The sequence below is a fragment of the Psychrobacter sp. 1U2 genome (assembly GCF_051847575.1).
In genome coordinates this window covers 1-115,343 of sequence record NZ_JBPYDC010000008.1, presented here as the reverse complement: position 1 = coordinate 115,343, position 115,343 = coordinate 1, and the positions used below count along the sequence as shown (strand labels likewise).

Annotated in this window: 93 protein-coding genes, 1 tRNA gene, 1 other RNA gene and 1 other annotated feature; of the genes, 37 read left to right on the top strand and 58 right to left on the bottom strand. The window is 44.6% G+C overall.

Going from position 1 to position 115,343, the window contains the following annotated elements; translation table 11 throughout:
• Positions 1-44 precede the first annotated feature (44 nt).
• The 3 genes from ACS8FD_RS06080 to trhO all read left to right on the top strand — a co-directional run bounded on the left by ACS8FD_RS06080 (position 45) and on the right by trhO (position 2,641).
• Positions 45-626: a tetratricopeptide repeat protein gene (locus tag ACS8FD_RS06080; protein WP_439274943.1), complete on the top strand. Its 582-nt coding sequence runs from the start codon at positions 45-47 to the stop codon at positions 624-626.
• Between the two features lie 202 nt (positions 627-828).
• On the top strand, positions 829-1,362 hold the full coding sequence (locus tag ACS8FD_RS06075; protein WP_439274942.1) for a DUF2058 domain-containing protein: 534 nt from the start codon (positions 829-831) through the stop codon (positions 1,360-1,362).
• Positions 1,363-1,600: 238 nt separating this feature from the next.
• On the top strand, positions 1,601-2,641 hold the full coding sequence (trhO, locus tag ACS8FD_RS06070; RefSeq protein ID WP_439274941.1) for an oxygen-dependent tRNA uridine(34) hydroxylase TrhO: 1,041 nt from the start codon (positions 1,601-1,603) through the stop codon (positions 2,639-2,641).
• A 105-nt stretch (positions 2,642-2,746) separates the two neighbouring features.
• On the opposite strand, the gene ACS8FD_RS06065 is transcribed toward trhO, so the two are convergent.
• From ACS8FD_RS06065 to serA, 3 genes are all read right to left on the bottom strand, one after another.
• A complete protein-coding gene (locus ACS8FD_RS06065; RefSeq protein WP_439274940.1) occupies positions 2,747-3,280 on the bottom strand; it encodes a DUF488 domain-containing protein in 534 nt (177 codons plus the stop codon).
• A gap of 253 nt (positions 3,281-3,533) precedes the next feature.
• Positions 3,534-3,959 carry a hydroxyisourate hydrolase gene (gene uraH / locus ACS8FD_RS06060; protein ID WP_439274939.1) on the bottom strand — a complete coding sequence of 142 codons (426 nt, stop codon included), beginning with the start codon at positions 3,957-3,959 and terminating at the stop codon, positions 3,534-3,536.
• 273 nt (positions 3,960-4,232) lie between these two features.
• Positions 4,233-5,459 carry a phosphoglycerate dehydrogenase gene (gene serA, locus ACS8FD_RS06055; RefSeq protein WP_439274938.1) on the bottom strand — a complete coding sequence of 409 codons (1,227 nt, stop codon included), beginning with the start codon at positions 5,457-5,459 and terminating at the stop codon, positions 4,233-4,235.
• Positions 5,460-5,926: 467 nt separating this feature from the next.
• On the opposite strand from serA, the gene ACS8FD_RS06050 reads away from it, so the two are divergent.
• Entirely contained in the window at positions 5,927-7,429 is a 1,503-nt protein-coding gene (locus ACS8FD_RS06050) for an FAD-binding oxidoreductase (RefSeq protein WP_439274937.1), read from the top strand.
• Between the two features lie 129 nt (positions 7,430-7,558).
• Here ACS8FD_RS06050 and ACS8FD_RS06045 read toward each other — a convergent pair whose 3' ends face one another.
• Positions 7,559-8,194: a BLUF domain-containing protein gene (locus ACS8FD_RS06045; protein ID WP_439274936.1), complete on the bottom strand. Its 636-nt coding sequence runs from the start codon at positions 8,192-8,194 to the stop codon at positions 7,559-7,561.
• A gap of 403 nt (positions 8,195-8,597) precedes the next feature.
• Here ACS8FD_RS06045 and ACS8FD_RS06040 point away from each other — a divergent pair, with 403 nt between their 5' ends.
• Positions 8,598-10,235, top strand: a complete 1,638-nt coding sequence (locus ACS8FD_RS06040; RefSeq protein WP_439274935.1) for a carbon-nitrogen hydrolase family protein — start codon at positions 8,598-8,600, stop codon at positions 10,233-10,235.
• Between the two features lie 276 nt (positions 10,236-10,511).
• Complete coding sequence (locus ACS8FD_RS06035; protein WP_439274934.1) at positions 10,512-11,063, top strand: protein disulfide oxidoreductase; 552 nt, start codon at positions 10,512-10,514, stop codon at positions 11,061-11,063.
• On the opposite strand, the gene ald is transcribed toward ACS8FD_RS06035, so the two are convergent.
• Complete coding sequence (ald, locus tag ACS8FD_RS06030) at positions 11,060-12,175, bottom strand: alanine dehydrogenase (protein WP_439274933.1); 1,116 nt, start codon at positions 12,173-12,175, stop codon at positions 11,060-11,062. The two genes, ACS8FD_RS06035 and ald, sit on opposite strands and share 4 nt — an antisense overlap.
• A gap of 343 nt (positions 12,176-12,518) precedes the next feature.
• Here ald and ileS point away from each other — a divergent pair, with 343 nt between their 5' ends.
• Both ileS and lspA read left to right on the top strand, forming a co-directional pair.
• Entirely contained in the window at positions 12,519-15,386 is a 2,868-nt protein-coding gene (gene ileS, locus ACS8FD_RS06025) for an isoleucine--tRNA ligase (protein ID WP_439274932.1), read from the top strand.
• Positions 15,379-16,002 (top strand): signal peptidase II, encoded by a 624-nt coding sequence (lspA, locus tag ACS8FD_RS06020; RefSeq protein ID WP_439274931.1) that lies wholly within the window; start codon positions 15,379-15,381, stop codon positions 16,000-16,002. The genes ileS and lspA overlap by 8 nt, the downstream gene beginning before the upstream one ends.
• Before the next feature lie 128 nt (positions 16,003-16,130).
• Here the strand turns inward: lspA and ACS8FD_RS06015 are convergent, their stop codons facing one another.
• Complete coding sequence (locus ACS8FD_RS06015; protein WP_439274930.1) at positions 16,131-16,742, bottom strand: glutathione S-transferase family protein; 612 nt, start codon at positions 16,740-16,742, stop codon at positions 16,131-16,133.
• A gap of 136 nt (positions 16,743-16,878) precedes the next feature.
• Between ACS8FD_RS06015 and ACS8FD_RS06010 the strand changes: the two genes are divergently transcribed.
• Positions 16,879-17,487, top strand: a complete 609-nt coding sequence (locus tag ACS8FD_RS06010) for an O-acetyl-ADP-ribose deacetylase (protein WP_439274929.1) — start codon at positions 16,879-16,881, stop codon at positions 17,485-17,487.
• 7 nt (positions 17,488-17,494) lie between these two features.
• Here the strand turns inward: ACS8FD_RS06010 and ACS8FD_RS06005 are convergent, their stop codons facing one another.
• On the bottom strand, positions 17,495-18,154 hold the full coding sequence (locus tag ACS8FD_RS06005) for a DUF1294 domain-containing protein (protein WP_439274928.1): 660 nt from the start codon (positions 18,152-18,154) through the stop codon (positions 17,495-17,497).
• A gap of 212 nt (positions 18,155-18,366) precedes the next feature.
• Between ACS8FD_RS06005 and ACS8FD_RS06000 the strand changes: the two genes are divergently transcribed.
• Both ACS8FD_RS06000 and ACS8FD_RS05995 read left to right on the top strand, forming a co-directional pair.
• The gene (locus ACS8FD_RS06000; RefSeq protein ID WP_439274927.1) at positions 18,367-18,876 is read left to right on the top strand and encodes an FKBP-type peptidyl-prolyl cis-trans isomerase; all 510 of its coding nucleotides are present in this window, start codon (positions 18,367-18,369) and stop codon (positions 18,874-18,876) included.
• Positions 18,877-19,073: 197 nt separating this feature from the next.
• Entirely contained in the window at positions 19,074-20,114 is a 1,041-nt protein-coding gene (locus ACS8FD_RS05995; protein WP_439274926.1) for an aldo/keto reductase, read from the top strand.
• A gap of 167 nt (positions 20,115-20,281) precedes the next feature.
• Here ACS8FD_RS05995 and ACS8FD_RS05990 read toward each other — a convergent pair whose 3' ends face one another.
• Complete coding sequence (locus tag ACS8FD_RS05990) at positions 20,282-21,067, bottom strand: lysophospholipid acyltransferase family protein (protein ID WP_439274925.1); 786 nt, start codon at positions 21,065-21,067, stop codon at positions 20,282-20,284.
• 285 nt (positions 21,068-21,352) lie between these two features.
• On the opposite strand from ACS8FD_RS05990, the gene hflX reads away from it, so the two are divergent.
• The 4 genes from hflX to ACS8FD_RS05970 all read left to right on the top strand — a co-directional run bounded on the left by hflX (position 21,353) and on the right by ACS8FD_RS05970 (position 25,410).
• Positions 21,353-22,819 carry a ribosome rescue GTPase HflX gene (gene hflX / locus ACS8FD_RS05985; protein ID WP_439274924.1) on the top strand — a complete coding sequence of 489 codons (1,467 nt, stop codon included), beginning with the start codon at positions 21,353-21,355 and terminating at the stop codon, positions 22,817-22,819.
• Positions 22,820-23,188: 369 nt separating this feature from the next.
• Positions 23,189-23,635 (top strand): CidA/LrgA family protein, encoded by a 447-nt coding sequence (locus ACS8FD_RS05980; protein WP_439274923.1) that lies wholly within the window; start codon positions 23,189-23,191, stop codon positions 23,633-23,635.
• A gap of 21 nt (positions 23,636-23,656) precedes the next feature.
• Positions 23,657-24,346, top strand: coding sequence for an LrgB family protein (locus ACS8FD_RS05975; protein ID WP_439274922.1), 690 nt, complete (start codon positions 23,657-23,659; stop codon positions 24,344-24,346).
• Between the two features lie 257 nt (positions 24,347-24,603).
• Positions 24,604-25,410: a lytic transglycosylase domain-containing protein gene (locus tag ACS8FD_RS05970; protein ID WP_439274921.1), complete on the top strand. Its 807-nt coding sequence runs from the start codon at positions 24,604-24,606 to the stop codon at positions 25,408-25,410.
• Between the two features lie 121 nt (positions 25,411-25,531).
• On the opposite strand, the gene tsf is transcribed toward ACS8FD_RS05970, so the two are convergent.
• From tsf to ACS8FD_RS05945, 5 genes are all read right to left on the bottom strand, one after another.
• Positions 25,532-26,413: a translation elongation factor Ts gene (tsf, locus tag ACS8FD_RS05965; RefSeq protein WP_439274920.1), complete on the bottom strand. Its 882-nt coding sequence runs from the start codon at positions 26,411-26,413 to the stop codon at positions 25,532-25,534.
• Between the two features lie 286 nt (positions 26,414-26,699).
• Positions 26,700-27,539, bottom strand: coding sequence for a 30S ribosomal protein S2 (gene rpsB, locus ACS8FD_RS05960; RefSeq protein ID WP_439274919.1), 840 nt, complete (start codon positions 27,537-27,539; stop codon positions 26,700-26,702).
• A gap of 345 nt (positions 27,540-27,884) precedes the next feature.
• On the bottom strand, positions 27,885-29,153 hold the full coding sequence (locus ACS8FD_RS05955) for a multidrug effflux MFS transporter (RefSeq protein WP_439274918.1): 1,269 nt from the start codon (positions 29,151-29,153) through the stop codon (positions 27,885-27,887).
• A 222-nt stretch (positions 29,154-29,375) separates the two neighbouring features.
• Complete coding sequence (locus ACS8FD_RS05950) at positions 29,376-30,188, bottom strand: crotonase/enoyl-CoA hydratase family protein (RefSeq protein WP_439274917.1); 813 nt, start codon at positions 30,186-30,188, stop codon at positions 29,376-29,378.
• Positions 30,189-30,290: 102 nt separating this feature from the next.
• Positions 30,291-33,815: a hybrid sensor histidine kinase/response regulator gene (locus tag ACS8FD_RS05945; protein ID WP_439274916.1), complete on the bottom strand. Its 3,525-nt coding sequence runs from the start codon at positions 33,813-33,815 to the stop codon at positions 30,291-30,293.
• 460 nt (positions 33,816-34,275) lie between these two features.
• Between ACS8FD_RS05945 and cysM the strand changes: the two genes are divergently transcribed.
• The 6 genes from cysM to ACS8FD_RS05915 all read left to right on the top strand — a co-directional run bounded on the left by cysM (position 34,276) and on the right by ACS8FD_RS05915 (position 42,625).
• Complete coding sequence (cysM, locus tag ACS8FD_RS05940) at positions 34,276-35,220, top strand: cysteine synthase CysM (RefSeq protein WP_439274915.1); 945 nt, start codon at positions 34,276-34,278, stop codon at positions 35,218-35,220.
• Between the two features lie 61 nt (positions 35,221-35,281).
• Positions 35,282-36,100: a 3'-5' exonuclease gene (locus tag ACS8FD_RS05935; protein WP_439274914.1), complete on the top strand. Its 819-nt coding sequence runs from the start codon at positions 35,282-35,284 to the stop codon at positions 36,098-36,100.
• 89 nt (positions 36,101-36,189) lie between these two features.
• On the top strand, positions 36,190-37,779 hold the full coding sequence (gene rlmD / locus ACS8FD_RS05930) for a 23S rRNA (uracil(1939)-C(5))-methyltransferase RlmD (protein ID WP_439274913.1): 1,590 nt from the start codon (positions 36,190-36,192) through the stop codon (positions 37,777-37,779).
• Positions 37,780-38,313: 534 nt separating this feature from the next.
• Positions 38,314-40,866: a RelA/SpoT family protein gene (locus tag ACS8FD_RS05925; RefSeq protein WP_439274912.1), complete on the top strand. Its 2,553-nt coding sequence runs from the start codon at positions 38,314-38,316 to the stop codon at positions 40,864-40,866.
• A gap of 67 nt (positions 40,867-40,933) precedes the next feature.
• On the top strand, positions 40,934-41,917 hold the full coding sequence (gene mutM / locus ACS8FD_RS05920) for a bifunctional DNA-formamidopyrimidine glycosylase/DNA-(apurinic or apyrimidinic site) lyase (RefSeq protein ID WP_439274911.1): 984 nt from the start codon (positions 40,934-40,936) through the stop codon (positions 41,915-41,917).
• Between the two features lie 267 nt (positions 41,918-42,184).
• Positions 42,185-42,625, top strand: a complete 441-nt coding sequence (locus ACS8FD_RS05915) for a hypothetical protein (RefSeq protein ID WP_439274910.1) — start codon at positions 42,185-42,187, stop codon at positions 42,623-42,625.
• 136 nt (positions 42,626-42,761) lie between these two features.
• On the opposite strand, the gene typA is transcribed toward ACS8FD_RS05915, so the two are convergent.
• On the bottom strand, positions 42,762-44,609 hold the full coding sequence (gene typA, locus ACS8FD_RS05910) for a translational GTPase TypA (RefSeq protein ID WP_439274909.1): 1,848 nt from the start codon (positions 44,607-44,609) through the stop codon (positions 42,762-42,764).
• Positions 44,610-45,026: 417 nt separating this feature from the next.
• Entirely contained in the window at positions 45,027-46,343 is a 1,317-nt protein-coding gene (locus tag ACS8FD_RS05905; protein WP_439274908.1) for an OmpA family protein, read from the bottom strand.
• A 583-nt stretch (positions 46,344-46,926) separates the two neighbouring features.
• On the opposite strand from ACS8FD_RS05905, the gene ACS8FD_RS05900 reads away from it, so the two are divergent.
• A complete protein-coding gene (locus ACS8FD_RS05900) occupies positions 46,927-47,526 on the top strand; it encodes a GspH/FimT family pseudopilin (RefSeq protein WP_439274953.1) in 600 nt (199 codons plus the stop codon).
• A gap of 30 nt (positions 47,527-47,556) precedes the next feature.
• On the opposite strand, the gene recO is transcribed toward ACS8FD_RS05900, so the two are convergent.
• The 16 genes from recO to coaD form a co-directional block, all read right to left on the bottom strand.
• Positions 47,557-48,333, bottom strand: coding sequence for a DNA repair protein RecO (gene recO, locus ACS8FD_RS05895; protein ID WP_439274907.1), 777 nt, complete (start codon positions 48,331-48,333; stop codon positions 47,557-47,559).
• 50 nt (positions 48,334-48,383) lie between these two features.
• On the bottom strand, positions 48,384-49,502 hold the full coding sequence (era, locus tag ACS8FD_RS05890; RefSeq protein ID WP_439274906.1) for a GTPase Era: 1,119 nt from the start codon (positions 49,500-49,502) through the stop codon (positions 48,384-48,386).
• A 97-nt stretch (positions 49,503-49,599) separates the two neighbouring features.
• A complete protein-coding gene (gene rnc / locus ACS8FD_RS05885; protein WP_439274905.1) occupies positions 49,600-50,403 on the bottom strand; it encodes a ribonuclease III in 804 nt (267 codons plus the stop codon).
• 53 nt (positions 50,404-50,456) lie between these two features.
• Positions 50,457-50,846, bottom strand: a complete 390-nt coding sequence (locus ACS8FD_RS05880; RefSeq protein ID WP_439274904.1) for a DUF4845 domain-containing protein — start codon at positions 50,844-50,846, stop codon at positions 50,457-50,459.
• A 29-nt stretch (positions 50,847-50,875) separates the two neighbouring features.
• Complete coding sequence (gene lepB, locus ACS8FD_RS05875) at positions 50,876-51,778, bottom strand: signal peptidase I (protein ID WP_439274903.1); 903 nt, start codon at positions 51,776-51,778, stop codon at positions 50,876-50,878.
• A 98-nt stretch (positions 51,779-51,876) separates the two neighbouring features.
• Positions 51,877-53,676: a translation elongation factor 4 gene (gene lepA, locus ACS8FD_RS05870; RefSeq protein WP_439274902.1), complete on the bottom strand. Its 1,800-nt coding sequence runs from the start codon at positions 53,674-53,676 to the stop codon at positions 51,877-51,879.
• 346 nt (positions 53,677-54,022) lie between these two features.
• Complete coding sequence (locus tag ACS8FD_RS05865; RefSeq protein ID WP_439274901.1) at positions 54,023-55,252, bottom strand: capsule biosynthesis protein; 1,230 nt, start codon at positions 55,250-55,252, stop codon at positions 54,023-54,025.
• A gap of 217 nt (positions 55,253-55,469) precedes the next feature.
• The gene (locus ACS8FD_RS05860; RefSeq protein ID WP_439274900.1) at positions 55,470-58,112 is read right to left on the bottom strand and encodes a capsular polysaccharide biosynthesis protein; all 2,643 of its coding nucleotides are present in this window, start codon (positions 58,110-58,112) and stop codon (positions 55,470-55,472) included.
• Between the two features lie 89 nt (positions 58,113-58,201).
• A complete protein-coding gene (locus tag ACS8FD_RS05855; protein WP_439274899.1) occupies positions 58,202-59,983 on the bottom strand; it encodes a polysaccharide biosynthesis/export family protein in 1,782 nt (593 codons plus the stop codon).
• A 125-nt stretch (positions 59,984-60,108) separates the two neighbouring features.
• On the bottom strand, positions 60,109-61,215 hold the full coding sequence (locus ACS8FD_RS05850; protein ID WP_439274898.1) for a capsule biosynthesis protein: 1,107 nt from the start codon (positions 61,213-61,215) through the stop codon (positions 60,109-60,111).
• Complete coding sequence (locus tag ACS8FD_RS05845) at positions 61,193-61,864, bottom strand: ABC transporter ATP-binding protein (protein ID WP_439274897.1); 672 nt, start codon at positions 61,862-61,864, stop codon at positions 61,193-61,195. Before ACS8FD_RS05845 ends, ACS8FD_RS05850 begins: the two co-directional genes overlap by 23 nt.
• 59 nt (positions 61,865-61,923) lie before the next feature.
• The gene (locus ACS8FD_RS05840; protein WP_439274896.1) at positions 61,924-62,736 is read right to left on the bottom strand and encodes an ABC transporter permease; all 813 of its coding nucleotides are present in this window, start codon (positions 62,734-62,736) and stop codon (positions 61,924-61,926) included.
• A gap of 248 nt (positions 62,737-62,984) precedes the next feature.
• Positions 62,985-63,061: transfer RNA gene (locus tag ACS8FD_RS05835), tRNA-Met, on the bottom strand.
• A 115-nt stretch (positions 63,062-63,176) separates the two neighbouring features.
• An RNA gene (rnpB, locus tag ACS8FD_RS05830) (RNase P RNA component class A) lies at positions 63,177-63,552 on the bottom strand.
• 165 nt (positions 63,553-63,717) lie between these two features.
• Positions 63,718-63,966 carry a YfhL family 4Fe-4S dicluster ferredoxin gene (locus ACS8FD_RS05825; protein ID WP_439274895.1) on the bottom strand — a complete coding sequence of 83 codons (249 nt, stop codon included), beginning with the start codon at positions 63,964-63,966 and terminating at the stop codon, positions 63,718-63,720.
• A gap of 77 nt (positions 63,967-64,043) precedes the next feature.
• On the bottom strand, positions 64,044-64,568 hold the full coding sequence (gene coaD, locus ACS8FD_RS05820) for a pantetheine-phosphate adenylyltransferase (protein WP_439274894.1): 525 nt from the start codon (positions 64,566-64,568) through the stop codon (positions 64,044-64,046).
• Between the two features lie 297 nt (positions 64,569-64,865).
• On the opposite strand from coaD, the gene smpB reads away from it, so the two are divergent.
• A complete protein-coding gene (gene smpB, locus ACS8FD_RS05815) occupies positions 64,866-65,342 on the top strand; it encodes an SsrA-binding protein SmpB (RefSeq protein ID WP_025646496.1) in 477 nt (158 codons plus the stop codon).
• Positions 65,343-65,408: 66 nt separating this feature from the next.
• Here the strand turns inward: smpB and rarD are convergent, their stop codons facing one another.
• Entirely contained in the window at positions 65,409-66,428 is a 1,020-nt protein-coding gene (gene rarD, locus ACS8FD_RS05810; protein ID WP_439274893.1) for an EamA family transporter RarD, read from the bottom strand.
• A gap of 225 nt (positions 66,429-66,653) precedes the next feature.
• On the opposite strand from rarD, the gene ACS8FD_RS05805 reads away from it, so the two are divergent.
• Positions 66,654-67,121: an Lrp/AsnC family transcriptional regulator gene (locus ACS8FD_RS05805; RefSeq protein WP_439274892.1), complete on the top strand. Its 468-nt coding sequence runs from the start codon at positions 66,654-66,656 to the stop codon at positions 67,119-67,121.
• A 39-nt stretch (positions 67,122-67,160) separates the two neighbouring features.
• On the opposite strand, the gene ACS8FD_RS05800 is transcribed toward ACS8FD_RS05805, so the two are convergent.
• Positions 67,161-67,604: a hypothetical protein gene (locus tag ACS8FD_RS05800; RefSeq protein ID WP_439274891.1), complete on the bottom strand. Its 444-nt coding sequence runs from the start codon at positions 67,602-67,604 to the stop codon at positions 67,161-67,163.
• A gap of 264 nt (positions 67,605-67,868) precedes the next feature.
• Between ACS8FD_RS05800 and ACS8FD_RS05795 the strand changes: the two genes are divergently transcribed.
• From ACS8FD_RS05795 to ACS8FD_RS05785, 3 genes are all read left to right on the top strand, one after another.
• Positions 67,869-70,328 (top strand): YgiQ family radical SAM protein, encoded by a 2,460-nt coding sequence (locus ACS8FD_RS05795; RefSeq protein WP_439274890.1) that lies wholly within the window; start codon positions 67,869-67,871, stop codon positions 70,326-70,328.
• Positions 70,329-70,585: 257 nt separating this feature from the next.
• On the top strand, positions 70,586-71,002 hold the full coding sequence (locus ACS8FD_RS05790; protein WP_439274889.1) for a hypothetical protein: 417 nt from the start codon (positions 70,586-70,588) through the stop codon (positions 71,000-71,002).
• A 202-nt stretch (positions 71,003-71,204) separates the two neighbouring features.
• Positions 71,205-71,777, top strand: coding sequence for a hypothetical protein (locus ACS8FD_RS05785; protein WP_439274888.1), 573 nt, complete (start codon positions 71,205-71,207; stop codon positions 71,775-71,777).
• Between the two features lie 192 nt (positions 71,778-71,969).
• Here the strand turns inward: ACS8FD_RS05785 and ACS8FD_RS05780 are convergent, their stop codons facing one another.
• From ACS8FD_RS05780 to ACS8FD_RS05760, 5 genes are all read right to left on the bottom strand, one after another.
• Complete coding sequence (locus ACS8FD_RS05780; protein ID WP_439274887.1) at positions 71,970-72,725, bottom strand: hypothetical protein; 756 nt, start codon at positions 72,723-72,725, stop codon at positions 71,970-71,972.
• Positions 72,726-73,133: 408 nt separating this feature from the next.
• Positions 73,134-75,197 carry an NAD-dependent DNA ligase LigA gene (ligA, locus tag ACS8FD_RS05775; RefSeq protein WP_439274886.1) on the bottom strand — a complete coding sequence of 688 codons (2,064 nt, stop codon included), beginning with the start codon at positions 75,195-75,197 and terminating at the stop codon, positions 73,134-73,136.
• Positions 75,198-75,342: 145 nt separating this feature from the next.
• Positions 75,343-76,362 carry a cell division protein ZipA gene (locus ACS8FD_RS05770; RefSeq protein ID WP_439274885.1) on the bottom strand — a complete coding sequence of 340 codons (1,020 nt, stop codon included), beginning with the start codon at positions 76,360-76,362 and terminating at the stop codon, positions 75,343-75,345.
• A 262-nt stretch (positions 76,363-76,624) separates the two neighbouring features.
• Complete coding sequence (locus ACS8FD_RS05765; protein ID WP_439274884.1) at positions 76,625-80,515, bottom strand: AAA family ATPase; 3,891 nt, start codon at positions 80,513-80,515, stop codon at positions 76,625-76,627.
• Between the two features lie 177 nt (positions 80,516-80,692).
• Positions 80,693-81,496: a sulfite exporter TauE/SafE family protein gene (locus ACS8FD_RS05760; RefSeq protein ID WP_439274883.1), complete on the bottom strand. Its 804-nt coding sequence runs from the start codon at positions 81,494-81,496 to the stop codon at positions 80,693-80,695.
• A gap of 360 nt (positions 81,497-81,856) precedes the next feature.
• Here ACS8FD_RS05760 and ACS8FD_RS05755 point away from each other — a divergent pair, with 360 nt between their 5' ends.
• Together ACS8FD_RS05755 and ACS8FD_RS05750 are read left to right on the top strand one after the other, a co-directional pair.
• On the top strand, positions 81,857-82,813 hold the full coding sequence (locus tag ACS8FD_RS05755; RefSeq protein ID WP_439274882.1) for a biotin--[acetyl-CoA-carboxylase] ligase: 957 nt from the start codon (positions 81,857-81,859) through the stop codon (positions 82,811-82,813).
• Positions 82,814-82,847: 34 nt separating this feature from the next.
• Positions 82,848-83,585, top strand: coding sequence for a pantothenate kinase (locus ACS8FD_RS05750; RefSeq protein ID WP_439274881.1), 738 nt, complete (start codon positions 82,848-82,850; stop codon positions 83,583-83,585).
• Between the two features lie 84 nt (positions 83,586-83,669).
• Here ACS8FD_RS05750 and ACS8FD_RS05745 read toward each other — a convergent pair whose 3' ends face one another.
• The 11 genes from ACS8FD_RS05745 to ACS8FD_RS05695 form a co-directional block, all read right to left on the bottom strand.
• Positions 83,670-84,857, bottom strand: coding sequence for an isovaleryl-CoA dehydrogenase (locus tag ACS8FD_RS05745; protein WP_439274880.1), 1,188 nt, complete (start codon positions 84,855-84,857; stop codon positions 83,670-83,672).
• 197 nt (positions 84,858-85,054) lie between these two features.
• Complete coding sequence (locus ACS8FD_RS05740; RefSeq protein WP_439274879.1) at positions 85,055-85,975, bottom strand: hydroxymethylglutaryl-CoA lyase; 921 nt, start codon at positions 85,973-85,975, stop codon at positions 85,055-85,057.
• An 11-nt stretch (positions 85,976-85,986) separates the two neighbouring features.
• Positions 85,987-88,131, bottom strand: a complete 2,145-nt coding sequence (locus ACS8FD_RS05735) for an acetyl/propionyl/methylcrotonyl-CoA carboxylase subunit alpha (RefSeq protein ID WP_439274878.1) — start codon at positions 88,129-88,131, stop codon at positions 85,987-85,989.
• Between the two features lie 51 nt (positions 88,132-88,182).
• Complete coding sequence (locus ACS8FD_RS05730) at positions 88,183-88,998, bottom strand: enoyl-CoA hydratase/isomerase family protein (protein WP_439274877.1); 816 nt, start codon at positions 88,996-88,998, stop codon at positions 88,183-88,185.
• Positions 88,999-89,048: 50 nt separating this feature from the next.
• Positions 89,049-90,659, bottom strand: coding sequence for a carboxyl transferase domain-containing protein (locus tag ACS8FD_RS05725; RefSeq protein WP_439274876.1), 1,611 nt, complete (start codon positions 90,657-90,659; stop codon positions 89,049-89,051).
• Between the two features lie 72 nt (positions 90,660-90,731).
• The gene (locus tag ACS8FD_RS05720; RefSeq protein ID WP_439274875.1) at positions 90,732-92,501 is read right to left on the bottom strand and encodes an AMP-binding protein; all 1,770 of its coding nucleotides are present in this window, start codon (positions 92,499-92,501) and stop codon (positions 90,732-90,734) included.
• A 255-nt stretch (positions 92,502-92,756) separates the two neighbouring features.
• Positions 92,757-93,986, bottom strand: a complete 1,230-nt coding sequence (locus ACS8FD_RS05715; RefSeq protein WP_439274874.1) for an FAD-dependent oxidoreductase — start codon at positions 93,984-93,986, stop codon at positions 92,757-92,759.
• Between the two features lie 197 nt (positions 93,987-94,183).
• A complete protein-coding gene (locus ACS8FD_RS05710) occupies positions 94,184-94,903 on the bottom strand; it encodes an amino acid ABC transporter ATP-binding protein (RefSeq protein WP_439274952.1) in 720 nt (239 codons plus the stop codon).
• 210 nt (positions 94,904-95,113) lie between these two features.
• A complete protein-coding gene (locus ACS8FD_RS05705; protein ID WP_439274873.1) occupies positions 95,114-95,785 on the bottom strand; it encodes an ABC transporter permease subunit in 672 nt (223 codons plus the stop codon).
• Positions 95,782-96,528: an amino acid ABC transporter permease gene (locus ACS8FD_RS05700; protein WP_201559335.1), complete on the bottom strand. Its 747-nt coding sequence runs from the start codon at positions 96,526-96,528 to the stop codon at positions 95,782-95,784. Before ACS8FD_RS05700 ends, ACS8FD_RS05705 begins: the two co-directional genes overlap by 4 nt.
• A gap of 92 nt (positions 96,529-96,620) precedes the next feature.
• The gene (locus ACS8FD_RS05695; RefSeq protein WP_439274872.1) at positions 96,621-97,604 is read right to left on the bottom strand and encodes a glutamate/aspartate ABC transporter substrate-binding protein; all 984 of its coding nucleotides are present in this window, start codon (positions 97,602-97,604) and stop codon (positions 96,621-96,623) included.
• Positions 97,605-97,891: 287 nt separating this feature from the next.
• Here ACS8FD_RS05695 and hslO point away from each other — a divergent pair, with 287 nt between their 5' ends.
• Positions 97,892-98,875 carry an Hsp33 family molecular chaperone HslO gene (hslO, locus tag ACS8FD_RS05690; protein WP_439274871.1) on the top strand — a complete coding sequence of 328 codons (984 nt, stop codon included), beginning with the start codon at positions 97,892-97,894 and terminating at the stop codon, positions 98,873-98,875.
• Positions 98,876-98,978: 103 nt separating this feature from the next.
• Here hslO and ACS8FD_RS05685 read toward each other — a convergent pair whose 3' ends face one another.
• The 9 genes from ACS8FD_RS05685 to ACS8FD_RS05645 all read right to left on the bottom strand — a co-directional run bounded on the left by ACS8FD_RS05685 (position 98,979) and on the right by ACS8FD_RS05645 (position 107,953).
• Positions 98,979-100,484, bottom strand: coding sequence for an alpha/beta fold hydrolase (locus tag ACS8FD_RS05685; RefSeq protein ID WP_439274870.1), 1,506 nt, complete (start codon positions 100,482-100,484; stop codon positions 98,979-98,981).
• 191 nt (positions 100,485-100,675) lie between these two features.
• Positions 100,676-101,350, bottom strand: a complete 675-nt coding sequence (locus ACS8FD_RS05680) for a fumarylacetoacetate hydrolase family protein (protein ID WP_439274869.1) — start codon at positions 101,348-101,350, stop codon at positions 100,676-100,678.
• A gap of 18 nt (positions 101,351-101,368) precedes the next feature.
• Positions 101,369-102,094: an ABC transporter permease gene (locus ACS8FD_RS05675; protein WP_439274868.1), complete on the bottom strand. Its 726-nt coding sequence runs from the start codon at positions 102,092-102,094 to the stop codon at positions 101,369-101,371.
• A gap of 12 nt (positions 102,095-102,106) precedes the next feature.
• Positions 102,107-102,841 (bottom strand): ABC transporter permease, encoded by a 735-nt coding sequence (locus ACS8FD_RS05670; RefSeq protein WP_439274867.1) that lies wholly within the window; start codon positions 102,839-102,841, stop codon positions 102,107-102,109.
• Between the two features lie 494 nt (positions 102,842-103,335).
• Positions 103,336-104,187 carry an ABC transporter substrate-binding protein gene (locus ACS8FD_RS05665; protein WP_439274951.1) on the bottom strand — a complete coding sequence of 284 codons (852 nt, stop codon included), beginning with the start codon at positions 104,185-104,187 and terminating at the stop codon, positions 103,336-103,338.
• Between the two features lie 155 nt (positions 104,188-104,342).
• The gene (locus tag ACS8FD_RS05660; RefSeq protein ID WP_439274866.1) at positions 104,343-105,305 is read right to left on the bottom strand and encodes a transporter substrate-binding domain-containing protein; all 963 of its coding nucleotides are present in this window, start codon (positions 105,303-105,305) and stop codon (positions 104,343-104,345) included.
• 29 nt (positions 105,306-105,334) lie between these two features.
• Complete coding sequence (locus ACS8FD_RS05655; protein WP_439274865.1) at positions 105,335-106,135, bottom strand: transporter substrate-binding domain-containing protein; 801 nt, start codon at positions 106,133-106,135, stop codon at positions 105,335-105,337.
• Between the two features lie 379 nt (positions 106,136-106,514).
• Positions 106,515-107,312, bottom strand: coding sequence for an ABC transporter ATP-binding protein (locus ACS8FD_RS05650; RefSeq protein ID WP_439274864.1), 798 nt, complete (start codon positions 107,310-107,312; stop codon positions 106,515-106,517).
• A 317-nt stretch (positions 107,313-107,629) separates the two neighbouring features.
• Positions 107,630-107,953, bottom strand: a complete 324-nt coding sequence (locus ACS8FD_RS05645; protein WP_439274863.1) for a hypothetical protein — start codon at positions 107,951-107,953, stop codon at positions 107,630-107,632.
• 509 nt (positions 107,954-108,462) lie between these two features.
• Here ACS8FD_RS05645 and ACS8FD_RS05640 point away from each other — a divergent pair.
• The 7 genes from ACS8FD_RS05640 to ACS8FD_RS05610 all read left to right on the top strand — a co-directional run.
• Complete coding sequence (locus tag ACS8FD_RS05640) at positions 108,463-109,764, top strand: glutamate-5-semialdehyde dehydrogenase (RefSeq protein WP_439274862.1); 1,302 nt, start codon at positions 108,463-108,465, stop codon at positions 109,762-109,764.
• 155 nt (positions 109,765-109,919) lie between these two features.
• The gene (locus tag ACS8FD_RS05635; protein WP_439274861.1) at positions 109,920-110,618 is read left to right on the top strand and encodes a ZIP family metal transporter; all 699 of its coding nucleotides are present in this window, start codon (positions 109,920-109,922) and stop codon (positions 110,616-110,618) included.
• Positions 110,619-111,115: 497 nt separating this feature from the next.
• A complete protein-coding gene (gene gltS, locus ACS8FD_RS05630; RefSeq protein WP_439274860.1) occupies positions 111,116-112,390 on the top strand; it encodes a sodium/glutamate symporter in 1,275 nt (424 codons plus the stop codon).
• Between the two features lie 96 nt (positions 112,391-112,486).
• Positions 112,487-113,143, top strand: a complete 657-nt coding sequence (gene leuE / locus ACS8FD_RS05625) for a leucine efflux protein LeuE (RefSeq protein ID WP_439274859.1) — start codon at positions 112,487-112,489, stop codon at positions 113,141-113,143.
• 77 nt (positions 113,144-113,220) lie between these two features.
• Positions 113,221-113,469 (top strand): DUF2164 domain-containing protein, encoded by a 249-nt coding sequence (locus tag ACS8FD_RS05620; RefSeq protein WP_439274858.1) that lies wholly within the window; start codon positions 113,221-113,223, stop codon positions 113,467-113,469.
• A 192-nt stretch (positions 113,470-113,661) separates the two neighbouring features.
• A protein-coding gene (locus tag ACS8FD_RS05615) for an IS3 family transposase (protein ID WP_439274856.1) occupies positions 113,662-114,881 on the top strand; the annotation gives its coding sequence in 2 pieces (ribosomal slippage) (positions 113,662-113,938 and positions 113,938-114,881; 1,221 coding nt in all).
• Positions 113,937-114,053, top strand: a sequence feature (AL1L pseudoknot). Its footprint overlaps the gene before it by 117 nt.
• Positions 114,874-115,343, top strand: a 470-nt coding sequence (locus ACS8FD_RS05610; protein WP_439274855.1) for a helix-turn-helix domain-containing protein, incomplete at its 3' end; no start/stop codon positions are given. The genes ACS8FD_RS05615 and ACS8FD_RS05610, both read left to right, overlap by 8 nt.

Sequence of the window (115,343 nt, the reverse complement as noted above, 5' to 3'; positions counted from 1 at the left end):
TATTGTTTGTTCACTCATTAATCACTACCTATTTTGGAGCTGCTATGAAATTATTAAAAGCTGCCTTGTTCACCGCTCTATTTTCTTGTGCTGGCCTAGCCAATGCGGAGCTGATCTCAAATGTACCGCTTGATACCTCACGTTTCGAGCTGATGTCGGTTAGTGACTTATCTGCTCGCGCCGCTCAGGGTAGCGATCACGCGCAGTTCTATCTCGCCAAGCGTCTACAAAAAGGCGAAGGCATTGCTAAAAATACTCAACAAGCTATTCAATGGTACACCCGCGCCGCCGAGCAAGGTGTTGCTCCTGCCCAGCTTAATCTAGCGATTATGTATCTACGCGGTGAAGGCGTTCAGCCTAACATCACCCAGGCACGTAAGTGGCTAGAAAAAGCAGCCATGCGCGGCGACAACCGTGCTAGCTATACGCTTGCTTTACTCGATGAAAAGCAAAAAAACCTAGTCGATGCCTATAAATGGTATGACTTAGCGGCTCGTGATGGCATGCTAGACGAAAAAGTACGTAATAAAGCTCGTGGCAAAATTGGTCAGTTGGCTTTGAACTTATCGTCTTCTGATATCGCTAGCGCCCGTAGCCAAGCGGATACTTGGTTTCAAAGCAAGTAAACCAAAGTAAATAGGCTTTGCACCAGCTCAAATTTAAAATAAAAATCCAGCCTTTGCGCTGGATTTTTTTATGCAAAGATTAGCGTTTAAAGCAGTGCGAACACTGACGCGGTTAAATAAAATTTGCTACTATGCTCTTACTAAATCTTATCAATGAAAATAACTGTTTAAATACTAATACTATTATTTAGGTGATCACATTATGGCTAAAAATGCCTTACAAGCGCAGCTCTTAAAAGCAGGGTTGGTGGATGATAAAAAAGCCAAAAAAATCAGCAAGCAAGCTCAGCACGCCAAGCGCACCGGCGATGCCTCTGCGACTGAGAGTAAAAAAGCGATAGCCGCCGCGCAAGCTGAGAAGGCAGAAAAGGATCTTAAGCTCAATCAGCAAAAGCAGCAGCAGTTAGAAGAAAAAACCCTACACGCCAATATCATTCAGATGATCAAGCAGCATCAAATCACTGAAACTGATGGCGAGGTAAGTTATCAATTCGTCGATGACACAAAGATTAAAAAAATCTACACCACTCAAAAGCTCTACGAGCAAATCGTAGCAGGTTTTGTGGTTATCGCGCGCTTAGAAGACGACTATGCCCTACTGCCGCGCCCGCTCGCTGAGCGTATCAACGATAAGATGACAGGCTTTATCGTGGTATCAAATGATAAGTCAGAAACTGAGTTAGAAGACGACGACCCGTACGCGGCTTATGTAATTCCTGATGATCTAATGTGGTAAGTCCTTATAACTCAAAATAGAAATCCAGCTTATTTGCTGGATTTTTTATATTGTTGAGCCTTTCTCTAAAAATTTAATCCTGATATCAGCTATTAAAATATTCAAAACCTTAGCCAAATTTGCTACACTACGCCCGCGCTAACCAATTCCACAATCAGGTTAGTGTTATCTATACCTTTATATCGCAACCTTTTCATTCAATGCACTAGGTTTACGTCCTAGCCCGCAGGAGTCCCACATGAGCACCAATAACCCAACTGCAACATCGGCCCCCGCCTACGATAGCGAAACTAACAATATCGTCGTCGCCGCTCTCTATAAATTTACCCGTTTTAACGATTATGAAGACTATCGTCAGCCTATCTTAGATACCATGCTGAGTAACGACGTCAAAGGCACATTATTGATTGCTAGTGAAGGTATCAATGGGACGATTTCCGGCACACGCTTGGGCATCGACAATGTCTTAGAGTATTTGCGTAGTATCAAAGCCGTTGGCAGCTTTACCTTTAAAGAGTCTTATACCAGCGAGCAGCCATTTTATCGCACCAAGGTTAAGCTCAAAAAAGAGATTGTCACTATGGGCGTCGAAGATATCGACCCGTTGCAATCCGTTGGGCGCTACGTCAAACCCAAAGATTGGAACGCGCTTATCTCCGATCCAGAAGTCATCCTCATCGATACGCGTAACGACTATGAAGTGCAAATCGGCACCTTTGAAAATGCCGTCAACCCTAATACTGAGACCTTTCGCGAGTTCCCAGAATACGTCGCCAAAGAGCTCGACCCTGCCAAGCATAAAAAGGTCGCGATGTTTTGCACTGGCGGTATTCGCTGCGAGAAGTCTACCGCTTATATGCGCGAGCAAGGCTTTGAAGAGGTGTATCATTTAGAGGGCGGCATCTTGAAGTACTTAGAGGAAGTGCCTGTCAGTGAGACCATGTGGCAAGGCGATTGCTTCGTCTTTGATAACCGCGTTTCGGTCAATCATAACTTAGAGAAAGGCGATTATGAGCAGTGCTTTGCTTGCCGCATGCCGATCACTTTTGATGACATGCAAAGCCCAGCTTATAGCAAAGGCGAGTCTTGCCCGCATTGTATCGGCAAAGCGACCGACGAGCAAAAAGCGCGTTTTCGCGAGCGCGAACGGCAGATGCAATTAGCCAAAGCTCGTGGTGAAACGCACATCGGTAGCGAAGTCAAGGACGTGATGGAAAAACGTAAAATGGCAAAAGAGGAAGCTCGAAAGCAGCAAGAAAATGCTCAAGCTAAACAATAAAAATCAGTAAACGCTTAGCGAAACTAGAGTTTATTATAAATACGGATTTATTAGCAATGAGAGTTAAAAGAAGAGGTCAACAGTGTCTCTTTTTTTAACTCTTTTTTATATCGCTGGATAAACTACATAGCCTTGACTATTTAGCTCAGCGCCTAATGTTGGCTTGGCAGGATCTAAGCGACCCACGCCCATGATATGCTCTACCCTATGGCCTCTAAGCAGTAAATAATCGGTAATAATACGCCGATGACAACGCCACCATACCGCTTCAGAACACATAAGGGTAAGGCGCTGTTTTTTCCCAAGTTGAATAAGCTTGTCAAGGGCCGCTTGAAAAGTATCACTTAACGCATAATCGGCATAGTTGTGAAAAGCTTGCACGCGCCATAGATTGTTAATGTCTTCATCGACTTGTTTTTGTTTTGGACGTCGCCCACCAAGGTCGATGCAATGCTGGTAACTAATGCCAACTTGACTGAGCGCTTGCGGTAAAGTATCGATATTAAAATGAGGGTTGGTGCTAGAACGAGGGAAGCTGCGCACATCAACGAGCAGTTCGATATCGGCTGCTTGAAGCATATCAATCAGTTCATCAAGGCTACGGGTCGAATGTCCAATCGTATAAAATGTGGTAGTCATGAGTTAACTCGCTGTCATCTTGAATTGTCCAATAATTTTGCTCATTCAATATTAACCAGCTTGAACTTGCTCAATCATTAGGACTTTTGTAGGGCTATCGTGGCCAAAGGCGGCTAACGCGGCAAAACCCATCACATAAAAATAGAATGACCTAAACCTTTAGTGCTTATAATCATACCCAGCATAAAAAGAGAGGGGCTCAATTCAATTGGGCCCCTTTTTTGACGTTTATAATGCGTTTTATCGAATATGATCAGCTACCGCGATACGTGCTATAACCATACTGCGATAAAGTGATCGGCACATGATAGTGATTATCGCCCTCTATATTGAAATTGACTTCGATATAAGGAAAGAAGGATTTCTTGCCCATTTTGTTAAAATAAGGCGTAGTCTCAAAGATGAGCTTATAAGTGCCATCATGATTGACATCGACTTCATTAGGCAGGAAGTCATTGATACGGCCGCCTTCATTGGTTTTCTTAGTATCGAGTAACTGCCAGCTACCACTAGTTTGCTGCTTCATCAATTTTACGTTGACATTAGGCGCAGGCTCACCGCTGCCAATATCGAGAATATGGCTTGATAACTGATACTCACCGTCAGCCGCGAAACTAGCGGTCGCACTCAAAGCGAGTACACTACCCAGAGCAGCTGCTTTTATTGTATTGGTTTTCATAAAAATCCTGTTTTATTATGCTATTTATTATAGACAGAGCGCCTCTATTAGAAGTTACGCCTAGACTTAATTAAAAAGTATAAATTATTGAAAACCCAAAATTGTGAAGAAAACGTTAAATAATATAACAAGGCGTAAGCTACACTTAATAGCCTATAAATCACTCTATAATTCCGGTCAACCACTAAGATAATTTATCACCCATAAAAAAGAGCCTCGTTATTGAGACTCTTTCTTAGTTGACATCGTATTGGTTGAAACTATAAATATTGACTAGAACAAGATACGCACGCGAATGGTTTCTTCGACGTCTTTGAGCTGATCAAGGGCAGCATTCGAGTCGTTATAATCGACATCCATCACGAGATAACCGACATCGCCTTCGGTCATTAGGCTTTGCGCTAAGATATTAATACCCGCTTCTGCAAATAGGCGGTTGATTTGCGAGAGAACGCCTGGCACGTTTTTATGAATATGTAGCAAACGGTGCGAGCCTTCTTTGAACGGTATCGACACTTCTGGGAAGTTGACCGCTGTCGCGGTATCGCCTTGATCTGAGTATTTTACAAACTTCTCAGCCACTTCTAGACCGATATTCTCTTGCGCTTCTTGGGTCGAGCCACCGATATGCGGTGTCAAGATGACATTATCGAACTTACGTAGCGGCGATTCAAATTCTTGATCGGCAGACTTTGGCTCTTTTGGGAACACATCGATCGCCGCACCGAGCACCTTACCAGACTCAATGACTGCGGCAAGATCGTCGATCTCGACGCAAGTACCGCGGGCGGCATTGATAAAGTAGCTGCCTTCTTTCATCTGATTGAACTGCTCAGCGCCCATCATATAGCGCGTACTTGGCACATCAGGAACGTGCAAAGTGACGATATCTGCCGTTGAGAGTAGCTCGTTCAAACTGCCAACTTGTACCGCGTTACCTAGTGGCAGTTTAGTGACCACATCATGATAGATGACTTTCATACCGAAGCTTTCAGCCAAGACCGATAGCTGTGAGCCGATAGAGCCGTAGCCGACGATGCCGATCGTCTTGCCGCGAACCTCATGTGAGTTGGTCGCAGACTTGCCCCAACCGCCGCGATGTACAGTAGCGTTCTTTTCGGGGATACCGCGATACAGCATAATAGCTTCGGCTAAGACTAGCTCAGCCACTGAGCGCGTATTAGAATAAGGCGCGTTGAAGACCGGAATACCCATCTCACGGGCCGCATCTAGATCGACTTGGTTGGTACCAATACAAAAGCAGCCGATACCGATGAGTTTTTCGGCTTTTTCTAATACTTGACGCGTGAGCTGCGTACGCGAACGAATGCCGATGAAGTGTGCATCTTTGATTTTTTCGATCAGCTCATCTTCATCGAGCGCGTGGCTTAAGTATTCAATGTTGGTGTAACCCGCCCCTTCTAATACTTTTAAAGCGTTTTCATGCAAGCCTTCTAGTAATAGAAAACGAATTTTATCTTTTTGTAATGATAATGCCATACGAAATCTTTCCTATAATTTATTAAGTGAGTTGGTTATTGACAAGTAGGGTTTGAGTCGCTTATCTATTTGACTCCATTTAAAAACAATACAGTGCTACTGGTGTACATTTTTCTAGCGTACTGTTCTCACAGAAGCTGCGAGAAACTCAACCCAGTAGTTTGCCCTGATTCTAGTATCGATGTTAAAACTATCGTTACTAAAACTACAGTATCGATGTTAAAAAAGTGCAGGCGACACCCTCTTGGGTCATCACTCACTTATGATGAATAAAAACAATGCGCTTATATTACACAAAATCGCCCGAGGATGTTAGAGAATAAGAGGAATAAGTTGTCATCGTTTTGGTTAATGGTGACTGATTCAGTCTCGCATCTGCTTAGATATAGCCCTGTGATGTGCTAATATTAGCCTTATCTCATTTCCTTACCCTTATCTATTGCTACTGCTAAATAGCCGAGACTATTATGAATGAATCCCTTATCGAAAACCAACCGGCACACGAGCGCACTCATGCGGCTGAGCAAGCGGACATCAATGAGCCAAGCTTGCAGAGTGCTGTCAATACTGCAGCGGTGCAAGCTATTTTACAGACTTTACGTCAGACCCATCAGTTTGAAGAGAGCCAAATAAAAACCGATAGCGAAAGCTTAGAGCATTGGGGTAAAGACTGGACCAAGCATTTCGCACCTGCCGCCGCCGCTATCGTCTTTCCAAAGACCACTGAGCAAGTACAAGCGATTGTCTTATTAGCTAACGAGCATAACGTGGTCTTAACCCCAAGCGGTGGTCGTACGGGACTGTCGGCAGGCGCAGTGGCTGCTAATGGTGAGATCGTCGTCAGTATGGATAAGATGAATGCTATTGGTCAATTCTATCCCGCTGATCGTATGGTTGAGATCGAAGCCGGCGTGGTTACAGAGCAGCTGCAGCAGTTCGCTGAATCCAAAGATTTATACTACCCTGTCGATTTTGCCTCGGCAGGTTCGAGCCAAATCGGCGGCAACATCGGCACCAATGCCGGCGGCATAAAAGTGATACGCTATGGCATGACCCGTCAATGGATTATGGGCTTGACCGTAGTCACTGGCAAAGGCGATATCTTGCAGCTTAATCGCGGCATGGTGAAAAATGCCACCGGTTATGACCTGCGTCACCTGTTCATCGGTTCTGAGGGCACACTTGGCTTCGTCACTCAGGCGCAGATTAAGCTGGATCGCTTGCCGCAGGACTTGAACGTCATGGTGCTAGGTATGGACAGCTTCAACGATGTGATGAACGTACTATCCGCCTTTCAAGCGAAGATTGATCTAACTGCTTTTGAATTCTTCGATGAGGTGGCGATTGATAAGCTAATGGCGCACGGACAAGTACAAGAGCCGTTTGAATCGCGCACCAAGTTTTATACGCTGCTAGAGTTCGAAGCGCCTTATGAGCCGATTATGGATAAAGCCATGGCGATATTTGAAGAGTGCATGGAGCAAGGCTGGGTTGTCGATGGGGTGATGAGTCAGAGCCTGGCGCAAGCAGCAGAGCTATGGAAGCTACGCGAATACATCTCTGAGACTATCTCGGTATTTACGCCCTATAAAAATGACGTTTCGGTGTTGATCAGCTACGTGCCTGAGTTTATCGAAGAGATTGATGCAATTGTCAGTCACAACTATCCTGACTTTGAGGTGTGCTGGTTTGGGCATATCGGCGATGGTAATTTACATCTCAATATCTTAAAGCCTGAAAACATGAGCAAAGATGATTTCTTTCGCGAGTGTCAAATCGTCAATAAATATGTGTTTGAAACCGTACAAAAATATGGCGGCTCGGTATCAGCTGAACATGGTGTGGGTATGACTAAGAAGCCTTATCTACAGTATAGCCGTAGCGCCCTTGAGATTGACTATTTGCGAGAAGTCAAAAAAGTCTTTGATCCCAATAATATTATGAATCGCGGTAAGATTTTCGATATGTAGTAGAGTTTATTTATTTCAAAATTGCGGTTAAAAAAATGACGCTAAACTTTTAGTCTAACGTCATTTTTCTCATTAAAAGGCTAAAACGTCTTGCCAGACAACCGTTTATTGGCTTATCGGGTTGGTAAATTAGTAATTTAGTAGTAGTAACCCTATAACCAATAATACTGCCAAAAACCCTTGCACAATTAAAAAAGCTTGATGTGGGGCGGCAATGTACTTGATCATATTACCCAATGCATTGTAAGTAATTCCAGCAGCATTGACATGCGGCGGTGTCTCAAAGTTTTTGATGACGCCTAAGAATTGTTCAGTTCGCTCACTACTCCAACCATGCGGCGCAAACGGCAGAAAAGGCGATAATTGCGCGGCCTGCTGCTTGGTTGCAGGAGACCATAGCCAACGCTCCAAAAACAGCAAACGCATCCGCCAATCATAAAAAGTGCGCTGTTCAATGGTTTTTAGTAATATGATCTTGACATTTTTATGGCGTTTATCAGCAAATATGCGCTGCTGTAATGCCATTACCTTGGCTTTTTCACCTTCTATGCACTGCAAAAAATGACTGTTGCCATAACAAAGCGTACCGGTGATTCCTTGTTGCTGATTATAGTCACGAGCATAGGCTTCTACTTTATCAAATATCGAAGCTTGTAGGCGCGAATGGAGCGTCAAACTACTCACATAAACCAAACGAATCAAAGCGGTTTCTGCTGTTTTATCTAAAGCTTTAACCGTATCGGTATGGTTTAGAAGTAAGGTCATATGCAATCCTAATAGTGGTTTACCTGACTAGTAGACCAAATAAATAAACTAAACTAGCGGTGACTGTCACGCTTACTAGGATTAACTAGTAACCTGTTGCGCAAATGTTATGATGACAAACACAGATTTTCGAGAGACAAAATAGAGGATAGATTCTAAATAGTAACTGGCAAGTAATTGTTATTATTAATTATTGTATCATCCGTACTACGGATTTAATACTTTTTTTTATAGACCAAGAAAAACAGAAAACTTACTGATAAATAAGCCTAGTTAAAGGCGTAGCTTATGCATTTAAGCGAACAAATAGTTGTTTAAAAACCCATCAAACCATAGCAAATAAAGAAAGTTAATCACAGCCAACCTACGTTCAATAGCTAACACTACCAAAATAGGAACACCGATGAGCAAGATAGAAAAACTAGACGACTTTCACCTAACGATTGCTGAGATTAAGAAAAAAGACTACCCGCAAGTCAAAGAGCTCATGGATCGCGTCTATGTCAACTTAGGCGGCGCTTGGTCAAAGACCACGATTCATACTTTGATCGACGCTTTTCCTGAAGGCCAAATTGCATTATTCGACCATGATCAGTTGATCGGCATGGTGCTATCGATGCGCGTTGATTATGCCAAGTTCTCGAACCCGCATACTTATGACGATCTAATCGGTCATAGAGAGATCATAAAAGACGATCCTGAGGGCGACGCTATCTACGGTTTGGACGCGCTTATCGATCCAGAGTATCGCGGCTATCGTTTGGGCCGACGTCTTTATGATGCGCGTAAAGAGCTGTGCCGACAGATGAACTTTCGCTCTATCTTAGCCGGTGGCCGTATTCCCAAATACTATAACCATCAGGATTTGACGCCAGGCGAGTATATTGACGCCGTCGAGTCACGCGAGATTCATGATCCTGCGCTCTCTTTTCAGCTGTCTAATGGCTTTATCGTCAAGCGTATTTTGACCGGCTACCTGCCTGATGACAAGCAGTCCAAAGGCTTTGCGACGCTCCTTGAGTGGGCCAATATCTACTACGAGCCCAAAGACTACAAGCCGAATACTCGTAAGTCTGAGGTGCGTATTGGCGGTATTCAGTGGCAGATGCGTGAAGTCGAGTCGCCTGAGGAACTACTACAGCAAGTCGAGTTCTTCGTCGATATCATGGCGGATTATAACTCTGACTTTGCCTGCTTGCCTGAGTTCTTTAACGCACCGCTAATGGGGCTGTGCGAGTCGACCGATCAGAACGTTGCGATTCGCTTTTTGGCAGATTATACCGAATGGTTTAAGAATGAAATCTCTCATTTAGCAGTGACATATAACGTCAACGTCATCAGTGGCTCTATGCCGCTACTCGATGAAAACGATACGCTATACAACGTCAGCTACTTATGCCGCCGCGATGGAACTGTCGAGGAGCAGCGCAAGATTCATATTACCCCGCACGAGCGTAGCGCTTGGGTGATCGAAGGCGGCGATGAGGTCAAAGTGTTCGATACCGATGCAGGCCGTGTTGGCATTTTGGTTTGTTACGACGTTGAGTTCCCAGAGCTGGCGCGTCTCATGGCCCTCGATGATATGGATATCTTATTTGTACCATTTTGGACGGACACTCAAAATGGCTATTTACGCGTCCGCCATTGCGCGCAAGCCCGCGCGATTGAAAACGAGTGCTATGTGATGATTTGCGGTTCAGTCGGTAACCTGCCACAGGTCGAAAGCTTAGATATTCAGTATGCACAGTCGTCTATCTTTTCGCCATCTGACTTTGCCTTCCCGCACGATGCCATTATGGCGGAGACTACGGCTAATACGGAAATGGTGTTCTTCTCTGACTTAAATTTAGACAAGCTCATTCACGTACGTAACGAAGGCTCCGTGCATAATTTGCTCGATCGCCGTGATGACTTATTTAGCCTAAAATGGAAGCGTAAGTCAAAGATTTCAGCGAGCAAGCTCAGCGATGAAGAGCGCCGTGAAAACTCAGGCAGCGTCCTATTAGGCGATCCGTTACAGAATCGCGCGCAAAAGTCTTAAATATAGTTAGTCCTAAATAAAAGGAGTATATCCATTACAGCGTGCTACTGGTATAAATTTTCCTGGCGTGCTGCGTTCCAAAAGACTGCGTAAAATTCATCCCAGTAGCACTGGGTTTACTTTATGGTGGATTGACTATACTTAAATCTTAAACGCTCAACTAAACACTTAACTTTTATAAAAACGGCTGACCTTTCAGCCGTTTATTTTTATCTATAGTTAATTCAACATAAAAAAGATAACGATTAAAAAACTATAAGCTCAGAGAAAAACACTATGACTACTGATGTAGAAAAAACAGGCATAACAGTTAAAAAAACGCCGAAGCAAAAATTTTGGTCGGTGCTAAAAACCACCCTACTGTACGGTCTTGTCTTTATCGTTATTTATACCGCGATTAACTGGTGGCGACAGCCTGTCATGCCCGCTAATCCACAACTGCAATTGACCGATTATCAAGGACAAGCGCTAGATTTAGCAGCGATGAGTACGGATACGCCTACGCTAGTCTATTTTTGGGGCACTTGGTGCCCGATATGTACTTATACTTCACCTACTATTGATAAGCTTGCGGCCGCTGGCAACTATCCGGTAGTGACTGTTGCCATTAAGTCAGGCTCCGATCAAGAGCTGCAAAACTATATGCAGCAAAATAATTTTGACTTCACTACCGTCAACGATGAAGACGGTGCGATCTTCGCAGATTGGCAAGGGCAAGTGACGCCCTCTTATGTCGTCTTAAAAGAGGGTGAGATGACGCAAGGGTTAACAGGTATTCAGCCGCTATGGTCGCTTAAGCTTAGGTTGTGGTTGAGCTCTATTTTTTAACCAATTAATTCATTGAGCGCCTTATACTCATAATCTAGCGCTTCTGCAACCGCCTCATAAGTGATATAACCTTGCGCGGCATTTACCCCTTTTGCAAAGGCAGCATCATCATGACAAGCTTGCTTAACCCCTTTTTTGGCCAGCTTTTGAATATAGGGCAAGGTAACATTCGATAGCGCCATCGTAGCCGTACGTGGCACCGCTCCTGGGATATTGGCAACCGCGTAATGGACGATGCCGTGCTTAATATAAGTCGGATCGTCATGGGTAGTAATGCGATCGGTGGTCTCAAAGACGCCGCCTTGATCGATAGCGATATCGATAATTACCCCGCCATCATCCATCGACTCTATCATCTCTTCTGTGACTAGCTTGGGGGTGGCCGCACCCGGAATCAGTACCGCGCCAATGACCAAATCACTGACCTCGACGCTGTCGGCGATGTTGACTTTATTAGAGATTAAAGTCTGTACGTTATTACCGAACATCTCGGACAGCTCTTTGAGTCGCTTGGGATCTAAGTCTAAAATTGTCACGTCGGCTCGCAGGCCAATAGCGATTTTGGCCGCTTCCGTACCTGAGACGCCGCCGCCAATGATAGTAACGCGGCCCTTTTGCACCCCAGGCACGCCGCCAAGTAAAATCCCCTTACCGCCATAAAACTTCTGCAAGAACTGCGCGCCGATTTGGGTACTCATACGGCCAGCGATCTCGCTCATAGGGGTCAATAGTGGCAAAGAGTTATCAGCCAGTTGTACGGTTTCATAGGCTATCGCCGTGACTTTATTGTGCACTAATACTTTGGCTAATTCAGGCTCATTGGCCAGATGCAAGTAAGTAAACAAAATTAGATCTTCGTTTAAATATTTAAATTCTTCTTGCTGGGGTTCTTTTACTTTGATGACCAGCTCGGCGTCCCAAGCTTTACTAGCGCTATTGACGATGGTCGCGCCCGCCTCCTCATAATCCTCATCAGTGAAGTGCGAACCCATGCCCGCATCGCATTCGACAAAAACCTTATGACCGTCGCTGACTAACACAGTAACGGCGTTTGGAGGCAGACCGACACGGTTTTCGTTATTTTTAATCTCTTTGGGGATACCTATTTTCATGATGACTCCTTCATCTTTAACGTGATTTATTCAGTATTTTTATCCGTTAAATTTTATGGTTCCGTATTTTAAGTGAAACGGTTGTTAAGTACAGTTGTACACTGCTTATCACTATTACGCAACTAAAATGACACGCGCAGTACATGCCCCTTTTTACCCTAGTAGAATTAACATATAATAGCTGCCATTCTTAACATAATCTGACGCTAACTTATTTAAGTTAAGGCATTATTTAGGGTAAGGTGCTATTTAAATTGAAGCGCTATTTAACCTTAGCTATTAGCCCCCATACACTATCTACTTGAGCTGATAAATTACTTAACCTGATAAAAGATACCCTCCTATGACTGACAAAGCTACTGACACTCCTAGCCACGATTACAAAGATACTCTAAATCTAGCAGATACGCCTTTTGCGATGCGTGCCAATTTGGCCAAACGTGAGCCCGATTGGTTAGCCGCTTGGGAAGCTGACGATGTCTACGGTAAGATTCGTCAGGCGCGTACTGGTGCGACTAAGTACATTTTGCACGACGGCCCTCCTTACGCCAACGGTCAGATTCACTTAGGTCACGCGGTCAATAAAGTCATCAAGGATATGATTGTTAAGTCGAAGACGCTTTCAGGGTTTGATGCGCCTTATGTGCCAGGTTGGGACTGTCATGGCTTGCCTATCGAGCAAAAAGTCGAGGCGAAAGTCGGTAAGGTCGGCCAAAAAGTCTCGGCAACTGAGTTTCGTGGTCTTTGCCGTGAGTATGCGGCCACCCAAATCGAACTACAAAAAGTTGATTTTAAACGTTTAGGTATCTTTGGCGATTGGGATAATCCTTATCTGACCATGAACTTTGCGCAGGAAGCCAATATCGTCCGGGCGCTCAGTAAGATCTATGAAAATGGCCATGTCACCCGCGGTATGAAGCCGGTCAACTGGTGCTTGGACTGTACCTCGGCACTGGCAGAAGCGGAAGTGGAATATCAAGATAAAGTCTCTGACGCGATCTATGTCAGCTTCGATCTGCTTGATACTGAAAAGCTAAACGCGTTGGCAAAAATAGACGGCACTATCTCAGTCGTTATCTGGACGACGACACCTTGGACTCTGCCCGCTAACCAAGCTATCTCGGTGCATCCTGAGCATGACTATTCGGTGGTAGCGACCACCAAGGGTAATCTACTCCTGGCGCACGATTTAGTCGAAACTGCGCTAACGGAGATTAAGTTAGATAGCCAAGGTATCTTAGCTACGGTTTCAGGTAAGGAGCTTGAAGGCTTGCGCGCTCAGCATCCGCTTATTGAGGAACGTCAAGTACCTATCATCTTAGGCGACCATGTCACGGTTGACAGTGGTACGGGTCTGGTACACACCGCGCCGGGTCATGGTCTCGACGATTATATTGTGGGTCTAAAATATAACTTACCCGTCGAAAACCCAGTCGGCGGTAATGGCGTTTATTTAGAGAGCGCGGCGGTATTTGCAGGCGAGCATATCTATAAAGCTAATCCAAAAATCATTGCCGCTTTGCATGATAATGATCATTTGGTGAGCCATACCAAGATTGAGCACAGCTATCCGCACTGCTGGCGTCATAAGTCGCCGATTATCTTCCGTGCCACGCCGCAGTGGTTTATTAATATGGAAAAGGAAGGTTTGCGTGAACGTGCTTTAAACGATATTCCAGAAGTACAGTGGACGCCTGCTTGGGGTCAGAACCGTATTGAGGCGATGATGACCGGTCGCCCTGATTGGTGTATCTCACGCCAGCGTACTTGGGGCGTGCCGATTGCTTTTTTCACTCATAAACAGACCGGCGAGCTGCATCCCAATACTCTTGAGCTAATGGAAGCCGCCGCACAAAATATCGCTAAGGGCGGCGTGGAAGCTTGGTTTGATGCCAGCTGTGAAGATTACTTAGGCGATGAATCTGCTGATTATGATAAGTCTACTGATACTTTAGATGTCTGGTTCGATTCAGGGACCACCCATTTTGCCGTGCTCGAGCAGCGTGATGAGCTGACCAATCCTGCCGATATGTACTTAGAAGGTTCCGATCAGCATCGCGGCTGGTTTCAGACTTCCTTACTCACGTCAGAAGCCATGTACGAGCGCCCGCCGTTTAAGCAAGTGTTGACACACGGCTTTGTGGTCGACGAAAACGGCCGCAAAATGAGTAAGTCATTAGGCAATATCATCACCCCGCAAGAAGAGATCAATAAGACCGGCGCGGATATGCTGCGCCTATGGATTGCCTCGAGTGACTATCGCTATGAGATGAGCGCGGGCAAAACGGTATTCAAAGGCGCGATCGACATGTACCGCCGTATCCGTAATACCTTACGCTTCTTACTTGCCAACACCGATGACTTTAATGCAGCTACTGACAGCATCGACATCAATGAGCTGGTCAGCCTAGATAAATTCATCATCGAGCGCGCGCAAAGCGTACAAACGCAAATCGTTAGTGCTTATGATGCGATGGACTTTCACCAAGTCACTCAGCATATCACTGCTTTTTGCTCGCAGGACTTGGGCAGCTTTTATCTAGATATTATCAAAGATCGTCAGTACACCACCCAAAAGGATGGTCAACCGCGCCGCTCGGCACAGACAGCGATCTATCATATCGCCCAAGCCTTGATACGTTGGATTACCCCTATCTTATCCTTTACCGCGCAAGAAGCGTGGGAGGTCTTGAATAGCAAAGATGAGCAAGCCGCCGGTAGCTATGTCTTTACGCAAGAATGGTACGAGTTTCCAGCGCTTGAGCTTAGCACTATCAGTAGTGAAGATTGGCACCATATCATGCGCGCCAAAGATATGGTCAATAAGAACATCGAAATCGCGCGCGGCAACAAGCTACTGAACGCCAATCTAGCTGCTGATGCAACTTTGTATGCTGATGGCGCCATGCATGACAGCTTAGCCAAGCTAAAGGATGAGCTACGTTTTGTGTTGATTACCAGTAACGCTACTTTAAAGCCTATCAGCGCAGCACCTGCGGTTGACCAAAATACCGATGACGATAGCAGTAGTGACGAAAGCGCTGTAGCCGCAGCGGATCTAAAAGTCACTATCGACGTCGCTGACGGGACTAAATGCGTGCGCTGTTGGCACATCCGTAACGACGTTGGTACTGACAGCGAGCATCCAGAGCTGTGCGCGCGCTGCGTAACTAACGTGGCAGGCAGCGGTGAGGTGCGTCACTATGCTTGATACGCCTGAGCGTCCTACTAACGAAGTCGATAATTCGCCGAGACCTGCTCACGTCACGACAGGTAACTCAGTGACACCTAGAAGTCGACTGATTAAAACCCCAAAAGTGGTGGCTAATGGCAGCCGTGCTTTTTTGTGGTACTTATTGTCGATAGCGATCATTGTCCTTGATCAGTGGACCAAATGGCTCGCGGAAACTAAGCTGAATTTTTTGGAGCCGATACCGGTCATTGAGCCATTCTTGAATTGGACATTGGCCTATAACTACGGCGCAGCCTTTAGCTTTTTAGCGGATGCTGGCGGCTGGCAAAAGTGGTTTTTTTCAGGCTTAGCGCTAGTGATTGCGCTATTTTTGCTGGTTTATTTGATCAGAGCACCGCGCAATGCCAAGCTGTTATCGCTAGGGCTAGCCATGGTACTCGGCGGCGCTATTGGCAATCTAATTGATCGCGTCAGGCTTGGTAAAGTGGTCGATTTTATCCACGTGCACTATGCTGATGTTTGGCACTACCCTATCTTTAATATTGCCGATATCGCGATCTGTATCGGCGTCGCTATTATCGTCATCGACATGCTGTTTTTGGAAGGTAAGCGCGAAGGCAAGCATAAGGCCTAATTGTTAGTATGTTGGTTTTGTATCATCAGAAAAAGGGCTTACGATAACGTGAGCCCTTTTTTTGCTTGGGATTGTTGTAGTGAGATTGATCTTGATGGTGCGCAGAGTGCAACCTACGATAAATCTCTTTATTTCTTAGGAAAATGTTCCCGCGCAGACAATCTTTTTACATAAGCCTTAGCGGACTCAGGTAAAGGAACACCCAACATTTTTAGCCAATTGAACAGATGGTGATAATAGATATCCGCTAAGGTAAAGCTATCACCTGCTATATAGTCTTGCTCATTTAACCAGTCATTAGCAATTGGTAGCGCTTTTTGGATGTTTTCCATACAATTCTCAGCCGTACCTTCAGGCCAATTCTCGTAATTCTCTAGCACCTTAATCTTAGTTAAAATCCACAGATAGCTCTCAATTTCTATCATGCCAAACGAGATGACCTGACGCAGTTTATAGTTCTTCTCGGCATAATTATTGTCATCTTGACTGGGCGTCAATGGGCTATCAGGATGCAAGTCATTAAGGTATTCGATAATCGCTAAGGATTCGGTGAAGTTTTTACCGTTATGAGTAATTGCGGGTATTTTTCCGAACGGGTTAATCGCGAGAAAATCTGGATGTCGCTGCTCGAACTTATGACCATCGAGCTCCTTAGTTTCGTATTCCAAGCCAAGCTCTTGCAGTGCCCAAACCACGGTTTCTGCGCGGCTAGGATGAGTGTATTTATAGAGTGTAATCACTAAAACGTCCCTTTTATAGTTTGTTAGAAATCTCATTAAGAAAAACTTTTATATTCATAACATATACATCTAAACGATAGCAAATCACTTAGACTATTGAAATGAATTTTATCTAATAAATACAAAGGACGCTACTATGATGAAGGATCAATCCAAGCCAGTTTTTCAAAAGCAAGTTTCTGATTCTGATGACTCTGTTGCTGGTTCTGCTGCTCGCACGGTTACCTTATCCGTATTACAAGCAGATATTACCACGCTACCAGTCGATGCTATCGTCAATGCGGCCAATTCAAGTTTACTCGGTGGCGGCGGTGTCGATGGCGCAATTCATCGCGCCGCAGGGCCTGAATTACTCAAGTATTGCCGCTCCCTAAACGGCTGCGCCACTGGCGAGGCTAAGATCAGCCCTGCGTTTAACCTCCCCTGTGACTATGTCATTCATACGGTAGGGCCTATCTGGCACGGTGGTAGTAAGGATGAAGAAGCGCTACTTACGAGCTGCTATCAAAACTCGTTAGAATTGGCAGTTGAAAATAAAGTCGCTAGCCTTGCTTTTCCTTCTATTAGTACGGGGGTTTATGGTTATCCCATTGATAAAGCAACCGAAGTCGCGGTAAATACGGTAAGAAATTACATACAAGACAAGCTAAAAAATTCCGATAGTTTTTCGATAAATGACATTATCTTTTGCTGCTTCTCAAATAAAGATGCCGCAGTTTATCAGCGAATTTTGGAAGCGCTTTGAATAGAGGCTATAACCACTTTCCAATAGTCTCTAAACCGCCACCTGCCATAATAAATAACAAACCCGCTAAGTTAATCACTACCGTTAGATAATAGGTGAAGCGAAAGTCAGGCTTTTGCGATTTGTGACGCAAGTAAGTTTGGGCGACCATAGCGCCAACCCAGCCGCCGAGCATGCTTAATAGATGCAAATTGGATTCAGGCGTACGCCATTCATTATTTTGCGCGGCCGCTTTGTCCTTGGCGTAAGTCAGATAGGTCAATATTCCTAATACAAAATACCAAGCTACGACGAGCCAGCTCAAATCATCCATGACCGCGAGCAATATTAGCACTGCATAAAAGCCAACGCCCAAAAATAAGCGTTTAGTTTGTCCGACCTCAAAGTCTGCTTGCTGATTCCTTTTTGAGTTACGCCTGCGAATTTGACTATTTTTATCCCTCATTTGCTGCTGCACAAAACTTAGCTCTTGTACTTGACGAGCTTGCAAGCGACCTTGCTTATCTTGTCCAACACTGAAGACTACTGGCTCATCGATAACAGGTCGACGCGGCGCTTTAAACTCACTAACATGAAAAAACAGCGACTCACCAACTTCGGTTTCGATAAAACCAAAGCCTTTGTCATCTTGCCATTTTGTAATTCGACCTTGTTGTCTATTTGCCATTGCTAACGATACTCTTTATTATTTGACTATGATTAATAACTTTTTATGATTCATTAACTCTATATAACTAAGACTGTTTTAGCGCCTTTACGTTACACTATTTACGCTTACATGGGGCACTATTTCGCTTATCATTTCTAAGCTAAGACCCTATTATTTAAGATTATCATCTGCTATATATCTCATACCTTAACTATAAATGGCTGTTCACTATGACCCAATCACCAGACGCACCGAAATTTATTAACCCCCACGAAGACACCCGTATCACTCACGGCAGTTTAGTAAAGCTTCATTTTGAAGTCTCGCTTGAGAATGGCACAGTGATTGACTCCACCTTTAGCCGTGATCAGCCGGTAAGTCTAACTGTCGGCGACGAAAGCTTGCTGCCTGGCTTTGAGCAAGTACTTATGAACCTGCGTGCGGGCGATACTCGCAGCGCGCATCTGGAACCTGAGCAGGCTTTTGGCGACTGGAATCCGGACAATATTCAGCGATTTAGCCGTCCGCAGTTTGCCTTAGTCGCGGACGATCCTGAAATCGGCATGATGGTGGAATTTGAAGATAAAGGTAAAAACACGTTGCCCGGTACGATTAGCGCTATCAATGACGATGAGATCGAGGTCGATTTTAACCATCCACTCGCCGGACAAGACGTGCTATTTAAAGTCAAAATCTTTAAAGTGACGCCGCCGGGTGTGACGGGCATTCAACTGAGCTAATAGCGAAAACTATAATATAGTTAAGACACTTTAAAAACGATACAGCGCTACTGGAATTAATTTTGCGCAGCCTCTGTCGGCGTAGGCACAGCACACAAGTAAAATTAATTCCAGTAGCACTTTTTAATATAATGTATCGATTTTCTTTGCGATTGGCTACAAATAAAAGTAATGAACAAAACAATAAGGATGCGCATATGCAATACGAGATACTGCCGCAAATAGATGAGAAGGTCTCAAAGATTTGTCTAGGAACGATGACTTGGGGACAGCAGAACGACGAAGGTGAAGGCCATGCGCAAATGGACTTAGCCCTTGCCGAAGGGGTGAATTTTTGGGACTGTGCCGAGATGTATCCCTCACCGCCTGATAAAGATAAGCAAGGCGATACGGAGCGGATTATCGGCACTTGGTTTGCTAAAACTCAGCAGCGCGACAAAGTCATTTTGGCTAGTAAAATGTCGCCGATGAGTTTTTTGCGAGACGGTAATAGCCGCTATAATGCTAAGCAAATTAGTGAAGCCATTGATGGTAATCTTAAGCGTCTGCAAACGGACTATATTGATGTCTATCAGCTGCATTGGCCTGAGCGTCAGTCGAACTTTTTTGGTCAACGCGGTTATGATAGTGAGATGTCAGCGCAATCGCTTGACGACTTAACGCCGTTTTTAGAGACCATTCAAGCGCTCAATGACGAGATAAAAAAAGGCCGTATTCGTGCCTATGGACTCTCAAACGATACCGCATGGGGACTGATGCGCTACTTGTGGGAAGCGGACAAAAACGGACTCATTGCGCCTATCACCGTGCAAAATCCTTACAGCTTACTCAATCGACTTTATGAGGTGGGTATGGCGGAAATTGCTCATCGCGAAAATGTCGGTTTGCTCGCCTATTCGCCCCTAGGCTTTGGCGTGCTCTCCGGTAAATATTTAGGCGGCAAAAAGCCAGCTGGCGCGCGGCTGACGATGTATGATAGGTTCCAAAGATATATTAACGAGCAAGCGCTAGCAGCCACTGAGCAATATGCCAAAATAGCAAGCGACGCGGGATTAGATATGGCGCAGATGGCGCTCGCTTTTGTGAACTCGCGGCCCTTTGTCACTAGTAATATCATTGGCGCCACGAGCATTGAGCAGCTCAAATCAAACATCGATAGCGCGAATTTAACGTTAAGCGATGACATATTAGCTGCTATCGAGGCCGTACATACGCAGCAGCCTAACCCTTCTCCTTAGTCTAGCTCACTAAAGCTACTAAGTTTCATGCAAAAAAGGCGCTAATCGATATGATTAGCGCCTTTGTCGTTCTCAATCTAACTAATCTCACTTCAACTAAAAGCTCTGCATAACTATAATCTCTACATAACATCGGACGAAAATACACTATTAATCACTGTAAGCGGTTAGTTCAATACTCGCGCATGTAATTCTGCTAGCCCCTCTTGCATATGCTTTTGCAACAGATCAGTCAGCTCACTTTTACTAAGACCTTTTGGATCGATAGCTTTAAGCGGCAAGACATAAGCGGTGACATTCTTAGTATCAAGCACTTTTTTCAGACTCTGCTTCATTGTCAGCTTGCCGTAGTAAGGCAAGTCTTTACTCAAGCTGCCGTCTTTATTGACATAAGCAATGACCATCGCCTGCACGGGAACATCAGCGTCTATAGCCGCTTGCAACAGCTTACCATGAATGCGCTTAATCTTAGTACCATCAGTAGTAGTGGCTTCAGGGAAAAATACTACGGAGAAGCCCTTGCGCAAGAAGTCAGCGATTTGGGTCGCTACTGAGCCGGCATCCCCTGAACCGCGCTGAATGAATACTGTGCCAGCAGCATAAGCAAGTTTGCCGAATACCGGCCATTCTCCTATCTCAGCTTTGGACAAGAAGAAAGCGGGACTGACTGTACCTACTACTGGAATATCCATCCATGACACATGGTTTGAGACCCAAAGACCATGGTGCTGCTGTACTGGCTCAACTTCGACCACTTTTATACCAAAAGAGCCTGCCATTTTGCGACAAAACGCTTGGATGTAGCGTGGTAGTTTTTCGCGTGGCGGATTTTTGAAAGCCCCAATACGCTGTGCGGCTCGTAGCCCGCCTGCCATAGTGGTGGTCATACCTGCGATTTGCTTACTGCGGCTGAATTGTTTTTTTAGTGAAAAGCCTGGCTTAGAGTGGCTCATCTGTATCCCTCATAATTGAATGTCTGTAAAAACGCCATAAGTATAGCAAAATTCTCATAGTCAGTGACGATTTGTTCACTGAGCTTAGAGGATGGTTTTCGCTATTAATTATCTGCTATAAACCTATCTGTTATAAACTCAGTAACATAAAACTCGTGCTAATCTAGCGATTACGCTTTAATAACCCGCGATAAGACCACATATAGACTATTATCTACACGCTATTTTTGAGGCAATTATAGCCGATAATAGCGATTTGTTTACCCCAATTATAGGTGAAAATTTTTGGAATATTTTGAAAGATATGAAGGTGGCGAGCGTGCCGTTTTAGTTCATCTGGACATTCGTCAAATTCAAGATCCTGATGATCTAAGTGAGTTTGAACTGCTTGTTGACTCTGCTGGTGCTCAGCGCGTGGAGCTTGTGACAGGCTCACGCTTGAAGCCTGACGCTAAGTACTTCGTTGGCTCCGGTAAAGCACAAGAGATTGCTGAGTTGGTCAGTGCCAATGATGCTGATATCGTGATTTTTAATCATAGCCTCTCACCCTCGCAAGAGCGTAACTTGGAAGCTTTAGCGAAATGCCGTGTGCTCGATCGCACCGGTTTAATTTTGGATATTTTTGCCCAGCGCGCGCGGACTTACGAAGGTAAGCTGCAAGTGGAGCTGGCACAGTTGAATCACTTGTCGACTAGATTGGTACGTGGTTGGACGCATTTAGAGCGTCAAAAAGGGGGTATCGGTCTACGTGGTCCAGGTGAAACACAACTTGAGACGGATCGTCGTTTACTACAAACGCGGGTCAATCAGCTCAAATCTAAGCTTGAAAAAGTACGTCAAACTCGCGCGCAAGGCCGTGCTCGCCGGCAAAAATCAGACGTGCCGACGATATCATTAGTCGGCTACACTAACGCAGGTAAATCTACCCTATTTAACCGCTTAGTCGATGAAAATATCTATGCCGCAGATAAGCTATTTGCGACCCTAGACCCGACTTTGCGACGCTTAGATTGGCAAGGTGTTGGCCGTGTGGTTCTAGTCGATACGGTAGGCTTTGTACGTCATCTGCCACATGAGCTTGTCGAGTCTTTTCACGCTACTTTGGAGGAGACTTTAGAGGCCGATCTGTTATTACATGTGATTGACTCTTCTAGTGAGGACATGCACGAGCAAATTGCAGCGGTCAAAGAGGTGCTAGCAGAGATCGATAACGAGGTGCCAGTACTCAACGTCTATAATAAGATTGACTTAACAGGCGAGCCTGCGCGCATTGGTTATGCAAACGAAGGTGAGCCAAACCGTGTTTATGTGTCCTCAAAAGATAACTTAGGTATCGAAGAGCTCACACTTGCGGTACAACAGCTGATGACGGGTACTTTGACCACCTTTAATCTGACTTTGCCCTACCATGCTGGACACTTCAAAAACACCTTGTACGAGCTTGGGGTTATTTTGGAAGAAAGCTATGATGACAGCGGTCACGAGTGCTTGACCATTCGCCTGCCAAGTGAGCGCCTCAAGCAATTATTAGGTCAAGCGGACCTGCAACCTATGGATGTGCTACCCTTAGCGCAAGCGACCTTGCTGATGCCTATTCTTGAGCCTTTTGAACAAGAAGACGAGGATGAGTTACAAAATGCTGAGGACGAGTCACTAGTAGCAGAAGACTTAACCTACGAGCAGATCTTTGCGTCAGATAATGAGACTGGCAATATTGATCCTGTAAATAATGACTCAAGTCCGCAAGCTTAAGAGTTTGAATTAAGCTTCAAAGCTCAACAGGATAATCACTTCAAGATTTGTGTTAAATAAATACTGAGTGCATTGGCCGTTTTTAGGCTGATGTACTCATTTTTTTATTGTCTGTCTATTATAATTCTTTTACCGTTATTACCACCGCGCATGAACGCTTGTTGCAAATTCACAGACTCTTAAGGTTTATTAGTAGCTCACTTCTCTATATAATCGAGCGCATGAGTTGTCACTCAACTAAAGTTTTTATTTTACCTCAGTTTACCTTAGTAAGTTGGGTAATCTCTAAAAAACAAACCATAGCTCTTTATCGATAACCTGACTCTTTTTATCAATACTCTTTAATAGTCATTGCGGCTAGGATGATTTATGAAAGCCCTTACTCAAACCAAACTGCCTTTATGGCTAGCCTTACTTTTGACGCTAGCGATGGTCGTGATAGTGCGTGAATCAGCGTTACTCCTGTGTCAGTGGGCAGGTATCGAAAAGGCGGCGAATATTGTTGGCCTCGTAGCAATGTTTGTCATTTTAGTCGTTTGGCGTTTGCTCAAAGGTTTACCGAACTGGATCACTAGAGCTAGTAATCTGTTGTTAGTCGATAGCGGTTTTGCTTTTTTGCCGGTATCAGCTGGCGCTGGTATTTTACTATTTGAGTTAGGTGATGAGTTTTGGGGCGTAATGCTGACGATGGCTATTAGTACCTTGATACCGCTTTGGGGTCTAGCGATTTTAGCCAATCATTGGTTAAGCGCTAGCGCTGATCATAAAGACAATGCAGCCATGACCATACATAATGTCAATGATAAGCCTGAGTAGCCTGAGCCGCGGAGAGTTAAGATGATGTTTAGTAGTGTATTTATGGCGACTCTAGCAGCTATTTTATTGACTTTAGCCGCGCATGTCATCGCTCGTATATTAGCCAAGAAGATCTCTTGGTTACCTATGGTTATTACCGCTCTAGTATTGGTATTGCTATTTTTGTTTATTACGCAGTGGGATTACGATCATTATTATAGCGTCGCCAAACCAGTGTTTGATCGCCTGCTTGGTTATGTCACTGTGCTGCTGGCTATCCCTTTAGCCGCGATGAATTTCAAAGGTTTACCAGTTAAGCGCTTATCTATTATCGTGCTCATCGCAAGTGTGATCGGCGCGCTATTACCGATGTCATTAGCCTATCTATTTTCACTCAGTCACGATACCTTGCTGTCTTTTGCTACGCGCTCCGTCACCACCCCTATTGGCCTGAGTGTAGCGGACTTAATCAGTGCACCGCTTGCTATGGCTAACTTAATTATTATCGTCTCTGGGCTGATGGGCGGTACAGTCGCTAGATTCTTATTTAGAAAAGTGAATGACGATCGAGCCAAAGGTTTAGCCTTGGGACTGGCCGCTCATGCGTTCGGAACGGTAGAAGCTTGGCAAATCAGTCCTACAGCTGGGCGCTATGCCGCGTTCGGTCTTGCGGTAAATGGCTTACTGACTGCCGTTTGGGTACCTATCTTTATTAGTGCCTTTAATATCTAAGTTTTTCGCTTAATAAATAAGTATTTAACTATAAATCCTATAGCTATCAATACAATAGGGCTAGCCAGTATTTTGTGTTATAGTAAGTAACTATTATATTTTGTATGTATTACTAGTGGTTTTGTTACTATAGTAACCTTACAAAATTTTCTGCTGATGCTAATCGTTGCAGATATTTCGTTAGGCGAACAAACTAGTTATTGATACTATTATTGAAACTATCGATCTGCTATTAACCGATAAAAAGTGATCTCTTTATGATGAATACTGCCCCTTTATTGAGCCGCTGCTGGTCATCTTTGTTGTTGACCTCTATCGCCCTATCCGCTTTTACCATGACGGCACACGCCGGCAATATGTACATCTATAAGGACCAAGCTGGTCAAGTACTGTTGACCAATGTCAGTCCAAGCGGTAATTTTGATAAATTCACTAAAAAAGTCAAAGTCACTTATTATAAAGACGCCAAGATGTATGATGGTAGTAGCGACAATAACTATAATAATTACGGCACTAGTACCGCTAGCAACAGCAGTAGCCGTAATGCCTACGATAGCTACATTCGCGCTTCTGCCGCGCGGCATGGCGTCGATCCTGGCTTAATGAAAGCAATGATGCATACCGAATCCGCTTTTAATCCCAATGCTCGCTCGCCGGTAGGAGCGCAAGGCCTTATGCAACTTATGCCAGCGACCGCTCGCCGCTTCAATGTCAGCAATGCTTGGAATCCTTCAGAAAATATCGAAGGCTCGGCGAAATATATCGCTTGGCTGATGAAGCGCTTTAATAATAATGTGGAGTTTGCAGTAGCAGGCTATAATGCGGGCGAAGGAAATGTCGATAAATACAAAGGCATTCCTCCTTTTAAAGAAACCCGTAATTACGTCAAACGGGTGATGAGCCGCTATCATAGCTTGTATAAGAACGATGCTAGTATTGCTGGTAGTACTATGGCAGCTAATAATACTGGCATGAGTAGCGGTATGCAAAAAGTCAGCTATGGCACTAGTAGTAATGCCAATAGCGCCAGCTACGCCAATTCTGCTTTTGATGCCCTGCGTTAGAAAGTAAGGTTATTAAACAGCTTATTATAGACACAAAAAAGCCCGTTAATAAATAACGGGCTTTTCTATTTTAAGACGAGACAAGGACGAAAAAGTTACTTTATTTAGATTTAGCGATAGCTTACTTGTTTGCCGCTTGCGTAGCTGCAACTTCAGCGGCGAAATCTTCTTGCTTCTTCTCAATGCCTTCGCCAACTTCTAGACGTTTGAAACCTAGTACTGTTACGCCATCAGCTTTTAGTACATCGCCGACTTTTTTGTCATTGTCCATGACGTATGGTTGACGTAGTAAAGTCACTTCGTCTAGATACTTACGTAGGCCACCTTCGATCATTTTTTCAACGATGTTGTCAGGCTTGCCAGATTCTTTTGCTTTGGCTTCGATGATATCTTTTTCGCGCGCTAATACATCGGCAGACACGTCTTCATCATTAACCGCTACTGGGTTGAATGCTGCAATATGCATTGCTAAGTTCTTACCTGTTTCTTCATTACCGCCCTCATATGAGACGACAACACCGATACGTAGGCCATGACGATATGAGGCGATGTTATTGCCTTCTAGGGTCTCAACGCGGCGGATTTGAATGTTCTCACCGATTTTTTGTACTAAAGAAACGCGAGCTTCTTCGACAGTTTGACCATCACCATAAGGTAATTCAGAGATAGCGGCCACATCAGTGACATTGTTTTCTAGCGCAAGATTAGCAACTTTTTCTGCAAAAGCAGTGAAGCTATCATCTTTTGCAACGAAGTCAGTTTGGCAGTTTACTTCTAACAAAAACGCTTTGTTGTCACCTTGAGCGATGATGATAGCGCCATCAGCTGCGATATTACCTGCTTTTTTAGCCGCTTTTGCTTGACCTGACTTACGCAGGTTGTCAATAGCAACTTCGACATCACCATTCGCTTCTTGCAGGGCTTTTTTACATTCCATCATGCCAAGACCAGTACGGTCACGCAATTCTTTTACCATTTTGGCAGATACTTTTACTTCTGACATAAGAGTTACCTTTTATTATGTATGTGAGTATTGATATGTATGGGATACACGATACTTATATGTCTCTAGATATCTCTTTAAGAGATATTTGAACGTCTCTGAACACATTGAATCTCAGTTCAGCAAGTCAATAACGTGTCAATAACAGGTTAATAATAAGGCATGACGAGTAAAACTTCATCATGCCTATTTTGAGCTTATAAATATAAGCTAAGCTTATACGCTATTAATAGCTTTATATGGGTGCTAAGCACTATAAATCAAGGCTTCCCATACTTTAGACTATTTATAGATCAGCTTGTGCTTCAGCTGGGTTCTTAGTAGCAGGTGCTTCTGCAGGCTGCTCAATAGCATCAGCATTGGCTTCAGCTGGCGCTTGTTGTTCGGCAGGAGCTTGCTGCTCAGCTTTGCCGCCCGCTTGCGTCTGTGCATACTCTTTACCAGCGATAACGGCGTCCGCTACTGCTGTGACATATAGAGTCACGGCACGGATAGCATCATCGTTAGCAGGGATGATGTAATCAACGTTATCTGGATTAGAGTTAGTATCAACGATACCGATAACTGGGATACCTAGATTTTTGGCTTCTTTGATGGCGATCGCTTCATGATCAACGTCGACGACGAAGATTGCGTCAGGTAAGCCGCCCATATCTTTGATACCGCCTAAAGAGCGCTCTAGTTTTTCCATATCGCGAGTACGTTCTAGCGCTTCACGCTTGGTTAGCTTAGCAAAAGTACCGTCTTCCGCTTGCTTCTCAAGCTCTTTTAGACGGTTGATTGACTGGCGTAGTGTTTTCCAGTTAGTCAACATGCCGCCAAGCCAGCGATGGTCAACATAAGGCATGCCAGCACGCTGTGCTTGCTCACGGATAACACCGCTTGCCGCGCGCTTAGTACCGACAAAAAGAACTTTGTTTTTCTTAGCTGCTAGGTTGTTGACGTAGTTTAGCGCTTCGTTAAATGATTTAACGGTGTGCTCTAAGTTGATGATGTGAATCTTGTTACGAGCACCAAAAATATAAGGACCCATTTTTGGGTTCCAAAAACGTGTTTGGTGACCAAAGTGAGCGCCTGCTTGTAGAAGGTCGCGCATTGATACTTGAGTTGGGTTGTCTATAGCCATGATATTATCCTTGGTTGGGTTATGCCTCCATCTTACAAAAACGACCTATCTAGCGACACGCATTTGCTGAAGCTTCAAATATGCAGAAGCGTTAGACAAATTAATCAAATCGCCAGACACCCAGTCATCTTTTATCGTAAGATGTGTGTCATTGGTTGGTTTAAAGAATGCGCTAGTTGCGAGGAATAGTTAGAATAAAACATCAAAACTGCCCTGCAATAAATAGCTGCGCTGTATTTTATCATAAAAGGATGGGTAAGCTCTAGCACTTTGTTGACTAACGCTTTGGTTAGTAGCGTTTTTTTATAGGATGTACTAAAGACTCTGAGTGAGCGCTCGCTAAACTTACTCTGCATCATCAAGGTTTAAATTACGGTCAATTTGCCAGATTAAATAAGCGCCAAGGCTCATTAGCGAAAACATAGCGATACCTATTTTCAATACTGGGTTAACTGGGAATAAGTTTAATAACAATCCACCAAATATTCCAACTGAGAACATCAGTGAGCCTTGCATAGCACTAGCCATACCAGCACGGCTTTTTTGAAAGGCTAAAGCGATCGCAGAAGCGTTTGGCTGGGTCAGCCCCAGTCCGGCAATACAGAAAAATATACACCCTAACACTAACGGCAGCCAAGCGTCGGTACCAAAAATCAGCCCGATCACAAATAGCATAGCAGCAGAGATGACCTGCATCATCGCGCCAAAACGCAGAATACTCAGAATACGAAAGCGATTGGTTAGCCACTGATTCAACTGGGTCAAAGCCACAAAACCTGCCGCATTCATACCAAACAGCCAACCAAAATGCGTCGCTGAAATGCCATAAGTGTCCATGATTAACTCAGAAGCCGAGCTAATGTAGACGAACATCGCACCCATTAATAAACCACCGCCTATAGCCGGATAATTGAAGCTTGGGTCTTTTAGCAAATCCCAATACTGGCTGAGCACTTCTTTGGCAGGACGAGCATTGCGATTTTCTTCGCTAAGCGTTTCAAAGAAGAAAAACTTGGTTAATAATAAATTAAGCATGCCAAAGGCGGCCAAAAACCAAAAGATAGAATGCCAATTAAAAAACTGTAAGAATAGAGCACCAAGGGAAGGCGCTAAAATTGGCGCAAGGCCCATCACTAATATCATGATAGAAAAAGCCTTTGCCGTTTGCTTCGCCGTCAGCCTGTCACGAATGGCTGCTCGCGTTACTACAGCGCCAACACAAGCGCCAAGCGCTTGCACAGTACGGCCAATAAACAATACGTATTCACTGTTCGTTGTGGCACAGACTATAGAGGCAATCACATACAAAGTCATACCGAAATAGAGCGGTTTGACGCGGCCGACACGATCACTCAAAGGCCCATAGATAAGCTGACCAAAAACTAAACCCACAAAATAAGCCGGGACAGAGTTAGCCATAAAAGCGGTCGATACGCCAAACTCATCGGCCATAGAAGGCAATGCGGGCAAATACATATCAATAGATAACGGCCCTATCGCTACGATAAGTCCCAGCATCATAATCCAAGCTACTGGTAGCTCTGATGAGCGTACTCTAGTAGCAGCGGCTTTTTGATTAGAAGCCTTGGTGATATTAGATTTTGAAGCAGACATAGTACGTACCGTTGATGATTATGATGTTGAAGATAGGTTTATGAGGTTAAAGATAGTATTTAGCAATAAACGCTATTGCGAAAAAAGCAGCAGACAAGCCTATATCGGACTGTCTGCTGCTTTTTCAATGGACAAATAACGCTTAAAATATATAGCTCACATAATGACTACCATAACGCCGGCCTTACTGGTACGCTATCTTCTTGGCTATGAGTCTAAAGATTAGCGAAATTGACGTTTACCAAAAACGGTACTCGCCTGTTTGGCCTTTCTCAGCGCAAGTTTGCGATTGCGGCCAAGCATCAGTTTCATTTGCCACATTTTTTCTTGATAAAGCGTTAATGCAGACTGATGATGCATAGCGTTGATGATGCGTTTACTCGCGAGCACCGCGTCAGGTGAGCGCTGCACTAACTCTTCTGCTAGCTTCTGAGCGTGCTCAAAGGGCGCTTCATCACAGTGACTAACGAGGCCCAGCGCCTGACCTTCAGTGGCCTCAACGATACGCGCCGTCATCGCCATCTCTTTTAGTACGTCTTCGCGCACGACGCCAAACGCGGACTGAGTCAAGCCCATATCCGGCACTAAGCCCCACTTCGCCTCCATAATCGATAGCTTACAATCAGGATGGCTGATGCGCACATCACACGCTAGCGCCAGCTGCATGCCAGCACCGATACAATGACCTTCTAGTACCGCAATCACCGGAATGGGCACATCACGCCAGACCAAACAGACGCGCTGAAACAGACTCTGTTTAGGCTTAATAAGCTCCCACATCGCATACAGCTGATTTTTAGGGTTATTCAAATCACCTAAATCGATGCCAGCACAAAAAGTACCTTCCGCGCCATTTAAAATCACTGCTCGCAAGCTTTTGTCTTTGGTAATGTGGCCGGCAACACGAATCAGCTCATCCACCATCTGAAAGCTCAGGGCGTTTTTTTTCTGCGGGCGATTCAAAGTGACAGTGGCTATATTTTCACTGACACTGACTTGTAGCGTTTGGTATTCGTAAGCGGCGATGGCGTGCATAGTAGTCCCTTAAAATGATAATCGACAAAAATAAACAATAGTAATATTTTTAATCATAGCAGTGTTATCTCAAAGCTACCCTAGCAATAACTGACTATCCATTCAAATCATTTTCCAGTTCATATCGTTTTCGCTTAGACGATGGTAATTGAGCTCAGAGTAAGGCGATAAGTCTAGGTTTTGCAGATTATTTAGCGCTGTCATTAAGTTGTTATAATAAGGCTGGAGCATGGCAAATTGTGCAGGCGTCGTATGTTGTACATTTAGTAAGCATTTATCTTCTAGGTTTTGACTGGCAAGGCGTAACTGCGGAACGCCGGTATAACGACTCGCTCCCAAAATACGGTGGGCAATCTGCGCCAGCATATGACGGTCTTTTGCTTGCCAAGCTTGAGCGAGTGCTTCTTTCTCATCGGCGATAGTGTCGAGCATCATAATGATGAGTTTTGCGGCCAGATCCGGCTTATTCGCTGAACGGGTCAACGCATCTTGCCAGTCTAAAATCTCTGATCTCTCAGTAGCGTTTGTAGCAGAATGGTGCTCTATGTTTAAGAACTGTCTATCTACTGCAAGGCTTTGGTTTTGTTGCAGATGAGTATTGGGCTCTAAAGGACTTTGCGATAAATTTCTTTGATCTAGATAACTATAACGAGCTTGAGTGCTATTACGTCCATAACTTGGTGCCGACTGAGTATCCGGCAGGTTATCCCGTAGAGTATCGTGTAAATTATCGCGCAGATAATTATCGCGGATTTTCTTTAATGATAACGGTCGCAGCATTTTTTTATTGTTTTTCTTAGGGTTTAGCTGGGTTTGTTTAGTCGCATTATTATCTTGCTCGTTTGCCTTTGGCTGAGTGAAATTTACATTATTTACACTCAAATCGGTCACACTTGAATCAGCCAGACTTGTCTTACTTATACCTGCGCCGTTCAAATTTTCATCAGTGCTACTTATAGGGCTATTGTCTATATAGCTACTATTGACATAAGTATTGGCTTTATTAGCGGCTGGCAACTGAGTACTCGTCGCCATATGGTGCGCGGTTGTGGCGCGTCCCAGCCATTTTTGTAGCACTTGCAGTAATTGTGGTTGGCTAATAGGCTTACCGACATAATCGTCTATACCACTAGCAATAAGGCGATCGCGCTCATCAGATAGACCGTGAGCGGTGAGCGCGATAATAGGGATATGACTGTCTGCTGCTTCTATTTTTCGGATCTGTTCGGTAGCCTCTCTTCCTGACATTCGCGGCATTTGAATATCCATAAATATCAGATCGACATCATGATGAGTAGCCGTTATCTTATCTGTCGCGATACTTTCGCTACTAGGCTTTAATGCGGAGGGCGTGTTACTGATTTGCGCGCGCGCTTCTGCTTTTGAGCGCTGAGTTTTACTCGATAAGCTTTGGGTTACCGTTTTAGTATTGGCTTTAGCTTGCCTAGCCTGCTGCTTACTGATGAGTTCTATCGCTTCAAAGCCACTATTGGCAGTAATAACATGAATACCAAGCTCGCTCAAGAGCGCGTCTAACACCAAAAGATTGGGCAAATGATCATCGACAGCGAGTACGGTAATTCCTTGCCAACGCGGTTCTTGCACTTGTACTAGCGCTTTCTTATTTTGAGTATCTAAAATAGCGTAGAGCTGGCGCTTGTCCAATGGCTCATACAAAATATTGGCCTGATAGCGATTGAGTAAGGCTTGATCAGCCGCCACTTGGTAGCCAAATACCGCCAGCTTGCCTTGATAATGCAGCCTGATTTGCTTGAGTAGCGCCATCATATCGTCTTGGTTGTCGTTATCAACAATCACCCAATCCCAATAATTGTCTTGCTCTTTTAGCGATTCAAGCACCCCCGGCAAGGAATTGGCTTGAGTCAGCTTGATAGGGAGACTTTGTAAGCTGGCCTTAAGCACTTGTAAGGATGCGGTATGATTGATCCACACTAGCATATTAAACTCATCGCCCGCTCCCGCAAGCGGTGCGAGCACTGGTAGCGGAATTGTATTTCCACTTGCGGCTTCTAGTACATCGACATGAGTTGGCATCCTAAACCAAAAAGTCGCGCCGTTATTAGCGATATTCTCTTGCGCATTATCATAAAAACCAATATCACCGCCCATCAGCCGAGTCAACTGCTTTGAGATAACAAGCCCCAAGCCGGTACCACCATATTGACGAGTGATGGAAGGATCGCCTTGGCTAAAGCTTTGAAATAGCATTTTTTGATCGGCACTGGAGATACCTTTACCGCTATCTTGCACACTGATCATCAGATAGTTATCTTGGTAGTCGTCCAAGCTGACACGCACGACCACATCGCCGTTGTCAGTGAACTTGATGGCATTACCTACTATATTAGTCAGCACTTGCTTGAGCCTTAGAGCGTCCCCTACGATCTGCATAGGCACATCGTTGTAGAACAATACCGCCATCCGTAAGCCTTTTTCAGCGGCGACTGGGGATAACATATCGACCACATCATAGATAGTACTGTAGAGATCAAACTCGTGACGATCGAGTACCAGCTTACCCGCTTCTATTTTGGAGAAATCCAATACATCATTGACCAGTGCCAATAGATGCGCCGATGACTTACGGATGGTCTGCACGTACAGATCTTGTTCAGAATTTAGCTCACCATGACGAGCCAGCAGATTAATAAAGCCATCAATACTGTTCAGCGGGGTACGCAGCTCATGGCTGATATTCGCCAAAAACGCAGATTTGGCCTGACTGGTGGAGATTGCCGCATCCCTAGCGTTACGGATCGAGATATTTTGCATTTCCATCTCATCGAAGGCCAATCGCAAATCATCCTCGGTCTGTTCGGCATGGTTTCTTAATTCTTGAAAGCTGCTATGTAAGCGACGCAGGGTTCTGACTAGATCTTGCTGTAGCAGATTCAGCTCGCCGTTAGATTCTGTCAAGATAGGCTTATATAAGTTATCAACGGTAGTGCGTTGCAGCTGTAGCCGCAGCTCATAAATAGGAGCAATCCAGCGTTTTGCATAGATATTGAGGCTGAGTAATAATATTAAAATAGTGAGGAGACCGGTAATAGCTAGGGCCATAGCGATACGGTAACGCGCCAAATATAGCGGTTCATTATCCATATCGATGAGTAGCCACAGCTTTTGTTCGGCAAAATCCCCTAAAGGCAATCCATAAGCGGTACCTATGGCGGTAGGCTGCTGCATCATAGCGCTTTGCGCCGGATTAATCTGCGGCCACTGCTCCTCCACGCCGTAACCAACACTCGCCAAAACTTGATTATCATCATCGATAATAGCAATGCGCTGCACGTGCTGCTCAGACTGTATATTACTCAGCTTCTCTTGTATGGTGGCGAGCGTCGTTTGCGTTTCTTGCGAAGTGGTTTGTGTAACTTCTAGGCCCTGAGGCTGCTCTAGTAACTTTGGTACAATCTCAGCGATAGTCGGCTTGTAGCGGATTAACATTGCCTCAGCCAAGGCTTGCTGCTCAGAGTTGGAGGCGCGCATGGTCTCATAAAACACCAAAAGACCGCCGACTGCGGCTAGGATACAGATCGGTAAAAACACCAGTAGAATCAACTGGCCGTAAGCGCTACTGGTATCAAAGCGTTTTTTGTATGCCATGCTAAAGATAAACTCCAACGACTCTATAGGTCACTTAAAAGTAATGGATTAGATTTTGCTGCGGTGGTTTTGAGATTTATTTTACCAGTATTCTTGGTGTCTCTGTGAATCAATCCTAATGTCACTCAATTCTGATTTAAGCACCAGTAATCTAGCCACTAAAAATCACAGTCATTAACAACAAAAGCTATTAAAAACCACGACCATTAGAAACGACAGTCACAAGTAATTAATGATGCGCTGAGCGTAGCCAAAAACAAAATGATATAATAAGGCCAGTTTTTATGAACGCTACATTTTGTCAGCTTTGCTATATCGTTTAAGCTATAAGCAACAGGCGGTAGCAAGCTCACTATTCGCGATACTTTTGCTTTAAAACTAGCCAATAGCATCAACTAAAAAACATAACTCAAAAATAGCGCTAATCTCAATATTAACTTTAATTATAATAGGATGTCCCATGTCGTCTACCGCCAACGCTAACTTTATTACTCAAGTCACACAGCTTGCCGATTGCGTGGGACAGACACCGCTGGTGAGATTACAGCGTTTACCTGAGTATGAAGAGATCACCAATACTACCCAATTGTTGGCCAAGCTTGAAGGTAATAACCCAGCAGGCTCGGTAAAAGATCGCCCCGCCTTTAATATGATCTACCAAGCAGAACAGCGCGGCGATATCAAACCCGGTGATATGCTCATCGAAGCGACTAGCGGTAATACTGGCATTGCCTTAGCTATGGTTGCGGCTATGCGCGGCTATGCGATTACCCTTTTGATGCCTACTAATTCTACCCAAGAGCGCAAAGATGCGATGGCAGCCTACGGCGCAGTCTTGATTGAAGTCGATGAAGGCATGGAAGCGGCGCGCGACATGGCCTTGCAGATGCAAACCGATGGCAAAGGCATAGTGCTCGATCAATTTAATAATCCTGATAATAGCCAAGCGCATTATCTCACTACTGGTCCTGAATTGTGGCAACAAACTGGCGGTAAAATTACCCACTTTATCAGCTCTATGGGTACTACTGGCACCATTACCGGCGTCAGTCAATATTTAAAAGAGCAAAATCCTGATATTCAAATCATCGGTCTACAGCCGGATGAAGAAGCGTCTATCGCTGGTATTCGTCGTTGGCCTGCAGCGTACATGCCAGGTATCTATAATGCAGACATGGTCGATGAGGTTATGGACGTCGATCAAAAAATCGCTGAAGTCTATATGCGTAAGCTTGCCAAGACAGAGGGTATCTTTGCCGGCGTGTCTTCAGGAGCCGCGGCTTGGGCCGCTGTGCAAGTTGCCAAAGCCAATCCAGATGCGGTGATAGCCTTTATCGTCTGCGACCGCGGCGATCGGTATTTATCAACAGGGCTATACAACGTTGATGATAGTGCTTCAGCTTAAGACTTTTATAGCCTACCGAATATAGCGCCAATCGCAATCATCAGCGTAACTAGGATTATTTATGAGCCAAGCCCTACCCGCTAATCCCGTCTTGGTATTCGATATCGAAACCATCGCCGACACTGAGGCGGCCCGTCGTATCTATCCACAATTAGCGACTCTTAGTGATGCTGATACTTTGAGCGCGCTGACGGCTATTCGCACCCAAGAGGCAGGCCATGATTTTATGCGCTTGCCAGTGCAGCGCATCGTTTGTATCTCCGCTTTATATATCAAAGACGGTCAATTCTCTTTATTTTCCTTAACCGCTGATAACTTTAGTGAAAAAGAAATACTAACTAAATTTTTCCGTGCCTTTAGCGATTTAGAAAAGCTACCACAGCTGATCAGTTGGAATGGCTCAGGATTCGATATTCCCGTACTCATTTACCGGGCTATGCAATATGACCTCTCGGCGCCTTGGTTATTTGAAGAAGGCGAACGTATCAAAAACATGCGCTTCAATAACTATGTCAATCGCTTCCAGACTCGGCATTTGGATCTAATGGATAGGTTTAGTCAGTATGGCGCTTCTCGCCGTGAGGCGATGGATGTCGTCGCTAGTCTCTACGGTCTACCGGGCAAGACAGATGTCGATGGCAGTATGGTTGGAGATCTGGTCAGTAATGATGAGTGGCAGACGCTATCGATATATTGCGAGTCCGATGTGATGAATACTTGGCTAATATACTTGCGCTGGCTGCGCTTGACCGGACAGCTCTCCTCCACAGGGTTTATAGAATGGCAGCAGCAAAGCCGCGATTATCTCACCGGATTTACGCAAGCCGATGGTAGCGTGCGCCATCGAAGCTTCCTTGATGAGTGGTCATCACCCTCTTAGTAAGGCCAATATATCGCCCGCATTTATTGACATAACACTCCAGTTTTCCACTTTTACTTATTTTTATTACCTATTGCTAAGGCAGGTTTATGCAGCCCACCGATGATCAAAACGCTAAGAACAACCCTACAAACAATGTCAAAAACAACGTTAATAGCAGTGACGTTAATGCTCAGACTCACTCTGATAAAGAAGACAACAAGGCGATTATTACCCCGCCTAATAAGAAAAAATCGAAACCGTCTTCAAAGACCCGTCGTCGCTTAAAAGATGCGCTGCCAGTACCTTTTACTATCGATGGCTTGTCTCATGATGGGCGCGGCGTAGCTGTCTATGGCAATGGCTTCGATGAAGAGCAAGGTCATAGCACCGACAAACATGGCAAGAAAGTTTTTGTTAGCTTTGCCTTACCAGGAGAGAGTGTTGAGGTAAAACTGACCAACAGCCGAGCTAGCTTTGAGGAAGGCGATGCTATCAAAGTGACCGCCAATCCAAACCCAGAACGCGCGATACCGCCGTGCCCGCATTTTGGCGTCTGCGGCGGCTGTAATTTGCAGCATTGGCAACCAGATAGCCAGATCAGCTTTAAGCAATCAGTACTGGCTGAGATGCTTCAGCATCAAGCTGATGTGCAGCCAGAGCATTGGTTAGATCCGGTGGTTGGCGATAGATTGGGGTATCGTACGAAGGCTCGTCTTGGGGTGCGCTATGTCGCCAAAAAAGAAACCGCGCTAGTTGGGTTCCGTGAGCGTTCAAGTAACTTTTTGGCTGAGCTCAATGAGTGTCATATTTTAGATCCACGTATCGGCTTTGAGATTGAGAACTTAAAGGCGCTAATCAGCACGTTAGATGCCCGAGATAAGATTGCCCAGCTTGAGCTGGCTATGGGTGAATATATTCCTGAGCTGCCTGATGGTACTCAGCCTGTAGCGCTGATTGTACGTAACCTAGAGCCCTTATCAGCTGCTGATATCGATGCCCTTAAAGCCTTTTTTGCGGCGCGGGATTGGCAGCTTTATCTACAATCTAAAGGCGTCGATAGCATACAGCGTATCGCCTTAACTCAAGATGACAATATGAGCGAGCAATTTGGTCGTTTGTATTACCAGCTACCTGAATATGACTTAACCTTTGAGTTTATTCCGACCGATTTTACCCAAGTCAATCTATCGGTGAACAGACAAATGACGAAGCTTGCTTGTGACCTTTTGGATCTGCAACCAGGGGAGCGAGTGCTTGATCTCTTTAGTGGCTTAGGTAATTTCAGCTTACCACTAGCGCGCCTCGTTGGCGAGTCGGGTAAAGTCATCGGCGTTGAAGGCAGCGAGGAGATGACTTTGCGCGCCAGTGCCAATGCCCAACGTAATGACCTTAATAATACTGAGTTTTATAGTCAAGACTTGACCCAAGATTGCACTGCTGAGCCGTGGGCCAATCAGGGCTTTGATGCGCTACTTATCGATCCACCGCGCTCGGGTGCTTGGGAGATTATGCAGTATCTACCTAAGTTCAATGCTCAGCGCATTGTCTATGTCTCCTGCAATCCGGCAACGCTAGCGCGCGATACCAAGGCACTACTTGAGCAAGGGTATCGACTCACTCATGCGGGAGTGATGGATATGTTCTGCCATACCGGTCATGTAGAGTCGATTGCTAGATTTGAAAAAATCCCTGCGTAATAGTTTATGTTGCCAAGCACTTTAAGGGGTTCGGTCTACATTCTACCGCTTAGAAATTATGCTTATGAGTAGCAATATTACAGAGCTCAACTTGAGTTATAGTGGCAAACTGAGATAATAGTCATGATAGTGTTATAAAATCGCTAGGTTATTAAAGGTGTGGTTTATTGGACTACAGTTTAGTCTATATAAAAGTAATCTCTAACGATTGATCCTAACAGTAATCTAATTAAACGCTAGTGATTGGATTATATTTGCTAGCAACCTTAAGTATTTTGAGCCTTAGTCCTTAGTGGTTTTACAAAGGTTGCTTTATAAAAGCTATTTTACAAAAGTAGTTTTGTGAAATTCACTACTCAAACTTATGACTAAAGCCGTGTAGCGCAATTTAAGATTACCTACCGCTTTAACACAGCTGCTACTTTTATTAGCGGCTGTGTTAGCTTAAGTTCTATCTTTATTAGTAATCATTTTTATTATGATGAATCGTCGATATCGCTGTCGACACTCTATAATAGCTAAAAGGAGCCAGCTATGGTCAAGATTCGAGAAGGATTGCCCTTAGTAGATGGTCAAACCACTGAAGAAGATAGTGCGAGCTTGGCGGCACAATTGGTTGCCAATCAACGCTCTCACCAGTCTGCTAATAGCTATGCTCAGATTCCTTTCGATATTAAGCAGCAACTGGCCACTCATAAGCTGCATACCACTTTTGATCGTTCAGCAGCGCTTGCCTATCATAATCACGATCCAAAGCTAGCCAATTACGCTGCAGATAACGCTTTATCTGCTGACTCCTACACACTGACGGATTTTCCCGATTTAGATCAAGCCAATATCGATGTGCCAGCGTGGCTAAATAACGTCGCCGAACGTATCGGCCAAGACTCTGTTCCTAACCTAGCCGCGGCCTGTGAGTTTATCCGCAATCGTATGAATACTAGCGAGTCTGAGCGCTCAGGAGCTTATGTTACTGGTATTGGCATGAGCGATATTCTCACTTATCTTTACCAAGACGAGGACGCTTTAGTCGCTGCGATGCTTTATCGGAGTGCGCGTAAATCTCTGATTTCGATGGCTGAGATTGAGCAAAACTTTGGCACTGAAATTCGCACTTTAGTCAAAGATACTTTAGCGATGGGTAAACTGTCGGCTATTATTGAAAATAACAAACGCCTAGAAGACCACTTCATCAACAAGCAGCGCGACCAGCTCTCTAACATTTATAGCATGCTAATCTCGGTCACCAATGATGTGCGAGTGGTACTCATTAAGCTTGCTGAGCGTACTTTTGCGATGCGTGAGCTATCCTTCTCTAGCGCTGAGCGCCAACAACGCGTGGCTCGTGAAGTCATGACCATCTATGCGCCGCTCTCACATCGATTAGGAATTGCTCAGCTCAAGTGGGAGCTTGAAGACTTAGCGTTTCGTTACCTTGCCCCCGATCGCTATAAAGAGATTGCCAAGCTGCTATCTGAGAAACGTAGCGAGCGTGAAGCTTACATTCAGCGGGTCGAAAAAAAGCTCAGTCAAGCACTAATCGATGCTGACATCGTAGGCGAGGTCTCAGGCCGGGTCAAACATATCTATTCTATTTATCGCAAAATGAAACTCAAAAGCTTATCTTTTGATCAGCTCTATGATATTCGTGCGCTGCGTGTATTAGTACAAGATCCTGCTGATTGCTACCATGTTTTAGGCTTAGTACATGGCTTGTGGCGTTATATTCCTGAGCAATTTGATGACTATATCACCAATCCAAAGCCTAATGGTTATCGCTCCCTGCACACCGCTGTCATTGCTGAAAACAAATCGCTTGAGGTGCAAATTCGTACCAATGAGATGCATTTTGAAGCTGAGCTTGGCATGTGCGCGCACGTCAACTACAAAGAAGGGCTAAAGAAGAAAAAAGATAATTACCTCAATCAAAGAATCAGCTCACTGCGTCATTTATTATCTATCAATAACGAGGCGCGTAGCCAGGCTCACAGCGATAATGAAGGTGATGTAGAGTATGACAGCAATGATATGACAGACTTTGATGAAGATGAGCAAGCTATTGATTTTGATGAGCTTGAACGTATCTACATCTTTAGCCGGGATGGCGACATTATAGAGCTACCCAAAAATGCAACGGTACTTGATTTTGCTTATTACGTACATACCCAAGTCGGTAATCGCGCGCAGGCCGCTCGAGTCAATCAGCGTTATGTGCCCCTCACCTATCAGCTCAAAACCGGTGAGCAAGTGGAGATTATCACCAAAGCTTCGCGCGAGCCTAACCGAGACTGGCTAGTCGCTTCATTGGGTTATATCCATACTAGCCGCGCACGCTCTAAGCTGCGCCAGTGGTTCAATAAGCAAGATCGCGATAAAAACCTTGAGATCGGACGGCATATGCTCAGTCGTGAGCTTGAGCGCTTATCGGTCCATCCGAATAGTATCGATCTCAATGACTACACTCAGTTTTTCCATGTCAATACTCCTGACGATATTATCGTTGGCTTAGTCACCGGTGAGATCGGCCTAAATCAGCTGACAGGACATATTTCTCGGCAGCTACATTTAGAGCCGGAAAGGCAAAAAGCCGAATTTACGCCTAGTATCGATCCAAAAACCACTGGCCAAGTTGACGCCTACAAGATTTATATTGAAGGCTTAGATAATATCGAGATCAGTTTAGCCGGCTGCTGTCACCCGATACAAGGTGAGCCCATCTCAGGATATATTACCTTATCACGCGGCGTCAGCATCCATAATCGCGGTTGCCCTGAATATGAACGTCTAATAGATCGTGATCCTGAGCGCGCTGTGAGTGCGGCTTGGAGAACAAAGTCCGGGCGTTATCAGCCTGTAGATATTCATATCGAAGCGTATGATCGCCGGGGCTTACTACGCGATTTAACTCAAGTCATCGATAAAGAAAGCGTCAATATCCGTCAAGTAGACACTATGAGTAACGATGATAATATCGCCTTTTTGAAGTTCCATATTGAAGTAGCAGGGTTAGCGCATTTATCCAAGCTCTTAGCCAAGCTTGAACAGCAGCCCGGCATACTGCATGCACGCCGAGCGGTTGCGCCCTAATCAGGTATTGCTTTAGTACGAATGATTACTCAAAACTAACCCTTTAAAGGTCACTATACACACGCTTATGCCTGAATTACCTGAAGTTGAAACCACAAAAACCAGTCTTGCGCCTTTGCTTAATAAAACCGTAGCGTCAGTACAAGTATTCCAGCCTAAGCTGCGTTGGCAAATGCCTGATGATTTGCAGGCATTGGTCGGCTACCACTTACAAGAAGTTGAGCGCCGTGCTAAATACTTAATTTTGAGCTTCGCTCCGTCTGCAGAGTTATCACCAAGTACTCAATTAAATAACGATAGCAGTATTCTTACTAGCATCAAACCTTTGCGTCAACTGATTATTCATTTAGGCATGTCGGGGAGTTTGCAGCAGCATCCTTATGGCGCTGAAAAACGCAAGCACGACCATTTGATACTGACTTTTAGCAGTGATGACAATAGCCTTACTCAATTGCATTATCACGATCCTAGACGTTTTGGCGCGGTACTTTGGTACGCCGATTATAAGACCAAACTACTCGATCACCTAGGACTTGAGCCGCTATCTGCAGCCTTTAATGCCGACTATTTATATCATCTCATTCAACGTAGCAGTGATAATAATAGTAGCGACAATGACAGTGCTGATAATGATGATATCGGTAAAAAGAAAACCACTAAGAAAAAACCTATCACGCGACCGATTAAATCAGTCATTATGGAGCAGCAAGTTGTAGTAGGTGTCGGTAATATTTATGCCGCCGAAAGTCTTTTTTTATCAGCAATTCATCCTGCTACCCCTGCTAATCGTTTATCTTATGAGCAAATAGCACTGCTAGTCGAACATATAAAGGCGATTTTGCACAAGGCTATTACGCTTGGCGGCTCTACCCTACGCGATTTTACGGTAGCTAGTGGCCAAACGGGCTACTTTCAACAGACCTTAAACGTCTACGGCCGGCAAGGCGAAGATTGTCCGCACTGCGCCGCTACTCTTGATAATATAAAATTAAATGGTCGTGCGAGTGTCTTCTGCCCTGAGTGTCAACCGCTACCAAAACTTGATAGTTAGCTATATAAGCTATCAAAGCTTTAGCCAAAATGATGGTGACCGGAAGCTACTGTTTCTACAAAGTAAGTTTAAAGCTGAAAACGTGGCGTATGGAATTATATTGCTTATCGCCCGACATCTTGGTTTAATAGTAGCTATGTTTACAGTAATGATATTTGCAACAACAATGTTCACAGCATCAATGCTCAACAGAATTCATAATCTATAATATTCATGCTTAGCCATAGCTTTAGTGTTTATCTTCCACCTCTATTTTAGGATGACATCATGACTGTCAAAACCTGCTTCCAACACGCTATTAAATCCAAGCTTTTAACCGCTCTTACTAGTATCAGCCTAGCTGTTATCACTATGAGCCCGGCCGCAGCGGCAATTGAGATTGACGAGACAGACTTTGGTCCTTCTTATGACACTATGGTAGTCGATACGGTAGTCGGTAAGCCTTTGCAGTTAGTAGCAGCCGTTACAGGTACCGCCGCTTATTTAGTGAGCCTACCTTTTGCTGTTATCGGCGGTAATGCGGATCAGTCGCAACAAAAACTGTTTGTAGAGCCATGGGATGCGATGAGTCGTTGTTTGGGCTGTACGGTTGCTGAAGATAACTATTATAAGTCGCAAGCAGTCAATGATAATACGGTGCGCATCGTAGTCGATCAGCCCTCAGAGATCTTGATTAATACTAATGACTATGTCGTTGTAACTCCTTAGTATCAATAGTCCGTCAAGCTCAAAGTACAAGTAATCGTTATTAGCTAAACACTTTTATCTATTATAAATTTTTGGCATAAAAAAGGCTAACCTCAGGTTAGCCTTTTCTCATTCTGAAACGAAGTTAAATCAAAAGTTAAGCGTTTTTCTTACGGCCGTGACGCTTACGCTCATTTTCAGTCAAATAACGCTTACGTAGGCGAATCGCTTTTGGTGTGACTTCAACTAACTCGTCATCTTGAATGAACTCAAGCGCTTGCTCAAGTGTAAACTTGATCGCTGGCGTCAAGGTTAAGGCTTCATCCGTACCACTAGCACGTACGTTGGTTAGCTGCTTAGCCGTCGTAGGATTCACCGCCATATCATCGTTACGCGAGTTTAGACCGACGATCATGCCTTCATAAACTTCAAGCTGAGGCTCTGCAAATAACTTACCACGTTTTTGTAGGTTAAACAGAGCAAAACCTAAACAGGTACCGTTAGCCATTGAAACTAACACACCGTTAGTGCGACCGCCGACATCACCGATTTTTTGTGGACCGTAATGCGAGAAGCTTGACGTCATGATGCCCGTTCCTGAAGTCAGGGTTAGAAACTCAGAACGGAAGCCAATTAGGCCACGAGCTGGTACTGTCGCTTCGATACGCATACGACCTTTACCATCTAGCTCCATGTTCGTCATCTCACCTTTACGTAAGCCAACCTGCTCCATAATGGCGCCTTGATGCTCTTCTTCGATATCGAAAACGACGTTTTCATACGGCTCTTGTAGTTTACCATCGACTTCTTTGACGATAACCTCTGGGCCAGACACACCCATCTCAAACCCTTCACGGCGCATGTTTTCGATCAATACTGATAAATGCAATTCACCACGACCTGACACTTTAAATTTATCAGGGGATTCGGTATCTTCCACACGCAAGGCAACGTTATGAATCAGTTCACGCTCTAGACGCTCACGAATATTACGCGAAGTCACAAACTTACCTTCACGGCCTGCAAACGGTGAGTTATTGACTTGGAAGTTCATCGACACGGTTGGCTCATCTACGGTCAATGCCGGTAGAGCTTCAACATGATTCGGATCACAGATAGTATCAGAGATATTTAGCGCATCGATACCCGTAATACAGACGATATCACCTGCTTGCGCATCTTCTACTTCTATACGATCAAGACCATGATAACCCATGATCTTAAGGATACGTCCATTACGAGTGTTGCCGTTCTTGTCGATGACCGTCACTTGAGTGTTGGTTTTAACTTTACCGCGCTGAATACGGCCAATACCGATAACACCAACGAAGCTGTTGTAGTCAAGGCTTGAGATTTGCATACGGAATGGTGCGTCAGCATCTACTTGTGGCGGCTGTACTACATCGACGATAGTTTTGAATAACGGCGTCATATCTTCTGCTAAATCATCAGCATCAAGACCAGCAATACCGTTTAATGCTGAAGCATACACAACCGGGAAGTCCAACTGCTCATCGGTCGCACCAAGATTATCGAAAAGATCAAAAATCTGATCCATAACCCAGTCAGGGCGCGCGCCTGGACGGTCAATTTTATTGATAACGACAATAGGTTTTAGACCTTGTTCAAACGCTTTTTGCGTGACAAAGCGCGTTTGCGGCATAGGGCCGTCAACGGCATCGACGACTAACAGTACACAATCAACCATCGACATGACGCGCTCAACTTCACCGCCAAAATCGGCGTGACCTGGGGTGTCGACAATATTAATACGATATTCAGTATCATCAGAGCTATCTGTCCATCTAATCGCTGTATTTTTAGCTAAAATGGTGATGCCACGCTCTTGTTCGATATCACCAGAGTCCATTGCGCGTTCAGCAATGTTAGCACGATCGCCAAAAGTACCTGATTGATGTAATAATTTATCAACCAAAGTAGTTTTACCGTGGTCAACGTGGGCAATGATTGCAATATTACGCAAGTGTTTAATATCGTTCGCCATATAAAATGCTCGTTTTGTCTTAAGAAAATGCAGTAGCAATATGTACTACTGGATAAATTTTATTTACCAATTTAGCAAAAGCTTTACGAAGATAGTAGTCAATCGTCATTTGCATACGATCAATTAAAAGGCATAGACGCCATAATTTTCAATTTAGGATGCTAAATAATACATTCAGAATCATAAAGATCTTTTTGGCGTAAGGCTTACCGCGTAAAGTGCTGATAGTGACAAATCTATTACTAAATATCAGTAATAGTAGATGATTTGTCCATTTGCAAAATGTTTGGGCGGCTAGTATAACATTAATGCAAATACTTTTTTGCAATAAGTTATTTATATCATTACTTTTTATGGAACAAAAAAGCCACCTTTAAGGTGGCTTTTTTTTATAGAACTAAAGTATCAATTTGCTACTTATTGAACAACCATATCTTTGGTTTGTTCTACAGTCATTGTTTTGTCACCAGTGATGATGGCATAAACACGACGGTTCATAGCACGACCTTCTTCAGTATCGTTATCAGCGATAGGCTGATCATAACCATAACCTACAGTTGATAGACGGTTTGGCGCGATACCGAACTCGTTAGTCAACATAGATTTAACTGCTACAGCACGGGCTTCAGACAGACGTTGGTTGTAACGTGCTGATGGGCCAGTTTTTGAAGCATGACCTTCAACGCGGGCAGTAGAGTTAGGATACTCGCGCATCTTCTCAGCTACTTTAGCGATTTCAGGCTGGTACTGTGATTTGATAGTAGACTTATCGTTATCAAAGAATACGCGAAGCTCCATTTTCAATTCGTCAGTAATATCTACTGGGATTGGGCAACCACGTTCGTCAACGACGACGTTCATTGGCGTACCTGGGCAAGCGTCTAGTGAGTCTACAACGCCATCACCGTCAGAGTCTACGTCTTCTTCTACAACGACTACTGGTGGTACATAAACATCAGGCTCTACGACTGGTGGTACAGCTACGGTAGGCTTCAAGTGACCACCTAGTACAACTTCTAAACCAGCCAAGGCCATGCCTTCCCACCAGTTGTTGTCGAAGTTATGGATAGCACGAGCTTCACCACGTAGGCTGATAGCGTCATTGATGCGGTACATAGCACCTAGACCTAAGTTACCAATGGTGTCTTTAGAGCTAGCAACTTCAGTACCAGCATCAACTTGTTGACCAGTTGTCGTACCTTGAGCGTTACCTGTTGCAGTGTAAGCTTCTTGGTTCTCTACTTCGATTCTAGATTGACCAGCACCGATTAGCATATATGGCTTAAATGCGTTTTCAGTGTAACCAGTGAACTCTTCTAGACCGACTAGGAAGTTACCAGAAATCATTTCTTGTTCAACGTCGAAGCGGTTGATGCCTGCATCAGCTGAATCTTCTGAAGCTTCGCCGTTAGTGTTAGAAACACCATACTCTACTTGGAACTGAGTAGAAGGAGTCAGTTCGATACCTAGAGCCGCACCAGTGTATAGGCCGCTTTCTTTAGCGACGCCGCCGTTGCTGTTACCACGGCTACCATCACCGATTTGGTTGCCGTTAGCGTCTTGGTATAGGTTCTTACCAGTACGCAGGATTTCACGTTGCTTATCAGCAGTATCACTGAAATCTTCAGTGAAATGATAACCTAGTAATAGTGGGCTGATAGTAACACCAGCGTTAGCTACTAGTGGCGTAGCTGCTACAGCAACAAGAGCCAGAGCGATTTTATTCAATTTCATGGGCTTCCTCCAAAGGATAATTTAAGTGATAAATCAAGTAATACCACTTCCTAAGATATGTTAAATACACACCTATCACGAATGTGTCATTATACAACAAAAGTAATTAGGAAGTAGCTTAGCGATTATTAATTCAGTTTACAACTTTTTTTATCAGGCAGCTACACATTATTACATGATAATAGGGTAATTAGAACAAACTCTAGATACATTCCTGATACTAACTAACCCAACCCAAGTCTTTTTGTTTTTGACTTTAGACTTATGGTTACTAAACCTACCTAAAGAATATCAACTTCTTTGTTTGTTGTATCCAAGCATTCTAGTACATCCTTATGCTTTTCTCTATCCATAAAACCCTAGATTCACTAATTGAAACATTTTTTGACAGTTGGGCTATATTCTGCTTATATACAATAGTGAACATTATTTCACTTACTAACATTAATATTTATAGCAGTGTGCTGTAGGCCGTACTTTTTATTTAGGATTTACTGTATACCGCATTCCATTACCAATCAGCCTAGGGCGGTAAAAAATTATGCTATCTTTAAATTATCCGCTGTCCGTATATTCGTTTTTAATAATATTTACTTGTATATTATTTATAGCATTTACTCTTAATTGTACTATTCATCAACGTCCAGCTCGGTTTAGACGTAACGAGGGTTTTACCTTAGTAGAGCTTGTCGTGACTGTCTGTATTTTAGCGATACTAGCCATCATTGCCGCACCGTCTATATTAAGCCAATTAGCTAGCATGGAATCTAAGCGGATCAGATATGGCATAAGCTCTATGTTGGCTACTGCAAAAACGGAGAGCTATCTGAGACGGCAAAATTTAATTATTTGTTTATCAGATTCAGCGGGTCGTTGTCATAAAAATAGCAATAAGGCGATACTGCTGTTCTTTGATCACAATGATAATCAGCACTTCGATATTTCCACTGATGAGCTATTACAGGAACAGCGATTGTCTCCTAGATATGCACGGCTACAACTGCGAGCTGGTAATCGGCATTACATTAAGTTTTGGGGAGATAGCGGTAAGCCTCGTGGATTTTTTGGTCATATCAAATACTGTCCCACCTCTAGCTACAACCAAAGCAAATATCAAATATCTTTTAATCAAGGCGGTATCGTTAAATACAAACCCGATGCCGCTCATCCGACTGGTTGTTAGTCATTTATCGTTTGAGTGATTCAAGAATCGCTATTGATAGCGCTGTTGTTGTTGCCAAAGCAAACGGCTTTGTAGCGGCTGATAGTCAAGCAGCTGGTCAATAAGCTGACGATGTAGGCGCGACCATGAGTTCAGAGTCGCGCTTACGATACCACGCTGAGTCATCGACAGTATTTCTTGCCCACTGAACAAGGCTGCGGCTGAAGAAGAAAGCTCTACTGATGCTTCTGCTATCACTGGCATAAAGCCGGTATCGGCTAAAAACCGATAAGTTGTATCTGCCTCGATAGCTTCTAAGCTACTATCCTTAGTTAAGCTCAGCGCAAAGCCTAATTCCTTAAATAAGTGCCGCTCAAACTGGCGTAGGCATAGGCGTAGCTCATCAGCTGTTAAGGGCTGTTTAAGCAAATTTAAACTATCTTGATAGTGTTGCCATAGCACCGGCATAGGATCTTCGCTAGGGAGCAATTTCCATAATATCTCGTTAAGATATAAAGCTGCGTACTGCTGCTGACCGCGGATTTGACCATAATGTTGGTTATGGTTTGCTGTTGATGAGCGGTCTGTTTGAATAGCGTGTTGCTCATTTTCTCGCACGCTATCAAACTGGCTGATAGTGATTTGGGTGAAGGTTTTTAGATCGCGCTTACCGGTGGCAAACAGCTGCAGTGGTTCAAATAGCGGAGCGCCTTTTTTACCAATACCATGCACCACGCCATGCTGCTGAGAAAAGAGGTAGTAGATCGCGCGCTTTTCTTGGTAGGAGCGCTGATGTAATAAATAACCGACTAATGCTTCATTGCGCATTTATTATTACCTCAGCGTCAATTAGGATGTCACTTGAGTGACCGCTTTTATTAATAACCCAGGCTGGTCAAGGCGCGCTCATCATCTGACCAACCGCGTTTGACTTTGACCCAAAGCGTCAGCATGACTTTTTTACCAAACAGTAGCTCCATATCTTTACGAGCGTCGATACCGACTTGTTTAATCCGTTGGCCTTTTTCGCCGATAACGATAGCCTTTTGACCGCTACGTTCGACGAAAATAGTGGCATCGATAAAGGTCATAGCTTTGCGTGGACGCCCGGTTTTAGGATCTTTATGCGCCGCTTCGTCTTTAAAGCCATCAATTTGTACCGTGAGATCATAAGGCACTTCGTCACCGGCGCTACGCATTATTTTTTCGCGGATGATTTCACTGGCTAAGAAGCGCTCTGAGCGATCGGTGATTTGTTCAAGATCATAAATCGGATCAGCTACTGGTAAATGCGAAGCGATAACCTCTTGCAAACGGTCGAGATTCTGACTCTTTAAAGCAGAAACCGGCACGATATCAGCAAAATCAAAGCTTTCATTGAACGTTTCGATCAATGGCAACATCACGCCTTTATCTTTTAGGGTGTCGGCTTTATTGATAATGAGCACAACAGTTAGGTCGGTTTCACCTAATTTTTGTAACGTCAATAAATCATCTTCACGCCACTGGTCTGAATCGACGACAAACAGCACTAGATCCACATCGACTAGTGCGGATAATGCCGCTTTATTCATGCGCTCATTGATCGCGCGCACTTCATTATGATGAATGCCGGGCGTATCAACAAACACCGCCTGCATCTCATTGGTACTCAAAATACCGTGAATACGGTGGCGAGTCGTCTGCGGTTTGCGCGACGTAATAGAGAGCTTTTGACCCAAAAGATGGTTCATCAGCGTCGACTTACCTACATTTGGGCGTCCAACAATAGCCACATACCCAGCTTTAAAATTTTCTGTAACGTTGTGATTGCTATTTTCTGAAAAAAAGCTATCGATGGCATCGTCATTTTCAGTAGTACTTTGTTCCTGAGCGCTGTTGTCAGGAGCATCATTAACCGTTTCTGGTTGCACAGCCGCTAAGGACTCGCCTATTATTCGACTACTTTTAGGCAAGTTGGTTTCGATGTTTGGCTCAGTTTCGTTATTTTGGCTCATATTATTGGCTTTATCTTTAAGGTTAAAGTAATGACTTTTATAGTAAAGGCATTGATATTTTAATGATAGTTATAAAAGGATAAGAATACGGTTAATCTTAAGGGCGTTTTTTTATGGCATTTGGGAGTTTGTGCAGCTGATTGATCATCAGCTCAGCCGCTTTTTGTTCAGCGATTCGGCGACTCTCGCCAGACTCAGTCACATCAGGACACTGACTGATGCTCACCTGACAGCGCACGACGAAGATCTGATGCGGGGCATTACCACGAGTTTCTATTAATTCATAAACCGGAAGCTCGAACTGCTTAGATTGCAGCCATTCTTGCAGGCGGCTTTTAGCATCTTTTAGCACTTTTTGTTCATTAACGTTTTCTATCAAATCACCATACCAAGCCAATACGCAATTACGGGTAATGTTGATATCTTGACTGTCGAGATATATCGCTCCTATTAACGACTCTACCGCGTCGGCTAAAATAGAAGCTCGGTTACGCCCCCCTCCCTTACGCTCGCCAACGCCTAAAATGAGATGATTAGACAGCTCAAGGTTTTGCGCTATGATGACTAGTGATTCTTGACGGACCAAAGTCGCGCGCATACGAGTCAGGCGCCCTTCATTTTGCGTAGGATAACGATGATATAAAGCTTCTCCAACGATCATTCCGAGCAGCGCATCCCCTAAGAACTCCAAGCGCTCATAGTTTGTTTTACTATCAAAAGAGCGATGGGTCAAAGCGAGCTTGGGCAAGCTGAGATCATTAAAAACATACCCCAGCTTGCGTGTCAGCACTCCTAAGCCCTGAATAAAACTTGGGGTTAATATTAGCGCGTCAGTAGCAGTGCTTTTTTTGTGACTAGCAGGCACAGGCTTTGCTTTATGCTGCGGTGGATTTGATTTCATGCGTGGCTTTTGGCTATCCTTTTATCGTATTAATATAGCAGCTTAATCATTTTTTATTCTGCTGAAGTTGCATCGATATCGCCCTCAAAGCGATTAACGATATCGACGTTCGCAAAAAAGTTATTGGTCTCTTGGTAATCTTTATAAATCGCCAATTGTCCTGTTTTTTTATTAGTAAACGTAAAGATATCTTGGGCGTTAGTGTCGTAGTAAGCGTTGATATTGAGCTGTCTGTTGACTCGTTCAATATATTGACTAGACGTCTCGTTATTAGCATTAGCCTCTTTTAACTGCGTCGCTAATAGCTCTGTCAATTGATAGTCGCCCACTTGTGCGGGCACGATAGCTATCGTTAGCTTACCTGCTATGACAATAACGATTAATAACAAAATAATACTAGTCACACTAGCGCCGCGCTGTGCAGATAAACTGTTTTGCTTCATCCTTACGCTTCCTATGTAAGCTGGCATCATTAGTCGATCGAACCATTGCGATCAAAAGTCGGCATACTTAGGCCGGGCGCTTTATGCATCCAAATATAAACGGCCTTACCGGCTAAGTTCTCGTCAGGCACAAACCCCCAAAAACGGCCATCTAAGCTGCGGTCACGATTATCACCCATGACAAAATATTCATTCTCAGGAACCGTGATGCTCCACTTATTCCCAGCTGAGCTTATCACCTCTGATGCTTGCTGCTGTAGAAAAGGCGCATATTGTGAGCTATTCATGCCTTTTAAGTAGCGAACCATGTGTTCATGCTCACCTTGAATTTCTTTGAAATACTCCGCTTGCTCTTCTTCTAACTGTCCCATTCTCATCGCTTCAGCATCAGATAGCGCTTGGCCTGGGGCAATCTGTCCCGCTGAATACAGCTGTGAGGTCAATTCGGAATTGGCAGCATAGTCAACAGACTCTGTTTTTATGTCTGTGCCATTGATGGCAAGGGTACCATTATCATAGCTGACCGTATCACCCGGCAAGCCAATAACGCGCTTAATATAGTGCACACTTGGATTTTCAGGATAACGAAACACAGCGACATCGCCATGTTCAGGATCACCTGTATCAATAACTTTACTATAAGTTAATGGCAAGCGCACGCCATAAGCGAACTTATTTACCGCAATAAAGTCGCCAGTATATAGTGTCGGCACCATAGAGGAGGATGGAATATTGAATGGCTCAATCAAAAACGAGCGTACGATCAATACCACTGCTAATACTGGAAAAAAATCATAGGCCCAGCGCACTAGTAGATTTTCTTGGCCGGGGCCACGCGTTTTTCGCTGCTTCAAAGCCAGTTTATCTAATAGCCAAATTAGCCCTAAACCTAGAGTTAGTGGCACTAAAATTAAGTTAAAATCAAAATCCATCAAAGTGCCCTTCAGCTATCAAAAAATGACTCATGCTTGAAACCGGTCACAGACCGCAATTATCCTAATATAAAACCATCGCTATCGTTTACGATTTATTAACTATCGACCTGTAATACCGCTAAGAAGGCTTCTTGTGGAATCTCCACATTACCTACTTGCTTCATACGCTTTTTACCCGCTTTTTGCTTAGATAATAGCTTTTTCTTACGCGATACATCGCCGCCGTAACACTTAGCTAAAACATCTTTACGCATAGCTTTGACCGTACTACGACCAATAATCTGACTGCCAATCGCGGCTTGAATAGCGACATCGAACATCTGCCGCGGAATCAACTCTTTCATCTTAGTCACTAGCTGATTACCACGGAAACGCGCCTGATCTTGATGGACAATCATCGCTAGCGCATCGACTTTATCACCGTTAATCAATACATCAACTTTGACTAGTTTATCGACTTGATAGCGCTCAAAGTTATAATCTAGTGAAGCAAAACCACGCGATACCGACTTGAGGCGATCAAAGAAATCCATGACCACTTCACCCATAGGAATATCGAATATTAGCTGCACTTGACGGCCCATAAAACGCATATCGACCTGCACGCCTCGGCGCTCGATGCATAGCGTCATGACGTTACCTAAGTACTCTTGCGGCACTAAAATCTGACAACGCGCTATTGGCTCACGAAACTCTTCGATATTATTGGGTTCAGGTAGATGCGATGGGTTATCGACATAGATCACCTCACCATCTTTCTTTTCTATCTCATAAATAACCGAAGGCGCGGTAGTGATTAGATCCAAATCATATTCGCGCTCAAGGCGCTCTTGGATAATCTCCATATGCAGCATACCTAAGAAGCCGCAGCGAAAGCCAAAACCTAGCGCATCAGAAGTATCGGGCTCAAAAAATAGCGAAGCGTCGTTAATTTGCAGCTTTTGTAGCGCTTCACGGAATTTTTCAAAATCATTGGCGTCAACGGGGAACATACCCGAATACACCTGCGGAGTAATTTGCTTAAAACCTGGAATGCGATCCACGTCGGGCGTCTTGGCAAGTGTAATCGTATCACCAACTGGCGCACCAGCAATGTCTTTAATACCCGCGATAATAAAGCCAACTTCACCCGCTTCTAAAATACCGGTATCTAAAGGTTTAGGTGTAAACACACCAATTGAGCTAACCGGATGTGCCTCTTGGGTCGATTTAATATAAATCTTATCCCCTTTACGCACTGTACCTTCACGGACTCTGACTAATGACACTACGCCCAAATAACTATCAAACCATGAGTCAATAATAAGCGCTTGTAGCGGTGCCTCACGGTCACCGGTTGGCGCTGGAATAACTTCCACCAAAGCTTCTAATAGTTTATCAACGCCAAGTCCTGATTTGGCTGATACGCGCGGCGCATCCATGGCTTCAATACCAATAATGTCTTCAATCTCTTGAATCACACGCTCAGGTTCAACTTGGGGTAAGTCAATTTTATTCAGTACCGCCATCACCTCTAGGCCTAAGTCAACAGCGGTATAGCAGTTGGCCACTGACTGCGCTTCGACGCCTTGCGCTGCATCAACGACTAACAGCGCCCCTTCACAAGCGGCGAGTGAGCGTGACACTTCGTAAGAAAAGTCAACGTGACCTGGCGTATCAATAAAGTTTAGCTGATAGCGCTCACCATTTGGGTGGTCATAAAACAAAGTAACCGACTGCGCTTTAATCGTGATACCGCGCTCACGCTCGATGTCCATAGAGTCAAGCACTTGCGCCTGCATCTCACGATCTTGCAGTGCACCGCACATCTGAATGAAACGATCGGCAAGGGTCGACTTGCCATGATCAATGTGGGCAATGATAGAAAAATTACGAATATTGGCTAATGCAGTCACAAAGCGCCTACTAAATAAGAGGTGATAGAGTATGTTGATTAAACTTGTCTTGCTAGTGGTTATCTCAGTAACACTATGTTTACTCTAAGTGTTTATTCTAAATTGCCTTAATATATTTACTGAGAGCTAGAGAGAAGCTTGTGTGCGTATTCTAGCAGTTTTTGGCTATAAAGTAAGGCGATTTCGTTGGCAAGCAATTGATTTATAACTCAAGATAAAGGCGAGGATAACAAAGACAAACGCAGCGCTAGTTTTTTGAGCGCCGCTTTACTAATTAGGCTGCAAAACTGCAGTGTTTTAAAGTGGTAAGCGTACTAACTGACATTTTTGGTCTTGGCTAGCAACATTATTTACTGGCTTCAATCTCAACGTCGTTATGTTCTGGATGCTGCAAAAACTTATACATCCAAGGCGATTTGCCATAGAACGAGCCATTTAACTGGGTTTGCTCGATTAGATACTCGCGAAAGCGCAAATAAAACTCATTATCTGGCGTCTTTGGTTGTTGCCAAAAAGCATCGAGCGGTTTTACATCGGTAAGCTTCGGAGTATCGTAGATAGCGCGCCCCATCACTTTGGTTGGTTTTTTATGATAAACCGACTGCAAGCCTGTCGTGCTATTGATAGTGACCATACCGATGCTATGCTTCATCAGCGTAGGCAGATGCATATCGCAGCCATAAAACACTCGCGACTCAAGCTGATACCGCGCAGCTAATTTTTCGACGAGCTCACGATAATCACGGTGGCCTCGGTCTAATGGGTGATGTTTGAACACCAACCACTGAGACTTATCGGCATAAGCGGCAAAGCTTGCTAGAGTGTTTTCAATAAACTGCACCACATCGCGATAGTTACTATGATGCGTGATCTGTGAATCATTATGGACTTGTAAGCTGACTAAAAAAAAATTCTTGTCCGCTTGGGTCACTAGCTGCTGCTGTAAACGCTTATCTGGCAAGTAGTCTCGAAATTTACGCCACGGCGCTTTTAGCCAAGCTATCGCTTCTTGCCAGGCAGTCATACCGCGATAATGAGAATAATGGGGATAGCGTGACTTATAAAGTCGTGTCACAACATAATAAACAATAGCGGCGATACTCAGCCGATAAAAACGATTATGGGTATACAAAGGATAATCGTTGGCTTTTTTTAAAGCTTTGATATCAGCAATATTGAGACGCGAATAGCCATTGATGCCATGCTCTTGTAAAGTGATATAGTCAGGGCGTAGATAGCCTTCTTCAAAAACGAAAAACGATATACCCAACTGCTCGCTCAAGCACGCCGCTTGCGTATGATGTGGACGGCAATCCCCGAAACAAACAATAGCATCAATCGAATGCTCGGCAATAAAGGACTGTAGCCAAGAAGAGAACTGCGCCAAGGTGCCAGTATAATCATAAGCCTGATCTTGTCGATAAAAAAAAGCATCACCTGCATTAAAATTGACCTTACTGACCGCAATATCTTGGCTCTTCAAAAAGGTAGCAAAGCGACTGAAAAACCCGCCCATCTTTCCTTGTAATAATAAGACGTGTCGATGGGTGAGCAGATGATGCATCGATGCTGCCATAATTTTATTACCGTTAATGAAAGAGAGTAAGTAAGGAGAATAGAAGTTGTAAAACCAGCTTAAAAGTGTCAATTTAAAAGTTAGAAAAGTTCAATCTACAGTCGAATTATACCTAAAAAACCCCTGCTTGTTATAATGGATTTACAAATAATGGCTCAACTGATTGATTAGATATTATTTAAAAGCAAACTAAAATGAGCTAAAAACACGCCCTTCTTTATTCACTTGGCTTTTGTAAAAGCTGTTTTAGCTGATGGCGCTGCTGCATAAAGTGAGTAGCCGCTTGCCGTTTTACTGACTGTATCTTCTTAGCCAGCTTAGATTTAGTGATAGATAATGGAGGCTGGGCTGCACCGCTATTTGAGGAAGTAGCAATATCAGAATCAATCGAAGGATACAAATAGTCGACCACCTGCTCTACCTGCGCTAAGCCGTAACCTTCCGGTAAGCGATATAAAGGGTACGCTATCAAGGTGCACTGTATTAGCTGCTCAAGCGTCAAGGGAGTTTTTCGTTGACGGCGCTGTATATACAGCACTTTTGGGTACAGATCTGCATCGGCATCGACGGTGAGTCCCCAGCCGGCGTAAAAAGGAAGCCCATAACAAACGACAGCCAAATCGCGTAACAGCGCCTCAAACCCAGTTAAAGAGCTAATAGTATGTACCTCATCCACCTGTGCTAAGCAGTCAGGCATCGCGGTATCATGTGCAACAGCATCTACTTGCTGCAATATCTTAGCTGCTACTTGACCGCGGCGTAGGCCAGCTTCAACATCGGGGTGCGGCTTATAAATGAGATAAGCATCTGGATGATCTTGGCGGACACGCTCGATCAAATCGCTATTGGTTTTGATCGCCGAGCCGCAATACTGTACCGACAGATCGTCTTCGACTTGACCGACGATCAAAAGGCGAGTTTTATTGGTTGCTTGCGCCGCGCTCAGCCATGATATTTTTGAATTACCGCTGATTTTATGATTGCTTTTAGCAAGGGTGTTAGTATTTTGATTATTAGTATTTTGGCTATCAACAGCACGACTGCCCACATTGTATTTACTGACGCGCTGAGTCAATAGCTTGTTGCGAAGCTGCTCAATTCGTTGTAGCTGTTTAGTGCTTAAAGGCTGACAGTCGCGTAGTAATACCTCTAAATCAGATGGCTGAGTAGCATCGTAATAGATACCTAGTTTATCCACCACTACCGATAAAGGCGCTAATAAAGTGGCTCCTAAACCATTGGAGCGGATAAAGCCATCTTCCATAGTATAAATAGGCGGTGCAACTGTAGATAAATCAGGCTTATTTGAAGCGTGGTTGCGGGAGTAGTCTTTAAGCTGACCTCTTTTTAATTTACTCTTTTTTAGCTTGACCTCTAGCTGCTGACGCTTGGCTAAGCCCCAAACCAACAAAGGTTGTCGGTAGTCTGCGCGAAAATGATCAGGATGCAGCAAGTTTTTTAATCTAGGCTTAGGCTTAATAAATAATGAGGTACGCGGCAAGTCGATAAAAGCTCTGACAAAAGGCAGCTTCCAGCGGCTAAACTCATAAACCGTCAGACTTCCCTCAAGGCGCAATGACCAGTACCGATTGGTCGCTAACCAATCAATCGCGGTATCAATATCGCAAGCCTGTTTAGTCACTGGATCGGCATAATAGCTGTAGTCGATATAAGCACTATAAAATAAAGTGGCTAAGCTGGCCTCGATAACGGCTGTCGACTTTTTCTTTATGGGCGGCAGTCTACTTTTGCTACGCTGATAAAAAGAGGGCTTTGCTAAGTATTTACTCTCTATAGATGGTTTAAGATTCTCAAGCTGCCGTTTTCGACGTAAAATCGTTTTGTTTAATAGCTGCTGAGGGGCGCCGCTATCATCGGTAACGCCCCAGCCACTGTACCAGCTCACACCAAAACAGTGCACTGTCTTACCTAACATCAAAGCTTCAAATCCCATATGCGAGCTGATCGTATAGACGTGGTCCGCTTGCGCCAATAACGCTATAGGATTGAGCGCCTGTTTGAGAATACGGACGTTTTTGGGTAAGTTAAAGGAAGTCAGATAGCCATCGCTGCTTGCAGGATGAGCTTTTATCCAAATATGAGCATTTGGATGGGTGCGGCGGGCTATTTTTAGCATGCGTTTAAATTGCTGTTTATCCGCGCCAGCGCCTTTGATAGAAGCATCGCCTTTTACTTGATCGATTAAGAGTACATGTGAGTTTAAAGCGCGGCTGTCGTTACTGTTGTCTTTGGTAATAATTTCATCCAGCGAAGGACAATCAATCACTGCATTATATTTGCTTAACTGCTCATTACAGATACGCGCCATTAAGCGCTCAGCATGTAAGTTCTCGGATGCAGCTTGCGCGCAGCTTGTCGTTGTTGTCGTTCGCTTCAGGATGTATTGCTCAAGGCGCGACTCATAATTTGAGTCAAAATATATACCCAAATCATCAACTACCACGCTTAATGCCTGACGACTATGAATCCCTGATTCTAGAGAACGCAGAAATCCATCTTCAACACTCAAAGTAGCGAGCTGCTGATGCTTCGCAGCTTTATTGGCACGCTGGTAGCTTTTCTTATGGCCCCAACCGATAAAAGCGTCGGGACGAGTAGTACTTAAGTTAAGAGCTTTTTGGACTTTTAACCCCATGCGCGACCAAGGATACCAGCGCTGAATATCAGCCTGCAGAATATGCGGTAATAGTCGGTTATTACGCTTAATGCCTTTGCCTATCACAGCAAAAGTTGGCGTGACGGCTGCAGCATAAAATGGCTGTAAGACATCGTCAGATAATGAGTCAAGCTTATTTTTCTTAGCTTGTATCTGCTCTTTATCTGCTCTTTTTTTTGCCATTTTACCCTACCTAATCGATTATAACGCCTTACACCTTACTCTCTAAAGCTTAAATAGTTGCTAAACCCTAAGCACACATTAAGACTCTATTATAAGTCCAAAACCACTTTGGCAGCGATGGCCAACTGATAGAAAATCTGCGACAGTCCGCGTGCAATCTCTACCCGTTTGGTCTTAACCTTTGGCAGCACCATAATCTCATCGCCTTGCTGAATACGATAGGCGGTATTTACCACTTCGCTGGCGCCGTTTTGATGAATAACTAAAATCTCTTTGGTGTCAGCATTATCACCAAATCCGCCTGAATTGGCCACATAATCGCCAACCGTATAATCAGGGTTAAAGGTAAGCGCACCTTGCGCGCGTACTTGACCATTGACAGTAATCACAGACGTCTGCGCGGGGATTTCAATGACATCGCCTTGCTGCAGAATAATGTCTTGCCATGAGTTTGGCACCACAACGATTTGACCATCAGGCTTTACATTTCGCGCTTTTGCTACAAACTGTTTGACCAAAGCGGCATCATCTTGGCGTAGCGCCGCCTCTTCACGCGTCGTCGATTGCGTGGCGAGTGTTAGCTCTTCTAAGCGATCAAGCGACTCATTAATCATGCGTTTTTGCTGCTCAGCTACTGACTCACGGTAAATCGTCAAGTGCGTCAGTTTCGCTAATGGACTTGGTTGCAACTGCGGTACGATGTCTTTGAGACGCGCACCATAAGGCACCACCATCGCTCCATTACCGGTGTGCGCGCCTTGAATTTGTACCGCAATAGTTCCAGCGTAGCGATCTGAGGTTACAACCATCTGATCGCCGTTATAGACTGGCACGTTTTGCGCTTCAGCAAGACTATAATACTCTGCCGTCTGCGCTCGGCCAGCGCTACGAGTGATACTAACATTAGTCGCATTGGCTGCTGGATTGGCCACTTGTAACACATCGCCAATCGTCAAGTTATTAACATCAAATTCGAAAGTATATTCGTTTTGGACCTGACCGCCGACTCCAAAAGTCTTTTTCTGCGGCGCGACCGTAATCACATCACCGTCGCGAAAGGCGAAAGGCTGCAATTTACCCGCTAATAAAAAATCGTAGAGATTGACTTGTTGCAGTAGCTGACCATCACGTTTGATTTGGATGTCGATGTAGCTACCACGGGTAGGATCAACGCCGCCAGCACGGTCTAAATAGGACAGCACAGAATCAGCTGCCAGTCCACCATAGTAGCCTGGCTGCTTAACAAAACCGGTAACAAAAACTTTAACCGGCTGTGCTTGTTCTAATGAAGCATAAACACCAACATTAGAGCGATAAATACGGTTTACCGCGCTTTTGACGACGTTTTGTAGATTGCCATTTTGCACCCCTGAGATACGCACAGGCCCAACATTTGGCAAAAATATATTCCCTTGCGGATCAACGGTCATAGTTGAGGCAAACTGATAAGCGCCCCACATCCGGACTTGTACATTGTCGCCGGGGTTAATAACGTAGCTGTCGTTGAAGGTCGAACCAGAAGTGGTCGAAAAAGCACCGCGGAATAATTGCTCACCAAACATCTGGTCTTGCGTATTGATATCTTGATAAGGACGCGTGGTGTTAATGACCGACTGACTAGGTAAGCTTGACGCTGCGACCGCTTCTTGCGCGGTTCCTTGACCCGGAACACCGCCTGCAAAGGCTTGGGTTGCGACATTAATATTATTACGATTTTGGTCTTGGCTCATGTTGTTTGCGTTAGTACCAAAGCTACTCCCTGATATCTGATCGGCGTAGCTCGTCGCTGCGAGCGCTGGAATGCTAGTTGCCGCCATGGTTAAGCTGATGATCTTAATCAAGATAACGATACGACGAGGTTTGGTATTCATGAGCTGTATTCCTTTGCTGATATGCCGATCATACCAGTATCTAATGTTTCATTTATAAACGCATGAGGGCACTAAACTTGCCATCTCAAATAATAGCTAAAAGCTGAGCGCAAAGTTATCAATATCTAACTGCGATGGTCGCGCACAACAGCCATGACCAAACGTACAAAACCATAGAACATCAGTAATAAGGCTAGTGAGGTCCAAATGATGTACAGATGGCGAGGATAAGTAGCCTCTTCAGCCTCGTAAGGGGTTGAGATAACAATTAGATTTTTCATCTTTTTAAAGGCTTCGAGTCGCGCCTTTTCTAGCGACGATAACGATAGCCTATAAAGCTCAGTGGCAAAATCGACATCGGCTTTAATCGTCTCAAACTGTACCGCTTGACGGTTTAGCTTAGTAGTGTTGGGTGAGGTAAGTTTCGTTTGCTCTTGAGCGATTTGTTCTTCAACCGCTTTAATCTGACTTCTCAATGACACCACCTGCGGGGCGTCTGGATTCAAGTAGCTTAGTAATTGTCGCTCTTCAGTGCGCAAAGAGCTGAGCTGCGCCTGCAAACTACCAATCAGCTGATTCACGATTTGTGCATTGGCTTGCGGATCAAAGATCTCATTGGTATTTTGATAGTTCAGCAGTTGCTCTTTGGCTTCATTTAAACGATCTTCTGACTCACTGAGCTGAGTTTCAGCAAAAGACAATTGATCGCGCGCGATTTCTTGTGAAATACGATTCACAAACTGCTCAGACTCGGCCAAAATCGCTTGATTTAGCTCAAACGCATACTCTGACTGAAAAGCTTCAGTCGATACGGAGAGAATGTAGCTTTGCTCATCAAGATTAATATGCACGCGTTTTTTAAAATACTTAAGCAACTCTTCTTGCGTAGCATCAGGGTCAATCTCGTTGAGCGGATCTGATCCATCAACATGATAAGCTTCGCGGAACTTGAAAGTACTATCAAGGCGCTTCACCATATCGTTAGATAAAATATATTCAGTCAGATAAGTGGCGTCTTCCTTACTAGTGCTATTGACGCCTAACAAAGCCGATAGACCACCACCAGCAGGAACATTAGTATCGCTTACCTGTTTGACCACCACATCAGAAGTTGAGATAAAACGAGGATGCGCTAAGGTCATAACATAAAAGATCACTATTACCCAAGGCAAGATAACCAAGCCGATAAACAGCGAGAAGTCAATGATCTTATTTTTTCGCTTTGTGGACATGCTTTTCATAAACTTCAATCGCTTCTTCTGTATTGTCAAACACGTGTGCCGTTTGATCCATTAGTACGATACCAACATCGCAATTACGCTTGATGTCACTGATATTATGCGACACTACCAAAAACCCTGCTTGTGCACGGCGAGCTGCCAAAATCTCTTCGCTACGCTTACGAAAGGCGGCATCACCTACCGCACCAGCTTCATCAAGCATATAATAATCAAAGTCAAAGGCTAGGCTTAAGCCAAAAGTCAGGCGCGCTTTCATTCCTGAAGAATAGCTCTTCACTGGCATATCGAAATAATTACCAATGTCTGCAAACTCTTCGACAAAGCGAATTTTTTCATCAATATAAGCGCCGCTTGAATAAAGACGGCAGACAAAGCGAACATTCTGTCGTCCAGTTAAGCTGCCTTGGAAGCCGCCCGCGACTCCTACTGGCCAAGAGATCGTCGAATCGGTGATAATCTCGCCACTATCCGGCTGATCAAGACCGCAAATGATGCGTAGTAAAGTCGATTTGCCGGCACCGTTACGACCAAGCAAGCCTACGTTTTGTTTATCACCTATGGTCAGGTTTAAGTCTTTAAATAAATAATGCCGGCCTTGCTTGGTCATAAATGACTTAGAGATATTCTTAATTTCAATCATTCATTTACCACTTCTTTAGATAACCATTAAATAAAAACACTTGTCAAAATCTAAAGCCATTATTTTGATCTAATTAAGTCTCTTTCCACCGCTTTATACAAAAGCAAACCTAAAAAATTAACCCCAACCATCCATTTTAAAAAGTAAGTAATATCGATATGATAAGCGGGATAATTTGGCGCAAAAGCATGGCGCATGAGCTCAATATTATGAATAAAAGGGTTGTACAGTAAATAGCTAAAATAAGGCTCCGGAATGATATGGATCGGGTAGATAATCCCAGAAGCAAAATAAAGTATAGTAAATAATATAGAGATAACTTTACTGATCTCTCCTCCATAGAAGCCGACAACCATCATAATTAAAGCGACACCAAAGCTGAATAAAAACAAGGTAATCCAGCAGAAAATCACAATATGCAAATTGGCTAAACTTGCATAGTCGCCAAAAAAAGCTAACCCAATTAATAATATAACTAAAGTAATAAAATAAATAATGAGCTCTAATGTTGAGCGAGCAATAATGACATCGATATGTCTTATCGAGCGATACATTAACAACCCTTGATTAGCTTCAACCGCTCCTAAAGCTCTAGTAGAAATGGTTTGAAACATTCGAAAAGGTACCATTCCAGTAACTAAAAACAATGGAAAGCTCATTCCTGGTAAAGCGCGTTCTATGATGACACCGAAAATAACTAAGAAGATTAGTACTTGAAAAAGAACTTCTAGCGGCGCCCATAGGTACCCTAATCGATAGCCACCAAAACGAGTCTGTAGCTCACGCATAATCAAAGCGTGAAAGGCGGCACCCATAACTTTGAGTCCGCTACGGTGCTTGACAGGACGATAAGGAGGCAGCTGTACGGACATGAATTCACAAGACCTTATAAAAACAGCTCCCATGATAAGTAAATGGTGCCTAAGTTACAACAATTAATCTGTGAATGAGTAGATAAGTTGCTGATTCTATAAGCATTCATTAGCGTTGCTAAATCGATGAGGTGAGCCGTTTAGGTAGTTATTTAGATAATTAAGAGAGTTCTACCACTGTTGCGAGAGTTGTAGATAAAAATTATAGGCAAAAAAAAGCCAACCGCAAAGGATTGGCTTTTTAAATATGGTGGCGATGAAGAGACTTGAACTCTTGACCTCACGATTATGAGTCGTGCGCTCTAACCAGCTGAGCTACATCGCCATTTAAGGCTCGGTATAATACCGATAGCATTGACTTGCGTCAACCCCAATCTGACATTTTTTGCAAAAAAAATGCGTTAACGACTAAAATATAATAACAACATATGACACATAAAAGGTTTGGTAGACCGATAAGCCGGGTTCTGTCGTGGACAATCATTCCTCTAGGCGTACAATCGCTCGTACGCTCAAGCAACCTACCCGCATCGAACGCGGGCCGCGCCATATCGATGCCTATTTGGTCTTGCTACGCGTGGAGTTTACCTTGCCGTGAGATGTTGCCATTCACGCGGTGCGCTCTTACCGCACCCTTTCACCCTTACCGATAATGTCAGACACTAAAGGCGGTCTACTCTCTGCTGCACTGGTCGTCAAGTTACCCTGCCCAGCCGTTAGCTGGCACGCTGCCCTATGTAGCCCGGACTTTCCTCCCCTGCAAGTCTATTCATTAAAAAACAAATAGTATGCAGCGGCGATTGCCTAGTCTACCAAGCGCGCTAGTATAGCAAACCTAAGAATTGATAGGGAGAGTCTTTTCAAATTATTTTGAAACTTAAAAAATGTTTTGGGCGTAGGCTGGGTTAAAAACCCATCCTACAATGATTCATATTTAATCGATAGTTTAATGACTTTGATATGACTTAATATTCAAAAAGATTATTTACCAGTAATACGCTTATATTTGGCTAATAAATCGCTTTCACTCTCGACATGATCCGGATCTTTGGGAATACAGTCCACCGGACATATCACCACGCATTGCGGCTCATCGAAGTGACCGACGCATTCGGTGCATAAATCAGGATCGATGACGTAAATGTCTTCGCCCTCGGAGATGGCCTCATTCGGGCAAGCCGGCTCGCAGACATCACAGTTGATGCATTCATCAGTGATTAGTAATGCCATGACCTACCCCTTTATGATTTCGTGGTTACCGTTATAAAAATACGCTTCGTTAGTGATAAAAGCCAATACTTGCTGATCTATTCAGTCTGAATGGCTAACTTATCAATAAAAGCTTGCGAGACGCACTCTGGTACAAACTTCCTGACATCACCGCCAAGCTTAGCGATTTCGCGAATCATAGTTGATGAGATAAAAGAGTAATTCTGTGACGGCGTCAAAAACACTGCCTCAAAGTTTTCATCAAGCTCGCGGTTCATATTGGCCAGTTGAAACTCATATTCAAAATCCGACATTGCGCGTAATCCACGCAAAACAGCAGTCGCTCCCTTTTCGCGCATAAAGTCCACCAGCAAGCCTTCAAACCCAACGACAGAGACTTGCGGCAGATCCGCAAATACCGTTTCGACCAACCGCACTCGCTCCTCAAAGCTAAACAAAGGCTTTTTATGATGGCCTGAAGCCACAGCAATGACTACTTCATCGAATAGTTTTGTCGCGCGTTTGACCAAATCGACATGACCAGTAGTAATCGGATCAAAAGTGCCAGGATAGAGAATTTTGGTATGTAATTTTGAGACTTTAGGTGTAGAGGCTGGGTTCATAGCAAGGCTAATATAGTCATTGATGGTATGCGTATCCTAGCAAATTTAGCAGTGATTGAACACTCAGTTTATCCGCTTTTGCGAGCTTAGGTTACAATAGTAACGACTACATTTGTCCTAAGCTCGCTTTACCCTTTTTAACTAGCGATTTGTTACAATACTCGCTTCGACTCATCCGTTTTATGACCGCAAATTAATTATAAAATTAGCCCGTTAGGATGAGGAACAGTAAGACTAAAGCGTTAAGTTCAAGTCAGCACATTTAAAACAGCAACTTAACGTTTTGAGGGAGAAATTATGTCAAAAAAATCTAAAAAACCAGACAACCAAATTGCCAGTAATAAAAAAGCGCGGCACGAGTATTTTATTGAAGAGACTTTTGAGGCAGGATTGTCACTGCAAGGCTGGGAGGTCAAGTCCATTCGCGCCGGAAAAATGACCATTACCGAAGCTTATATTATCTTTCGTAATAATGAAGCTTTTTTATTTGGTGCCCATATTCAGCCACTAATAAGTAGCTCAACCCATGTCAATCCAGACACCACGCGCACACGTAAGCTACTACTTAATCGCCGCGAGATCGATAAGCTTTACGGCGCAGTTAACCAAAAAGGCTATGCTTGCGTGCCCTTATCCTGCTACTGGAAGCGCTCGATGGTGAAATGTCAGATCGGACTTGCCGTTGGTAAAAAGCAGCATGATAAACGTAAAACTCTGAAAGATCGCGACTGGGAACGTGACAAGCAGCGCGGCTTTAAACAGCATTTGGGCTAAAGTCATCGATAAACTGCAAAAATAAAAAGGACGGCTTATATTAGCCGTCCTTTTTTAACTCTAAAGTTATGCAGTTTTGGTCGTTAACGCAGCTTTGATTTCTTTTGTCTCTCTGTTGGTCTTAAGTAACTGTCTTACGCCATGAATAATCAAAAACCCTATCCCTAACCAAATCAGACCATAACTATAGAGCATTGCCGATTCAAACGGATTACCAAGTAACGTGATGGCTAAGATAAATAGCAAGGCAGGCTCCAAATAACTCATCATACCGTAGACATTCACCGGCAGCATTTGGCTGGCATCGACGTTGGTTTTCATCGCAAGAACGCTTAAGATACCCAGTCCTATTAGCATCATAATAAAGAAGCTAGAGCCGCCAACTAAGCTCAAACTACTTGGCGTTATAAAGAACAAATATCCTAGAGCAAAAGGTGCAAAAATCGTTAAATCAACGAGTAGTCCGGTAATCGCGCCGATACCTTGCAGACGGCGGATAATATAATACAACGGATACGTACCGCACACCCAAAGTGTTGCCCAAGACACGCTTTGAGTCCGTACAATCTCACTGCCAACGCCTAACGCCGCAAATCCCGCCGCTAACCACTGCAAACGGCTCAGCTTCTCACCGAATAGCACACAGCCAAACACCACCATCATTAAGGGAAATAGAAAATAGCCCATCGCCGTTTGTACGCCTTGACCATTGACTGGTGCCCACATAAATAGCCAAAACTGGCTTAAGAATATCGGTGTTGGTAATAGTAACCACGCCCATTGCTTGATTGATCTTAGCTGTCTTAACTTATCAATATGCAAGCTTAAACGCCCGCTAACCACTAAATACCCTACTAGCGCCGTCCACATCGCTAGCATGCGCCAGATAAAAACCTGCGTGCCGGATAGTGGCGCTAAAAAGTGACTATAAGCATAAAGTACGCCAAATAATAAATTCGACAATACCGCTAATGCCGCGCCCATGATTAGCGTGCGCTGCTTAGTACTACCCGCTGTCCATATCGTCGGTAGCGGCAAGCGCGAAATAGTACTTGTGAACACCGTTGATAAGGCTGTAGTTGACATAAACGCTCCAAAAATCGAATGAGATTCTATCATTCAGCATCTTGTTATTATTAAGCTGAGGGAAGCTAGTTTACGCGAGCGCTTTGAGATATTATTTCTATATTTAACTACTTATGAATTTATTTATCGTAATATCGCATTATTATTCATTATTTATCATGATTTAGTTTTATTACTGATTATACTTATTGACTAATAACCTTGCCTAATTAAGAGCATATTATTATGACGCACACTCTTGATCAAACCGATAAAGCTATATTAAATCTACTGCAAGACGATGCAACTTTACCGTTAAAAACCATTGCCGAAAAAGTACACGTGTCTACTGCAACCGCACAGCGACGCGTACAAGCGTTAATAGATAATGAGATAATTAGCAAACAAGTGGCTATCGTCAATCCAAACAAGGTGGGATATGGCCTGACAGCGATAGTTATGATCCAGATGCTACGCTCGAATAACTCTATGCAGCACCGATTTGAGCGCTTGATGAGTAGTCAGCCGCGGGTGATGAGCTGTTATGAAGTGTCAGGCGATGCGGATTTTATGCTAATGGTCAATGCTAAAAATATGCAGGATTACCATCAATTTACCCGCGACCTATTGACGCATGAGAACAATGTGCGTAGTTTTAGCAGTCAGTTTGTGATGAATTTCACCAAAAGTGGGACGAAGATATTGTTGGATTAATCATTGCTAATAATCAAACTCCATTGCAGTAATAGCCGTTTATTTTTCGATAGTGAAAAAATGCAGCAGATAAGGAATAGCAAATAATAAGGCGATAAATCCATAAACAAACACAATCGATAAAAAAGTACCGATGTGCATACCTGTGCTGCTCATATTAGTCATATACTCAAACATCGTTACTGCCGCACCTATTACCAAAAACAGCATTACGATTATTAAATGTCTGCTGGTAAAAGCTTTAGAGCGATAACGGTCTCTTTTTTGAAAATAAATCATAGCGATAAGATGTAGCAACAGGACAATAGGTATCACATAAAACATATAATATAAAGTGAGATGCCCGACGACATTTGCTGCATAAGCTGGCATCGGTAAAATCATAAGAAGCGTCAGTAAAGTGATACGACTAGATACCTCACCATGTAAATTGTCGTCTACTGGTTTGCGATATGAATTGCGAGTTAAGTTTTTATTTATCATTTTCACTCTCACATAAGACCATTATTGAGAAAGTGCTCTGCTGTTATTAAATCACATTAGCAATAGCTTCGGAATAAAAAAGCTTAATTTAATTGGCTGTTTTATTATTATGAACTGCCCCCTTGCTTTCACAGTAACATCCTAAATTTCTCTTAAACTATCAATAACTTATCAAAAAATATCAAAATCACTTTTTTACACCCTGAAAGCAATTCATGTTAAAATGAGCGCCTTTAAATTAGCCTCAAACATACAGGTCTGCCCATGTCTGCTGATACCATCGCTCATACCGCTTTTAAACAAGGCACTAAGCCGTTATACGACTACGATAAGCATTGGGCAAGCTGCTATGAGCCTGCGCCTTATTTGCCGATGACTCGCGCAGAGATGGACGCGCTAGGCTGGGATGCTTGCGATGTGATAATTATATCGGGCGATGCTTATGTCGATCATCCCAGCTTTGGTATGGCGATTATTGGACGTCTTTTAGAATCACAAGGCTTTCGCGTCGGTATTATCGCCCAGCCCGATTGGAAGAGCAAAGACGCCTTTATGGAGCTTGGCAAACCGGTTTATGCTTACGGCGTTACCGCTGGCAACATGGACAGTATGATTAATCGCTACACTGCCGATCGCAAGATACGTAGCGATGACGCCTACTCGCCAGGCAATGTGGCGAATAAACGCCCAGACCGCGCCGCTATCGTTTATAGCCAGCGCTGCCGTGAGGCATATCCTGATGTACCAATTATTCTAGGCGGTATCGAAGGTAGTCTGCGCCGAATCGCCCATTATGACTATTGGTCGGATAAAGTACGCCGTAGTATCTTGCTCGATTCGCGTGCTGATGTCTTATTATACGGTAATGCCGAACGCGCTATCGTCGATGTGGTGCATGGTCTCTCAAAAGGCTACACCTTTGAACAAATGAGTAAACTGCGCGGTACGGCTTATCTACTTACGCCAAGCCGTCGTCACTGGCAAGCAGATATGGTGGAGGTCGCGAGCAACGATGTTGATACCGTTGGCCGCGTTGATCCAATTATCAACCCTTACGTAATGACCGAAGACGTTGATAGCTGCAAGATTGAACAAGAAAAGCCTAGCGACTCGCCCGTTGGCCAAGCGATGACTGGCATGTCTGCGCAATATGCGGGATTTGTCGCGGAGCCTGTGACTCATAAAGTGCTTAACGCTGAGCAAGTTGATCTCGATACGCAAGTAGTGCAAATGCGCGGCATGAATACTCAAGATAATAAAGAATATAAGCCCAAAACCGCTCTTAAACATAAGCTAAAAATGCCACCGCGCGAAAAAACGGTTATCCGTCTGCCAGATTACGACCATGTCAAATCAGACCCCGTACTCTACGCTCACGCCAGCCGTATTCTACATCTTGAGACTAACCCCGGTAACGCGCGGGCGCTAGTGCAGCGCCATAGTAGCGGCGCGGGCAACTCATTTACATCCATTGACGTTTGGCTCAATCCGCCACCGATTCCGCTGTCGACCGAAGAGATGGACTACGTCTTTGACTTGCCTTATGCACGTCTGCCTCATCCAAGCTACGGTGATGCACGTATTCCTGCTTATGACATGATTAAGTTTTCGGTCAATATCATGCGTGGTTGTTTCGGCGGCTGTACCTTTTGCTCGATTACGGAGCACGAAGGTCGTATTATCCAAAACCGCTCAGAGGACTCTATCCTACGTGAAGTGGAGGCCATTCGTGATACCGCGCCGAACTTTACTGGCGTCATCTCAGACTTAGGCGGCCCGACGGCCAATATGTATCGTCTTAACTGTAAAGACGAAACCATCGAAAAGCACTGCCGTAAGCCCTCTTGCGTCTATCCGGATGTCTGTGAAAACCTAATTACTGATCACAGTAATTTGACCCAGCTGTATCGTAAAGCGCGTGATATTAAGGGCGTGAAAAAAATCCTTATTGCCTCCGGTCTGCGTTATGATCTAGCGGTAAAAGATCCTGAATACGTCAAAGAGCTCGTCAGCCATCATGTCGGTGGTTATCTCAAAATCGCGCCGGAGCATTCTGAAGAAAACGTCTTAGCAAAAATGATGAAACCCGGTATGGGCAGCTATGATAAGTTCAAAGCGATGTTCGAACAATACAGCCAAGAGGCCGGTAAAGAGCAGTATCTAATACCTTACTTTATCGCGGCACACCCTGGCACTAAAGATGAAGACATGATGAACCTTGCATTGTGGCTCAAGAGCTATGGCTACCGCGCCGATCAAGTGCAAGCGTTTTATCCAAGCCCAATGGCGACTGCGACGACGATGTATCATACTCATAAAGATCCGCTACATAAAGTTAGCCGCAGTGAAGGTGATATGGATATCGTCAAGTCCGGCAAGCAGCGTAAACTGCATAAAGCTTTCCTTCGCTACCATGACCCTAAAAACTGGGCAATACTACGCAAAGCGCTGCAAGATATGGGCCGTAGCGATCTAATCGGTAAAAACAGAGGTTGCCTCATACCACCTTTTAATGCCCATCTAGAAGGACGCGACGCCAATCAAGACAGCTACCAATCAGCGCGTAAGAAAAATAGCCGCGTTGGTAATGACTCGGCTAAGCGCCAGAATAACAGCAAAAACAACTCAGCCAACAGTCAAACGAATAACCGTTCTAAGAAAAAGGTTAGTAAAGGTAATTTTCAAACCCAGCATACGGGTTTGCCACCACGTAAAACAAAATAAATAGGCTGAAATCAAAACTAGCAAACAATACAAATCCCGATTAATAAAGCGGCTGCTGACTTAAGTTAGCAGCCGCTTTATTTAGTTAAAATTTATAGTTACATTAGTCAATATTTAAGCAATAAAGTTATAAGGTAGTGAACAATTCCTAACATTCAAAAGCAGGTGCTTTCGTTACCATAAGCTCCATGCACTTAGAGTGCTATAACCTTTAATTATAACTTTTAACAACAAAGCATTATATTTTGGAGACCTCTATGAATACTATGATGAAACTTACCGCAACCTTACCTGCTGTTGCTCTGATGGCAGCTTGCTCGACTACCACTCCAACCTCTCCTACAACCCCAGCTACCTCTACGACTGGTATGAGCGATATGGCCTATGACCGTATGGCGCCTGCCCCGTATACTTGTACTGATGATAGCCAAATCTTAGCAAAGCAGTCTATCAACAAAAAGCAAGCGACGATTAGCGCAACTGTTCCGAAACTGAACTGGACACAACAAGAAGTAATCTTGGTCGGCGGCGTCAATGGCGACACGGCAAGCTATATTAACGACTCTAACCCAGAAGTCATCTACGCGTGGCACATGAAAGGCGATGAAGGCGTACTGGCTATGAAATGGGCCGACGGTAAAGGATACCAAGTCAACTGTAAAATCGGTAGATAGTAGTATTGAGTCAATTATGCATTGATAGTGTTTAGCTTTTAACTAAAACATTTATCAATATATTAGACAGTCATCATATGATGGCTGTTTTTTTATGACGGATTCAGTGGTTAACGCTAGCAAAAGCTGTCAAAATAATAGTCAAGAAAATTAACGACCATAAACGCATAGCAAAGCTGCTCATAAGAAAAAAGGAAGATTGATGAGAACTCGTTTATTGAGACTCACGCTAGTCTCTACTCTTAGCATGATCGCATTAGCAAGTTGTGATAATAGTGGTAATGAACGTGTTGATAGCTCTGCTGATACTGAGAAAAGTGTTTCTACAGAGACTGATAATGCTACTACTGCAACTGAAACCTCATCAGTAGTTACTGATATTGACTGGTCAAAAGTGGCTAGTGGTGAACAAGCGGCTGAACGAGCTAATTATGATTACCCCTTTGATATCGATAGTAAAAATGTACAAGATTACGCTGATTACTTCAAAGTAGACAAGGCGACTGCTCAGCATAATCTCACCGTCGGCATGGCGAGTAATGAGGCGTTATCAAAAGTACTCGATCAGCTTAGTAATAGCTATACTTCACATGAGCTAACCGATGGCGAAACCGTCGAGCTAATTGTTCATGCGACTCCTGAGGTACAGGCTAGCCAATATGAGTATGTCTTTGCAGATGACTTTGCTAAGGGTTTAGTTCTGCCGATTAAGATTGTTCCGGATGGTAAGAAAAGTGAGGCTACGGTTAATCCGCATGAGGAATTGGGAGAGTAGTTCTTTGAGTGACATTATTAATATGTAAGAAAAGTCGTAACTTGTAAGGTGCGCCCCGCGCACCAACGCATAAATAGGAAACAACAGATAAAGATAATTATCTATGCAAATGATTTAACGTAACGTTCAGATATTCATTAAATAACACTTTTAATTCTTAAAAAAGTTCTGAGATGATGCGCGGGGCGTACCCTACTCGACTTCTTTAATCTCTTTACTTATGGCTTTTGCCCAATAAACTATAGCGAGCTGTTCGATGTCTGCTGCATTATAAGACGCATGATAAGTGTCAAACAAACATTCTCCATAATTTGATTTAACTTCACTACTCTCTTCATTCACTACTATCTTCAACAGAGCACGTGAACGTGTTCGTTTTTCGTGAATATCTTTAATCGAATGCCATGGTATATCTAACGCTTGATTGAATTTAATGATTTGTAGTTTTTCTGGTAACAACCTAAGACTAGATATTGTGACTAATGGCGTTTTATTTTTATCTTCATTCTTAGCTACCAAATAACAAAGTATCACTATACTAATCGGTAGCACTGCCCAAATGATATCAGAGGGATCAAATGATTGATTTATGAAGAAGGGCATCAGCCATGCAATAATGAGTTTTGTACTCAGCCATATCATTAGCGCAAAGATAGCTATCGTCAAGAAAAATCCAGCATTGTACTCTTTTGCTAAGAATTCGAAACTTGGTAATTTTAATTCAGCCTTAATATCAGTACTTTTTAAGTATTGTATGCTGGCAATTATGTCTATTTTTTGAGAATTGACTGATGTAAATACACCTAACCATTTCAAGTAACTCATGACTAGAATCAAAAGTAATAAAAACGACAAGCTAATACTTCCGGTTAAATATTCGACGCCCACACTTGTACAGGCGATGATAGCTACGTGACGCATTACTTGAGTATAAGTATAGTATGCCATGGACTTCCGAAATTTTGATAAAGGTGTTGGTAATTTAAGCCGTAGGGTGCGCCCCGCGCACCAACGCATAGATAGGAAACAATAGATTGAATGTACTTATCTACGCAAATGATTCAAAGCTAAGCTATTAATCGAATGGTACTTAGAGTTCAAAGATCCGATTCTTAAACGGTGCGCGGGGCGCACCCTACTACTCTCTTTTTATTCTACGAAATCAGAGCGGTTGCGCGAGGGACGAGCGCCGAGCTTAATCAGTAAAGAAAGCTAACCCATAACCCGCATATTTCTATGCTTTAAAGAACGCGATGCTGAGGCTGATTCTTTTATCTTTTATCTTTTACAATATATCGAACAGTATCGGTGGGTTGCGCTATCGCCCACCCTACAACTCGCTTTCATATTAAAGATTTACGACTCTTCTAACATTGCCAAAAACTCTTCCTCGCCCACGACCTTAACCTCTAGCTTCTCTGCCTTCGTCAGCTTTGAGCCGGCCTTTTCTCCTGCCAACAACGCCGTAGTTTTGGCGGACACACTGCCAACCACCTTTGCGCCGAGGGCTTGCAGTTTGGCTTTGGCCTCATCGCGTGCCATGCTCGCGAGCGCTCCGGTAATCACCCACGTTTGCCCATCAAGGGGTAAATCGCTAGAGGCCACTTGCTCAACGTTATCCCAATGCACGTCAGCCGCGCGGAGCTTGTCGATGACTTCGATGTTGTGCGGAGCGCGAAAGAACTCGTAGGTCAGCTCGGCGGTGATAGTACCAACGTCTGGCGTGGCGATAAGCGCCTCCATATTAGCGCTCATTAAGCTATCTAAATCACCAAATTGTTGGGCGAAGTTTTGTGCGGTGCCCTCACCAACACCGCGGATACCTAGCGCGTAGATAAATCTTGCTAAGGTGGTTTTTTTACTGACCTCAATAGCGTCGATGATGTTCTGCACCGACTTCTCGCCTAGCTTCTCATAGGTAATCATTTCATCCTGATGCTTATGCAACTGATAAATATCGGCAACGGTTTTGACGAGCCCATGTTCAAAGAAACTAATGAGCCAGCGCTCACCCAGTCCGTCGATATCCATCGCACGGCGCGAGACAAAGTGAATAAGGGCCTCGGTCTGCTGCGCGGGGCAAAATAGTCCGCCTGTACAACGCGCTAAGGCTTCGTCTTCTGGTAACACCACAGGCGAGTCGCAAACCGGACAAGTCGAAGGTAACTTGACAGGTTTAGAATCGTCTGGGCGTTGGTCTTCCCAAACGCGGGTGACTTTCGGGATGACATCACCAGCACGATGGACGCTGACCATATCGCCCGCTCGCACATCTAAGCGCTGAATCTCGCCAAAGTTATGCAAGGTGACATTGCTCACGGTGACGCCGCCAACTTTGACCGGCTCTAATTTGCCAACTGGGGTAATCTGTCCGGTGCGCCCCACTTGCCATTCGATAGTATGCAGGCGGGTCATGACGGTTTCGGCAGGGAATTTATAAGCCATCGCCCAGCGTGGTTCTCTAGATAAAAAGCCTAATTGCTGCTGCAAGGCTAAGCTGTTGACTTTAATGACAGTGCCATCGATTTCAAACGGTAATTTCTCACGTTTTTCAATGACTGACTCGTAGTACTCTTGCGCCTCGCGTGGATTAGCAACCACTCGTACCGCGCTAACCGTAAAGCCTAAGTCACCCAGCCAAGCTAGGGCAGCTGACTGAGTGTCAATAGTCTCAGGTAAGCCTTGATTGACTGAGTAACCATAAAAGGCTAAAGGGCGACTGGCGGCAATGGCGGGATCGAGCTGGCGCAGACTGCCAGCAGCGGCATTACGTGGATTGGCAAAGGTTTTTTCATCATTTTCAATGGCTAGACGATTGAGGCGCTCAAAGCCTGCCTTGGGCATCAGCACTTCGCCGCGTACTTCTAGCAATTCGATATCTTTGGCATCGCCTAGCCACAATGGCAGATTACGGATGGTTTTTACATTTTGTGTAATATCCTCACCCGTTTGCCCATCGCCGCGCGTGATCGCTTGCACATACTGGCCATACTCGTATTTTAGTGACACCGCCAAACCATCGAGCTTCATCTCCATCTCATACTCAGGATTTTGCTGTGCGTCGCTTAAGCGATCATTGACGCGGCGCATAAAGCTATGCAAGTCATCATAATCAAAGACGTTACCGAGCGATAGCATAGGAATATCGTGAGTGACTTGAGTAAAGGCCGACAGCGGTACATCGCCGACTTGATTGATCGGGCTATCAGGCTGAATAAGGTCCGGATACGCTTCTTCTAACTCGAGTAGTGATAGCCGCAGCTGATCGTACTCACTATCTTCTAAGATAGGATTATCAAGGACATAATAGGCATTATTATGAGTTTTTAGCGCGGCGATTAAAGTGCGCATTTTTGTGATGACATTGCTATCATCGATCGAAACATTTTTATGGTCATTAGTGTTGCCAGAGTCAGTCATAGTCGGTATCTATAGTAGTTATTCAACGATTGATAATAGCAACTATGATAACAATTTAGAGGGCGCTTTACAGCAAAGACTGGCATAAAAAAACGCCACTTTTATTCAATAAAAATGGCGCTAAGTAGAGGGTTATTTTGCTATGTTAGCTGTCATAATCGCGAACTTGATTACGCAGCTGCTGCTTATAATCCGGCGTAATCGGTTCATTATTTTCGTCTAACATTACCGCACCGAGGTCGCTTGCCATCATATAAGCAATACTCATCATACTATCAAAGCTACGCACGGCTTGTGGATGTGGCAGCGATAAAAACAGCACCACGCCGCTATAGACATTGGTCGCCACGCTGTGCGGGTCAAAAGGTGCAATACCATTATCAGTAATGCCCATCATGCTGAACCAAAGCATACCGGTGCCGTCTTTTTGCTCATAACGATGGAACATATTCATCGCGCCAAAACGCAAACCGTACTTATCCACTAAAGTTAATAAATCGCTGCCACGAATGATCGCATTCGGGCGTTCTCGGCTTTGCTGCGGCAAGATAGTAATATTGATATTGTCTTTGGCATTGATTAGTGGCCCGTTTTGCGCCTCGTCAATGGGTGTTAATAAATGCTGGTCGAGCACAGGGCTATTGTCCGTGAAGCTTGGCTCCTCAGCGGTATCAATCACTGGCATCAGGCTGTCAGTCGCTGACATAAGGCTTGAAAAAGCATCCGGCTCACTCTGCGTGTCAGAGTAATTATCTCGTGCAAGTTGCGCAAACTCTTCGTTATCTGCGCGCTGCTGTTCTGCTTGCCAGCTAGCATATTCTGGATTTGTATCATTATCATTGATATTAGTAGTCGTAGCGCGATTCTGCGTCAACTGCGCATCGACTTCAGTATGGTTGTGCGTCAACGGCTCCTCTTCCACCACAGCACTGAGATACTCTCTATCAGGCGCGATACTCGTCTCACCGGCGATAGCATCATCAAAGTCTGGCTCATCAACGACATTACGCTCGTGACGCGGAATAATCGGAATACCGTTTTTGTCATAATTCACCGCTACCGCATCGGTATTTTGCCGGCGTTTCAAACTACGAATGACCATAAACAGTCCTGCTAGCACAATCAAAGCGGCAATGGCGATCAATACAAACTGGATAGCGGTCATAAGAGAATACATCCTAGTAATAATAAAGGTAACAATATAGGTAATGATAAAAGTAATCAGAAAATATACAGCAGTTTAAACGCTATCAGTCTAGCACGGCTACCTAAAAGCGTCATCACATTGTAACGGTTTGACACTTGTTAATAATCATCTTAGTGAGCTGCTGATTGGGTACCAACGAGCAAAAACGCGCCATAGATATAACTGCCCTGATTTTACCCTAAATTATAAAGTTTGTTTATCAATACTTAACTCGCAATACTTAACTTTCGATATATTTTTCGGCTTCGTCAAGCGAGACGCTCACTAATGTAGAGATGCCAGCGCTAGGCATAGTAATACCTTTAAGCTCATCGGCAATCTGCATCGAGAGTTTATTATGGCTAATAAAGATAAACTGTAAGTCATCAGCTAGCTCTGTAATGAGGCTAGTAAAACGTCCGACATTAGCATCGTCAAGCGGCGCATCGACTTCATCGAGCACACAAAATGGCGCCGGATGCTGCTTAAATATCGCAAAAATCAGGCTCAGCGCGGTCAAAGTTTTCTCGCCGCCCGAGAGTACGGCTAGGCGACTATTACGCTTACCTTTTGGCTGCGCCATTAAGGTCAAGCCTGCGCGCCAATGCTCAGATTTATCCACGCTGATATCAGCATTGGCATCAGCAGGCATATCCTCCAAATCTAGCGTTAGGCTGGCTTGCCCGCCACCGAATACTTTGGCGAACAATTTTGATAACTCACTATTGACCGACTCCAATGTCTGCATAAATAGCGTCTTGGTGGTCTCATCAATAGAAGCAATGGCCGCAGTCAAAGTCTGCATACTAGCAGCGATATCTTCAGTCTGCTGCGTTAGCGGCTCTAGGCGCTCATTGACCTCAGCCAGTTCTGCAACTGCCGCTAGATTGACCGCGCCTATTTTATTAATTCGCTGCTCAAGATTGGCTTGTTCGGCTTGTAGCTCAGCGATTTTCTCGGGACGGACACGGCGCTCATGAATGATAAAATCAGTTAGTAAGCTTGAAACGCTTATCGTCGGCGGTAATGGTTCAGGGCTGTTAGTGGCTTTGTCATTACGGTTAGCTAGAATGTGCTGATAATGATCGAGCGCATTTTGTACGTTGTCACTAGCGTCGTGAAGTTTGGACTCACTAAGCGCCAGCTCTGTGGCTTGTTTGGCGCTGTTATCTTGCTGAGTTTGCAAGGTTGTCTGCAGAGTGTCTAAGGCAGATTGCTGCTCATTATAATCGTGTTTAAGTGTGGTCAGAGTGACTTCACGCGCTGCTAATACATCTTGCTGCTCATCGCGCTTGGCTTTTATAGCCTGTAATGTGGCCTGCAGCGTTGGCAGTTGTTGTTGGTAGCTATCAAGGCTTGCGATCAGTGCTTGCCGATTTTGCCAAGACTCATCAAGAAACTTAGTGGCACGCTCCAGACTATTGGCACTATGCTCAAGACGCATCTCGATTTTTTGCTGGCGTAGCTGTAAGGCTTGCCAAGCGGCTTCAACATTTTGTCGATTACGTTGTAGCTCGTCACGCTCCACTTGGAGCTGTTTACGCTGCTGCTGTGCTGTTTGGATCTTAGACGTTACTACTTGCAAGTCTTTTTCGATTTGCTCGCGCTCATCAGCGAGTCGTTTTTGCTCTGCTACTAGCTCTTGTTGCTCATCTGCCAAAACCAGTTGTTCGCGCTGCAAACGCTGCGTGTCAGCTTGCCTTTGTTTAAGCGCAGCTTTTTCAGTCGCCAGTTGCTGCTGATAATGATAAACCTCACGGGTAAGCTGATCGTTTTGGGCGCGGCTCTCATCCAAGTTTACTTTTAGCGCGTCATACTCATTTTGGCTGTGCTTCATTTGCTTGTGCAAGCTATCAATATGCTCATCGCTACTATCGAGTAACTCTTCTAATTGGGTTAAACGCTGCTGTTGCTGGAGGCGCTGCGTCAAAAAATGACTGTTGTGCGTAGCATCTTTTTGCTTGGCTAATTGACCAAAGTTTATTGTGCCTTTGTCGCTGATAAGCCAACCCTTTGCGGTCAATAATAAAGCGGATGGCGGCAACACTTTTAAGATTTCGGTCAGTTCTATAGTGCTTTCGCGGCTAAGCTCATCTGCAATGTATAAATAGCACTGCTGCCATATCGCCAGCGCAGGCTTAGCAATCAGCGCTGAAAAAGGCAGAACTTTATCTTTCAAATCAGCGGGTAGCTCGCTAATAAAACTATTATTTACACTAGCGCGTTTTGTAGCGGGTAGCCATAAACTATAGCTACTGGTAACCCCTTTACTTTGCTTAGAATGGTCAATTTGATTATGCTGAAGACTAAGTAAATTGGGTAGGTATCCGTGAAGCTCTAGCTTTGAATTCAGATCAACTCGATCACCAATAAGCACTTGACTGTCTAGCCATAATGCTAATACGTTATCGAGGATTTGAGCATGCTGCTGACCGAGTTCACTCAGCTCAATTTGCTCGCGCAAAGTGGAAATCGGCAGTAGACTTTCATCTTCAATAGCGACGTTATTTGCCAAATCTTTATCCGACTTTGCCTGTTGCGTGGTCGACTTTTTAATAGGTTTGGGATGTAGTATTTTATGTAGCGTATCGTACTCGCCTGCCAATAGGGCATGGCTCTTTTCTTGTTCCGTCACCTCGCGTAGCTGCTCGGTCAAACGCTGCTGCAAAGTATGAGCTTGCGGTTGTAGCTCCGCTAGCCGTTCAGCGACGCTATCTTGCTGACGAGCGCGCTGCTGCAACTGAGTTTTTAAGTCGTTAATAAGGCTACTAGCATTGTCAGCATTGCTATCATGAGCTTGAGCATTGTTACTGGAAGCATCATCAACAGAAGGTAGCGTCTGTTGCCACAGCGTTTGCCAATGTTGCTGACGACTCGCGAGCTTATTTTGACCCAGCTGATGGCGTTTTTGCGCTTGGCTATTGAGCGCTTGTTGCTGCTCGAGGGTACGCGCGTTATCTTGCAGACGCGCTAACTGCGCTTGTGATTCAGAGCATGCACGTTGTAGCGGTTGCTCATCGGTTTGATAGTTTTGACGCTTTTTTGCTAGCTCAGTAAGCTCAGGCTGTAAACGATCAAGCGCTAGCTGCTGCTGATCCTGCTCAGCTTTTAGTCTATCAAGCTCATCAATCGACTGCTGACGTTGCCGCTCTAAATCAACTAACTGCTGTTTAATGGCGGTTGCTTTAGCGGTGATATCATTAAGCTCATATTCGGTTTGTTGACAGCTAAGCTGCTGCTTATAATGCGCGCTTTGCGCTTCATCTTTGAGCCATTGTTCTTGGTTAATCTGCGTGCTTAGTTTGTCTTGCTTATGCTTGAGCTGCTCATGATCAGCTTGTAGTTTTTTAAGCGCCAAGTCGCTACGCTCATAGTTCCTCTTATGTTGCAGCTGAGCTTGTTTGGCTTGATATAACTGCTGAATGGCCAGTTGTTGCTTGATATCCGCTAAGGTTTCATTCAGCTCATTATAACGCTGAGCGCTAGTCGCTTGACGCGCTAAGCTTTTCTGTTGACGGACCAGCTCGCTTTGCATATCATGCAGACGCGCTAAATTCTCTTGTGTCTTTTCGAGCTTCTTTTGCGTCTCTAGCCGGCGAGCTTGATAACGTGATACGCCTGCCGCTTCTTCAATGAACTCACGCAGCTGCATGGGACTTGAGTCAACAATACGGCCAATCATACCTTGCTCGATCACCGCATAACTGCGCGCGCCAAGCCCAGTGCCTAAGAAAACATCGACCACATCACGGCGACGACAACGCGTACCATTGATAAAATAATCAGAACGCCCCTCTAGATTAACTTGCCGGCGTACTGAGAGCTCCTGATAGAGGTTAAACTCATGGCGAATACCAGTTTGCTCATCTTGTGTATGCTCAAAAGTCAGCTCCACACTAGCGACGCTTTTGGCGGATTTGTCCTGCGTGCCAGCAAAGATCACATCACTCATCGCTCCGCCGCGCAACTGCTTGGCTGAGGTTTCGCCTAATACCCAACGTATAGCGTCAATGACATTTGATTTGCCACAGCCATTGGGCCCGACGATAGCAGTAATACCGCGAGGAAAGGTAAAGTTCGTAACATTGGCAAAGGATTTGAAGCCTGCCAGTTTAAGAGATTTTAGACGCATAAACGGTGAGCAGTTCGATAATAAAACAGGCGGCTATTTTACCTGAAATTGAGGTGGGTTTTTAGGATCTTTCAAGGTATTGTGTTTGCATGACATCAGCTTTGTCGTGAGAATGCTCAGTCGCTTTTCTTTGAATATAAACGTCCTTACTCCAAAAAAAACTCAAAAAGAAGGTAGTTACAACACCCCAATCCCGCTTAAAAACAACTGACCGCCTGCAAATATCAATAACACCCCAAAAGCCCGTTTTAGCATTAGCGCCGGTAGTTGGTGCGCTAGCTTTGCGCCAATTTTAGCAGTGATAAAACTCGCGACCGATATGCATAAAAAGCCGATGATATGTACGAAACCGATAGTTCCTTCAGGTAGGTTAACGACATCTTGACCAAACCATGCAAACCCCAGTGCTCCCGCCACCGCAATGGGCAAACCACAAGCGGCAGAAGTGCCGACCGCTTGCTTCATAGGTAGCCCTGCCCAATTCAGAAATGGCACGGTCAAACTACCGCCGCCGATCCCAAAGATAGACGACGCCATACCGATACCTGTCCCTGCTCCGAACTGTATGCCTTTAGAGGGTAGCGGTTTGCCTAACTGTTCCTTATTGGAGAAAAATAGCATTTTTAGCGCGACTAATAACGCGCCAACACCGATGATCGCTTGCAAAGCTTGTCCATTGATCCTATCGGCAATTCCCGCACCAACGACGCTACCAACCACTAAACCAATAGCCATACCGCGCCAGATCTCCCAGCGCACCCCGCCGCGTTTATTATGCGCGGTCAATGAGCTAATGGACGTGATAATAATAGTCGCTAAGGAAGTGCCAACGGCTAAGTGAGTGACGACTTCTGGCGAGAAGTTATACGCGGTAAAAATCCAAACTAGCGCAGGCACGATGATCATGCCGCCACCGATTCCGAATAATCCCGCGCAGACGCCAGCAAATGCGCCGGCAATCACAAACCATACATATAACATTATCGAAACCCTTTATTTTACGGTGTTATTATCCTGCTGTTTCATTGCGCTTTTATGGTACTGCTATTTAATAAGATATATTTTTAGCTCATAATTGAGCATTCAGCTAGTAGTAGCAGGCGCTTAGTATAGCAAAAACTTTTATTGTGACTTTGCTTTATACTTAATTCCTAGAAGCACAACCGCTATAGTTAATCCTAAATAAAAAGAGTACGGCTAAAGTAGCGTGCTACTGGTATAAATTTTCCTTGCGTGCTGCATTCCCAGAGGCTGCGAAAAATTCATTCCAGTAGCACTGTATTTATTTTATAGTGGATTGGCTATAGTGCTACAAGCCTATTGATTACAGCGATTACTGATATGTTTTTATCTATACAAACCACTAGCCTTGGCGCGCTTACCCACCGTCATGTCACGACGAGTGTATCGACCAATAGCGAGCTAATAGAAGCTATACAATCTGGTACTTTAAGTGCCAACGATAGACAGCTACTAACTGCTGAGACACAAACAGCGGGACGGGGGCAGCATACGCGCTCTTGGCAATCACCCATTGGCAACGTCTATTTGTCGTTATATCATCCGATTGGCATCCCTATCAGCGGTCTGCTGTCATTAATTATCGGTGCTAATTTAGCAAAAATGCCTGTGATTCAAGCCCTTAACTTGCAATTGACAGCGCAAACAAAAACGCCTATTGGCGTAAAATGGGCCAATGATTTAGGTTTTTATCCGCTGCAAAAGCAAGATTTAAACTTTGGTTTTAATAAACACAACCTCATCGCTTTTAATAAATTAGCTGGCATTTTAATTGAGCCGGTATGGATAGCAAGTCAGCTAAAAGGCATCGTTATAGGCGTAGGATTAAATGTAGCGGCGACTCCTAAGCTGACGGAGCAAACGCTAGAAGGCATGAGTTATCAAGCTATTAGCTTACAAGATATTTATGAGTCGATAAAAAAAGATGAAAAGGACAATCCGCTAGAGCCTTTACCAAGCTTAGCTGTGATGTATGAGCAAATCAGTCAGGCTTTACTAGACGCTGTTGAGTGCTTCAAAAATATAGCAGCTGAAAAGTCTAATTTACAGCCCAGCTCTACTCAGTATGCAATGGCTCAATTTAACCAACAGTTTAAAGAGCAAGATGCACTCAAAAGTTTGAAAGTAAGAATTACGCAAAATCTCAATAATGAGGAGTACATTCTCGAAGGCCAGACTTATGGGATCGATACAAACGGCTGTTTGCAATTACAGCAAGATAACGGTAATATTTCAGCAATTTTTACCGGTCGCATTGATGTCATAAATGAGACCTAACGAGCACTAGATAAAGGGCCAATAAGGAAACACTATGCTCTGGCTAGATCTAGGTAATACCCGACTGAAATACTGGCTGACGGACGATATTGGGCAGATTGTCTCGCACAATGCACGGCAGCATCTGCAAGCGCCTGCTGAGCTACTCATGGGCCTGACTGATAGATTTGAGCGCTATGCGCCTGATTTTATCGGTATCTCATCGGTGCTTGGCGATGAGCTCAATAGCCAAGTAGCGCAGACGCTCAGTCGGCTTAACATTCCCTTTGAGTTTGTGAATGTCGATGCCTCTCATGCGCTGATGAGCAGTCGTTATGATGCCAAGCAACTGGGCTGTGATCGTTGGCTACAGATGCTAGGCGCAGTGGATAAAACGAAGCGCCAATGTGTGGTGGGCTGCGGGACAGCGGTCACGATAGATTTGATCGATCATGCCGAGCATTTGGGCGGCTATATTTTTCCGAGCATCTATTTGCAGCGCGAATCGCTATTTTCAGGTACTAAGCAGATTACTATCTCGAACGGTGCTTTTGATAGTATCGCTCAAGGGATAACCACACAGGATGCGGTACATCACGGGATATTATTATCTATCGTTGGCGCTATCAATGAGATTACTCATCGGCACCCCAATTTTGAGCTAATAATGACCGGCGGTGATGCGACTATGATCGCCGAGCACGTCAATCGTCCGGTAAGGCTACGTGATGACTTACTGCTCAACGGCTTAGCTAGGTATTTCGATCATAGCAAAAAGCAACTGATGGTTTAAAGCTATATTAAGGGCGTTACAAATAAAAAAGCAGTAGGTCTTGGACTTACTGCTTTTTCTATTACAAAATCGACTCTAAACTACTTACTTAGTCTCATTAAACAATTCGCGTCCAATCAGCATACGGCGAATCTCGCTCGTCCCTGCACCAATCTCGTATAGCTTAGCATCGCGCCACAAGCGACCGAGCGGATACTCATTAGTATAGCCGTTACCACCAAAGATTTGGATGCCATCGCCCGCCATAAGTGTGGCTTTTTCTGCGCACCATAGAATCACACTAGCGCAGTCTTTGCGTACTTGCCGGCTATGACCAGCACCTTGGGCATCCAGCATATCTAAGTTTTTGCCAACGGTATATAAGAAGCTACGTCCGGCCTGCAAGATAGTATACATATCGGCGACTTTGCCTTGGATAAGCTGAAACTCACCGATCGCTTGACCGAACTGCTTACGGTCATGAATGTAAGGCACAACATTATCCATCACGGCTTGCATAATGCCGATAGGACCAGCCGCTAATACCGCGCGCTCATAATCAAGCCCACTCATTAGTACTTTCACCCCATTATTCAGACCGCCTAAGATGTTTTCTTTGGGGACTCTAACATTATTAAACGTCATCTCGCCAGTATGGCTACCGCGCATGCCGAGCTTATCGAGCTTCTGCGCCGTACCGAAACCCTCCATACCTTTTTCGATAATAAAAGCGGTGATACCTTGCGCGCCAAGCTCTGGATTGGTTTTGGCATAGACCACCATGACATCGGCATCTGGACCGTTAGTAATCCACATTTTGCTGCCATTTAGCACATAGACATCGCCTTTATCTTCGGCTTTGAGTTTCATACTAGTGACGTCAGAACCTGCACCCGTCTCACTCATAGCTAAAGCGCCGATGAACTCGCCGGTGATTAGCTTCGGTAAAAACTTCTGCTTTTGCGCCTCATTACCGTTACGTTTGATTTGATTGACGCAAAGGTTTGAGTGTGCGCCATAACTTAGACCAATAGAAGCTGAGGCGCGACTAATCTCCTCCATCGCCACCATATGCGCGACATACCCCATATTAGCGCCGCCATATTCTTCAGGTACGGTAATGCCATGCAAGCCTAAATCGCCCATTTTTTGCCAAAGATCCATTGGAAACTCATCGCTACTATCAATCTCGCCTGCGCGTGGGGTAATTTCTTTGGCGGCGAACTGTGCCACCACATCACGCAAAGCATCGATATCTTCGCCAAGCTGAAAATCTAAACCGGGTAAACTCATAATGGTTCCTTATTTATACTCTTTTAATCTGTTACTAGAATTAGAATACTTATATAAAAATATAGCATGTATAAAAATGGTATGGCTGGAATAAATTTTTTGAAGCCTCTGGAGTGACGAAGTCACACAGCAAGCGCATAAAATTTGTGCCAGCTATACCCAATGGTATCTATTTACTTTAACTACAATGTGATTGCTTAAATTGAACGCTTATTAATCAAAGCCCGCGCCACATTAGAATCGTTACGGCGTCCTAGAAATTCACTAATGCGCTCACCTGCAACGACTAATTTATCTAGATCAATACCAGTCTCAATACCCATACCATGCAGCATGTAGACCACGTCTTCGGTAGCGACATTACCCGTAGCGCCTTTGGCATAAGGACAACCACCGAGGCCGGCTACTGAAGTATCAAATTCACTTACGCCCATCTCGAGCGCCGCTAAGGTATTGCTCAGCGCCTGTCCATAAGTATCATGAAAGTGCCCTGAGATGTGCTCAATATCGATATATTCTAAAGCCGCTTGCAAGGCCTTTTTCACTTTGATGGGCGTGCCTACTCCTATGGTATCGGCAACGCCAATTTGCTCTGCGCCAATCTCAACCAAGCGTTTAGTCACATAAGCGACTTGGCTGGGGTCAATCTCGCCTTCATAAGGACAGCCGACCGTGCAGGAAATCACGCCGCGAACTTTGATGCCTTGCGCTTTTGCAGCAGCAGCCACTGGCGCAAACCGTTCAATACTCTCATCGATACTACAATTAATATTTTTTTGGCTAAAGGTTTCACTCGCTGAGGCAAAGATAACCACCTCATCAGGGTGATGCTTAGCAGCATTATCAAAGCCGCGCATATTCGGCACGAGCACCGAATAGATGACATCATCTTGACGGCTAGGCTCAAGCGCGTTCATGAGCTCGCTATTATCGCCCATCTGTGGCACCCACTTTGGCGACACAAAGCTAGTGGTCTCAATCTTCTTAATCCCTGCCGCGATTAAGTCTTCGATCAATGCTTGCTTCACTGCGGTTGGCACGGTCATTGATTCGTTTTGCAAGCCATCACGCGGACTAACATCGACGATAGAAACGTGCTTTGGGTAAGAGTTATTCATAGTTATTATCCTTAAGCTTCGCTCGTTTCGCTATCAATACGTAACAGCTCATCACCATCAGCCACTAAGTCGCCCGCAGAGAATAGCAATTCGGCTACTACCCCGTCAGTTGGTGCGGTAATGGTATGTTCGATTTTCATCGCTTCAATCACCGCCAACGCCTCCCCTTGCTTGACGCTATCACCAACAGCGACCTTGAATGCGATAACTTGCCCGGGCATAGGCGACTTTAGGCTACCTACTGCAGCAGTATCTCCACCCACATGCGCCATGACGTCGATGAGCTTAATCTGATCGCGACCGGTGTCAGTAAAGACGTAAACCGTCTCGTTATGCGTCCAACTTTGCGCTTTAATACGCGCATCATCGAGCCATAAAGTATGGTTATGAGCGTCATCACTATGGTAGCTGACTTGAGCGTTATATAAACACTCATCTGACTTCTCTACAGTACTGCTTTTAGAATTATCAGCATCAAGCCCATTCGTATCTTTTTTGATGGTTAAAGAAAAATACTGGCTATTATCCGCATTTTTTTGACTTTTTGTATTACTAGCATTGTGCCAATCGCTAATATAGGCAAGGTAGTTTTGCTCATTGAAGATCAGACTAAAAGGTCGTGAGTAGTCGGAATAAGCACGGAATGCAGATGCCTGACTAAAAGGGTCGTTAGCATTATTATTGAGGCTAATATTATCTGTCTCACTAGCCAACTGCTGCACGACAGCGGTGGTCACTAGTGTCGATAAATTCAATGGATGCTGATTAAATAGCTCATCTGCTTCGCGCGCGATAAGCGCCGTATCCAGATTAGCCTGACTAAAGGAGTCGGTATTGATCACATAACGTAGAAACGCTACATTATTCGGTAGGCCGACGATACGGGTGAGTGCTAACGCTCGATCCAGTTTAGCCAACGCTTGCGCGCGAGTCGGCGCATGGACGATAAGCTTCGCAATCATCGAGTCATAAAAGGGGCTAATTACATCACCCTCGCGCACGCCATCATCGATACGCACATCATTACCTTGGTCATTGGTGCTAATAGTAAAAGTGCTGTGCGTGGGCTTTTGATAAGTAAATAGCGTGCCCGTCGCTGGCAAGAAGTCATTATCAGGATTCTCAGCACAGATACGCGCCTCAATCGCATGACCGTTTATCTTAAGCTGATCTTGAGACTTCGGCAGCTTCTGACCCGCTGCAACCAGTAATTGCCATTCAACTAAATCGACACCCGTAATCGCTTCAGTCACAGGATGCTCGACTTGCAAACGCGTATTCATCTCCATGAAATAAAAGCTCATACCCGTGTCGCGCTGCTCAACGATAAACTCTACCGTACCAGCACCGACATAATCGACCGCGCGCGCGGCATCAATCGCCGCCCTGCCCATTGCAGCACGCATGGACTCATCAACGTCAGGCGCAGGCGCTTCTTCTAGCACCTTTTGATGACGACGCTGTACGGAACAATCGCGCTCAAACAGATGCACGTAATTACCGTGGCTATCGCCGAAGACTTGAATCTCGATATGACGCGGTTTGAGGGCATACTTTTCGATCAACACTTGGTCATTGCCAAAGCTGGTGATGGCTTCACGGCGACAAGACTCTAAAAGATCGGTAAAGTTCTTGCTATCCTCAACGATACGCATACCTTTACCGCCACCACCCGCACTAGCTTTGATCAATACTGGATAGCCGATAGCATCCGCTTGAGCCTTTAAAAAATCGCTGTCTTGATTATCGCCGTGATAACCGGGAATGAGCGGCACATTCGCCGCTTCCATTAAACGTTTAGACTCCGACTTACCGCCCATCGCTCGAATGGCAACACTTGACGGCCCAATAAAAATTAAGCCAGCATCTTGGCACGCTTCAGCAAAGTCGGCATTCTCACTCAAGAAGCCATAGCCTGGGTGAATAGCCTCAGCGCCACGCTCCTTAGCAATGGCAATGATAGCATCACCTTTCAAGTAGCTATCTTTGGGCGCAGAGCCGCCGAGATAAACGGCTTCGTCACAAACAGCGACATGCTTAGCATATTGATCGGCATCTGAATAAACCGCGACTGTACGTACGCCTAAACGCTTGGCAGTAGCCGCCACTCGGCAAGCGATTTCACCACGGTTGGCAATGAGTATTTTGGAGAACATAGCAATTCCTGTGCTTTATATTTGATATTTTATCTTCATTTTAATTGGTTACTATTCCTTATCAGCTAACCAATCAGGCTTACGCTTTTGCAAGAAGGCTTGCACCCCTTCCTTGCCTTGCTCTGACGCGCGAATATCAGCAATCTCTTTTACCGTATCAGCGATTAACTCATCGTCAATGCTCTCGCCTGCAATATTATGGAGTAAGCGCTTGCAAGTCTTAACAGCATCGGGGCTATTATTGACAATCTTCGCGCATAGCGTAGCGACCGTATCATCAAGACTCTCTTCACTGATACGCTCATGAATAAACCCAAGTTGCCGTGCTTTTTTTGCATTGAACACTTCGGCGGTCAAAAAATAACGCTGCGACGCACGCGCACCTAATGCTTTTATCACATAAGGGCTAATAGTCGCCGGCGCCAGACCTAAACGCACTTCACTCAAGCAAAAGTTAGCATTCTTCACGGCAATAGCGATATCACACACTGCGACTAACCCCATACCGCCGGCATAGACGTCACCTTGAATGGCGGCAATAGTGGGCTTGGGACAGTCATAAATTGTTTTGAGCATTTGCGCGAGTTTATCGGCATCGGCTAAATTTTCTTCATAATTATAGTCCGCCATCGCGCGCATCCAGTTTAGATCGGCGCCCGCACAAAAGGCTTTGCCCGCTGCTGCTAAGACAACAACGCGAACCGCATCACTTCGACCTAATGTCTCAAAAACTGCTGTCAATTCGCTAATGGTTTCATCATTAAAAGCATTGCGAATCTCAGGACGATTGAGAGTTACTGTCGCGACGTAGTTTTCTATGGTTACTAGTAGATTGTTATAGTTGTTGTTTAATTTATCATTTTGCATAGTATTCTCTATCTTATTTATCGTACTTATCTTTGAAGATGAAAAACCAATTACATCCTAAAAATGCCAAAAGTGGTCTCTTCGATAGGGGCGTTATGAGCAGCGCTTAATCCTAAAGCTAAAACCTGACGCGTATCTGCTGGATCAATCACGCCATCATCCCATAACCTTGCGGTGGCATAATAAGGATGGCCTTGCTCTTCATACATCTCACGTATCGGCGCTTTAAATGACTCTTCATCATCTTCACTCCACGCCTCGCCACTGCGTTCAAAATTATCACGCTTCACCGTTGCTAATACCGAAGCGGCTTGCTCGCCGCCCATTACGGAGATACGAGCGTTTGGCCACATCCACAAAAACCTCGGATCATAAGCGCGGCCACACATACCATAATTTCCCGCGCCAAAAGAGCCACCGACGATGACGGTGAATTTAGGCACTTTGGCATTGGCAACTGCCATCACCATTTTGGCGCCATGACGGGCGATGCCTTCGTTTTCGTATTTACGCCCGACCATAAAGCCGGTGATATTCTGCAAAAACACTAAAGGGATTTTGCGTTTACAACACAGCTCGATAAAGTGCGTACCTTTTTGCGCCGACTCACTGAACAAAATGCCGTTATTGGCAATAATACCGACAGGCATGCCTTCTATATGGGCAAAGCCGCAAATAAGAGTATTAGCAAAGCGCGCTTTAAATTCGTCAAAGGCGCTATCATCGACGATACGAGCGATGATTTCTTTAATATCAAACGGTTGACGCTTATCAGTCGGAATAATGCCATATAGCTCCTTGGCATCATAACGCGGTGGTCGCGGGGTGATTTGATTGGAAATGACTTTCGCATCGCGGTTTAAATGTCCGACGATGTCGCGGGCAATGGATAACGCATGCGTATCGTTTTGCGCCAAATAGTCGACCACCCCTGACAGGCGCGTATGTACATCACCGCCGCCTAAATCCTCCGCGCTCACCTCTTCGCCCGTTGCCGCTTTGACCAGTGGCGGGCCACCTAAAAAGATGGTGCCTTGGTCTTTAACAATGATAGATTCATCACTCATCGCGGGTACATAAGCGCCGCCTGCAGTACAGCTCCCCATGACTACCGCGATTTGCGGAATACCTGCCGCGCTCAGATTGGCTTGATTGAAGAAGATACGCCCGAAGTCGTCTTTATCAGGGAACACCTCATCTTGATTGGGCAAATTAGCGCCGCCTGAATCGACGAGATAAACACAAGGTAGATGATTCTGCTGTGCAATTTCTTGCGCGCGTAAATGTTTTTTTACCGTCATCGGATAATAAGTGCCGCCTTTCACGGTAGCGTCATTACAGACGATCATGCACTCAATACCATTAATACGGCCAATACCAGCAATGACTCCTGCTGCTGGAATATCTTCGCCATACATATCGTGCGCCGCCATCGGGGCGACTTCTAAAAACGGCGTGCCGACATCGAGCAGACGCTCTACGCGCTCGCGAGGCAGTAACTTACCGCGCGCTAGGTGCTTGGCCCTAGCTCGCTCTGAACCGCCTTGGGCAATTCTACTTAAATGCTGATACAAGTCATCGACGATAGCTTGCATTGCTCTACTGTTTTGCTGAAACTCAAAGGAGTTTGGGCTTAGTTTACTGTTAATAATAGCGCTCATGGTATTCCTTGTCATTTATCTTTTTACTTAGCAATTTATCTCAAAGCTCACTCTAACCACACTCAATCAAAGTTACACCAAACCTAACTCTTCTTTCATCTGCTCAATGATTTTATACTTTTGAATTTTACCCGTTATGGTCATCGGGTATTCACTGACAAAACGATAATAAGCTGGGATTTTATAATGGGCGATATTATCGCGGCAGAACTGTTCGACCTCCTCTTCACTCAAGCTATCTGGCTCTTTAGGGATAATCCACGCGGCCAACACTTCGCCATAGCGCTCATCAGGAATACCAACGATTTGTACATCGCGAATCTTGGGATGACGATAAAGATAGTTTTCAATCTCAACAGGATATATATTTTCGCCGCCGCGGATGACCATGTCTTTACTACGACCGACGACTTTGACATAGCCATCTTCATCCATCGTAGCTAAGTCACCGGTATGCATCCAGCCGTCTTGTATCGCCTCGCGGGTTTTAAAGCGGTCACCCCAGTAACCTTTCATCACCGAATAGCCTTTTGTGAGTAGCTCGCCTGTCGCGCCTATTGGCAGAATCTCGCCGGTTTCAGTATCGACAACTTTGACCTCAAGCGCAGGCTGTACCAGTCCTACGGTCGAGACTTGTTTCTCAAGTGGGGTATGCTCATTAGTTTGACAAGAGACGGGACTGGTCTCCGTCATACCGTAAGCAATGGTTACCTCTTTCATGTGCATCTTGTCAATGACGCGGCGCATGACTTCAATCGGACAGCTAGAGCCTGCCATAATGCCGGTACGTAAGCTCGATAAGTCAAAGCTATCAAAATCAGGATGATCAAGCTCAGCGATAAACATCGTTGGCACGCCATGCAGAGCGGTACAGCGCTCTTCTTGCACGGCTTGTAAGACACTAAGGGGCTCGAAACCATCGTTCGGATAAACGATACAGCCGCCGTGGGTCAAAATCGCTAAATTACCTAGCACCATACCAAAACAGTGGTAGAGCGGTACTGGAATGCATAGCCTATCCTCAAAGGTGAGGTTCATGGCCTCACCGATAAAGTAGCCATTATTTAAGATATTGCGATGGGTTAAAGTCGCGCCTTTAGGTGTCCCAGTGGTGCCGCTAGTAAACTGTACGTTGATAGCGTCGGTGTTCTTAAGCTGAGCTTGGCGCTCGGCAATACGGGGATCATTGGCATCGCCTTCCGCTATCCAATCCGAGAACTTTTGCATATAGCTAAAGTCTTCTTCATCCGCTGCACTATCAATCCAAATAATACGCTCAACCGTCGGTATCTCAACTAAATCGAGCTGATTAAAATTTTTGTGATAAATCTCAGGACAAAGCTCGCGAATCATCTGCGCATAATCGCTGCTTTTAAAGTGCCGCATGAGCACCAGAGCTGAGCAGCCTAATTTATTTAGGGCGTATTGCAGCTCAAAGGTACGATACGCCGGATTGATATTAACTAAGATGACGCCAACTTTAGCAGTAGCGAGCTGCATCAGTAACCACTCGCTGTTATTATGCGACCAGATACCGATACGATCACCAATCTCAAGCCCCATCTCGATAATGGCGCTGGCGAGTTTATTAACTTTTTGTTGCAGTTCTTTATAAGTCCAACGGATATTTTGATGGCGCACCACTAACGCTTCGCGCTCAGGATATTTAGTAACGATAGCATCAAAGAAATCGCCAATAGTGGCTTCTATGAGCGCTACATCGGGACCTTTATCATAACTTTGCATAAGAGGTGCATTAGCGGAGCGTGCGCCCATATTTATTTTTGGAATATTATTTAAAATATCGCTGGAGACAGTGTTGAGTGAGGGGGATTGAATCATAACGAGTCCTTTCGTTTTACTTTTTCGTTTTGCTTATTAAGCTTATAGATAGACCTATTGTGCTTTGTTTGTCCTTTATACTCACTCACTATAACGTCTGAAATGAAATTCTGTCAATCATATTGATACAAGATGTCTCATTCACATAATTAATAGCCGTTGCAATAAATAAATAGCCATAAAAAAGCCAATCTCCCATTTAAATAAAAGACTGGCAATTAAATTACTATACCTTTGAAGATAAAACGCTACCCATTAAGCCTTATCCGCTGGCTTTACTGGTACTTTTATAGACACCGTTGCTTTTACAGCTTTATCATCGGCAGAATCATCGTACAATTCCATCACTAGCTCATCGGTCGTTTCGGTTTTGACTTGCCAGTTACCAGCGGCCTGTGGCACACCGACCACCGTTACCGCAATCGCTTTATTCTTCAGACGGATCATAGGCGGTTTATGGTCGTAGCCGGCATGCTCATGACCTAAAATATCATCAGCGATAGTCGCAGCCTGCGCGCGTAGCGGCGCCACATAGCGACATGCCACCCCATCGATAGACATGCAGTCGCCAATTGCATAGACATTATCGGCGTTGGTGCGCAGGGTTGGCGCATCGACAACAATACCGGTGCGCGGATTAAACTCAATACCTGCCGCTGCTGGTAGCTTATCATCGACGACTAAGCCGGTACTGGCAATCACATGATCGACCGTTATGGTTTTAGACTCTTTAGATTCAGCTCCTTCGTTAAGCTCTAACGCTTCATAGCTGACTTCTAGTTTATCATCATCATTGCGTGCGACATTGGTCACTTTATAACCGCCCAAAAACTCAATACCTTGCGACTCAATTGCTTGGGCAATACGCGCAGTGGCTTTCGCCGGTAGCATTTGCGCAAGCGGTGCCTCATTAAGATCAATCAAAGTGATTTTGTGACCCGCTTTGAGCAAGTCTTCCGCGATCTCGGTACCGACCATCCCAGCGCCCACGATAGCCACATGCTGGCTGCCAGTTGCTAGCTTTTCTTGCAGCTGACCGAAGCGCTCAATGTGGTTGACGTGCCAGACTAAATCTTCCGGCAAGCTCTTGGGAAATATTGGATGCGCGCCCATCGCTAGTACGAGCTTATCGTAACTGATAGCCGCGTAATTGGTGTTGGCAGGATCTGAGCGATTTGCAGATATAAGCTGCAATTTTTGGCTTGCTGCATCGATATCACTGACCTGCGTCTGGGCTAATAAGGTGACGTTGGCTACTTTTGCAGCATCCGCCCCTGTCGCTCGCACTAAGTCTGCAGGCTTCTTATCTTGGCTAATGGCCATCGTCAGCATCGGCTTGTGATAGCGATCAGCGTTATCGGCTGTGATTAAGGTAATCGGTGTCTCTTTATCTTTACTACGAATGGCATCAATAACGTGCCAGCCTGCTAGGCCTGCACCAATGATAACTATGCCAGAATTTTTCGATGATTCATCAATGCTCATAAAGTCTCCAAGATAGTTTTTTATAATAAATATAAATAGGGTTTTGAGATGATGACCCCTATTGTAGCAGTAAAAAAGAAACGCTTGTAAACTGAGAATTTATAGTAAACCAGCTGGCATAAAAAAGCGCCTTATAAAAAGACGCATAAAGTTAAACGGTAAGGATTTCTGCTTAATGATTGCTTAATAATTGAGGGTTAGTGATTAAGAATCTTTGATAAAAATTGCTGAGCGCGATCACTTTTTGCGCCTTCAAAGAACTCATCTTTACTACAGTTCTCGACAATATAGCCTTCATCCATAAAGATAATGCGATTCGCTACTTGACTAGCAAAGCCCATCTCATGGGTTACGCACATCATCGTCATGCCCTCACGGGTCAGCTCTACCATCACATCGAGCACCTCTTGAATCATCTCAGGATCGAGCGCTGAGGTCGGCTCATCAAATAGCATCGCCACCGGATCCATCGCCAGCGCTCGTGCAATCGCTACCCGCTGCTGCTGACCACCGGACAGTTCTGCCGGATATTTTGGCGCTTGCGCGCTTAGTCCCACGCGGTCCAAGTAAGCCATGCCTTTTTGTTTCGCCTCAGACTCTTTACGGCCCAAAACTTTGACTTGTGCCACAGTTAAGTTATCAATGATCGTCAAGTGTGGAAATAGCTCAAAGTGCTGAAACACCATGCCCACGCGGCTACGCAGTTTAGGCAAGTTCGTTTTTGAATCGCCAACCGAGATCCCATTGACCATGATTTGCCCTTCTTGAAAGGGCTCAAGGCCGTTGACGGTTTTGATCAAGGTCGACTTACCGCTACCGGATGGACCACAAACCACCACTACATCGCCTTTATGGACGTGAGCGGTACAGTCCGTCAATACTTGAAAGTCGCCATACCACTTGCTGACGCTATCCATTTCAATGACTATCTCATCGCTAGCATGACCGTTATCTGTCACCAGTCCGCCAAAGTCATTTATAAATGTCTTAGCCTTATTCATCGTTGGCTCCTAGCCTTATGCTTAATAGTTTTGCAATGTATTTAAAATGAGTTATAGCGCTATATCAGCGAAGGTTTACGCTATTTTACTGCGCAAACCTTTGCTATCAATTTGTCAAATTAAACGCTAAAACCTGAGCTTTTTTTGCACGTGCTGTACGCCAATAGAAGCGGTCAAACTGATAATAAAATAAACGGCCCCTGCACCTAATATATAAGGGGTGAGTAACCCCATCAGCTCCCCGCGCACGTAAGCGGCACGGAAGAAGTCGGTCAAACCAATCGCAAAGACTAAAGTGGTATCTTGGAAGAGAATAATACACTGCTGTAGTATCAGCGGTAGCATCTTGCGAAAGGCTTGCGGCAAAATAACGAGGCGCATAGTCTGCCCATAAGTCATACCAAGCGCTCTTGCTGCATTGACCTGACCACTGCCGATGGATTGAATACCTGCCCGTACTACTTCTGAGAAGTAGGCGGCCTCAAACATCATAAAGGCGACGACACACGAGGCAAAAGCGGCGTTGAGTTGCAAGTATTTACCTGCCACCCAAAAATAAATCATCGGTACCGCGAAATAAAACCACAATAGTACCAGTAATAAGGGCACTGAACGAAAGTAGTTTACGTATAGCTTAGCCGGTATCTCTAAGGCTTTGATACCCGACAAGCGCATCAAGGCCAATATGGTGCCTAAGCTAATGCCGCCAAGAATCGCTAAAAACAGCACCTTTAAGGTGGTAATCATCCCGCCCATCAGGCCTGGGTATGCGGTCGCAAGTTCGGTCATCATATTCATTTCTGACTCCCTGCAATAAGCCCTGGCACGCGAAGTTTTCGCTCAATCAGACCCATAATGGCGATTAGCGATAGATTAAACACTAAATAGATAATCGTCGCATAAGTATAGATCTCAAGACTATTTTGGGTGTATTCGCTAATGGTCTTAGTCTGACTGATAAGCTCCATTACCCCAACGAGCGAGGCAACAGAGGCGTTTTTGAAGCAGTTAGTCAGCTCGGAGCTTAAGGGTGGCAAGATGATACGAAAGGCTTGCGGCAGTAGTACTTGCTTATAAGCCTGCGGTATCGTAAAGCCTAGCGCGTAAGCGGCATTAATCTGGCCTTGCGGCAAGGACTCAATACCCGTGCGCACTTGCTCAACGATACGCGCCGCGGTAAACAAACCAAGGCCGATACTGGCTGAGAGCATCGCTGAGGTATTAGGCGTGAGCTCCTTATACCACCACTCTTGTAGCGCCGGTGTCAGCCACCCTGGGGCAATATAGAACCAAAAAAACAATTGCACCAGTAGTGGAATGTTACGAAAAAAGGTCACGTAAGCGGTACCGATCGCCCGCGCAGGTTTGCTTGGCAAGGTACGCATAATACCGAAAATAGTACCAACGACCATCGCAATCGCCCAAGCGATACTACCGATTAGCAGCAACCAGCCAAGGCCTGTAATCATCCAATGGATATACAGCTCGCTACCGACACCAGTCTGCTCAAAGAGCACACCCCAGTTCCAGCTATAATTCATGCTTGTCTCTCCAAGCAGTGGTTAATAGGCTTAACCCTTAAAAGCTTCAATAATGAAGCTTTTAGGAGTACTCGCTAAATTGAGGAGTGAGGTTACTGTGCCATTGCCGTTTTTGGCTGAGCGCCATCATGAGGATCAGCAATCAGAGCTTTTAGGTTATCTGACATCTCAAAGTTCAAGTTGACGTTTTTTGGCGGAATTGGGTTTAAGAACCACTTATCATAGATGCTATTGATCTCACCTGAGGCAAAGACGTCAGTTAGGGCTTTATCGACCACGGCTTTGAACTCAGGATCGTCTTTACGTAACATACAGCCATAAATCTCAAAGGACTGTGGCTCGCCTACGATGACCCATTCGTCTGGGTTTTTGGCTTTGGCTTTTTCGCCAGCTAGTAGTACATCATCCATCATAAAGGCATCAGCACGGCCGTTCTCTAGCATTAAGAACGCCTCGCCATGATCTTTGGCGGAGATGACGTTGGTGTCCATCTGTTTTTCATCGATGTACTGGCGAATATAACGCTCTGAGGTAGTACCTGCGGTAGTGACTAACGTCTCACCTTCTAAGTCTGCAAAGTCATTAATACCTGAGTCTGTCGCGGTCAATAAGCGCGTGCCGATCTCAAAGAAACCGTTTGAGAAGCCCACTTGTTTTTGACGCTCTTCATTATTGGTCGTTGAGCCACACTCAAAGTCGACGGTACCGTTTTGTACCAACGGGATACGGGTTTGCGAGGTAATTAAGTTATAGCGAACATTTAAGTCCGGCATATTCAGCTCTTGCTTCACTGCATCTACAACTTTCATCTCAAGATCGTGCGCATAGCCCATAGGCTGATTCGGATCGTCAGCGATATATGAGAACGGAATAGAAGAGTCACGATAGCCGACAACGATAGTGCCTGAGTCTTTGATTTTTTGGAGGGTGCCATTGGCATTGCTAGAGGTTTCAGTGGTTGCGGCATCATCAGTTGCAGCGTCATCGGTAGCTGTTTGACTGCTATTGTTACAGCCGGCGAGGCCTAGTGCCATAAAGGCTGCTAACGTGAGCGGTTTGGTGAGTGCGTAAGCCATAAGATACATCCTTTTATCACATCATTATTAGTTTAAAAAATGCTGAATTAGTTATTACTAATAGGCATCCATGCAGTTACTTTTAGTTATCTTAATGCAACTTAATGTTACTGTACAACACTTTTAAGATTATTGCGCAGTTTTTTGGCCTATTGTCACTGTTTTTTGCGATAAGTGAGTGCACAGTTACGTATGAGCTTTTACCGCTAGCGTCTTTTTTATGATTGATAAATTCCAAATAAACCCCATAAAGCTAGCACTCTCTTAACTCGATAAGACAAAAATATATGACACAAGATACTTCAGCTATGCAGACAAATCACTTACAGCTCTCTGAAAAATCAAACGGTAATGATGTGCGTCAGCGCTTCTTTATCGAAGACTCGCCGGTGCGCGGTGATGTGGTGCGCCTGTCGCGTAGCTACGCTTCTACCATTGCCCAAAAACCTTATCCTGAAGCGATAAAACGCTTGCTGGGCGAGATGCTCACGGCAGCAAGTTTGCTGATAGGCACTGTCAAGATAGAGGGTCGTTTGTCTATCCAATTGCAGTCCTCAGACAGTGAAAGCTTACTGAACTGGGCGATGGCAGAGTGCGATCAAAATGGTATCATCCGAGCGCTTGCCAGCTGGAAAGCGGATAACGATGAGCAAATCGCGGCTTGGGATGACAAGACTGGCGCTAATGAGGCTTTTGCAGAATTAGGCGCGACTGGTCAAGGCGTATTATTTATCAATATTCAGCCCGATAATGGCGAGCCGTATCAAGGTATCGTTGAGCGTAGCCATGATAATTTAGCCGACTGTTTGGCCCATTATCAAAAGCAATCAGCCCAGATACCGACGCTGATTAACTTAGCATCAGATGGCTTACAAGCCGGCGGCGTACTGGTGCAGATGCTACCGCGTACCGTTGAAGAAACGCTTGAGGTTGAGCGTAATCAAGATGCCGGTATCGATGATGACTTATGGACGCGCTTGACGATGCTGACCAGCACAGTCAAAAGCGAAGAATTGACCACGCTTCAAGCCAATGAGATTATCTATCGCTTATATAATGAAGAAAACGTCGTTGCCCCTGAGCCTATCAGCTTAGAGTTTGGTTGTACTTGCTCACGTGAGAAATGCGAGACGGCGATTGCGCAAATCGGTGAAACCGAAGCGTTAGAGATCATTGAAGAGCAAAACGGCACTTTTGAGATGGATTGCGGCTTTTGTGGTGAGGTCTATAAATTTGACAAAGACGATGTGACGGCTATTTTTCCAGAGTAGTTTGACGTCTTATTATGCTAACTAAAAAACCCTTTAAACAAACGTTTAAAGGGTTTTTAATTTTTTAAACTTCAGTCTGTTAAAATTGCTAAAGCCCTCTTGCTTAAATCTCTTCAGCGACCAATCCTAAGCTGCGAGGATAAGAGTGAATACGGTCGCGACCAGCGTAATCGCTTTTGCCGTTATCAAGCAACCAAGCGACGACTTGCTCGCGCACTCGTCTGCTATGAATCAGACCCATATGGTTAACGCCATAAAAGATCGCTTTACGACCCTCTGGCACAAACAGATTATGCTCGCCATCATCCTCGCCCAATGCTGAAGCTACTGAGACTAGACTATCCCCGAGCAGGTTGGTTACTTTTGAGTCGTAATGCGTTTCTATCAAGGCGCTAGCGACAAAGTAGGTCTTAATACCGCTTGGTAGACGCGCAGGATGACGGAAGTCTTGCGGTACGACACCTCGCCCCTCTAAGGACTGCCAATCGGCATCACGAATACTACCATGGCGCAAATCAATGATACCTGCGCTACGCATATCACCTAGATGAGCAAGCGACCCCGCAAAAGGCAGCTTAGAGATAATATCTTGTACCAAAAACCCAATGCGCTCAAGGACAGCGCCATGATGCGGCGAGCCTAAAGTGATCAAGTTACCCACGCGCTTCATCCAATCTAGGCGATCTTGCTTGGCATAAAATAGCGCGCTACGAGCCACTAAACCGCCCATACTATGACCCACCAAATCAATTTGACTGATATTAGGATTATTATCCACTAAGTCTTGCAACAGTTTAGAGAGTTTGCGGCCACTACGGGAGATACGTCGCCCGGTATTATAATCCAAATAAAGCACCGTCGACTCAGGCTGACTGCGGCTAATCGCCTGTCCTAAGCTATTGTCCTCTGCTGGATGCCAACTTAAGTAACTTAAGCATAGACCATGACATAAGATGATAATCCGCCCCGATAGCTCTTCGCGTTGAGGGAGACCCTCTTTGTCGTATAGCGCCATAGGAATCGCAAGCGAGTTGTTATTATTGACTAAATGATCGCCCATCACCCCATTGAAGACATTGACGAGTTTTTTAAGTCCGTGTGGCAGCGGTTGAGAGCTAGTTTGCGTCGCCACGTTTTTGTACAGACGTAGCCCTGATGATAGATTATTGCCCACTAGCAACATAACGTGGCGTACGAGTCCGTAGACGCGTCCGGTAACGCCGCCATGCCATTTTTTTAGATGGTTTTCGTTGAAGCGCCCTATAGGACGTAGCATAATCTCGCGGTGCATAGACTCGACAATATCCGTCACTTCGACGACTCCCATCGTCGCAAGCTGCGCCAACCCTTCAAAAAAATCGCCCAAAGACAGGGGCTGGCTTTTGACGGTTTCATCAGCACCATCTGCTAATAGTCTGACCAACTCCTCCTCATCAAGCGCATCGAGCTGTGAGAGGTGCTCATACAAATCACCATGAATTGGCATATTAGACGTCTCTACAGGATGAGTCCCCGGCTGATAATGAATGACACCCTCATTACTAAAATTACTACCGTAGCTGTCATGGGTAGCATCGGGTAGGTCTGTAGAATAGATATTCGTAGTCATGGCGTCTTTGTAGCACTCATATAATAAAAGGTTTCTTAAAAAGAGAGCTTTCTATACTAGCGGTTAAATGCAACAAAGAGAAGAGAATGATTTGATATATAAGCAAATTTTGTGCTAAGAGGAGCAAGAGGATAAAGAAGTATAATAGTCGTCGCTAGACAGAGCTGAGGATAATAATGAAAGTGAAGCGGTTATCGTACTTGGCTCTGCCACTGCTTCTCCCCTAGCATCAATCTTAACTGATCACCTGCTTGTAGTATGCCCACCCCGCTTGGCGTACCGGTCATAATGACATCACCTGCCTGCAAGCTAAAAGCGTGGCTGATTTCGGCAAGCAGCTCATAGATAGGAAATAACATTAAGGCACTATCACCGTCTTGCTTAAGCTCATCGTTGATATAAAGCTGATAGGTAACTTGAGTAAAATCATTAAAGCTTTGCGGATCAAGCCAGTCAGCGAGTACACAAGCGCCATTGAAGCATTTAGCGCGTTCCCAAGGATGGCCACTAGCTTTGAGCTGGCTTTGTAATTCTCTTAAGGTTAAATCTAATCCTAAAGTGACGCCACCGATAGCTTGCTGTGCTTGCTCGGCAGTCGCATCGGACAAATCAGCCGCAAGCTGAATGCATAGCTCCGCTTCATAATGAGTATCACCATAAACACTAGGATCTGGCCGGATAATATCATTATGTATGGAAACGATAGAAGAAGCCGGTTTCATAAACAGTAGCGGTGAGCTTAGCACTGCATTACCGAGCTCATGCGCGTGAGCCGCGTAGTTGCGGCCGACGCAAACCACTTTGCCGATATCAGCTTGTACCTTATTATCAAGTTTCTTATCAGTAACTCTCAGCGCTTGGCTCATAACTCATCCTCGGCTCAATTATGGAATAGTATTGGTCATCACATCGGGCGGCACGTAACTGGCATGACGGTTCATTCTTTTCTCAAAACGTCCAAAGCTAAACAATATAACCCATGACAATAATAAATAGACAATACCCGCAGCAAAGAACAGCTCCATCAAGGTATAAGTCCGCGCACTAATAGTACGAGCCACGCCGGTGATATCCATCAGCGCAATGGTCGAGGCCAGCGCGCTGCCTTTAAGCATAAAGATAACTTCATTACTATAAGCAGGAATGACAATGCCAAAAGCACGTGGCAAAGTAATACGAGTAAGCTTCTGCCACGGTGACATACCGACGGCGTCGGCCGCCTCCAGCTCACCTACCGGAATAGCCTGAATAGCGCCGCGAATAATCTCTGCTAAATAAGCACTGGTATTGAGCGTAAAAGCGATAATCGCACACCAGTAAGCCTGACTCAGCACCGGCTCCCACAAGAACGACTCGCGTACCGCCTCGAACTGACCTAAGCCGTAGTAGATCAAGAATATCTGTACCAGCAGCGGCGTACCACGAAAAAAGAAAATATAGAGAAAGGGTAATATCTGTACCAGCCAGCTTTTAGACAGCCGCAGTAACGCCAAAATCAAACCAAAAAATAGCCCAATAATCCCTGAGATGACGACGAGCTGTACGGTCAGTACCGCTCCGCCTAGTAGATCCGGAAAGTACTCAAAAATGACCTGCCAATTCCAATCCATAACGTCTCTCCTCTACCCTAAAGTCGATGGCTGATGAGTGGATTGACGGCTGATTTTTTTGGCATAGCGCGCGGCTGGATTGGCGCGCCATTCCAGCCAAAGCATAAAGCCGGTAATAAGCATAGTAAGGCCTAAATAGATAATGGCGGCTGCCATATAAAAGGTAAAAGGTTGCTGAGTGGATTGCGCCGCGCGTGAAGATTGATACATAATATCTTTGAGACCAACGACCGATACCAGAGCGGTATCTTTGAGCAAGACTAAAAATAAATTACCAAGCCCTGGCAAGGCAATCTGCCACACTTGCGGCAAGGTAATCCGATAAAAGGTCTGAAAAGGACGCATCCCTATCGCTTGCGCGGCCTCTTTTTGTCCGACAGGGATCTCTTGAATGGACATCCGAAAGATTTCAGTGGCATAAGCACCAAAAGCGATAGATAAGGCCATCACCCCGCCCCAAAACGCGCTGATCTCCACATACTCAGTATAGCCGAACTTTTTGAGGATGCTCATGAGCAAAATAGAGCCACCATAATAGATGAATAGCACTAATAGTAACTCAGGAATACCACGCATCGTTGCGGTATAAACAGTGGCAAGCTTACGCAGTAGCCAGACGTTCGAGAGCTTAGCCGTTGCCCCAAGGAGCCCTAACAGCATTCCTATGATTAGGCTAGTCACGGCAAGCTTAATGGTGACGGTCGCGCCGCTTAATAGCAGGGCGCCAAATCCTTGTAAATCAAACACAGTTATTCACTCAGTCTCTATATGTTAGTCGCGTCACTCGCGTTTTTGCCAAGCCATCAGATAACGCTCGAGATGCCAGTTACTGTCCTGACGCTATCTAGAATAAAGCGATATTTATGGTCTGTAGCAACGAGAAGCGGTTTTGGAATATATAATAAATGACTATCAGTTGACTCAAAGATTCATTCACTGATGATTCAGATAAAAATAAGCGCTGATTTTATCATAACTGAGGCGCTCGATGTTAACGCTGATAGCAAATACCCAGTCAAAATAGAGAGTTAGCCATTATAAAACAGCGTCTCTTACTATAAGTTCGTCATGAGTGAAGAGCCATTATTACGAACACTGTTATTATCAATAAAAAGGGGCTCAATAAAAGCCATCTCAATAAAAAAGGATACCGCAAAGCTACGATATCCTTTTAAGCGCTTATTAGTCTTATAAAGCGCTTAGTTGCGCGCCTTTACCCTCACAATAAAAACATAAGCGTTTTATTTCGTCTCGCTAGGCGTGGGCACTGAAAAGTATTTTTCGTTAATAGCCGCATAAGTCCCATCTGCTTTTATAGCGGCCAATGAGTCATTAATTTTTGCTTGCAGCGGATCACCTGGACGTACCGCAATGGCAAAATTATCATCAATATCGATCTCATCGCCTTTTAGCGTATATTGGCTACCGGATGCTGAGCTGAGCCATTCGATAGCAGGCAGTTTATCAGAGATCATCGCCTCAACTCGCCCCGAACCTAAATCTAAAAAGGCGTTACTCAAAGTGTCATATAGCTGCATATTCGCTTCTGGATAAGCCTGCTCTAGCCACTGAGACGAAATCGTCGAGCGCTGTGCGGCGATGCTTTTAGATTTGATATCATCAGGATTACTGGGGTCAAAATCGCTACCCTCTTTTGCTAAAAATACTAAGGTATTACTAAAATAGGGGTCAGTAAAACTGACCTGCTCAGCGCGCTCTGGCGTAATCGACATAGCAGCGACAATAGCATCATATTTGCCCGCTTTGAGACCAGGGATAATACCATCCCAATCCTGCGCGATAATCTCACAGGTAACTTCCATATCGGCACACAAGGCATTGGCAATTTCGATATCAAAACCGCCAAGCGAGCCATCAGCGTTGGTATAGTTAAAAGGCGCATAAGCGCCTTCGGTACCGATACGCAAAACCTCACCCGTAGTGTCACTCGTGGCTGTATCATTAGCTTCGCTACTAGCATTACTGGTCTCTTGATTATTACTACAGCCTGCCAGCATCCCTAAGGTTACTGCCGCCAATAAGGTTTTGTGTAGCGTCTGGTTTGAGCCAAAAATACTAGGGTAATTTATCATCATCCTTGATTCCTTTGAATAAGTAAGTCGATACAAGCGCTATAAACAATAATGGCGCCCTACGCTATGAGAAGCATAAAGCGCCACTATAACCAGCTCAGCATAAAACCCTAGCGATATCAGATATCAGTGGCTAGGTTTTAATGACTAATGGTTTAATTACTAGCGGTTTCTGTCTGCTCTTCGGCGGCGATCGTTGCATTAGCATCGACATCAGCATTATCGCCTTCAACGACTATGACTTCTTTAACGCTGTCCGCTGCCGCTGCTTTATTCGCTGCTGCAGTAGAGCTTGTGCCAAAGTAGCTACCTGTGATCTGATCGTAAGTACCATTGGCCTTTAGCTCAGCCAAAGCGGTGTTGAATTTACCAACGAGAGGATCGCCTTTACGAAAGGCAATGCCCATCGAATCTTCATCGGTGCTAATCTCTTCGCCTTTGACTTCGTAGTCTTTACCGGCTTCGGTTTTTAGCCAGTCGATACCCGTGACTTTATCAGACATCATAGCGCGTACGCGACCTGAGGTCAGATCTAGATAAGCGTTATCTTGCGTATCATAAAGCTTGATATCCGCCTCCGGATGCTCATCTTGCAGATACTGTGAGGATACCGTGGAGCGCTGTGACGCGACTGGCTGACCATTTAAGTCAGCAACTGTAATATCATCGCCTTTTTTACCTATAAGAATGATACCGGTATGAAAATACGGGTCACTGAATTCAACCACTTCTTGACGCTCTGGGGTGATCGACATGCCCGCGATAATCGCATCGAACTTTTGCGCATTTAAGCCCGGAATCAAACCATCCCAGTCTTGGGAGATCAGCTCACACTCTGCCTGCATCTGCGCGCATAAAGCATCGACTAGCTCAATCTCATAGCCAATCAACTTACCATCAGCATCGGTGTAGCTAAAGGGCTTATAGCTAGATTCAGTAGCGATTTTTATGTTCATTGGCGTCTCGGTAGCTACGCCGTCATCTGCAACTTGGCTCTCTTCTGGCGCTGAGCTGTTACTACAAGCGGCAAGCATCAGCATAGCGGCGCTGAGCGGTGCTAACCAAAGTGCTTTGTTGGGCAAGATTGACTTGTTTTGAGAATATTTAGATAAGCTCATTATATTTTCCTCAGTTATCAGGCAGTAGATTATTGGTTAAAGTTTGCTTGTTCTAGACGAGCCAACTCACCGTTACTACGGATCTCGCTCAAAGCTTTATTAAAGTCGTCTCTCAAAGGATCGCCTTTACGAACTGCGATAGCGATGTTGTCATCGTTATCAATCTCCTCACCTACGATACCAAAACCTTCTGGATTGTCTTTTAACCAAGCTTTGGCTGAGACTTTTTCGGCCAATACGGCATCGCTACGACCAGACTTTAGGTCTAAATAAGCATTGTCATAATTATCATAAAGCTGCACAGTATTGCCGTCTTTACCTTCATAATTATCTTGTAGATAGACGCCAGGCGTAGTTGAGCGCTGACCACCTAAGTTCAGGTTACTGATAGCATTAGGATCAAAATCACCATCTGCCTCAGTCAGCCAAACCATCGTATTAGCGAAGTACGGCTCAGTGAAGTCTACTTTTTCCTGACGCTCTGGGGTAATAGACATACCAGCAACAACGGCGTCATACTTTTGTGCGAGTAAACCGGGAATAATCCCATCCCAGTCTTGCGCGACAATCTCACAGTCCGCTTGCATCTGCTCACACAAAGCGTTAGCAACATCGACATCATACCCTGCGATACTGCCATCAGCATTGGTATAGTTAAAAGGAGGATAAGCCCCTTCGGTAGCAATACGAATGGTTTTACCCGCGACATCGGCAGCAGGTGCATCAGCATTTGCATCCACCGTATCGTCGCTTGGCTGGCTACAGGCGCTCAATGCTAGCGCTGCGGTAATAGTCATCGATGACCACAATAGACGAGAATTCGACATCATATATTCCTTATTTTAATTTAATATCCCTATCTAATCACTTACTAAACAGTCGTAATAATGATAGATATTAGCAGCTTATAAACCCATCGATAATACCTGACAAAAATATCAAAAACAAACGTTTTAGATATTGACTGTTATTATTAAGTAACAAAGGGTTCTACTATTATCAGCTATAAATGAAAAGATACCGCTATAAAAACATATGACGGGATTTATCTCTTTATATAGGACTCATACCATGCGTAAGCGAAAAAGGGCTGCGTGACCTAGCTATAAAAAGAAGGAGGTTAATAACCTCGTACTGGTCTTAGAATAGCTCAACTGATGCAAACGGACTTATTAGTCGACTCGACAGCTGATAAGTACGAAACAGGGATTAGTTCTGGCGATGAGAGGCCATAAAGTCTCTAACGCGCGGCGAGTTTGGATTATCAAACACTTGCTCAGGCGTGCCCATCTCCTCGATAATCCCTTGATGCAAGAACACCACTTGGCTGGAGACATCACGAGCGAAGCGCATCTCGTGCGTGACGATCAGCATAGTACGGCCCTCTTCTGCTAAGTCTTGCATGACAGCGAGTACTTCATTGACCAGCTCAGGATCAAGTGCGGAGGTTGGCTCATCGAACAGAAGCACTCTTGGCTGCATAGCCAAAGCGCGAGCAATAGCTACGCGCTGGCGTTGACCGCCGGAGAGATTGGCAGGATAAGCGTCTTTTTTATCAGACAGCCCTACTTTGTTTAGGAGCTGTTCGGCTTCACTGATGGCTTGATCTTTTTTTATTTTTAGAACCTGAGTCGGTCCTTCGATGATATTTTGCAATATGGTTTTGTGCGGCCATAAATTGAAGTTTTGAAAGACAAAACCAACGCGCGCACGCAGATTCTCAAGCTGTCTATGATCTGCCGCTTGCATCTCGCCTGACTTATTGGCTTTTAGCATCAGCTCATCTTCGCCGATACTGATACGCCCCTTAGTTGGTTTTTCTAATAAGTTGATACAACGTAATAAGGTCGACTTTCCTGAGCCCGACGACCCCAAAATCGAGATCACGTCGCCATCATAGGCGGTGAGCGATACCCCTTTTAACACCTCTAATGAGCCGTAGCTTTTATGTAGATCTTGTATATCTAAAGCGATGGGGCGAGTCGAGTCTTTGGCAATATCAAGCATGGTTAAACAGGTTTCCGATTATTATGAATAAGGCGACACTTAAAGACCCTAGCAACTGATAATAACAACTGCTAGTAGTCACTGATAGTAGCAACTGACGATATACAGCTAAACAAGGCTCTCAAGCAGCTTACTGAAGTAAAAAGCAGCGTATTGTCGCTTATAATGCAGTAAAAAGGCAAATACTGTCTATTACTGGCCATTACTCCATAAATAAAGCCCAAATACCTACTGTAATTTGAGCTTCATTTTAACACTTTAAGCCACTTAGCGCTCCATTATCTGTCATGCTAACGACGCGGCGATACCTCTAACCCTTAATAAGTTGAGACATGCTCCTCAGACTCAGAACCATCGAGGACATCGGCGTCGTCTACTGTCGCTACAGCCACGTCATCATCAGCGCTCGCTACTGCGATATCATCACCGACCATAGGATCATCCGAGATATCAGCACTATTGACGCCTTCAGTCACTTGCGCGACATCATCAACGCCAGTAGCCTCTTGCTCCACTTGTGTTTGCGGATCGAGTGTTGGATCTTCTTCAGTAGTCGCCGCGCCTTTATCAGAGCAAGCGCTAAGCGTTAATGCCAAAGCGGCGGCGGCGCATAACCCTAGTTTATAAGTTGTATTTTTCATAATATCCTCGCTAATTTATTTTGAATAGTGTCACTCACAGCATGCTGTTATTACAAGGGCTGCATAAAATCATCCCAGTAGTACTGTATTTATTTTATTTTGGATTAACTATCAGTATTTAAATACCCTATAGTTAGTAGTTAACACTCAGTATAATCAGATCTGTCAGTGACTACTTTAGTAGTTGCAACACAGTTGTGTTAAAGACTCGTAAGGCAAAAACCTAAAGACTCCTTAATCTATATAAGAACGCTTAAAACGAAATTGCAAATGAGCGCTGTTCACAAATTCAACTTTACTCTAACCACAATCTGCTCTATGTTAAATAGCATAACGCTTTATCCTAAGTGAGAATACAAGTTAAGACACGTGTTAAAGCACTAGGTTTAGCCATTATTAACGATATTTTCTACCTCTTTTTAGTTAGACTTTGCCTATTTAGGCCTTTTTGCTCGTCTAAAGATTTATTCAAAATAACCATTTATCCGTAACCAAAAGGGAAACAATTTATGAGTCAAGCGAATACCTCAGATATAAAAGCTTATATGCAAACGGTCGGTAAGCAAGCGCGTGTCGCCTCTCGTGCGCTCGCGGCGGCCAATACTGGCGATAAGAACTCAGCACTTATGAGCATTCATGATGAGTTAGTCAACGCCAAAGCCGATATTTTAGCCGCGAACAAAATCGATATGGATAAAGGCCAGAGCAATGACTTGGAAGCTGCGCTGCTCGATCGCTTAGAGCTAAACGACGCACGCTTCGATGGTATGCTACAAGGTCTCAAGGACGTCGCAGCCTTGCCTGATCCAATCGGTGAAGTCACGGATATGACCTTTCGCCCCTCCGGCATCCACCTAGGCAAAATGCGCGTGCCGTTAGGCGTCGTAGGTATGATTTATGAGTCGCGTCCTAACGTAACTTTGGAAGCCGCCTCACTAGCACTCAAATCAGGCAACGCTATTATCTTGCGCGGTGGTTCTGAGGCTTTTGAGTCCAATCAAGCCATTGCTCAATGTATCCATAAAGGCTTGAGTGCAGCCGGTCTCTCTGAGCATAGCGTGCAAGTGCTTGAGACCACTGATCGCGCGGCTGTCGGTGAGCTGATTACTATGACCGATTACGTTGATGTCATCGTGCCACGCGGCGGTAAAGGCCTAATCGCTCGTATCAGTGAAGACGCTAAAGTACCCGTCATCAAGCATTTAGATGGTAATTGTCATACTTACATCGATAGTGATGCACAGACTGAGACGGCTATCGAAGTCAGCGTTAATGCCAAGACCCATCGCTATGGCACTTGTAATACGATGGAGACGCTCTTAGTCGATAAGGCTGTCGCCGCTGAGATGCTACCGCAAATTGCGGAAGCTATCGTCAAAGCCGATGACGCGATGCAGCTGCGCCTCGATGAGCAAGCGCAAAGTATATTAAAAGATAATGCTAAGCTTGACGGTCATCTCTCAGCAGCGACTGAGGAGGATTGGGATACCGAATATCTTGCGCCTATCTTAGCGGTTAAAGTCATCGACGGACTTGACGCGGCGATTGAGCATATCAATACTCACGGCAGCCATCATACTGATGTCATTATCACTGATAATTATAGTAAGTCGCAGCGATTTATTCGCGAAGTCGACTCCGCTAGCGTGATGATTAACGCCTCTAGCCGCTTTGCTGATGGCTTTGAGTATGGCCTCGGCGCTGAGATTGGTATCTCAACCGATAAAATTCACGCTCGTGGCCCGGTCGGGTTAGAAGGTCTGACCTCGCAAAAGTGGATCGTCTACGGTCATGGTGAGACGCGCGCGTGATGGTTATTTACTAAGTCTATATACTTATGAGCTATCAAAACGTCAGCTAAATTGCTGGCGTTTTTTATATTTATTAACAGACAAGACTTTTAAAGAGTGATAACTTTACTGCGATTATAGCCAGTACTCTACTCAAAAAAATAACAGGTTACGCTATGATGGTTTTTTTGGTTATTATTGTCGTTTCAGCCGCTCTAATTATTGGGGCATTATGGGGAATTTATGGCAAGCTTCCTAACTGGTTACAAGGCAACCTGCTAGCTATTGCTGGCGGCGCTTTGATGTTAGCCGTAGTACTACAAATGCTGCAGCCTGCCGTAACTCACAGTGGGCTTGTGGCGACTATCGGCTTTACGCTCTTAGGAGCTGGGGTATTTACTAGCATAGACTATCTAATAGACGAAAAGCTGCAAAGTAGTGGCGGTGGCGGTTTACTTGCTGCTGTCACTTTAGATGGTATACCGGAGAACTTAGCACTAGGAGTGTCATTAATCAGTGGCAATGTCACGCAAGTCGCGGCGCTTGCTGGCTCGATTTTGCTATCCAACTTGCCAGAAGCTGCTGGCGGTGCCAAGCAAATGAAGGAAGCCGGGTCTAATAACAAGAAAATACTGCTCATCTGGACAGGCGCTGCAATCTTACTGTCGTTAGCGGCTATCATTGGCAATATATTATTGCGTGACGTGCCAAAATCGACGATAAGCCTAATAGATTGTTTTGCTGCTGGCGCTGTGATTGCCTCACTGGCGACCGAAATCTTTCCAGATGCCTTCAAAAAGGGCAATCATTGGGCTGGGATCAGTACGGCTATTGGGTTGATTTTAGCTCTAGGGTTGGATCAATTAGGAGGTTAATAAAAGATTGATTGGGCGATAATCTATCTGCTTACGATGCAAATTATGATTAATTTTGCTAAGATTGGTCGTTAGTTGAACACTTATCATGCTACTTAAAGTATAATCCGAAAATGACGTCAGCCTAATCGCTGGCGTTTTTTATTATTTGAATTGATAGCTTTTAGATTAAAAATGATTGCACATACTTATAAAGAGTTTGGCAAACCGCAGCTATGGATTATGCTGCTATAGTTAATTCACTTTAAAAACGATACAGTATGGTTGGGATGCTTACTTTTACAATCTAAGTTACACAGCATCGAAAGACAACAGCACGCAAGGAAAATTTATACCAACTGCACGATGACATTAGCGTATCGCTTTTATTTCAAACTGACTATACATAAAGACTGATAACGGCAGTAACAGATATATCAAAAGGATAAAGTGTTGCTTTATTATCAATCAGTCCTATTATTGAGTTTACAACCGAAGTTTATGAGAAGGATTCACTTATGGAAATGACATTAAACGGTTATTACACCTTGATATTGGCAACATTAGTGCTATTACTTGGGCGTTTCTTAATCAAAAAAATCAAGGTGTTAGAGGATTTTAATATTCCAGAACCTGTGGTTGGTGGCTTGGTCGCCGCAATGATTGTTTATGCACTCAATCTGATTTGGGGCTATAGCTTCAACTTCCATCAAGGGTTGCAAACTGCAACGATGCTGATGTTCTTTGCTTCTATTGGTCTTAGTGCCGATTTTGGCAGACTAAAAGCCGGCGGCTCGCCATTATTTATCTTTACGGTTGTGGTATCGGTATTTATTATCTTGCAAGATATCGTTGGTGTCGCAATGGCCAGTGCGCTAGGACTCGATCCGCTGCTTGGCTTAGTGACAGGCTCTATCGCTTTGACCGGTGGGCATGGTACCGCAGGCGCATGGGGGGTAGTATTAGAAGAAGAGTATGGCGTCGTCGGTGCTACTACTTTAGGTATCGCGGTTGCCACTTATGGCTTAGTGGCAGGTGGCCTCATCGGTGGGCCTGTCGCTCGTAAGCTCATTCGCAGGCTAGGTATTGCTCCTACTCAAGCTGATCCCAATCCTAGTGATATCGAAAAGGTAGCTGGTTCACAGTCGCTATATAGTACCAAACACGATGAGGATGAGATTCTTAGCAGCAAAGAAATCTTTGAAAAACCTGATCATATCCGTCTTATTACCGCCTCTTCCACTATTGAATCGTTAGCGCTATTTGCTGCGGCTTTGGCTTTTGCCGATATTATGACTACCGTGGCCGAAGGTACTTGGTTTCAGCTGCCTACCTTCGTTTGGGCGCTGGCCGCTGGTGTGATCATTCGTAACTCACTTACTATCGTCTTTAATTTCGATATGTTCGACCGGGCGATTGATGTCATCGGTAACGCCTCTTTGAGTCTATTCTTAGCTATGGCGCTACTCTCCTTGAAGCTTTGGCAATTGACTGATTTGGCGGGGCCTGTACTGATTATTCTGTTAGTACAAACGCTGATTATGGTAATTTACGTCTATCTTGTGACCTTTAGAGTTATGGGTAAAGATTATGATGCCGCTGTACTCTCTGCCGGTCACTGCGGTTTCGGTATGGGCGCGACCCCAACGGCGATTGCCAATATGCAGGCGGTGACCGATCGCTACTTGGCTTCGCCAAAAGCTTTTTTAATCGTGCCGATGGTTGGTGCTTTCTTTGTCGATATTGTTAACGCCACGATACTGCAAATATTTACTCAGCTACCCTTTATGTAGGCTTTTGAGTAAAAATTGAAATAGGTAGAGTTAGAGTAGCCCCGATTATATTTTGTATAATTGGGGCTTTTATTTAGGCGTGGCAAAGGCTCTTTTATGTTTGGTATTATTGATCTTAGTGCTTATATTATTGGCTCCATCCTTATTATTTTGCTGCCTGGTCCCAACAGTTTATATTGTCTATCCGTATCAGCGGCTCATGGGGTACGTAAGGGCTACCATACAGTTGCGGGGATATTTTTAGGCGATAGTATTTTGATGTTAGTAACTGTTTTGGGAGTCGGCAGCTTACTTAAGCTCTATCCTCTTTTATTCACGGCTATTAAACTCATAGGCGGCTTGTATTTACTCTATTTAGGTATAAAGCTGCTCATGGGAGCCTATCAAACCTTTCGTCATCGCGCACTGTTAATGGACGCTAAGCCCAAACTGGTAGCCGCGCCCATTCATCAAAACTTTTTTAATCGTGCGCTATTGCTGAGCCTAACTAATCCAAAAGCTATTTTATTTTTCTTATCTTTCTTTGTGCAGTTCGTTGAGCCCACCTACCCTCATCCTTTCGTCTCCTTTTTTATATTGGCCATCATTCTGCAAATCATTAGTTTTAGCTATCTAAGCATCATGGTGTTTTCGGGTAAGACGCTATCTCGTAAATTTAGTCAGTCGCCGTTACTTATTATGGTCAGCATGAGTTTGACTGGGTTGTTGTTTGTCGGATTCGCTATGAATTTGTGGTTAGCGCAGTTAAGCTAAACTGATTTAGTTTGATAAATGATGTAGGCTGCTACATTGGCCGAATCTATATCGTTATCTAGTAGTGAGAGGATAATATGAGTAAGCAAAAGCTTATTACCCTATCGAAGGAAGAGGAAGAAGTACTGTTAGATCGCCTAAGAGAGTATATGAGTGAAGAGTTTGATTTGGATATCGGCAATTTGCCTGCCAAATTTTTATTTGATTTTATGGTTGATTTAATAGGCCCTGAGATATATAACCAAGCGATCGACGATGCTGAGCCTTGGTTGTATGATAGGTTTGTTGGGATTTTGGAAGATAGTCATGCTTTAAAGAAGGATTAGTGACTATGCTGGTATGCTGGGCTAAAGCGTCAACCTACAACAGACTTTCTATCTTATATTACAATCAAAAAAACCGCCTAACTTGAAATGACCCCCATAAGTTGGACACAACTTTTGGGGGTTATTTTATGAAGTACGACATTGAACCGCCCCGGGATTGTCGGAGACTCAACATTCTGAGAGAATACGACAATGAAAACACGAAACTATACCCCTGAAATAAAAGAGCGCGCCGTCCGTATGCTAATTGAAGCTAAAGACGATTACCCATCCACCTGGTCAGCCATCAAAGCCATAGCGCCAAAGATAGGTTGCACGCCTGAGACTCTACGATCATGGCATAAAAAGCACATTGATAAAACCATTCCTGCAAACATTCAAGCTCAAAGCCAAGCCGAGCGTATCAAAGAGCTTGAACGTGAGAACAGAGAGTTAAAGCAAGCCAATGAGATTATAAAGAAAGCTGCTGCTTTTTTCGCCCAGGCGGAGCTCGACCGCAAACCCAAGTAATGGTTGATTTTATAGATGACCACAAACAACAATATGGAGTCGAGCCAATCTGTAGAGTACTACCGATTGCTCCATCCACATACTATCGTGCTAAAGAGCTAGAAGAAAATCCTGAAAAACGTTCACAGCGTAGTCAGCATGATGACTTCTATCTTAATGAGATTAAACGTATTTGGAAGGACAGTAAATGCCGTTATGGTGCTCGTAAAGTCTGGAAACAGTTGAAATCTGAAGGTGTACATCCTGCACGTTGCACTGTAGAGCGGTTAATGCGTCAGCATGGTATGCAGGGTATTTGGCGAGGTAAGGGTAAGGTAACCACTAAGTCTCGTGATGATCAAAAGCGTGCTGTTGATTTAGTTAATCGTAACTTTAATGCCCATCGCCCTAACCAGCTATGGGTTGCTGACTTTACTTATGTTAAAACATTGAGTGGTTGGGTCTATACTGCCTTTATTATTGATGTGTTTGCTCGCGCTATCGTTGGTTGGAAAGTATCAGATCGTATGAAAACGGATATGGTGATGGCAGCGTTAAATCAAGCCATTGCAGACAGAAATAACCCAAAAGATGTGATTCATCATAGTGATCGCGGCGTTCAGTACTTATCCATTCGCTATACTGATAAGATGGCTGATTCTGGCGTTATTGCATCTGTTGGTACTACCGGTAATTCATACGATAATGCATTGGCTGAAACGGTTAACGGGCTTTATAAAACAGAGGTGATTGAATATTTAAAACCGCAGTGGCACGGTGTAAGTGATGTTGAATTAGCAACCCTTGAATGGGTCGATTGGTTTAACAAAACACGTTTGCATAGTACGATTGGTTATGTGTCGCCTTTTGAGTTTGAGAGACGATACTATGATAGTCTTACTGAGTCAGACAAAGTTGCCTGACTCAAGTAATTCACTCTCCGATATAGTCGGGGCGGTTCACATAGACTTTAAGATAAGGGTAATAGCTTATTATCAGCAAGGACATTCTGCTTTTGCTACTGCAAAGCACTTTAATGTTGATGATTCAGATGTTCTGAAGTGGGTTAATCAGTACTTGAAAGGCGGTATACTTGCCATCAAACCTAAAACTAACAAAGCCATTTACAGTCGTGAGTTTAAGCTACACGTGCTGAGCACCATAGCAGATGAAAGTTTAAGTCAATCACAAGCCGCTTTGAAGTTTAACATCAGCTCACCGTCTTTGATTAGTGTCTGGCGCACAGCTTATACTCATCATGGTATGCTCGGCATAACTGCCAAAGCCAAAGGACGACCCACTGTGAAACACCCTTACCTTACTGACAAGCCTGACCACGAAAAGAGTATAGAAGAGATCAAACGTGAGAACGAGTACCTACGTGC

Bases quoted from the DNA above. Each gene is read 5' to 3' on its own strand.
- ACS8FD_RS05970 (WP_439274921.1), top strand. From the start codon at position 24,604: ATGATGAATACTGCCCCTTTATTGAGCCGCTGCTGGTCATCTTTGTTG.
- rarD (WP_439274893.1), bottom strand. From the start codon at position 66,428: ATGTCAACTACAGCCTTATCAACGGTGTTCACAAGTACTATTTCGCGC.
- ACS8FD_RS05905 (WP_439274908.1), bottom strand. From the start codon at position 46,343: ATGAAATTGAATAAAATCGCTCTGGCTCTTGTTGCTGTAGCAGCTACG.
- ACS8FD_RS05685 (WP_439274870.1), bottom strand. From the start codon at position 100,484: ATGACTACGAATATCTATTCTACAGACCTACCCGATGCTACCCATGAC.
- ACS8FD_RS06045 (WP_439274936.1), bottom strand. From the start codon at position 8,194: ATGACCTTACTTCTAAACCATACCGATACGGTTAAAGCTTTAGATAAA.
- ACS8FD_RS05780 (WP_439274887.1), bottom strand. From the start codon at position 72,725: ATGGCATACTATACTTATACTCAAGTAATGCGTCACGTAGCTATCATC.
- ACS8FD_RS05735 (WP_439274878.1), bottom strand. From the start codon at position 88,131: ATGTTCTCCAAAATACTCATTGCCAACCGTGGTGAAATCGCTTGCCGA.
- mutM (WP_439274911.1), top strand. From the start codon at position 40,934: ATGCCTGAATTACCTGAAGTTGAAACCACAAAAACCAGTCTTGCGCCT.
- ACS8FD_RS05915 (WP_439274910.1), top strand. From the start codon at position 42,185: ATGACTGTCAAAACCTGCTTCCAACACGCTATTAAATCCAAGCTTTTA.
- ACS8FD_RS05660 (WP_439274866.1), bottom strand. From the start codon at position 105,305: ATGAGCTTATCTAAATATTCTCAAAACAAGTCAATCTTGCCCAACAAA.
- ACS8FD_RS05880 (WP_439274904.1), bottom strand. From the start codon at position 50,846: ATGAAGCAAAACAGTTTATCTGCACAGCGCGGCGCTAGTGTGACTAGT.
- ACS8FD_RS05845 (WP_439274897.1), bottom strand. From the start codon at position 61,864: ATGATTGAAATTAAGAATATCTCTAAGTCATTTATGACCAAGCAAGGC.
- ACS8FD_RS05805 (WP_439274892.1), top strand. From the start codon at position 66,654: ATGACGCACACTCTTGATCAAACCGATAAAGCTATATTAAATCTACTG.
- ACS8FD_RS05700 (WP_201559335.1), bottom strand. From the start codon at position 96,528: ATGAATTATAGCTGGAACTGGGGTGTGCTCTTTGAGCAGACTGGTGTC.
- ACS8FD_RS05840 (WP_439274896.1), bottom strand. From the start codon at position 62,736: ATGTCCGTACAGCTGCCTCCTTATCGTCCTGTCAAGCACCGTAGCGGA.
- lepB (WP_439274903.1), bottom strand. From the start codon at position 51,778: ATGGATTTTGATTTTAACTTAATTTTAGTGCCACTAACTCTAGGTTTA.
- ACS8FD_RS05705 (WP_439274873.1), bottom strand. From the start codon at position 95,785: ATGAATATGATGACCGAACTTGCGACCGCATACCCAGGCCTGATGGGC.
- ACS8FD_RS05695 (WP_439274872.1), bottom strand. From the start codon at position 97,604: ATGGCTTACGCACTCACCAAACCGCTCACGTTAGCAGCCTTTATGGCA.
- trhO (WP_439274941.1), top strand. From the start codon at position 1,601: ATGAGCACCAATAACCCAACTGCAACATCGGCCCCCGCCTACGATAGC.
- recO (WP_439274907.1), bottom strand. From the start codon at position 48,333: ATGCGCAATGAAGCATTAGTCGGTTATTTATTACATCAGCGCTCCTAC.
- ACS8FD_RS06005 (WP_439274928.1), bottom strand. From the start codon at position 18,154: ATGGCAAATAGACAACAAGGTCGAATTACAAAATGGCAAGATGACAAA.
- ACS8FD_RS05665 (WP_439274951.1), bottom strand. From the start codon at position 104,187: ATGATAAATTACCCTAGTATTTTTGGCTCAAACCAGACGCTACACAAA.
- ACS8FD_RS05785 (WP_439274888.1), top strand. From the start codon at position 71,205: ATGAGAACTCGTTTATTGAGACTCACGCTAGTCTCTACTCTTAGCATG.
- ACS8FD_RS05865 (WP_439274901.1), bottom strand. From the start codon at position 55,252: ATGGCAGCATCGATGCATCATCTGCTCACCCATCGACACGTCTTATTA.
- ACS8FD_RS05955 (WP_439274918.1), bottom strand. From the start codon at position 29,153: ATGTCTGCTTCAAAATCTAATATCACCAAGGCTTCTAATCAAAAAGCC.
- ligA (WP_439274886.1), bottom strand. From the start codon at position 75,197: ATGACTGACTCTGGCAACACTAATGACCATAAAAATGTTTCGATCGAT.
- ACS8FD_RS05975 (WP_439274922.1), top strand. From the start codon at position 23,657: ATGATGTTTAGTAGTGTATTTATGGCGACTCTAGCAGCTATTTTATTG.
- ACS8FD_RS05720 (WP_439274875.1), bottom strand. From the start codon at position 92,501: ATGATTCAATCCCCCTCACTCAACACTGTCTCCAGCGATATTTTAAAT.
- ACS8FD_RS05725 (WP_439274876.1), bottom strand. From the start codon at position 90,659: ATGAGCGCTATTATTAACAGTAAACTAAGCCCAAACTCCTTTGAGTTT.
- rnc (WP_439274905.1), bottom strand. From the start codon at position 50,403: ATGAAATCAAATCCACCGCAGCATAAAGCAAAGCCTGTGCCTGCTAGT.
- era (WP_439274906.1), bottom strand. From the start codon at position 49,502: ATGAGCCAAAATAACGAAACTGAGCCAAACATCGAAACCAACTTGCCT.
- ACS8FD_RS05790 (WP_439274889.1), top strand. From the start codon at position 70,586: ATGAATACTATGATGAAACTTACCGCAACCTTACCTGCTGTTGCTCTG.
- ACS8FD_RS05795 (WP_439274890.1), top strand. From the start codon at position 67,869: ATGTCTGCTGATACCATCGCTCATACCGCTTTTAAACAAGGCACTAAG.
- leuE (WP_439274859.1), top strand. From the start codon at position 112,487: ATGTTTGGTATTATTGATCTTAGTGCTTATATTATTGGCTCCATCCTT.
- smpB (WP_025646496.1), top strand. From the start codon at position 64,866: ATGTCAAAAAAATCTAAAAAACCAGACAACCAAATTGCCAGTAATAAA.
- ACS8FD_RS05825 (WP_439274895.1), bottom strand. From the start codon at position 63,966: ATGGCATTACTAATCACTGATGAATGCATCAACTGTGATGTCTGCGAG.
- gltS (WP_439274860.1), top strand. From the start codon at position 111,116: ATGGAAATGACATTAAACGGTTATTACACCTTGATATTGGCAACATTA.
- ACS8FD_RS05935 (WP_439274914.1), top strand. From the start codon at position 35,282: ATGAGCCAAGCCCTACCCGCTAATCCCGTCTTGGTATTCGATATCGAA.
- cysM (WP_439274915.1), top strand. From the start codon at position 34,276: ATGTCGTCTACCGCCAACGCTAACTTTATTACTCAAGTCACACAGCTT.
- ACS8FD_RS05990 (WP_439274925.1), bottom strand. From the start codon at position 21,067: ATGAGCCACTCTAAGCCAGGCTTTTCACTAAAAAAACAATTCAGCCGC.
- ACS8FD_RS05765 (WP_439274884.1), bottom strand. From the start codon at position 80,515: ATGCGTCTAAAATCTCTTAAACTGGCAGGCTTCAAATCCTTTGCCAAT.
- ACS8FD_RS05950 (WP_439274917.1), bottom strand. From the start codon at position 30,188: ATGCACGCCATCGCCGCTTACGAATACCAAACGCTACAAGTCAGTGTC.
- ACS8FD_RS05645 (WP_439274863.1), bottom strand. From the start codon at position 107,953: ATGAAAAATACAACTTATAAACTAGGGTTATGCGCCGCCGCCGCTTTG.
- ACS8FD_RS05850 (WP_439274898.1), bottom strand. From the start codon at position 61,215: ATGTCCACAAAGCGAAAAAATAAGATCATTGACTTCTCGCTGTTTATC.
- ACS8FD_RS05925 (WP_439274912.1), top strand. From the start codon at position 38,314: ATGGTCAAGATTCGAGAAGGATTGCCCTTAGTAGATGGTCAAACCACT.
- ACS8FD_RS06035 (WP_439274934.1), top strand. From the start codon at position 10,512: ATGACTACTGATGTAGAAAAAACAGGCATAACAGTTAAAAAAACGCCG.
- hslO (WP_439274871.1), top strand. From the start codon at position 97,892: ATGACACAAGATACTTCAGCTATGCAGACAAATCACTTACAGCTCTCT.
- ACS8FD_RS06040 (WP_439274935.1), top strand. From the start codon at position 8,598: ATGAGCAAGATAGAAAAACTAGACGACTTTCACCTAACGATTGCTGAG.
- ACS8FD_RS05800 (WP_439274891.1), bottom strand. From the start codon at position 67,604: ATGATAAATAAAAACTTAACTCGCAATTCATATCGCAAACCAGTAGAC.
- rpsB (WP_439274919.1), bottom strand. From the start codon at position 27,539: ATGGCTATAGACAACCCAACTCAAGTATCAATGCGCGACCTTCTACAA.
- ACS8FD_RS05675 (WP_439274868.1), bottom strand. From the start codon at position 102,094: ATGGATTGGAATTGGCAGGTCATTTTTGAGTACTTTCCGGATCTACTA.
- ACS8FD_RS05980 (WP_439274923.1), top strand. From the start codon at position 23,189: ATGAAAGCCCTTACTCAAACCAAACTGCCTTTATGGCTAGCCTTACTT.
- ACS8FD_RS05650 (WP_439274864.1), bottom strand. From the start codon at position 107,312: ATGCTTGATATTGCCAAAGACTCGACTCGCCCCATCGCTTTAGATATA.
- ACS8FD_RS05715 (WP_439274874.1), bottom strand. From the start codon at position 93,986: ATGAGCATTGATGAATCATCGAAAAATTCTGGCATAGTTATCATTGGT.
- ACS8FD_RS05620 (WP_439274858.1), top strand. From the start codon at position 113,221: ATGAGTAAGCAAAAGCTTATTACCCTATCGAAGGAAGAGGAAGAAGTA.
- lspA (WP_439274931.1), top strand. From the start codon at position 15,379: ATGCTTGATACGCCTGAGCGTCCTACTAACGAAGTCGATAATTCGCCG.
- ACS8FD_RS05680 (WP_439274869.1), bottom strand. From the start codon at position 101,350: ATGAGCCAAGCGCTGAGAGTTACTGATAAGAAACTTGATAATAAGGTA.
- ACS8FD_RS05995 (WP_439274926.1), top strand. From the start codon at position 19,074: ATGCAATACGAGATACTGCCGCAAATAGATGAGAAGGTCTCAAAGATT.
- uraH (WP_439274939.1), bottom strand. From the start codon at position 3,959: ATGAAAACCAATACAATAAAAGCAGCTGCTCTGGGTAGTGTACTCGCT.
- ald (WP_439274933.1), bottom strand. From the start codon at position 12,175: ATGAAAATAGGTATCCCCAAAGAGATTAAAAATAACGAAAACCGTGTC.
- ACS8FD_RS05635 (WP_439274861.1), top strand. From the start codon at position 109,920: ATGATGGTTTTTTTGGTTATTATTGTCGTTTCAGCCGCTCTAATTATT.
- ACS8FD_RS05640 (WP_439274862.1), top strand. From the start codon at position 108,463: ATGAGTCAAGCGAATACCTCAGATATAAAAGCTTATATGCAAACGGTC.
- rlmD (WP_439274913.1), top strand. From the start codon at position 36,190: ATGCAGCCCACCGATGATCAAAACGCTAAGAACAACCCTACAAACAAT.
- ACS8FD_RS05760 (WP_439274883.1), bottom strand. From the start codon at position 81,496: ATGTTATATGTATGGTTTGTGATTGCCGGCGCATTTGCTGGCGTCTGC.
- coaD (WP_439274894.1), bottom strand. From the start codon at position 64,568: ATGAACCCAGCCTCTACACCTAAAGTCTCAAAATTACATACCAAAATT.
- ACS8FD_RS06075 (WP_439274942.1), top strand. From the start codon at position 829: ATGGCTAAAAATGCCTTACAAGCGCAGCTCTTAAAAGCAGGGTTGGTG.
- ACS8FD_RS05755 (WP_439274882.1), top strand. From the start codon at position 81,857: ATGTTTTTATCTATACAAACCACTAGCCTTGGCGCGCTTACCCACCGT.
- tsf (WP_439274920.1), bottom strand. From the start codon at position 26,413: ATGTCAGAAGTAAAAGTATCTGCCAAAATGGTAAAAGAATTGCGTGAC.
- ACS8FD_RS05655 (WP_439274865.1), bottom strand. From the start codon at position 106,135: ATGATGTCGAATTCTCGTCTATTGTGGTCATCGATGACTATTACCGCA.
- ACS8FD_RS05750 (WP_439274881.1), top strand. From the start codon at position 82,848: ATGCTCTGGCTAGATCTAGGTAATACCCGACTGAAATACTGGCTGACG.
- ACS8FD_RS06050 (WP_439274937.1), top strand. From the start codon at position 5,927: ATGAATGAATCCCTTATCGAAAACCAACCGGCACACGAGCGCACTCAT.
- ACS8FD_RS05710 (WP_439274952.1), bottom strand. From the start codon at position 94,903: ATGGATAGCGTCAGCAAGTGGTATGGCGACTTTCAAGTATTGACGGAC.
- ACS8FD_RS05860 (WP_439274900.1), bottom strand. From the start codon at position 58,112: ATGGCAAAAAAAAGAGCAGATAAAGAGCAGATACAAGCTAAGAAAAAT.
- ACS8FD_RS05770 (WP_439274885.1), bottom strand. From the start codon at position 76,362: ATGACCGCTATCCAGTTTGTATTGATCGCCATTGCCGCTTTGATTGTG.
- ACS8FD_RS06080 (WP_439274943.1), top strand. From the start codon at position 45: ATGAAATTATTAAAAGCTGCCTTGTTCACCGCTCTATTTTCTTGTGCT.
- ACS8FD_RS06010 (WP_439274929.1), top strand. From the start codon at position 16,879: ATGATGAAGGATCAATCCAAGCCAGTTTTTCAAAAGCAAGTTTCTGAT.
- serA (WP_439274938.1), bottom strand. From the start codon at position 5,459: ATGGCATTATCATTACAAAAAGATAAAATTCGTTTTCTATTACTAGAA.
- ileS (WP_439274932.1), top strand. From the start codon at position 12,519: ATGACTGACAAAGCTACTGACACTCCTAGCCACGATTACAAAGATACT.
- ACS8FD_RS05945 (WP_439274916.1), bottom strand. From the start codon at position 33,815: ATGGCATACAAAAAACGCTTTGATACCAGTAGCGCTTACGGCCAGTTG.
- ACS8FD_RS06065 (WP_439274940.1), bottom strand. From the start codon at position 3,280: ATGACTACCACATTTTATACGATTGGACATTCGACCCGTAGCCTTGAT.
- ACS8FD_RS05745 (WP_439274880.1), bottom strand. From the start codon at position 84,857: ATGAGTTTACCCGGTTTAGATTTTCAGCTTGGCGAAGATATCGATGCT.
- ACS8FD_RS05730 (WP_439274877.1), bottom strand. From the start codon at position 88,998: ATGCAAAATGATAAATTAAACAACAACTATAACAATCTACTAGTAACC.
- typA (WP_439274909.1), bottom strand. From the start codon at position 44,609: ATGGCGAACGATATTAAACACTTGCGTAATATTGCAATCATTGCCCAC.
- ACS8FD_RS06000 (WP_439274927.1), top strand. From the start codon at position 18,367: ATGACCCAATCACCAGACGCACCGAAATTTATTAACCCCCACGAAGAC.
- ACS8FD_RS05855 (WP_439274899.1), bottom strand. From the start codon at position 59,983: ATGAATACCAAACCTCGTCGTATCGTTATCTTGATTAAGATCATCAGC.
- ACS8FD_RS05740 (WP_439274879.1), bottom strand. From the start codon at position 85,975: ATGAATAACTCTTACCCAAAGCACGTTTCTATCGTCGATGTTAGTCCG.